We start from the raw sequence: 115,343 nt of genomic DNA, 5'->3' as shown, positions 1-115,343 counted from the left end.
AGTCCTAGCCTCTCAATTGTCTTTGGATTGTCGAGCAAGACGCAGTGGTTGAGTGGGCTCTACTACGCTGATTTCATCAGCTTTTACAGCCCTACTCAACTGTGCGGAGGTGGGACGACGAAATCGAATTCTAATGAATTACCGATTTCTGTTCCACTCTCTTTTTTTAAATAATGATTGACTTTTTTATTAGACATGTGTAGAATAAAATTAGAAGAAGACTTTAGAAAGGATGGAAATATAATGAATCATTCAATTAAACGTTTACCAGATGGTGAATTTGCTATCTTAAAGATTATTTGGCACCTGCCAAATCCAACGACCTCTGCCCAAATTATGGAAAAGCTGGGTGAAGATAACCATTGGAAGCCTCAGACCTTGTTGACAGTCTTAGCTCGTTTGACGGAAAAGGGCTTTTTAGAAAGTGTTCGCAAGGGGCGTGAAAGGCAGTACACGGCCTTAATTTCGGAAGATGAGTACCTAGAGGTAGAAACGTCAGACTTTTTGAAGCGCTACAGCGGTCATTCCATGGGAGGTTTTGTCAAGACTCTCTTTTCGTCCAATTCTTTTTCAGAAAATGAACTGGATGAGCTACGCAATTTGCTGAATCAGAAAGAGTAACATGAGGTAGTACCCATGAAACAGTTCCTTTTGTCTTTCCTCCTTAACAAGTTTCTCAACCTCGATTTTGGTCCTGCTTTTGAGCCTGCTCTTTGCAGCTCTTAAGACCAAAATTTCAGTCAAGGTCAAGTATCTTATCTGGTTTTTAATTTTACTGAGTTTTCTGTTCCCATTCCGTCCCCAGTTCGGTTCTGGCTTTATTCGGCTGAGTACTGGGTCGACTGTTCAGACAGCCGTTAGGGCTACCCAGACAAGTGGAGAGCAAGCTGTTTCTCAAGTAGCTGAAAAAGCTAGCCAGGCCAATCTCTGGGAGGATTTTCCAGGGCTGCCTTGGTTTGAAATTTTCTTTGCCATTTGGCTGCTTGGTTGTGCATTTAACCTAGGTAAGTATGCCTATTCTTATATCCGTTTCAAAAAGATGTTGCAACGTTGGGGGACAGAAGTTGAGGACGAAGAGACTTTGTTCCAGTTGCATTTGATCAAAGAAAAGATGGGATTTAGTTCGGTTAGTCAAACAAGACGTTATGTACAAATTCAGATTCCTGCTGAATTAGACTATGAAGTTCTTTTTGAAGCAATCTTTGAAACAGCCTGCAAAAGCTTTGAGTTGACCACGGTCCAGTCAGTTGACAATAAGTTTATCAAGTTGGACTATGTGGTTGATTTGAAACCAGATGTAAGCGACCAGCGCCTCATTCAACGCTTCTTACGCTATGAGAAGATTAAGAATATTTTCTTCTCGAAAGAAGCCAAAAAACGAAAAACCTTGTAAGGTAAAAGACAGTCGTTTTGAATGACTTGCATCCCAAAAGTTATCTTTTGGGATGCAAGTGTTTTGTTGATCAATATAGCTGTAATCTCTCTAAAATGCTATAATGTAGTTATCCAGAAGTGGAGGATTGAAGAGTGCTTCATATAATAATCATCATTTCTATCATACTTTTATTACTCATGTTTCATTCTTTGATTCAGCAATCAAAGAATCCTTCGGGCTTTCTAGGAAAACGAATGATGAAATTGTGGAATCGAGCCTATATCCCCATGTTTGTATGGGCAATTCGTCATCTGGATAGGACATTTTACCCTGTAATCTTAGATGTAGGAGTTGGGAACGGCCGTTCAACCATCCTACTGAAAGAAACCTTTCCGCAAAGTACTATAACTGGAATCGATATTTCAGACATTGCAATAGCTCAAGCCAAACAGATAGGGATGGTCAATCTAAATTTTGAACGAAGAGACGTTAGGGAGACAGGATTTTCTGATGAAAGTTTTGATTTGATTACAGCTTTTCAAACGCATTTTCATTGGCAAGACCTAGATGCTTCTTTTATAGAGCTTCGAAGGATACTCAAATCAGATGGGATGCTCTTACTGGCTTGTGAATATAACAAGTTGTCTTACTTTTTACCAGAGGTCCAAAGCGAAGAAGCATTTAGACGATTTTTGTTATCAGTAGGCTTTGAGCTCGTAATTAGTCAAAGAAAGGGATCGTGGATCCTTTATAAAATTGTCAAACATTAATGGAGGCACAATCATGAAACAATTATTTTTATGTTCATACTTTGCTGGAGTCAAAAAGCTTTTTAGAGATTATGCAAAGGAAAAGAATCTAGAAAAAAAGGTTTTATTTATTCCTACCGCTGGGAACAAAGAGGACTATACTGCCTATATCGATGAGGCTCAGCAAACATTCAGAGATTTAGGCTTTGAGATAGAGATTCTGGATATTGCTTCTTGTGATCGAGAAACCGCGCAGGCAAAGATTTTCCAAAGTAAGATTATTTATGTCTCAGGCGGAAATACATTTTATTTATTGCAAGAATTAAATAAAAAGCAACTCCTACCTTTTATCAAAGAACAAATACGAGATGGGTTGGTTTATATAGGAGAATCAGCAGGGGCTATTATTACAGCCAAGGATATTGACTACAATAAACTCATGGACGACAAGACGGTAGCGACAGAGTTATTTGATACAGCAGGATTGGGTGAAGTGAATTTTTATATCCTTCCACATTATGGTGAGGAGCCTTTTACTGATAGTAGTCAGAAGACCTTTGAAATGTATAAAAATCAGCTCAGTTTAATGCTAATGAATAATTCCCAAGCCGTAATTGTAAATGGTGAAGAAAGAGAAGTCGTTTCTGAACAGACTTAAAATAAATTTCTTTTTGCTATTATTATTATGATGTTCATTCTAACAATTTGTTGCTTTTAAAAAAGAAAGTGAAGATAATATAAGTTTATGGCAGTTTTTTCCTTGACATTTATCAATTTTGCGTGTAGAATAGAATAGATCTTGGACTTGAAGGGAGTGAAAAAAATGTCAAAAACAGTAGTACGTAAGAATGAATCTCTTGACGATGCTCTTCGTCGTTTCAAACGTGCGGTTACTAAAGCTGGTACTCTTCAAGAAACACGCAAACGTGAATTCTATGAAAAACCTTCTGTAAAACGCAAACGTAAATCAGAAGCAGCTCGTAAACGTAAAAAATTCTAATCAATAGAATGAGGAAGCAGCCGATTCGGCTGTTTTTTTCTTTTGAATGGGAAGCGTATAATAAAACAGAGAGTGGGACAGAAATCGGTAATTCGTTAGAATTCGATTTCGTCGTCCCACCTCCGCACAGTTGAGTAGGGCTGTAAAAGCTGATGCAATCAGCGTAATAGAGTCCACTCAACCACTGCGTCTTGCTCGACAATCCAAATACAATTGAGAGGCTAGGACTTTTGTCCCAGCCTCTGTTTGGATATTAGTTTTGTTTTTCAAGCAGGCTCTTGATTTCTTGCAGAACTTCAAGTTCTGTTGGTCCAGCTGGTGCTTTTTCAGCAGCTTCTTCGTTCTTTTTAGCAAGGCTTTGTGCTTTTTCAGCAGACTTCACGATGAAGAAGAGAACAGTACCGATTACTAAGAAGTTGATCACGGCGCTCAAGAAGTTACCATAAGCAATTCCGTTCCATTTCAATTCAGCGATTTGCTTCAAGTTTGCAGCTTTCAAAATTGGATTGAGGAAGAGGGGAGTGATAACGTCAGTAATCAATGAATTGACGATTGCTCCGAAAGCATTCGCAATGATAACCCCGACTGCCAAGTCAATCACGTTACCGCGTAGCAAAAATTCTTTAAGATCCTTTAGCATTTTCTTTTCCTTTCAAAAAATAATTTAATATTTGGGATTATATTATAGCTTAAAGTAGCAATTATTTCAAGTCATTTGCCTATCAAATGTTTTACATTTGCGTCAAATTATTATAAAATATAGAGTGATATTCTGTGATGAATTGGAGGTATTGTCTATTGGATAAAGAAATGATTTCTGAAATAAAAAATAGTGTCAATATCGTCGATGTCATAGGAGAAACGGTAGCCTTGACCAAGGCTGGGAGAAATTTTCTGGGACTTTGTCCCTTTCATGGCGAAAAGACGCCCTCTTTCAATGTTGTAGAGGACAAGCAGTTTTATCACTGTTTTGGCTGTGGCAAGTCGGGGGATGTTTTCAAGTTTATTGAGGACTACCGAGGCGTATCCTTCATGGATGCTGTGCAGATTGTCGCAGACAGAGCGGGCATTTCCTTAGGTATGGAGAGAGCTAGCGCAGATCGACGGAGACAGTCTCATCCGCATCAGGCGCTCTATGATATTCATACAGAGGCAGCTAAGTTTTACCATGCAGTTCTGATGACGACCAAGATAGGAGAAGAAGCACGCGCTTATCTCTATAAGCGTGGGCTGACGGATGAAGTCATTAAGCATTTTCAAATCGGCCTGGCTCCTAATGAAGGCAACTATCTTCATAAGAGTATGGCTGGTAAGTTTGATGAGTCCACTATCATGAACTCGGGTCTTTTTAATCTGGCAGAGAATAATCTGGTATATGATGCTTTTCAGAACCGGATTATGTTTCCCTTGACCAACGACAAGGGTCAGGTTGTCGCCTTTTCTGGTCGGATTTGGCAAGATTTGGAGGCTGGTTCACAGACTGCCAAGTATAAGAATAGTCGCAGCACCCCTATTTTTAATAAAAGCTATGAGCTTTATCATCTGGATAAGGCCAAGCCGGTTATCAAGAAGAGCCATGAAGTCTATCTGATGGAAGGCTTTATGGACGTGATCGCGGCTTATCGGGCTGGAGTTGAAAATGCAGTCGCATCTATGGGAACAGCTCTGACGCCTGAGCATGTCCAGCATCTGCGTAAGTATTGCAAGAAAATAATTCTGACTTATGATGGAGATAGGGCTGGTCAGGCTGCGACAGCCAAAGCTTTAGAGGAGCTACGGGATATGTCGGTAGAGATTGTCTCCTTTCCTGACAATATGGATCCAGACGAATTTATTGCTAAAAATTCTGCCGAGGAATTGCGACAATTTCTGACTAAAACGCGAATTAGTGATGTAGAGTTCCTTTTACGCTATCTCAAACCGGATAATATTGAAAATTTGCAGGCTCAGATTGAATTTGTGGAGCGAATGGCGCCAATTATTGCTCAGACGCAGTCTATTACAGCTCAGAATTCCTATATTTATATGTTGGCTGAGTTGCTGCCGGATTTTGATTACCAGCAGGTAGAGAACACGGTTAATAATAGCCGTTTGGCTGAGCGAAGTAGTCGAAGCGGACAGCAGTCAGAATCTCTAAGAAGCCCTGTACTGGTAGATCTTCCGCTGTCTAAACAGCTATCACGGCTGATAAAGGCAGAAATCCATATCCTCTATCGTATGGTACACAATCAGCTGGTTTTAAATAGCTATCGGCTTCGCACAGATTTTGCCTTTGATACGGCGGAACTGCAGGAGTTATACGAGCTTTTACTGGCCAATGGTGAAGTGACTTCGCAGGATTTATCTAGCTTACCGGAAAGGGTCCAGCAACTTTGGTATCGGATGTTGGAGGAAGATTTGCCAGAGGAGATGGAAGACGGAGAGTTAGCAGAAGTTGAGCTGACCAGGGAACGCGAATTGCTTCGTAAGAATAATCAGCTGATTAGCAAAAAGATTCGAGAAGCTTTGCATACTGGAGATGAGAATGCCGCTATATTAGAGGTGGAGCGCTTAATCGCACAAAAAAGAAGAATGGAGTAGGTATGGCTACAAAACAAAAAGAAGTAACAACATTAGATGTTCAAATTGCAGAATTTATCCGCAATCATAAGCAGACAGGTGTAGCGACAGACGATGAAATCAATGACCAGCTGGTCATTCCTTTCACTTTGGACGCTGATGGGATTGAGGATTTGCTGCAACGCATTCAGGATGCAGGCATCTCGATTACAGATAAAGAAGGAAATCCCAGCGCGCGTGTCTTGAATACTGAAGAGGAAGAAGCGGAGCTGACGGATGAAGAGCTCTTAGGCAGCAATTCAGCCAAGGTCAATGACCCAGTCCGCATGTACCTGAAAGAAATCGGGGTTGTGCCCCTTCTCAGTAATGAAGAAGAGCAGGAGCTGGCTATCTTGGTAGAACAGGGAGACTTGGAAGCCAAGCAGCGTCTGGCTGAGGCTAATCTTCGTTTGGTTGTTTCCATTGCTAAGCGCTATGTCGGCCGTGGGATGCAGTTCCTTGACTTGATACAAGAAGGAAACATGGGGCTGATGAAGGCCGTTGATAAGTTTGACTATACCAAAGGATTTAAGTTTTCAACTTATGCGACTTGGTGGATTCGTCAGGCTATTACCCGTGCGATTGCTGACCAAGCTCGGACTATTCGGATTCCAGTTCACATGGTGGAAACCATTAACAAGCTTGTCCGTGAGCAACGCAATCTCTTGCAGGAATTAGGCCAAGATCCAACTCCAGAGCAAATCGCTGAGCGGATGGATATGACACCAGATAAGGTTCGTGAGATTCTCAAGATTGCTCAGGAGCCAGTTTCTTTGGAAACACCTATCGGTGAGGAAGATGACAGCCATCTGGGAGACTTTATCGAGGACGAAGTGATTGAAAATCCAGTTGACTACACGACTCGTGTCGTTCTTCGTGAACAGCTGGATGAGGTCTTGGATACGCTGACAGACCGCGAGGAAAATGTCCTGCGTCTGCGCTTTGGTCTGGATGATGGGAAAATGCGGACACTGGAAGATGTCGGCAAGGTCTTCAATGTCACCCGTGAGCGGATTCGCCAGATTGAAGCCAAAGCCCTGCGTAAACTCCGCCATCCAAGCCGTAGCAAACCACTCAGAGACTTTATCGAAGATTAAGAAATGAAGAGCGGCGAGGAGCAGAAATCTTTCAGCAGGAAGCGTCAAGGCGGAAAACCTAGCTGAAAACAAAAGCGCCTCAAGTTAACTTGAACTTTTGCCATATCTATAAGGAGGATATGCATGTCAGAAAAAAAATACAGCCCTGAAGAAGTTGAAAAGATTAAAACGCGTATTTTAGAGAGCTTGGAGCAGGTCATCGACCCAGAGCTGGGGATTGATATTGTCAATCTAGGCTTGATCTATGAAATCCGTTTTGACGAGACCAATGGAGAAACGGAAATCGATATGACCCTGACAACCATGGGATGCCCTCTGGCGGATCTTCTGACTGACCAGATCTATGATGCCATGTCAGATGTTCCAGAGGTTACCAAGACAGATGTCAAATTGGTTTGGTATCCCGCTTGGACAGTGGAAAAGATGAGTCGTTATGCTCGAATCGCTTTGGGGATTAAATAGCGACATCATACTGGAAGAAAAGCAGTTGTCTATAAAGAAAAGCACTTGAAATGGAACATCAAGTGCTTTTTAAATGCAATTTTAGATAGCTTACCAGCTAGTTAGTGAAATTTCCCCACTGTTGAGCCAGATACTTTGTCCCTTATCCAACTGGACTAGAAGTTGGCCACTGTCCGAGATATCGCTAGCAATTCCCTTATAGGTTTGATTATTTTGCTGGAAGCACACTTGGCGACCGAGGACTAGAGAGTGCTTTTTGTAAAGATAGAGCAAGTCTTGGGGATCGCTTTCGTAGAAACATCTCCATATCTCAGCAATCAGCTCATTTCTGCTGACAGGAGCCTTCTCAGTAAAGAGTGAGCCTGCCTTATCTTGCAATTCTTTTGGGAAAACATGAACGCAAAAATTAAACCCGACCCCGATAATAATATCTGTGACTAAGCCTGTCTCGACGGAAGTAATAGCCTCGGTTAAAATACCTGCGATTTTTTTATCCTTGTAGTAAATATCGTTGACCCACTTGATATCTATGTCTATGAGGGTTAGATTTTTTACAGCCTGATAGATGGCTCCAGCTGTCAGGAGAGTATAAGCAGGGATTTGATCAAAAGACAGGTTGGGCTTGAGATGGAGGGACATATAAAAGCCTCCCTGTTTTGGAGAGAAAAAGTCTCTGCCGAAGCGACCGCGACCAGCGGATTGAGCAGCAGCTAGATAGAGGGTATTTGCTTCGCCACCCGCTTCCAGACCTGCTTTGGCATCTATCTGAGTAGATTGGCAATTGGGGTTGAAGGAAACCTTGATAGGTGCCTTTTTTTCAATGATTTCTGGGATTAGTAAATCCCCCGCCTTGAGCTTATAGCCCCGGTTTTTAACGGAATCAATTTGGATTCCTTCTTTTTCCAAGCGCTGAATGGCCTTCCAAATGGAAGTCCTGGAAATGCCCAATTTCTGGGCCAGACTTTCTCCGTTGACATAATCGTCAGCCTGGCTGAGAATGGTAAATAATTGTTCGTAGGTTTTCATAAGTTCTTTTTTTATTATATACTGCTTTCTCGAATGGTCAGCTTGGTGGAAAGTTTGACCATATAGGGAATGGAATCCTCTTCGGATGTTAAACTTTGATTCAGAATGTGCAGAGCCTGCTTGCCCATTTCTTCTGTAAAAACGGTGACCGTACTGAGACTGGGATAGATGTATTTAGCAATAGAGGTATCATTAAATGAAATGATGCTGACATCTTGGGGAACCTGGATTCCGTGTTCTTGCAGAGCCCTTAAGGCACCGATAGCCAAAGCATCGCTAGAGATGAAGAAGGCGGGAGGCAGCTGGTCTTTGTGTTCATTGATAATCTCTGTCATTATCTGATAGCCTGATTCCGAAGAAAAGCTGCCTACTCTAACCAAGTTAGCTTGAAAGATTCCTTTTTCAGACAGATATTGCTGAAAGCTGGCTAGGCGAGGGTCGCTGATGAAGCTAGCTTGGTCAGAAGTTCTTTCTTGGCCAGCAATCATGCCAATCTGGTCAAAACCAGCGTTCATGAAGTGCTCAAGAACCTTCTGTACAGCATTCTCAAAATCAACCGTCACACAGCTGTGGCCTGCATTAAGCGTATCACTGTCGACAAAAACTAGGTGGTTGCTGTACTGCTCCAGCTGCTGAATTTGAACTGGGCTAAATTTGCCGATAGCAATTAAGCCATTAATATCTTTCAGTTGCTCAAGAGAGTCATTTTGAAACACTCTGAGAATCTCATAGCCCAATTCTTGGGCTTTTTTTTCAATGCCCAAGCGAATAGAGTAGTAGTAGAGGTCATCGAGCTCTTCATGCTCAGTGTACCATTCAATGAGCCCGATACGGTAGGCCTGAGTCTTGCTTGGCTTAGTCTTTCTTGATTTTTTATAGTTCAGCTGCTCAGCGATGTCAAAAATCTTTTTACGAGTGCCATCACTGACCGACATGGCTGGGTCGTAGTTGAGTACGCGGGAGACCGTAGCGGGAGAGACCCCGGCAGCCTGGGCAATATCTTTAATCGTAGCCATTTTTTTCTCCTATTGTCTTATATGGGCTATTATACCTCAAAAACAAGTAAATAACAAAGAGGAATTTAGTAAATATTGCCCAATTGTCTTATTAAGTAAAAATTTACTAAATTAATTGAAGTTTTACTCAAAAACAGGTATAATTAAGAAAACGATTACAAAATCAAAAACCAATTTTAAAGGAGTTTAATTTATGCCAAATGTCATTTCAGCGGAGCAAGTCCGCGCAGATTTTGCCAAGATTTTTGGAGTAGAAGCAGACCATACCTTCTTTTCACCTGGTCGGATCAATCTGATTGGCGAGCATACGGACTACAACGGCGGTCATGTCTTTCCTGCAGCCATTTCTCTTGGAACTTATGGAGCGGCTCGCAAGCGGGACGACCAGCTCTTGCGATTCTTCTCAGGGAATTTTGAAGAAAAAGGGATTATTGAAGTACCGCTGGAAAACCTGCACTTTGAGCCTGAGCATAACTGGACCAACTATCCGAAAGGAGTCCTTCATTTTCTGCAGGAGGCAGGCCATAAGATTGACAAAGGAATGGATATCTATGTTTATGGAAATATTCCAAATGGTTCTGGCTTGTCATCTTCCGCATCACTAGAGCTTTTGACGGGTGTCATTGCTGAGAAACTCTTTGATTTGCAGTTGGAACGTCTGGATCTAGTGAAAATCGGTAAATTAACCGAGAATGAATTTATCGGGGTTAATTCTGGCATCATGGACCAGTTTGCTATCGGAATGGGAACTGACCAGCGGGCTATTTACTTAGATACCAATACTCTTGAGTATGATTTGGTTCCGCTTGATCTCAAGGACAACGTCGTAGTGATAATGAATACCAACAAGCGTCGTGAATTAGCGGATTCTAAGTACAATGAGCGTCGGGCGGAGTGCGAAAAAGCTGTTGAAGAACTTAACCGCAAGCTGTCTATCGCTACCTTGGGTGAGTTGGATGAGTGGGCCTTTGATGAGTATAGCTATCTAATAGAGGACGAAAATCGCCTCAAACGGGCTCGCCATGCTGTTTTAGAAAATCAACGTACTTTGCAAGCGCGGGCAGCTCTGCAGGCAGGCGATCTTGCCAAGTTTGGCCGTCTCATGAATGCGTCTCATGTTTCTTTAGAACATGATTATGAAGTGACTGGTCTAGAGCTGGACACCTTGGTCCACACGGCCTGGGAGCAAGAAGGTGTTCTGGGGGCTCGTATGACTGGAGCAGGCTTCGGTGGTTGCGCCATTGCTTTAGTTGCTAAGGATGCGGTGGAACCCTTCAAAGAAAATGTAGATCGCAAGTATCAAGAGGTTGTCGGCTATGCCCCTAGCTTTTACATTGCAGAAGTAGCTGGCGGAAGCCGAGTGCTGGACTAAATAACAAAAAAGAACTTGAGTCTGGGACAAAAGTCCTAGCCTCTCAATTGTTTTTGGATTGTCGAGCAAGACGCAGTGGTTGAGTGGGCTCTACTACGCTGATTTCATCAGCTTTTACAGCCCTACTCAACTGTGCGGAGGTGGGACGACGAAATCGAATTCTAACGAATTACCGATTTCTGTCCCACTCTCTTTACTAACAAGAGAAAGGAAGATCTATGTCCAAGAAGTTACTGGATGCTTTTGTATCAGCAGTGATTGACAATAGCCCTTTTGAGGAAATGGACACCGTTTATCTGCGAAATCGTGTCATGGCTTTGGTCGGAGAGGCAGTAGCTGAGCAGGAGACGGAGGTTGATCAGCTAATTGACCTGAAGGATGACTTGGTAGCTGTAGCTGTGAAGAATGCTAAGATTGGTGATACTCTGGCTGAGCAGGATATACTGGGAGCAGAGCTCATGGACTTGATTACACCTGCCCCTAGCCAGCTCAATCAGGACTTCTGGACGACTTATGCCTCCAATCCCGAGCAAGCTGTGGCTGATTTTTATCAGCTTAGTCAAAAGAATGACTACATCAAGGTCAAGGCCATTGGTAAAAACATTGCTTTTAAATCGCCAACTGAATATGGAGATTTGGAAATCACCATCAATCTCTCTAAGCCAGAAAAGGATCCCAAGGAAATTGCGGCAGCCAAAAAGGCCAAGAATAGTCATTATCCAGCCTGCCAGCTCTGTATGGAAAATGAAGGATATCAAGGCCGCTTGGACTATCCAGCCCGCGCCAATCATCGGATTATTCGATTTGATTTGGCTGGACAGGAATGGGGCTTCCAATATTCGCCCTATGCTTATTTTAATGAACATTGCATCTTTCTGCACAGCCAGCACCTTCCTATGGCCATTAGCCGGCTGACCTTTGAGCGCCTGCTGGACATCGTCGAGACCTTTCCAGGCTATTTCGCAGGCTCAAATGCCGACCTGCCTATTGTCGGCGGATCTATCCTGACCCACGACCACTATCAGGGCGGACGTCATACCTTCCCTATGGAAATAGCAGAGCTGGATTGTAGCTTTACTTTTAGCGGATTTGATGAGGTGGAAGCAGGTATTGTCAAATGGCCTATGTCCGTCATTCGTCTGAAATCTGAGAAGAAGGAAGAGTTGATTGAATTAGCTGACAAGATCTTGCAAGCTTGGCGGGCCTATTCTGACCCAAGTGTGCAGGTGTTGGCAGAGTCTGAGGGTGAGCTCCACCATACCATCACACCGATTGCGCGCAGAAAAGATGGACGTTTTGAGCTAGACCTAGTCTTGCGGGACAATCAAACTTCCTCAGAACATCCGGACGGCATTTACCACCCTCATAGAGATGTTCAGCATATTAAGAAAGAAAATATCGGTCTGATTGAGGTTATGGGACTGGCTATTCTGCCGCCTCGTCTCAAGGAAGAACTCAAGCAGGTGGAACTGTTTCTGCTGGGAGAAAACTGTCAGGTTGCTGTCTATCATCAGGAGTGGGCTAATCAACTCAAAGACCAGAATCCAGATGTTACCGCTGAGACGGTGGAAGGAGTAGTTCAAGCCTCGGTTGGACAGATTTTCAGCCGAGTACTGGAAGATGCTGGAGTTTACAAGCGAACAGAGGAGGGCAAGGAAGCTTTCATGCGCTTCGTCCAATCTGTTGGTTTGAAAGAAGAATAATTGCAGTGAGAGTTTTCATTTGTCCCTATTTTTGATAAAATAGTTAAAGTATAAATCAAGACGAGAAAGAGAGAAACATGGCAATTTTAGTATTAGGTGGAGCTGGCTATATCGGCTCGCACATGGTAGACCGTTTGGTAGCAGCGGGTAAGGAAGAGGTGGTTGTCGTTGATAATTTGGTGACTGGCCATCGCGCAGCCGTCCATCCGCAAGCAGTCTTTTATGAGGGGGATTTGGCGGATAAGGACTTCATGCGTGATGTCTTTGCTAAACATCCATCCATCGATGCAGTTATCCACTTTGCTGCTTTTTCACTGGTCGCAGAGTCTATGGTTGATCCGCTCAAGTATTTTGATAATAACACAGCCGGCATGGTTTCTCTTTTGGAGGTCATGCAGGAATGCGGCGTTAAAAACATTGTCTTTTCTTCGACAGCGGCGACTTATGGCATTCCTGAGGAAGTTCCGATTCTGGAAACGACTCCGCAAAAGCCAATTAATCCTTATGGTGAGAGCAAACTCATGATGGAGACCATTATGCGCTGGGCAGATAAAGCCTATGGTATCAAGTTTGTAGCCCTGCGCTATTTCAATGTGGCCGGTGCCAAGCCTGACGGGTCTATCGGAGAGGACCACGGGCCTGAAACCCATCTCCTGCCTATTGTGCTTCAGGTGGCTCAGGGCAAACGTGAGAAGATTGCCGTCTTTGGTGACGATTACGATACTCCAGACGGCACCAATGTCCGCGATTATGTCCATCCTTTCGACTTGGCTGATGCCCATATTCTGGCTGTTGAACACCTGCGTGCTGGACAACCTTCGGATGCCTTTAACCTTGGCTCTTCGACTGGTTTTTCCAACCTGCAGATTGTTGAAGCAGCCCGTAAGGTGACCGGCCATCCTATTCCTTTGGAAATAGCAGACCGACGGCCGGGGGATCCGGATACGCTGATTGCTTCCTCTGAGAAGGCAAGAAATGTTCTGGGTTGGCAGCCGAAATTTGACAATATCGAAACCATTATCGAAACCGCTTGGAAATGGCATTCCAGCCATCCAAATGGCTATGATGATCGCCAGTAAGCCAGTAATCAGTGTAGTTTTCAATATTTACAGAGACACTTTGTTAGAGATAGCAAGGTGTTTTCTTGGAGCGATAGAAGTTCTTTTCATGAGATTTAATTTGTTGTAAAAAAAGCGGATACATAGTAAAATAGAAAAATGATGAAAATAAGACGAATAAATAATGAATTAGAGATAAATCAGGAAGAAGATACAGTCTTGGTTCTGGGCTATTTTGACGGCCTGCATAAGGGACATCAGACACTTTTTAAGGAAGCAAGGAAAATCGCAGAAGAGCAAGGACTGAAGATTGCTGTACTGACCTTTCCTGAGTCACCCAAATTGGCTTTTGTCCGCTATCAGCCAGAGTTGATGTTGCATTTGAATCATCCTGAGGAACGCGCTGCTCACTTAGAAAATTTGGGTGTGGACTACCTTTACTTGATTGACTTTACTAGCCATTTTTCTAAAAATACAGCTCAAGAATTTTTTGATAAGTATGTTGCTGCACTTAAAGCAAGGGCCGTTGTGGCAGGTTTTGATTACCATTTTGGATCTGACAAGAGAAAGGCAGAGGAGCTTGCAGACTATTTCGATGGTCAGATTGTCATCGTCTCATCAGTCAATCAAGATGAGGAAAAAATCTCTTCTACTCGGATTAGAGAAACCATTCAAAATGGTGATGTTGCCAAGACGCATCAGCTATTAGGCTATCCTCTCTCTACTCGGGGCATTGTGGTTCATGGCAATGCTAGAGGGCGTACCATTGGCTATCCAACGGCTAATCTAGCTCCTTTGGATCGCGTGATTTTGCCAGCAGATGGCGTCTATGTGGTAGATGTTGAGCACAATGGCAAGATTTATCGAGGTATGGCTAGTGTTGGAAAAAATGTGACCTTTGAAGGAGATGAGCTTCGTTTTGAGGCCAATCTATTTAACTTTGCGGAGGAAATTTATGGCGATACGATTCGGATTATCTGGCTAGATAAGATTCGTGATATGGTCAAATTTGATGGTATTGAAGAACTGGTTGGTCAGTTAAAGAGTGATGAAGAAGTGGCAAGAAATTGGGAATGTTCGGAATAAATGTCAGTTTTTGATATTTTTCTTAGTATTTCAAGCCGATTCTTAAAAATATCTAGTCAAGAGAGATAAAATTTAGTATAATAGAGTTAGTTACTATATAAAAATAAGAAGAGAACAGCATGATTACACTTTTTTTATCGCCTAGCTGCACTTCCTGTCGCAAGGCGCGTGCTTGGTTGATTGGTCATGAAGTTCCATTTACGGAGCATAATATCATGACGAGCCCTCTGTCTGCTCCAGAATTGCAACACATTCTTTCATTGACAGAAAATGGCACTGATGACATCATCTCAACCCGCTCAAAAATTTTTCAAAAACTAGATTTAGATGTAGAGGATTTATCGATTTCAACGCTTATTAAGCTGATTGAGGAAAATCCTAGTCTTTTGCGTCGCCCAATTATCCTTGATGGTAAACGAATGCAAATCGGCTTCAATGAAGATGAAATTCGTGCTTTCTTGCCAAGAGGTTATCGGAAAGAAGAACTAAGAGCCGCAACTATGCGTGCTGATATTTAAATTATGGAAAAAAATTATAGTTACCCACTAGACTTATCGTGGAGCACTGAAGAGCTTGCTTCAGTGCTTTCTTTTTTTAATGATGTAGAGCAAGCCTATGAACAGAAGATTCAAGCGGAGAAACTGCTCCAGTCCTATGCAGTTTTCAAGAAAGTTGTTCCCAGCAAGGGAGAAGAGAAGCGACTCGGCCGTGAGTTTGAGACGGTCAGTGGCTATTCTCTTTATCGCGCTGTTCAGGAGGCAAAAAGGAAAGGGAAAGGAATGATTTCTCTTGGAAAATAAATTTCATTTTGCGAAAGAAATAGTGTATCAGGCAGGTGCTTTTTTAAGAGACCATCTCTATGATGACTTGGATGTCCTACAAAAGAGCAGTCCGACTGACTTGGTGACTCAAATGGACCGGCTCATCCAGGATGACTTGGTCAGGAAAATTTTAACTCAGTATCCTGACGATGCGATTTTGGCTGAGGAAAATGACCTGCGACACGACATCGCGGATGGCAATGTCTGGGTGATTGATCCCATTGATGGCACCAATAATTTCATTACCCAGCGGGCTGATTTTGCTATTATGTTGGCTTATTTTGAGAATGGTCAAGGCAAGTTCGGCTTGATTTATGATGTGACAAGGGACCAGCTTTTTCATGGAGGCGGGGCTTTTGATGTTTACTGCAATGACAGAAAGTTGTCTGCTTTTATCGATAAGCCCTTGCAGCAATATTTGATTGCTTCAAATGCCTGTATGCTAGAGCATAATCACTGGGGACTGGCTGACTTATCTCGTGCCTGCCTAGGCGTGCGTGTCTATGGCAGCGCTGGGATTAGTTTTGGCAAGGCTCTGTCTGGTGGTTTGGCGGCCTATTTCTCTTATAATTGGCCTTGGGACTATGCGGCGGCCTATGTGATGGCTGACAAATTGGGTTTTGTCATTCAGACTTTAGATGGCGGCCAGCCGAATTTTCAGACTCAGGAGTCGATTATGATTGCACCAAAGTGTAAGTTGGACGAATTACAAGAGTATTTACGAAAGGGAAAAGGCTAGTATGGACTTTCCATTAGGTTTTAAGGAAAAGTATGAGGAGCTCTTGGGTCAGGAAGCAGAGGTTTTTTTTGCGACTTTTGATCAAGATCCGATTTCAGCCTTTCGCAGCAATCCCTTAAAAGAGAATCAGAAAAATTTTACAGATACGATTCCAAATACAGACTGGGGTTATTACGGAAAAGTATCTGGTAGGTCAGTAGAACACGTCACGGGGCTGGTTTATTCTCAGGAGCCAGCTGCGCAAATGGTTGCCCAGGTTGCAGCACCACAAAAGGGCATGAAAGTTTTGGACTTAGCGGCTGCACCAGGCGGAAAATCTACCCATTTACTCTCTTATCTAGAAAATACAGGTTTGCTGGTTTCTAACGAAATCAATACCAAACGCAGTAAAATTTTGGTAGAAAACATTGAGCGTTTTGGAGCGCGAAATGTTCTTGTCACCAACGAATCTGCGGATAGATTGGCTAAGGTTTATCAGGGCTATTTTGACCTCATTGTTCTGGATGCTCCTTGCTCTGGCGAAGGGATGTTCCGCAAGCAGCCGGATGCCACCCAGTATTGGAGTCCAGAATATCCTGCCCAGTGTGCGCGTCTCCAGCGAGAAATTCTAGAGGACGCTGTCAAGATGCTGGCGACAGGCGGACAGCTGGTCTATTCAACTTGCACTTGGGCACCTGAAGAAAATGAAGAAATTGTCGCTTGGCTTTTGGAGAATTTTCCTTTGGAATTGCTGGAAATACCAAAAGTCAATGGCATGGTGGCGGGGATTAATTTCCCAGAAACAGCTCGGATGTATCCCCACCATTTCAAAGGAGAAGGGCAATTTGTAGCGAAATTTCGCTTTACAGGAAGTCAGTCTGCTAAAAAAATCAAGGCAGTCAAAAATAAATTGACAGTTGAGCAGAGAAAACTCTGGCAAGATTTCCAGAAAAAGCATCTAAACATTGAGCTAGAAGGATATTTAGATACTTTTGGGGATAATCTGTATCTGCTGCCAGATGGATTGCCAGACATGTCCAAGCTGAAAATTGCTCGTAACGGCCTACATCTAGGGCAATTTAAGAAAAATCGCTTTGAACCGAGCTTTGCCTTAGGGTTAGCTTTGAGGCCGAGTGAAGTCGTCTCAGTCCTTGAGATTGATGATGAAGCCTTTAGCAAATATGTAGCGGGCGAGACGGTTCAACTCTCTCAAAACTATCCAAATGGCTGGTATCAAGTGCTTGCCCAAGGCAACGGTCTGGGGTTTGCAAAAATTACTGGAAATACCTTGAAAAATTATTTCCCAAAGGGGCTTCGCTTTCGTTCAAAAGACTAGGCAAAGCCCTCTTTCTATGTTATAGTGGATATAGTGGGATTTTCAGATTTTTTCAATATAGACATTCCACTATCATTCTCAAGATTTCGAGGAAAAAATGGTGAAGAAAAAATATAAGCTGATTTTTTCAGCGGTTCTAGTGCTATTTGCAGTTAGCCTCTCTGCCTGTTCCAGCTGGATTGACCGAGGGGAGTCCATGACTGCCGTTGGTTCGACAGCTCTTCAGCCGCTCGTTGAAGCAGCAGCGGATGAGTTTGGTTCAGCCAACATTGGAAAAACGGTCAATGTTCAAGGTGGTGGATCAGGTACTGGCTTGTCTCAGGTTCAGTCTGGTGCAGTTGAAATTGGCAACTCAGATGTCTTTGCTGAGGAAAAAGAAGGGATTGACGCTTCAGCCCTTGTTGACCACAAGGTAGCAGTCGCTGGAATTGCCGTGATTGTCAATAAAGAAGTATCCGTCGATAATTTAACGGCGGAGCAGCTGCAGAAGATTTTTACTGGTGAAGTGACCAACTGGAAGCAGCTGGGTGGTAAAAATCTAGAGATTTCCATCATCAACCGTGCGGCAAGCTCTGGCTCTCGAGCAACGTTTGACAGTGTCATTATGGCTGGTAAATCAGCCGTTCAAAGTCAAGAGCAGGATTCAAATGGGATGGTTAAGTCCATTGTTTCTCAAACACCGGGAGCCATTTCTTATCTGGCCTTTGCTTATGTGGATGATTCTGTCAAGACTTTGAAGCTCAATGGCTACGAGCCTACGGCTAAGAATGTTGCGACCAATGCTTGGCCACTATGGTCTTACGAGCATATGTATACATTGGGCAAGCCGACTGGTCTTGCGGGCGAGTTTCTGGATTACATGCTGTCAGATGAAGTTCAGGATGGAATCGTCTCAGGAATGGGCTATATTTCCATCAAGGAAATGCAGGTTAGCAAGGATGCTACGGGAAATGTTACGAGCTTAAAAGGAGATAGCAAATGAGAAATGAAGAATTAGCAAAAAAATTACTATCCCCTTCGAAAAACTCTCGTCTGGAAAAATTTGGGAAATATATCACCTTTGCCTGCCTTTCTTTAATCGTCTTGATTGTAGCCATGATTTTAATCTTCGTAGCACAAAAAGGCTTATCGACCTTCTTTGTCAACGGAGTCAATGTATTTGAATTTTTGTTTGGCTCCACTTGGAATCCGTCAGGTAAGGAATTCGGTGCCCTGCCAATGATCTTAGGTTCTTTTATTGTTACGATCCTGTCAGCACTGATTGCAACGCCATTTGCTATTGGAGCAGCTGTCTTTATGACGGAAGTGTCGCCTAAAGGGGCCAAGATTCTTCAGCCTGCAATCGAGCTCTTGGTTGGCATTCCGTCTGTTGTGTATGGATTTATCGGCTTGCAGGTTGTTGTTCCCTTTGTTCGGACTGTTTTTGGTGGTACCGGATTTGGGATTCTGTCTGGTATTTTCGTACTTTTTGTCATGATTTTGCCGACCGTGACCTTTATGACAACAGACAGTCTTCGTGCTGTGCCGCGTCACTATCGTGAAGCTAGCCTGGCTATGGGGGCTACGCGCTGGCAAACCATTTGGCGAGTAACGCTCAAGGCTGCTCGCTCAGGTATTTTTACAGCGGTGGTCTTTGGAATGGCGCGGGCCTTCGGTGAAGCCTTGGCTATCCAAATGGTTGTCGGTAACTCTGCGGTGATACCAACCTCTTTGACAACACCTGCAGCGACCCTGACTTCCGTTTTGACCATGGGAATCGGAAATACCGTTATGGGAACAGTGGATAATAACGTTCTCTGGTCTCTGGCTTTGGTGCTCTTGATGATGAGCCTAGCCTTTAACAGTGTGATTAAACTAATTACAAAAGAAAGAGGTAAGAAAAACTATGCACGCTAAGAAATTAGATAAATTGGCGACTGGTGTTCTCTACACAATAGCGAGTATCATTGTTGCCATCCTTGCCTCTCTTATCCTCTATATCTTAGTTAGAGGCTTGCCGCATGTTTCCTGGTCTTTCTTGACAGGGAAATCCTCTTCTTACCAAGCTGGCGGTGGTATTGGGATTCAGCTATACAATTCCTTCTTCCTGCTGGTGATTACTCTGATTATCTCTGTGCCTCTTTCTATGGGGGCTGGGGTTTATCTGTCAGAGTATGCTAAGAAAGGTCCAGTGACCAACTTTGTCCGTACCTGCATTGAAATCCTGTCCTCGCTGCCATCCGTGGTAGTCGGACTCTTTGGCTACTTGATTTTCGTTGTCCAGTTTGAGTATGGCTTTTCTATCATCTCTGGTGCCTTGGCGCTGACTGTCTTCAATCTGCCTCAGATGACTCGTAACGTCGAGGACAGCTTACGCCACGTTCACCATACACAGCGTGAAGCCGGACTGGCTCTAGGAATTTCCCGCTGGGAAACAGTGCTGCATGTGGTCATTCCAGAGGCTCTGCCAGGGATTGTGACAGGGATTGTCCTTGCTTCTGGTCGGATTTTCGGTGAAGCAGCTGCCTTGATTTACACTGCCGGTCAATCTGCGCCGGCTCTGGATTGGTCTAACTGGAATATTTTCAGCATTACCAGCCCGATTTCAATTTTCCGGCAGGCGGAAACACTGGCCGTCCATATCTGGAAGGTCAATAGTGAAGGGACCATTCCTGATAGCACTGTAGTGTCATCAGGATCAGCAGCCGTGCTTCTGATTTTTATCTTGATTTTCAACTTTGGAGCCCGCAAACTCGGTTCTTACTTGCACAAGAAATTAACCTCTGCATAAAGGAGAAGCAATGACAGAATATAATTGGAATGAAAAACATATCATTACTTTTCCTGAAGAAAAGGTAGCCCTTTCGACCAAAGATTTACATGTTTACTATGGTAAAAAAGAATCCATCAAGGGTATTGATATGCAGTTTGAAAAGAATAAAATAACTGCCTTGATTGGACCGTCTGGCTCAGGAAAATCTACTTATCTCCGCAGTCTTAATCGTATGAATGACACGATTGATATTGCCAAGGTAACAGGGCAAATTCTTTACCAAGGAATAGACGTCAATCGGTCTGATATCAACGTTTACGAAATGCGTAAGCACATCGGCATGGTCTTCCAACGGCCCAATCCATTTGCCAAGTCTATTTATCGCAACATTACCTTTGCCCATGAACGTGCAGGTGTAAAAGATAAAAAGATCTTGGATGAGCTTGTTGAAACTTCGCTTAAGCAAGCCGCGCTTTGGGACCAAGTAAAGGATGATCTTCATAAGTCGGCCTTGACCTTGTCGGGCGGCCAGCAGCAGCGGCTCTGTATTGCCCGAGCTATTTCAGTCAAGCCAGATATCTTGCTTATGGACGAGCCAGCTTCTGCGCTGGATCCGATTGCGACCATGCAGCTGGAAGAGACCATGTTTGAGCTCAAAAAGGACTATACGATCATCATCGTGACTCACAATATGCAGCAGGCTGCCCGGGCCAGTGACTACACCGGCTTCTTTTATCTGGGAGATTTGATTGAGTACGACAAGACTGCCAATATCTTCCAAAATGCCAAACTACAGTCGACCAATGACTATGTTTCTGGTCATTTTGGTTAAAGGTGAAGAAACTAAAGGAATGAACTTATGACAGAACCTATTTTGCAAGTCAAGGACTTGTCGGTTTATTATAATAAAAAGAAAGCGCTCAATAGTGTCTCCTTAGACTTTATGCCTAATGAAATTACTGCCTTGATTGGACCATCAGGTTCAGGGAAATCTACCTTGCTCAAGGCTATCAACCGTATGGGTGATTTGAATCCAGAAGTAACAACGACAGGCACAGTCATCTATAACGGCCACAATATCTACAGTCCCCGGACAGATACAGTGGAGTTGCGCAAGGAAATTGGCATGGTTTTCCAGCAGCCTAATCCCTTCCCAATGACCATTTATGAAAATGTTATTTATGGACTGCGCATCAACGGTGTCAAGGATAAACAGGTTTTAGATGAAGCGGTAGAGCGTTCCTTGATTGGGGCTTCTATTTGGGACGAAGTAAAAGACCGTTTACATGATTCGGCTATCGGTCTCTCTGGTGGTCAACAGCAGCGGATTTGTGTAGCACGCGTTTTGGCTACCAGCCCGAAAATCATCCTCTTGGATGAGCCAACATCGGCGTTAGACCCAATCTCTGCTGGTAAGATTGAGGAAACTCTCTATGGACTTAAAGACACCTATACCATGCTTTTGGTGACGCGCTCCATGCAGCAGGCTTCTCGGCTTTCGGATAAAACAGGCTTCTTCTTGGGTGGCGATTTGATGGAGTTTAATGATACTAAGGAGATGTTCCTCAACCCACAAAATAAGGAAACAGAAGATTATATTACAGGAAAATTTGGATAAGGAGTTGAATGATGTTACGATCTCAATTTGAAGAAGATTTGGAGAAATTGCACAATCAGTTCTACGCAATGGGACAAGAAGTGCTCTCACAAATCAACCGCACCGTGCGTGCTTTTGTCACACATGACCGTGACTTGGCAAAGGAAGTCATCGAAGATGATGCAGAAGTAAATGAATATGAAGTGAAATTGGAAAAAAAATCATTTGAAATGATTGCCCTCCAACAACCCGTTTCTCAAGACCTTCGTACAGTCTTGACCGTTCTCAAGGCCGTTTCAGACTTGGAACGTATGGGAGATCATGCAGTATCCATTGCGAAAGCGGCTATTCGTATGAAGGGTGAACAGCGTATTCCAGCCGTCGAGGACGAAATTAAAAAGATGGGCCGCGATGTGAAAAATTTCGTTGAAGCTGCTCTTGATCTCTACCTGAATGGTTCTGTAGATCAAGCCTATGAGGTAGCAGCTATGGATGAAAAAATCAACCATTATTTCGATAGCATTCGTGATCTGGCTACGGAAGAAATTAAGAAAAATCCTGAAGCCATCGTTACAGGCCGTGATTACTTTCAGGTTATTTCTTTCTTGGAACGTATCGGTGATTATGCCAAAAACATCTGCGAATGGGTCGTTTACTTTGAAACGGGTAAAATTATTGAATTATAATATATGTTAAAGAGACAGGCTAAGCTTGTCTTTTTTGTTTTGAGGAGGAGAAAAGGTGAGATGAGACGAATTTAAAAGATAGATATTTAGACTTCATGTAGATAACAGACAAATTGGGATTTCAATGGATTAAAAGGTCTAAAACGAAAAGATAATTTATCGATATGACCTAAGTATTCCCCCTTTTGGTTGAAGTGATTGAAAAAGAAATGGAGGATAATGCTAAAAATTATGCTACAATGTAGGAAAGTGATAGCTGAAAGCCTTGTTTTATAGCATACTGCAATGGAGGTATAATTATGAGAAAAAAGATTATTGTCGTTCTGGCAATTTTGTTCGTTCTAGTTTCAGGAGGGGGCTACTGTATGACAAAATGGATTGAACATCAAAACTCACCGTATAATGTTAGTGACGTTTTAGACGATAAAGGAGTAAAACTTTACAAACGCGGATTTCGTTTGTTGGAAGAACAACTGGCAACTTATATCAAAGAGCACTATTCAGGAGTCAGTAAAATAGAGTTTTCGCCAATTTTTGTTCAAGGTGGGGATGGGCAGAGCATGTTTCGTGCAACAATTGTTCCTGTGATTTATGATTTACAAGGCAATAAAGCTTACTTGGGGAAAAAAATTGGTGAGAAATCCTACAGTCATTATGGTAGTTTTTGGGATGTTAGGCTTGATTTTAATGGCTTGGATGAAGAAATCATAGAATTAAAAGTTGGTGACGATTTTATTGATATTTCCGAGAGTAAAAAATTACCTGTGGAAGCAAAATTATCAACTAAACCAAAAATGGATGAGAATATAGAAACTTTAGTTCAAGAACATCGGCTCGTAGATGTTAAAAAAAGCGAGAACGGTAGTCCTGATGCAGAAGTTGTCTATAATACAGAAATTAGGAAAGGAGACCATTTGGAATGGCGTTGACAGAATGACATTGTTTATATCAAATAACACTTAGTAAGGCTAAAAGATGTTAAGAAATCAGATGTAGGAAGTCCGAATGCTGAAATAGACTACAACTTAGAAATTAAAAGAGAGAGCTACTCAGAATGGGAATAATCTTTGATTAAATGGGGAGGTTTCTGTTTATGGATAATATTATAGGAAAAGTCGGCAAGAAATATTATATTGTGATATACTATAAACAGAATTAATGGATTCGTTTTCATTTAGACATAAAGGTGGCAGTTAATGAAGAAAAAAAAACTTGCAATTATAGCTGTATTAATTATCTTAGTTTCAGGAGGGGGACACTGTATGACAAAATGGATTGAGCACCAGAACTCGCCGTATAATGTTAGTGACGTTTTAGACGATAAAGGAGTAAAACTTTACAAACGCGGATTTCGATTGTTGGAAGAACAGTTGACAACTTATATCAAGGAGCACTATTCAGGAGTCAGTAAAATAGAGTTTTCACCAATTTTTGTCCAAGGTGGGGATGGGCAGAGCATGTTTCGTGCAACAATTGTGCCTGTCATTTATGACAATCATGGTAATAAGGCTTATTTAGGACGTTCTGTTGGAGAAGAAGATTTTGGCCGTTTTACAAGTAGTGGAAGTATTCAACTTAGCTTTGATGGACTTGACAATGAAGTTATCGAAATAAAGGTGGATGACGGCTATGTCAATATCTCTAATAATGAGGTATTGCCGGAAAAAGCAAAATTATCAACAAGTAAACGAATTGATAATAATATATCGGCCTTAGTCAAAGCTGGACAAATAAAAAATATAGAAAAAAATCAAAACGGAAGTCCTCATGCTGAAGTGAAATTTAATACTCAAATTAGAAAAGGAGATCATTTCAAATGGCGTTAACAGACGAGGAGGTTCAGGAACTGCAAACTGAAGTTCTTGACATAATTAAGGAAAAAAATGAAGGTCAGACTTATACTACTGATAAGAGTGGAATTGAATATAAAGTAATAAAGGAAATCAACAATACTACACAAGCTGTAACAGTAGCTCCAATTATTAAGGGACAAGTTGATTACACTCAAACTACCATTGTTGTTGCCGGAACTCAAGCTCCCGGTGGAGACATTAATAATCATGTTTTAGAATCTGGATTCAATGCAGTAATGGCAAGAAATCAATTAACAGAACAGACAAAGGACGTTCGGGAATTTTATAACCAATCATTATCTAAGGCTAAAAAAATGGCTGGAATAGGACAAGAAGTTAATATCAGTAATATGTCAGGATTTAGTCAAGCAGGACCAGCAGTTGCTAAAGTAGCTGCGGAAATGAAAGTCCAGAAGATTACAAATTTCATGGACTGGGGTGCGTGGAATTCGTTAACAAAAAATACAGCCGATTATAGAGGGATTAGTGATGAAGAATTTGATTATCTTAATAAACACTTACATTCATACAGTGATCAGGGGAAAGATTTAACAAGTTGGGATGGTCATGGGGGGATCATTCCGTATGGAAAAGTATTTACTGTAGAGGGAAAACATCATAATGCTGGCTTACCGAAAATTAAAGGTAATAGGCCTGATTTTGAATGGTATGTAAAAAATAGTTTTTTTTGTTCTGACATGACTGAAAAGCAAGTGAGGGAGATTGCTAAAAGAAAGGCTAAATCTGCTGAAAAATTTGACTTGTCTAAGCTAGAGACATGGTTTGACAGTACAGATCCAGAATCTTATGTAAAAGAATATTTAGAAAAATATGGTTCTTTTGCTCCAGAACCTTCTAAGCAAGAATTACTCACCTTAAAGAGACGACGCATTGATGAACTGCACGCTTCTTTGAAAACGACTACAGGCAGTCAGATGATTAGCTTGAGAGAGGAACTTGTTCGTACAAGTGCGCAAGCGGCTCAGTTACAAGCTGAAGTATATGAGCAGGCGATCAAAGATAAACTTGCAAATGCCAAGGAAGGTGTCTCTCAGCACATAACAGAACTACGATCAGCAGCGTATACGCTGGCTCATAACCTTTCTGGTGGAGAGATAGAGGGTTTACTATCTGAGTTGAGTTTTGAGCTAGCTTGGAATACTGGAATAGAAGCAGCAACTCTTTCTTCGGCCAACTCATATCAGAAGAAAATGACAAGTATAGCAGGTAAATTAAACAAGGCAGCTGATAGAATCGTAGAAATCGACCAAAAAGGTAGCCAGATTTTTGGGGAATTATAGGAGGCAGCGTATGATTGAACCAATGATAGAAGATCGAGCGGAAGCAGAACGTATCAAAAAAGAGTATCTGAGAATACAGGAACGTCTGGCTATTCGAGGCTTAATCTCAGCTAAAAGAGCCACTCTCCTTGAAGAAAGTCGTCTATTGCAAGAATGGCTCACCGATCAGGCTGAGACAATGAAATCATTCTCATCAGTTCAAGTTCCTGCCGATTTGGAAGGTGCTTTTTCCGGATTAGCAGCCGAATCTATCAAGAATGTCTTAAATGAAGTCTCAACGCCTAATTTGATGAGTCCAATTCTGTAGGAGGGATTATGGATACAAAAAAGCGAATAGCACAATTAGATGATGAACATCTAGCATTTCGTAGAAAAGCCAGTGAATTGGAATGGGATTATCACGAGATGAAACGGGAAGCTAGAAATTTTTCGGAAGAAATGAGCAATTGGGTTATATCATTCTGTCTTCATAGTTCGCCTGCTGATTCATCTTATATATTACACCAAATTGAGGAAAATCGAGAAGATTTCGAGCGGAAAATGAGGCGTTACGAAGATCGACTGAATGAAGCCTGTCAAGAAGAAAAACGCTTGTACAATAAAAAATTGGACGCACTGACGAAAGAATCAAAGCAATAATGAACTTCACTTTTCCTTTGAGACGAATCTATCAGACAGGCTAAGCTTGTCTTTTTGTTTTGAGGAGGAGAAATGTGAATAACAGGATAGCTTTAAAATGATTACTTTATGTCTGAAGATGAAAATCAATTTTGAGTCAGTTGGAATGAGTATAAAGTCACTAAATATGGTAAAATAGTAACAGATGAATTTTGAATGGAGGTTGGTTCAATACCAGCCCCTTCAATTAGATGAGGAGAAAAACATGCAAGCAGTTGCACATTTTATTGATACTTTTGTTCCAGAGCACTATGATCTCTTTTTGGATTTAAATCGTGCGAATAAGACTTTCTCAGGGAAAGTTACCATTACCGGTGAAGCTAAAGCTGAGAAAATTTCCCTCCACCAAAAGGATTTGACGATTGAGGCCGTAGAAGTGGCTGGACAAGCTCGCCCCTTCACTCTTGATAATGACAATGAAGCTCTTTATGTTGAATTAGCATCCGCAGGCTCTGTGGAAGTAACCTTGACCTATACAGGTAAGATTACGGACAATATGACGGGGATTTACCCATCTTACTATACTGTGGATGGAGTGAAAAAAGAAATTATTTCTACTCAGTTTGAGAGCCATTTTGCCCGCGAAGCCTTTCCAAGTGTGGATGAACCAGAAGCTAAAGCGACTTTTGATTTGACTTTGAAATTTGACCAAGTAGAAGGCGAACTTGCCTTGTCTAATATGCCTGAAATCGACGTTGAAAACCGGAAAGCGACAGGCATTTGGAAGTTTGAAAGAACGCCTCGCATGTCTTCCTATCTCTTGGCTTTTGCTGCAGGTGATATGCAAGGAATTACTGCTAAAACCAAGAATGGAACCTTGGTAGGAGTCTATGCGACTAAGGCCCACCCAGCCAGCAATTTGGAGTTTGCTTTGGATATTGCGGTTCGCTCTATTGAATTTTACGAAGAATACTACGGTGTCAAATATCCGATTCCTCAGTCGTTGCACGTAGCTCTGCCTGACTTTTCATCTGGTGCTATGGAAAACTGGGGTCTGGTGACTTACCGTGAGATTTACCTCTTAGTAGATGAAAATTCTACGGTATCCAGCCGTCAGGATGTGGCACTTGTTATCGCTCATGAGTTGGCTCACCAATGGTTTGGTAACTTGGTCACTATGAAGTGGTGGGATGACCTTTGGCTCAATGAAAGCTTTGCCAACATGATGGAATACGTCTGTGTTAATGCGATTGAACCAAGCTGGAATATTTTTGAGAATTTCCAAACCACAGGTGTTCCTTTGGCGCTCAAACGAGATGCGACAGACGGAGTTCAGTCTGTCCATGTGGAAGTGAAGCACCCCGACGAAATCAATACTTTGTTTGATCCAGCTATCGTTTACGCTAAGGGAAGCCGCCTTATGCATATGCTTCGTCGTTGGTTGGGTGATGAAGCCTTTGCTAAAGGATTGAATGCTTACTTTGCTAAACACCAGTATGGAAATACTATCGGTCGTGACCTTTGGAATGCCTTGGGAGCTGCTTCTGGTCGCGATGTCGCAGCCTTTATGGATTCTTGGCTGGAACAGCCAGGCTACCCTGTTTTGACAGCTACAGTAGAAAACGACACCCTCAAACTCTCTCAAAAACAATTCTTTATCGGAGAGCACGAAGATAAGAAACGCACTTGGGTCTTGCCTTTAAATAGTAACTGGAAAGGTTTGCCAGAAACGCTGGAAACAGAAACGCTGGAAATTCCAAATTATTCTGCTTTGGCTGCTCAAAACCAAGGTGCTTTGCGCTTCAATACGGAAAATACAGCCCACTATATCACGGACTATCAAGGTATCTTGCTTGAGCAGATTTTAGATACCATTACAGACTTGGATAGCACCAGCAAGCTTCAAGTGGTGCAAGAGCGCCGTCTCTTGGCTGAAGCAGGCAGCATTTCATTTGCTGATTTGGTTCCAGTTATTGAAAAACTGACAGAAGAAACCTCTTATCTGGTTGTCTCAGGAGTTAAAGGCGTTTTGAATGGTCTTGAGCTCTTTGTGGACGAAGGAAGCGAGTGCGAGAAAGCCTATCATGAGTTGGTTGTTAAACTCAGCAAATTCAACTTTGACCGTCTAGGCTTTGAAGCAAAAGAAGGCGAAAGTGATGAAGATGAGCTGGTTCGTCAGATCGTTGTAGGAGGTCTGATTACAGCTAATGATCAAGCAGCTAGTCAAGAAGCAAGTCGCATTTTTGCTGCTCATCAAGAGGACTTGGAGAAATTGCCTGCGGCCATTCGCTTGCATATTCTCATTAACCAAATCAAGCATGATGAGAGCAAGGAATTGGCTGACCAATACTTGAATGATTATGTTTCAACAGTTGATGGTAGCTTTAAACGCCAATTGGCATCTGCTTTGGCTTATACTAAGGACGCAGAGACACTTGCTCGTATCTTGGAATCTTTGAAGAACAAAGATGTCGTAAAACCACAAGATTTAGCTATGAGTTGGTATTTCCCTCTCTTAAATCATCAGTTCACTCAAGCTACTGCTTGGACTTGGGCGCGTGAGAATTGGGATTGGATTAAGGCAGCTTTGGGAGGCGACATGAGCTTTGATAAATTCGTTATTTATCCGGCTAATGCCTTCAAAACAGCAGAAAGGCTAGCAGAATACAAGGCTTTCTTTGAGCCGCAGCTAGACGATATGGCTATCAGCCGTAACATCAGCATGGGAATTAAGGAAATCGCAGCGCGTGTTGCCTTGATTGCCCGTGAAAAAGCAGCGGTTGAGAAAGCAATCAAGGCATCAGTTTAGCCTAATGAAAAGATCAGATTATAATATCTGGTCTTTTTTGTTGTTTAGAATCCCATAGTTTCAGTCTTCTTTAAGAAAAAATTCAGTCCCGTTTAAGCAAGCCACCCTATAATAATCCTAGCGTGTGAAGGGATGTGGGCTTGTGTATTCAAGCATTATATTACTTCATCATGTTAAAATCCATGAAAATATAAAATGTAGAAAGAGGAAAACTTTAAAATGGATATGGAAAAAATGATTGTAGTTAAAAAGAGTACCAAATGGTGGATGACAGCAGTAGCTAGTGCATCCTTAGCCGTCGGAGCGATTGGTGGCTATGGAATTGGTGCCTTGACACAGAAAAGCCCGCAGCAGAGTTCAGTGCAGGCTACTATGCCTCAGCAAAACAATCAAGATGGCAAGATGCCAGGGCAAGGCGGACAAGCCCCTCAAGGTCAGGGACAGGGAAATGAAAAAGGCATGCCACCGCAGATGGGTGGACAAAACGGTCAAGATGGTCAAGGCGGCCCCGGAGGTGGAGGTCAGCCACCACAAGGAAATGGGCATCCGGGAGGACCACAAGAAGGAAATCAATCAAAGAAGAAGCCAGCAAACGCCGACGGCACAACAAAAGATGATAAGAACAGTGAAATAGTCGAAAATAACTCGAAAACAACAAATTCTTAAAACATTTTCAATAAGTCATGATATAATAGAAAAAGATAGGTTAAGATAGCATGAGAAGTGTCTACCATGTCTCTATTTAAACTAAAGAACATAAGCTTTTTCTTAAAAGGGAGGAACAGGATGATTAAGATTCTATTAGTAGAGGATGACCTCGGTCTGTCAAACTCAGTATTTGATTTTTTAGATGATTTTGCAGATGTTATGCAGATCTTTGACGGCGAAGAAGGCTTATACGAGGCAGAAAGTGGCGTGTATGACCTGATTTTGCTGGACTTGATGCTTCCTGAAAAAGATGGCTTCCAAGTGCTTAAAGAATTGCGTGAAAAAGGGGTCACCACTCCTGTCCTCATCATGACTGCCAAGGAAAGTATCGATGATAAAGGCCATGGTTTTGAACTCGGTGCCGACGATTACCTGACTAAGCCTTTTTATCTAGAAGAGCTTAAAATGCGGATTCAGGCCTTGCTCAAACGCTCTGGTAAGTTTAATGAAAATACCCTGTCCTATGGTGATGTGACGGTCAATCTTTCGACCAATTCGACCTTGGTAGATGGAAAAGAAGTTGAGCTATTGGGGAAAGAGTTTGATCTGTTGGTCTACTTCCTTCAGAATCAAAATGTTATTTTGCCCAAGACTCAGATCTTCGATCGTTTGTGGGGCTTTGACAGCGATACAACGATTTCTGTGGTGGAAGTCTATGTATCTAAGATTCGGAAAAAATTGAAAGGAACGGCTTTTGCGAATAATCTTCAAACCCTTCGCAGTGTCGGTTACATTTTAAAGAATGCTGAATAAACTCAAAAAAGCCTTATATGCGGATGATTTTTCTTATTTCATTCGCTATTTTGGTGTATTCACCCTGATTTTCTCGGCCATGACGCTCATTATTATCCAAGTCATGCGCTCTAGCCTTTACACGACCGTTGATGATAATCTCAAAAGTCTCAGTCAAAATCCCGCCTGGGTAGCCAATCTAGCCTATCGGACGACGGGACGGCAATACCAAGAGCCAGAGAACAAGGATTCAGAGCACAAAGATTCAGAGTCTGTCCAAGCTCATGATATCAAGATTGAGGAACCGGGCAGGGTCAATGTCAGTGCCAATACCTCAGCCATTCTTTTGAATGATGATTATCAGAATGTATCGGCAAAAAATAGCTTTTTGAACTTTGATGCGATTAAATTTAATAAACGATTTCTTAATCAAATCAAGCAAATTCAGCTGACCAATAGCTACGGACAGGTCGAGAGTTATCGGGCCTATATGTTTGATATTGATCCAGATGATGAAATTGAAAATGTCAAATACGCGGTTGTCATGACCAGTATCAGCCAGCTGGAGCAGACTAGCGAAAAGCATGAAAAGCTGATTGCGATTGTCATGATTAGCTTCTGGGGTATTTCCTTGATTGCCAGTATCTATCTAGCGCGGATGAGTGTCAAGCCTCTCTTGGACAGCATGCAAAAGCAGAAGTCCTTTGTTGAAAATGCAAGCCACGAATTGCGGACACCTCTAGCTGTGCTGCAAAATCGCTTGGAATCTCTCTTCCGTAAGCCTGAAGCTACGATTATGGAGTCTAGTGGGAGTATCGCGTCTAGTTTAGAGGAAGTGCGAAATATGCGTCTATTGACGACCAACTTACTCAATCTAGCAAGGCGAGATGACGGCATCAAGCCAGAATACGGTGAAGTCACGCCAGACTTCTTCACGACAGCTTTTTCTAACTATGCTATTATTGCAGAGGAAAGCGATAAGGTCTTTGATTTCAAAAATCTGGTTTCAAAATCAATCACGACAGACAAGGTCTTGCTCAAGCAGGTCATGACCATCCTTTTTGATAATGCCATCAAATACACGGAAGAAGATGGAAAAATCTACTTCGTGGCCTCTGCCAATGATCGAAGCTTGACCTTGCGGATTTCTGACAATGGCCCAGGGATTGCGGGCGATGACAAGAAAAAGGTTTTCGATCGTTTTTATCGGGTGGACAAGGCTCGGACTCGGCAAAAGGGTGGTTTTGGATTAGGTCTATCCTTAGCAAAACAAATTGTGGATGCCTTAAAAGGAACCATCATAGTCAAAGACAACAAACCGCGTGGAACTATTTTTGAAATCAAAGTTCCTCTTAGGTCAGATATTAGAAAACGAATCAGCAAAAGCTGAAAAACTTTTCATATTATTTCAAATTTGACTGCTTTTGCGGTATAATAAAAGAAAGAAATGAGAGAGGTACAACCATGACATCAAAAATGCTGCATACTTGTTTACGAGTGGAAAATTTAGAGGCTTCGATTGCCTTTTACGAAGAAGCGTTTGGTTTTAAGGAATTGCGCCGCAAGGACTTTCCAGAGCACGCTTTTACCATTGTTTATCTTGGTTTGGATGGCGATGATTATGAGCTCGAACTGACCTATAATTATGATCACGGACCTTATGTGATTGGGGATGGATTTGCTCATATCGCTCTTAGCACGCCTGATTTGGAAGGCTTGCACGCTGAGCATGCTGCCAAAGGCTACGAAGTGACGGAACCAAAAGGTCTGCCAGGCAATCCGCCAAATTATTATTTCGTTAAAGACCCTGATGGCTACAAGGTTGAAGTGATTCGAGAAAAAAGTCTTTAAAAATAATTAAACTTGTATTTTAGCACTTGTAAGATACAAGTTTTTTAACATTAGAATCATTTTAGGACAATAGCTTAGGGGATAATAGATGAAAAGACAACATAGAAGGAAGAGCAGTCGAAAATACAGACTAATTATCAGTCTTCTGAATCTGCTTCTTTTAGGACTTCTTATTTTTGGTGGACTGCGAATCCATGAAATGTTTCAGGAAAGGGAATTCCAGAAAAAGGTTACAGAAGTGATTGCCAAGGAAGAGCAAGAGCATGCTGACAATGCCGAAAAGCAATCTGGTAGGATTGGCAGCCATTATGTGGCGGCTTTTTACCCTCTTATGAATGGGCAGCCGCTTCAAAGTGTCAAAGATAAAATGTTGCAGGATAGTCAGAGCATTTCAGATGACAAAAAGCAGAAGGAAAACTTGACTGCTTTGACATTTTACTACACAGAGGAAAAGTCTACTAGTCTGGCCAATACCAAGGAAGTGGTCATTCAGCGAAAAGATTATAGTATCTCGAAAAGAGACATCAAGTCTGAGGAAGCAAAAGAAGTAGCCTCAACTTATATCAATCAAGAAGGGGCAGCGGTGACTTTAGACAAGCTGTTTCAAAATCCAGAAGCTGCCAAGGAAATTTTCCTGAAGGAGTTGACCAGTCAGCTGACCTTTAGACAGGTGGAGGAAAGTCAGCAAACAGCAGCTTTAAATGCCCTACGTGAAATAGAGCTGAGCCAGTGGAATTTTCACTATGAGGATAGTTTATTTTCCATTCGTCTGACCAAAGAAATCAACGGTTTGACGAGCTTGACAGTGCCTCTATCTAGTTTTTATGATCTAATCCGTCCAGAATATTTGCAGGGGGCTGATTTGGAGGCTTACCAGCAATATGAGACCAAGCGGCATGAGAAAATGGTTGCCCTGACCTTTGATGACGGTCCCGACAGTAAAACGACTCCTCAGGCCTTGGAAATTCTGAAACGCTACAATGCCAAAGCAACCTTCTTTATGGTGGGACAAAACGTTGCGGCCAATCCAGAACTGGCTAAACGTGTCCTTGATGAAGGCCATCAGCTTGGCATCCATACTTGGAGCCATCCAGATTTGACTAAACTGCCTCTAAATCAAGTCAAAAAAGAAATCCTAGATACTCAGGAAGCCATTTATAAGGCGACTGGTATCCGACCTATGATCACAAGACCGCCTTATGGAGCCATCAACCCTACGGTTCAAAATGCTGTCGATCAGTCCTTTATCATGTGGAGCGTGGACAGTCTCGATTGGAAAACACGTAATACAAAGGCTATTATGCAGGAGATTGTGAAGACTCAGCCGGGATCTATTATTCTCATGCACGATATCCATCAGACGTCCATCGATGCTCTGCCAAGCGTCCTAGAATATCTGAAGAACAACGGCTATACTTTGGTAACAGTTGATGAACTACTAGAATATCAGCTTCAACCACATCAGATTTATTACAGCAGAAATTAAGAAAAGCATTGGAAATTTAATATTTCCAATGCTTTTTGCTTTGCCATCATCAAATAAGAATATCGATGACCGTAATTCTTGCTTAAGGACACACATACAGTTCTTGTTTTTTTAAGATAATTTCTCGAACAGAGGCATATTTTTTAAGAGCTTTTAGTTCTTCTGGGTGGCTGATGAAGGTGATGACATAGCCATCCTTGCCCATGCGACCTGTTCGGCCAGAACGGTGAGTGTAGGTTTCCAAATCACGCGGCACTTCGTAGTTGACTACGCACTCTAGAGAATCAATATCAATGCCACGCGCAACTATGTCAGTCGCCAGTAAGAGTGTGATATCGTAATCTTTAAATTTCTCAAGAATGACCTTGCGGAATTTTACATTGACATCACTTGCAAGGGAGACTGCACTAGCTCCTCGGTACTGAAGCTTTTCTTCGGCGCTGCCCAAATCTGACAAGCTGTTGAAAAAAACTAGTCCACGAAATTCTTCTACATTGGATAGTTTGCGCAAGAGTTCAACCTTGTCACGCTTTTCCACCTGCATATAGAAGTGCTGGATATTGTCCAAAGTCTGGTCGTCAATGCTGATGCGCAAGGTATTTTCGGCGATCTTCTCTTGGTCGAACTTAGCCGTAGCACTCATGTAAATCAGCTGGTGGTCCCGCGGTGCATAATGCAGAATCTTATCAACAAACGCATACTGGGAATCACTGAGAAGCTGGTCAAATTCATCTAGGATAATAGTATCAACATTCATCATCTTGATTTTCTTGAGCTTAATGAGCTCAAAAATCCGACCAGGTGTACCAATCAGTATCTCAGGACCTTTCTTGAGCCGCTCAATCTGCCTTTTCTGGCTATTACCAGAGAGGAGGAGTTGACTGCTCAAGCCTAAGGGCTCCGCCCAAGATTTACAAACATCAAAAATCTGTCCCGCCAGCTCTGTATTTGGAGCTAAAATCAAAAGCTGCTGCGCTTTTTTAGGCTTCAATTTCAATAAGCTAGGAAAGAGATAGGCCAATGTCTTTCCCGTACCGGTCGGACTGATGCCTAGCACCGTTTGTCCCTGAGAAATGGGCTGGAATATCTTTTCTTGGATGGCAGTCAGTTCAGCAAAACCGAGCTGATTTAGCTGTTCTTGCCAAACTGTTGGAAATGTTTCTTTAATCATGGTCAACCTCAAATCTAATGCCAGCATCTTTTCTCATGGAAAACAGACACTCATGCACAGTAGTAGCAGCCTGCAGATAGTCGTTATAAAGCTCTTTCTGGCCGCCTTTAAGGACACGAGCAAAAGCCTGAGCCTCTTCTAGCATTTGGTGCTCTGCTTGGTGGATAGCTAGACTTTCCGTCTCTCCATTGAGCTTTTGGAAAATGGCAGAGCGTATAAACTCGATACCGTCTAAGGTCAGAGTGCCTTGGTCCGTATAGATTTCAGCTGGAAGCTGGCTATGAATATTTTTTCCAGCTTGGATACGAACCTGAAAATCAGGATAAATCAGACTGCCTGAACCGTTGAGGTCAACGCTATTTGGCAGTTGTTGAGCTGTATAGCAGACGCTTTGTGGAGCACCAAACAATCGGACAGCTGCATAAAGCGTATAAACTCCCAAATCCATTAGAGCACCGCCTGAGAATTTAGCTGAAAAAACATTGGGTTCTTGTCCACTCAGCAGGGCTCCCATCTTGGAGGAGTATTTAGCATAAGTAAAATTGGCTCCCCAGATTTTCTTGTCTTCAAGGAAGTCATGAATGACTGTAAAAGCTGCTTCATGGTAGTTTCTGGCTGCCTCAAAGATATAAATCTGATGTTCAGCTGCCAGCTTGACCAATTCTTGCCATTCTTCAGGCCTTGACACAGCCGGCTTTTCAACAATGACATGTTTTCGAGCCAAAATGGCTACCTTGGCATGGTTGAAGTGGAAGCTATTGGGACTGGCGATGTAAACCACATCTAGGTCGGCAGATAAGAATTCAATCATATCGGTGTAGAGTGCGACGTTTTTATAAGCTTGCGCAAAACGCTCCGCGGCACTCAAGGTTCGTGAGTAAACAGCTGTAAACACATACTCACCACTTAGTTGAGCTGCTTTGATAAACTCGTGGGAAATGGTTCCTGTACCGATGATACCGAGTCGTAACATACTTTCTCCTTTAAAATGATTTTCCTGAATTTTTCTTGATTCACCCTTTCATTATATCATGAATTGAGGTAAAATAGATAAGATAACAAGTAATGGAGAAAACAATGCAAAACAGACCTATTATTATCGGTGTTACAGGTGGCTCTGGTGGGGGAAAAACCAGTGTATCTCGGGCGATTTTAGATCATTTTCCAAATGAAAAGATTTCTATGATTGAGCATGATTCTTACTACAAGGATCAGTCGCATCTGACTTTTGAGGAGCGGGTCAAGACCAACTATGACCATCCTTTTGCTTTTGATACAGATCTCATGATTGAGCAGATCAAGGAGCTTTTGGCTGGCCGTCCAGTGGACATCCCGACCTATGACTACACGGAGCACACGCGCAGTAATAAAACCTATCGTCAGGAACCGCAGGATGTCTTCATTGTAGAGGGGATTCTGGTCTTGGAAGACCAACGCCTCCGCGATTTGATGGACATCAAGATTTTCGTCGACACTGATGATGATGTGCGGATTATTCGTCGGATTAAGCGGGACATGGAGGAGCGTGGACGCAGTTTGGATAGTGTCATTGAGCAGTATTTAGGTGTCGTCAAGCCTATGTACCATCAGTTTATCGAGCCAACCAAGCGCTATGCAGATGTCATCATTCCAGAAGGCGCTTCTAATAAAGTTGCGATTGATTTGATTACCACCAAGATTGAAAAGATTTTGGAGGAAGCTAGAGAAGGATAGAAAGGAAGTCTGGTGTTACACTGGACTTTTTGGGTAAATTATGAGAAAGTTCGTCAAAAGGGAATTCCATTCTCGATCAAAGTTTTTTGCTTGTTTGCTGACCTTTTGCGCAGGTTTCGTGGATGCTTACACTTTTATGGAACGCGGGGGTACATTGGTTGCTGGCCAGACAGGAAACGTCGTCTTTTTGTCCGTTGAGTTAATTCATCACAAGACTGGAGAGATTGAAGTCAAACTGGCTACCATGCTAGCCTTTATGCTGGGAATTTTTCTGATAACAATTTTCCGTCCTTTTTTTGAGCAGTCGATATGGCGAGTAAGTAGCATTTCACCAATGGTACTCATTTGTACTCTGGTAGGCTTTATGCCAAGTACCGTGCCAAATATGCTAATCGTTCCTCCGATTGCTTTCTGTATGGGGGTCGTTGCGACAGCTTTTGGCGAAGTAGATGGTATAGTCTATAATAATTCCTTTATGACAGGAAATATCAAGAAAACGATGGTGGCTTTTGGAAATTTTGTGCGAACGCAGGAAAAACCATACTTGAAAGAGGGCATTTTCTTTGTTGCTTTGTTAGGAAGCTTTGTCATCGGAGCCATTATTTCGACCTATCTGCTCCAATTTTACGCTTTACGAACGATTTGGATCGTTGCAGGAATTCTATTTGCCTTCATGATGTTCCGCTTGGTTCAGTATGTACGAATATAAAGGCGAAATGGCTTAGGAAAGAAGAAGCCTGATTAGTAAATTGTTAAAAGAAGAGAAATGAGAAATAATATAATACTAGCAGGAGCTAGCCTGCTTCTTTTTCTTTCTCGCATTTATAGTAANAAGACCACAAAATAATCCAGTATATTAAAAATTTTCAGAAAATATCGAATTATCTGTTGACAGTCGAATGATACTGTGCTAAAATACTAATCAATAACATTTCAAAAGGAGTCAGTCAAACATGAAGTCAACTCAATTTTCAAACTTTGCTTTGTTGTTGCGTTACTCGGGCTAGTGCGAAAGCATTAGTCCTGTTTGGCTTACCAAGCGGGAGTAAATCAACATCTCGCTTGGCTTCCAGCGAGATGTTTTTATTTTATTCTTCACAAAATCTTTGCTAGGATATACTGAGAAAAGTGAACTAAAAGTTCATTTCATAGTTGTATCTCTCATTGATTTTTATAGCTGTTTTAAACGATAAAGAAAGAGGAAAGTCTATGCAAAAAGTTGAGTTTCTAGATACCAGTCTTCGGGATGGTGAGCAGACACCGGGAGTGAATTTTTCTATTAAGGAAAAGGTTGCCATTGCTAAGCAACTAGAAAAATGGGGAATTTCTGCTATTGAAGCTGGTTTCCCAGCTGCTAGTCCAGATTCATTTGCGGCAGTGCAAGAGATTGCTAAAGTCATCACTAAAGCTTCTGTCACTGGTTTGGCGCGTTCGGTTAAGTCTGACATCGATGCTTGCTACGAGGCACTCAAGGATGCCAAACATCCGCAGATTCACGTCTTTATTGCGACCAGTCCCATCCACAGAGAGTTCAAGCTGAAAAAGTCCAAGGAAGAGATTTTAGAAGCCATTAAAGAGCACGTTTCTTATGCTCGTTCTAAGTTTGAGATTGTCGAGTTTTCACCTGAGGACGCGACACGTACCGAGCTGGACTTTCTGCTCCAAGTTGTCCAGACAGCAGTTGATGCGGGTGCTAGCTACATCAATATTCCAGATACGGTTGGTTTTACTACGCCTGAAGAGTTTGGAAATATCTTCAAGTATCTGATTGACAATGTCCAAACAGAACGTGAGATTATCTACAGTCCTCACTGTCACGATGATTTGGGAATGGCAGTAGCCAACAGCCTGTCTGCGGTCAAATACGGAGCTAGACGGGTGGAAGGCACTATTAACGGTATTGGCGAGCGTGCTGGTAATGCTGCGTTAGAAGAAGTAGCAGTTGCTTTGGAAATTCGCAAGGATTATTACCAAGTTGAGACAGACATTGTCCTTAATGAAACCATCAACACTTCTGAGCTGGTGTCCCGATTCTCAGGGATTCCAGTGCCTAAGAACAAGGCGGTTGTTGGTGGCAATGCCTTCTCTCATGAGTCTGGTATCCATCAGGATGGTGTTCTTAAGAATCCACTGACCTATGAAATCATCACACCTGAGCTGGTTGGAGTCAAGAGCAATTCACTTCCCCTCGGCAAGCTGTCTGGCCGCCACGCCTTTGTTGAAAAACTCAAAGAACTGGCTCTAGATTTTGAGGAATCTGAAATTAATGATCTCTTTGCTAAGTTTAAGGTCTTGGCGGATAAGAAAAACGAAGTCACGGATGCTGATATTCGGGCTCTGATTGCCGGAACGACCGTCGAAAATCCTGAAGGCTTCCACTTTGATGATCTGCAGCTGACGACCAATGACGATCATACCATCACAGCAGATGTGCAGCTGGTTAATGGCGACGGCGAGACGGTCAACTGTGTGGCAGAAGGAAAGGGAAGTGTTGAAGCCATCTTTAATGCTATTGACCAATTCTTTAACCAATCTGTCCAGCTCTTAGCCTATAACATTGAGGCAGTAACGGACGGTATTGACTCTCAGGCTCGCGTCTTGGTAGCTGTTGAAAATACAGATACAGATACAATTTTCAACTCCTCTGGTATTGACTTTGATGTTCTCAAGGCCAGCGCCATTGCCTATATCCATGCCAACACCTTTGTGCAAAAGGAAAATGCGGGTGAAATCGGCCATCAGGTATCCTACCACGATCTGCCTGCAAATAATTAGAAGGAAGCGACTATGACAAAAGAAATTGTAGCTCTGGCGGGTGACGGTATCGGCCCAGAAATCATGGAAGCTGGTCTCCAAGTACTGGCTGCTGTTGCGGACAAGTTCGGTTTTACTTATCATATCACGGAGAAAGCTTTTGGGGGTGCTGGTATTGATGCTGAAGGTCATCCTCTGCCTCAGTCAACTCTAGAAGCGGCTAAGGAGGCGGATGCTATTCTCCTTGCAGCTATCGGCAGTCCCCAGTACGATAATGCCCCAGTTCGGCCGGAGCAAGGCTTGCTCGCTCTGCGCAAGGAGCTTGAACTTTATGCCAATATCCGTCCAGTTAAGATCTTCGATGCACTTAAGCATTTGTCGCCTTTGAAGGTAGAGCGAATTGCTGGTGTGGATTTTGTGGTCGTGCGCGAGCTGACTGGTGGGATTTACTTTGGTGAACATATTTTGAAGGACAGATCTGCGCGTGATATCAATGACTATAGCTATGAAGAGGTGGAGCGAATTGTCCGTAAATCCTTTGATATTGCGCGTGGTCGCAGAAAGCGCGTGACCAGTATTGACAAGCAAAATGTGCTAGCGACATCTAAACTCTGGCGCAGAGTAGCGGATGAGGTGGCCAAGGATTATCCAGATGTGACCTTAGAGCACCAACTGGTAGATAGCGCTGCGATGCTCATGATCACCAATCCTGCTAAGTTTGATGTTCTTGTAACGGAAAATCTTTTTGGGGATATTCTCTCAGATGAGTCCAGTGTCTTGTCAGGGACGCTGGGAGTTATGCCATCGGCCAGTCATTCGGCTACTGGCCCCAGTCTTTATGAGCCTATTCATGGCTCGGCTCCCGATATTGCGGGACAGGGTATTGCCAATCCTATCAGTATGATCTTTTCTGTAGCCATGATGCTACGGGATAGCTTTGCGGAGCTTAAAGCTGCAGAAGCGATTGAAGCAGCGGTTGAGAAGACTTTGGCTCAAGGGATTTTAACCCGAGATCTTGGCGGTCAGGCAGGGACAGCTCAAATGACGGAGGCCATTATCAATAACTTATGAAATGGATATTAACGGGTATTTGCCTGCTATGGAAACTTATCGTTTTCCTGCTTTATGGCTGGGATAAGCGAAAGGCTAAGAAAAATCACTACCGCATTCCAGAGAAGACCTTGCTCTTGTCAGCTTTGGCAGCTGGAGGTTTGGGTGCTTTATTAGGCGGTCGCCTCTTTCACCACAAGACCAGAAAATGGTATTTCTGGTTGGCTTGGATTGGCGGAGTAATAGTGGAAATTGGAATTTTGTATTACATATGGAGAAGCTAGTATGGCTGGAAAATCAATTTTTGATAAGATTTGGGAAAGACACGTAATAACAGGCCAAGAAGGTCAACCCCAGCTTATGTATGTGGATCAGCATTATATTCATGAAGTAACCAGCCCTCAGGCTTTTCAGGGCCTTCGAGATGCGGGTCGCAAAGTTAGACGACCGGACTTAACTTTTGGAACTTTTGACCATAATGTTCCTACGGTCAATATCTATGATATTCGGGATGTGATTTCCAAGGCTCAGATTGATAAGCTTTCTGAAAATGTCAAGGATTTTGGCATCGAGCATGCGGCTCACGGATCGGAACTACAAGGGATTGTCCATATGGTTGGACCCGAAACGGGCAAGACTCAGCCGGGCAAATTCATTGTCTGCGGTGACAGTCACACAGCCACTCACGGAGCTTTTGGAGCTATTGCTTTTGGAATTGGGACTTCGGAGGTAGAGCACGTTTTTGCCACGCAGACCATTTGGCAAGTCAAGCCCAAGAAAATGCTGGTCAAATTTACCGGAGTGCCACCTAGAGGTGTCTATTCCAAGGACTTTATCCTCGCTTTAATTGCCAAATACGGTGTAGCTGCAGGTGTCGGTCATGTGGTCGAGTATGCTGGTGATGCGATTGAGCATCTGACCATGGAAGAGCGTATGACTATCTGCAATATGTCCATAGAGTTTGGCTCCAAGATGGGCATTATGAATCCTGACCAGAAGACCTATGATTACGTTCAAGGACGGCCGGGAGCACCTAAGGACTTTGAGGCGGCAGTGGCTGATTGGAAGACTCTGGTCAGTGATCCCGATGCTGTCTATGATAAGGTAATTGAGATGGATGTCTCCCAGTTGGCACCTATGGTGACTTGGGGAACCAATCCTTCTATGGGAGTTGAGTTCGGCGCGGCTTTCCCAGAAATTCGCGATATGAACGACGAGCGGGCCTACAATTACATGGACCTCTCCCCGGGTAAGAAAGCAGAAGATATTGACCTAGGTTATATCTTTATCGGCTCCTGTACCAATGCCAGACTCAGCGATTTGCAGCTGGCAGCTAAGTTTGTCGCTGGCAAGCATATCGCTCCCAATCTGACAGCTATCGTCGTACCAGGCTCTCGTCCGGTCAAGCGGGCTGCTGAAAAGATGGGACTGGATAAAATTTTCATGGATGCAGGCTTTGAATGGCGCGATCCGGGCTGTTCCATGTGCCTGGGAATGAATCCAGATAAGGTGCCAGACGGAGTCCACTGTGCCTCTACTAGTAATCGGAACTTTGAGGATCGTCAGGGATTTGGTGCTAAGACTCATCTTTGCAGTCCTGCCATGGCAGCAGCGGCAGCCATTGCCGGGCACTTCGTAGACGTCCGCCAACTACCGGAGGTCCAGTAAGGAAGTTTTATGGAAAAATTTACAATCTACACGGGGACAACGGTTCCCCTCATGAACGATAATATTGATACGGACCAAATTTTACCCAAGCAGTTTCTCAAGTTGATTGATAAAAAAGGCTTTGGTAAGTACCTCATGTACGCATGGCGCTATCTGGACAATCAGTACACTGAAGATCCTGATTTCGTCTTTAATAGACCGGAGTACCGCAAGGCGACTATTCTTATTTCGGGGAATAATTTCGGAGCTGGTTCCTCTCGGGAGCACGCTGCCTGGGCCTTGGCTGACTATGGCTTCAAGGTAGTCATTGCTGGATCTTTTGGAGATATTCACTACAATAACGAGCTGAATAACGGTATGCTGCCAATCGTCCAGCCACTGGAAGTCCGGCAAGCCTTGTCTAATCTGAAGCCGACGGATCAAGTGACGGTGGATTTGGAGCAGCAGAAGATTTTTTCACCGGTGGGAGAATTCTCTTTTGACATTGATGGAGAATGGAAGCACAAGCTCCTAAACGGTTTGGATGACATTGGTATTACACTCCAGTATGAGGATTTGATTACAGAATATGAAAAAAATCGTCCATCTTATTGGCAGTAAAATTGTTTTCGATATATTGAGAAAATTCTGAAAACATATTGTCTCCGATAAAAATATATGGTAAAATAAATCTTAATTTAATAGAAAAGGAAGAAACTTATGACAAAACACATTCAATGGAACGGAACTCTTTCACAAGAAGGCTATGACATCCTGAAAGGCGATGGCGGCTGTATCGTTTGCCCGACCAAGGTGGGTTACATCATTATGACTAGTGATAAGGCAGGTTTGGAGCGTAAGTTCGAAGCTAAGGCCCGTAACCGTAATAAGCCAGGTGTGGTTCTTTGTGGCAGTATGGATGAGCTTCGTGCTTTAGCACAGCTAAATCCGGAAATTGAAGCTTTTTATCAAAAGCATTGGGATGAAGATATCCTCTTGGGTTGTATCCTTCCATGGAAGCCAGAAGCTTTTGAAAAGCTCAAAGCCTATGGTGACGGTAGGGAAGAGCTGATGACAGATGTTCGTGGCACTAGCTGTTTTGTTATTAAGTTTGGTAAGGCGGGCGAGCAGCTGGCAGCTAAACTTTGGGAAGAAGGCAAGATGGTTTATGCTTCCTCAGCCAACCCATCCGGTAAAGGAAACCGCGGCAAGGTAGAAGGAATTGGAGAGCGCATCGAAAATGCTGTTGATTTGGTTATTGAAGCAGATGACTATGTAGCCTCTATCCAGCCAGACAAGACCATTGAAACTCGCTACGAGCAAGGCGTTATGGTCTCTATGGTGGATAAAGATGGAAAACTGATTCCAGAACAAGGTGGGCAACGTTCCATCTCACCAGCACCAGTGGTCATCCGCAAAGGCTTGGACATTGACAAAATCATGATGCACCTGTCCGATACTTTCAACTCATGGGATTACCGTCAGGGTGAATATTACTAAGATAAAAAAGCTCAGTGTGAGAGGGGGATTTCCTCTTTACACTGAGTTTTTTGTTTGGAGTTTTTAGTTTAAAATCTTTACCTAGTTTAAAATTATTTCCAAATAGAACAAAATACTTGACAAATGTAATGAACAGCATTACAATAAATAGAAAACAATTCGGTATAGAAATAAATTGGAGTAGTATGAGAGACAGTCATTTGGTAGCCTATCATATTCGTTTGTTGAATGGGCGGATTTTTCAAAAGTTACTGAGCCAGGAGCCTGAAGCTCTTTATCGGAGTGAACAGGGCAAGATTCTCACTGTTTTATGGAATAGTGAGACAGGGTGCGCCACGGCGACAGGACTTGCCAATAATACACTGACGACTATGCTGAAAAAGCTGGAAGAACAGGGTTTGGTGACCTTTAGTCAGTGTGGCTCAGACAAGCGAAAAAAATATGTCAAGTTGACAGAGCGGGGTTGGTCGCAGAAAGAAGTTGGCCATCGTGTCAGTCAAAAACTGGATGAGATTTTTTATAAAGGCTTCTCTGAGGAAGAAATTCGTCAGTTTGAAAGTTATCAGGAACGCATCTTAGCAAATTTAAAAGAAAAAGAAGCTTAAATCATGTCAAAACAAGTTGAAAATGCACATAATCTATACATTCACGCCATTCAAGACGGACGTGTTGCCGAGGCTCAGGCACAGTCTGTAGGGGATACCTATATTCAACATTCGACAGGTGTGCCAGATGGGAAAGAAGGTTTTGCGGATTTCTTTGCAGATTTCTTTGAGCGTCATCCAGAGCGTGAGATGAAGATTGTTCGCACCATTGAAGACGGCAATCTAGTCTTTGTTCATGTCCATCAATATCTTAATGGCGGGGAAGCTAAATGGGTGACGACGGATACTTTCCGTGCGGATGAGAATGGTCGTATCGTGGAACATTGGGATGTCATTGACTACTATCGCGTTCCAGAAAATGGACAGTTAGATCAGATATTTGGGGATTTTGAAATCACGGATTTGGACAAGACAGTAGCAAATAAAAAAACCGTTCGTCGTTTCTTGACAGAAATTTTCCAAAATGGGGAACTGGAGCAGTGGAGTGATTATGTGGCAGAAGATTTGATTCAGCACAATCATGAGATTTGCCAAGGAAGTCAGGCTTATAAAAACTATGTGGCTGAACATGGGGTTACTTTTGACTTTGTTTTCCAGCTTTTGGGACAAGGAAATTATGTGGTTAGCTATGGACAGACTCAGATCGATGGGGTGGCCTATGCCCAGTATGACATTTTCCGTTTGGAGAATGGATTGATTGTAGAGCATTGGGACAATAAAGAAGTCATGCCTAAGGTAGAAGACTTGACGAATCGTGGGAAGTTTTAAAAGGAGATATTAAGATGAAAGCTGTGCTTGTCAAGGAAGCTGGAGGACCAGAAGTTCTGCAGGTTGTGGAAGTTCCAAAACCGACTGTTAAAGAAGGTTGTACCTTGGTCAAGGTACAAGGATTTGGAATCAATCATAGCGAGATTTTTACTCGTCAAGGACTATCGCCGTCCGTTCAATTTCCACGTATTCTAGGAATTGAATGTGTGGGACTTGTAGAGGAGACCAATCGTTCCGATTTGCAGGTCGGGCAGCAAGTCATCTCCATCATGGGGGAGATGGGGCGTGCTTTTGATGGTGGTTATGCTGAGTATGTTTTGCTACCAGATGAACAGGTTTATCCTGTGAGGACAGAGCTTGATTTGGAGAGTTTAATCGCACTGCCTGAAACCTACTACACAGCATTTGGCTCTTATATCAATCTCAAGATTGAGGAGGGAGACCGAGTTCTGGTTCGGGCAGCAACTAGTGGTGTTGGGATTGCTTTTGCAAAGCTTCTCAAAGGGCAATTCCCAAATGTCTATCTAGCGGGAAGTAGCCGTAGTCTAGCTAAGGAAGAACAACTAAAGGAAGCAGGATTTGACCAGGTGATTTTGGACAAGGATGGCGTCTTGCAAACGGAAAAGCAGTTTGACAAGGTCTTAGATCTTGTCGGTCCGAGCGATATTCTCGATACATTTGCTCGGACGGCAGATGGTGGTATAATCTGTTCTTGTGGCTTGCTGGGCGGTCAGTGGACTATTCCAGACTTTGATCCCATTGAGATGCTTTACCGCAACCTCTACTTGACTACCTTTGCTTCTGGCAATGTTTCTCAAAACAAGCTACAAGCTTTAGTGGATTTTGTGGAGCGTTATCAGGTAGATGTACGACCTGAAAAAGTATTTTCTATAGAGCAAATCCAGGACGCTCATGCTTATCTGGAAAGTAGCCAGTCTTTTGGCAAGGTTATCGTAAAAAATGAGGATAAAGAATGATTGAATACAAAAATGTAGCGCTACGCTATACAGAAAAAGATGTCTTGAGAGATGTCAATTTACAGATTGAGGATGGAGAGTTCATGGTTTTAGTGGGTCCTTCTGGGTCCGGTAAGACAACCATGCTCAAGATGATTAACCGCCTCTTAGAGCCAACAGATGGCAATATCTATATGGATAGCAAGCGCATCAAGGACTATGATGAGCGTGAGTTGCGCCTTTCCACAGGCTACGTCTTACAAGCGATTGCCCTCTTTCCCAATCTAACGGTGGCTGAAAATATTGCTCTCATTCCTGAAATGAAAGGATGGAGCAAGGCAGATATTCAGCAGAAGACTGATGAATTGCTGGAGCTAGTAGGCTTGCCTGCTGAAGACTATGCTCAGCGTATGCCGAGTGAGCTGTCAGGTGGTGAGCAGCAACGGGTGGGCATTGTCCGTGCCATTATTGCCCAACCCAAAATCTTGCTGATGGATGAGCCTTTTTCTGCTCTTGATGCCATCTCGCGTAAGCAATTGCAGAGCTTGACCAAGAGTATTCATGACCAATTTGGGATGACAACAATCTTTGTGACCCATGATACGGACGAGGCTTTAAAGTTAGGGAATCGGATTGCTGTTTTGCAGGACGGGGAGATTCGTCAAGTGGCGACGCCTGAGGAAATCTTATCTGCACCTGCAACCAGCTTCGTAGCAGATTTGTTTGGAGGTGTTCAACATGGCTAATTTGTTTTCTACCTTTCAGGAGCGCTTTGGCGAATGGTTGGCAGCCTTAGGGCAACACCTCCAGCTGTCTCTTCTGACTTTACTAGTGGCCATATTCCTGACCATTCCGCTTGCTATCTATCTACATAGTCATAAAAAAGTAGCCAATTGGGTGCTGCAAATTGCGGGAATCTTTCAAACCATTCCTTCAATGGCCTTGCTGGGACTCTTTATCCCCCTCATGGGGATTGGTACACTGCCGGCACTGACTGCTCTGGTTATTTACGCTATTTTCCCGATTTTAGAAAATACTGTCACAGCTTTGAATGGGATTGATCCTAGTTTAGAAGAAGCTGGAATCGCTTTTGGGATGACCAAGTGGGAACGACTCAAAAAGTTTAAACTGCCTCTAGCTATGCCCGTCATCGTGTCAGGAGTTCGGACGGCAACGGTTATGATTATCGGGACAGCAACTCTGGCAGCCCTTGTCGGAGCTGGTGGACTAGGTTCCTTGATCCTTCTAGGAATTGACCGTCGCAATGCCAGTCTAATCTTGATTGGAGCTATTTCATCCGCAGTTTTGGCTATTCTTTTCAATAGTCTCCTTAAATGGATGGAAAAGGTTAAGCTTCGGACGGTATTTACAGCTTTTGCTGTCTTAATACTCGGACTTGGCGCTTCTTATACGCCAAGTTTGCTACCGAAACAAAGCAAGGAGCATCTGGTCATTGCTGGGAAATTGGGGCCAGAGCCAGAAATTCTTATGAATATGTATAAACTCCTCATCGAGGAAAATACGGATATGACTGTGACAGTTAAGCCGAACTTTGGGAAGACCGACTTCCTTTATCAAGCACTGAAAAAAGGTGATATTGATATTTATCCTGAGTTTACCGGTACGATTACTGGAACTCTCTTGCAGCCTGCTCCAAAGGTCAGCACTAATGCTGAAGAAGTTTTTGAAGCAGCGCGTGATGGCATTAGGAAACAGGACAATCTAGTCTTGCTCAATCACATGTCCTATCAGAATACCTATGCAATTGCAGTTCCAAAGGCTATCGCCAAAGAATACAATCTTAAAACCATTTCTGACCTTAAGACAGTTCAGGATAAGCTCAAAGCGGGCTTTACCCTAGAGTTTAACGACCGTGAGGATGGAAACAAGGGCTTGCAATCTCTATATGGCCTTAATCTTAATGTAGCGACCATGGAGCCAGCCCTTCGCTACCAAGCTATCCAGTCGGGTGATATTCAAATCACGGATGCCTATTCGACTGACGCAGAACTTGCGCGTTATGATTTACAAGTTTTAGAAGACGATAAGCGCCTTTTCCCTCCTTATCAAGGGGCACCTCTCCTGAAGGCTGAATTGCTAGAAAAACACCCTGAATTGGAAGGTATTCTCAATAAGCTGGCTGGTAAAATTACGGAAAGCCAGATGAGTCAGATGAATTATCAAGTTGGCATTGAAGGTAAAAAGGCCGAAAATGTCGCGCGTGACTTTCTGGTAAAGGAAGGACTTTTAAAAAAATAAGAAATAAAAGTTAGACTCCTAAGGTCTAGCTTTTTTACTTATTTTAGAATAGATAGACTGCAGATTAAAGAAGATACATCAGCAATCTTCATCCATTTCTGTTATAATAAAGTATCAATGCATGGAGGTGGTTCGATGGCATCTAGTCAAGAATATTTGGATTTTATCCTAAAGCAGCTGCAAGGCTTAGGCCAAGAAATTAGCTTTCGAAAGATGATGGGAGAATATTTGTTCTATTATCGGGGGCGCTTATTCGGCGGGATTTATGACAATCGCTTGCTGCTCAAGTCGGTCCAGCCAGCTCTGGCTCTCTTAGAAAATCCAGTCTATGAACTGCCTTATCCAGGTGCAAAGCCGATGCTTCGCATAGAGGTAGAAGATGCTTCCGTTCTCTGCAGTTTAATTGAGGCTGCCTACCCTGCCTTACCAGCACCTAAAAAGAAAAAATAGTCTTTTCTTTAAAATAGACATTCTAAAAAGTTGCCGTTTAAATAGACATTTTTTAAATTTTCCTTTATAATGGACTTAAAGGAGGTTTGGTATGCTTTATATTGCTCTTATTGGAGATTTGATCGAATCCAAACAGCTAAAAAACCGCAAGCAGGCGCAGCAAGAGCTGCAGGAATTGATGGCAGTCTTGAACCAAGACTATCAGGCTTACCTAGTGTCGCCTTTTACCATTACGACAGGAGATGAGTTTCAGGCTTTGTTGCGCCCTAATCCTGAAGTCATGCGGCTCATTGATCAGATTGCATTAGGATTTCCCCACCCGACTCGCTTCGGGCTTGGCCTAGGGGAGATTGTGACGGACATCAATCGGGAGCAGAGTATTGGTGCGGATGGTCCGGCCTACTGGAGGGCACGCGCAGCTATTGAGGCTATTCACGAGAAGAACGACTACGGTAGCAGCCGTATAGCTGTATCCTTGGGAGATGAAGAGCTCAGTCAGGCGGTCAATACAGTGCTGGCGGCTGCGTCCTTTATCCAGAGCAAGTGGAACACCAGTCAGAGAGAGGTTCTGGAGCGGATGCTCACAGAATATATCTATGATGAGAATTTTTCTCATGGAGAAATAGCAGAGCTGCTGCAGATTAGTCCCAGTGCGCTTAGTAAGAGGCTCAAGTCATCTGGTTTAAAGGTCTATCTGAGAAATCGCCGTTTAGCTATGAAAATGATTTTACAGGCCGCAAAGGAGGCTGAACAATGACAAATTTTATGGGATTTTCAGAATTTTTCATGCAGAATCCGATTCTTGTATTGACTTTGCTGGCTCATGTGCTAGCTGATTTTCAGCTTCAAAGTCAGAAAATGGCCGACCTCAAAAGCCGGCGGTTAAATTTTTTGATTCTCCACTTAGGAATTGTTCTCTTGCCCTTGTTGCTCTTAGGGATCATTTTACCTAGGTATCTGCTATTTTTCGCCTTGGTTTGGGTCAGCCATGCGCTTATTGACCTCTTGAAGTATAAGCTGAATTCTTTGATTGTCCGTCGCCAAGCTCAAAAGTTAGCCTTTTTACTGGATCAGGTCTTGCATCTGATTAGTATTTTTGCTCTTTATTTTCTCTTAGGGCAGCAGCAAATTCCAGCTCCTAATTGGCTGTCTGAACGTTATCTCATGCTGCAGGCTCTCTTTTTCTTTGCCCTTACTGGTAAGCCAATTAATATCTTCTTTAAACTCTTCTTCAGCAAGTATCAGGCTGGAGAAGACAGCGGAGAGACTATTGCTGGGGCTGGTGCTATGATTGGGATTTTGGAGCGCTTGATTATGGGACTTTCTCTTATTTTCGGGCAGTTTACTGCCATTGGGTTAGTCTTTACGGCTAAGTCTATCGCCCGCTATAATAAGATTTCAGAAAGCCAGTCCTTTGCAGAATACTATCTGATTGGCTCGCTATTTAGCATGATCAGTGTTTTACTGACTTATGGCTTGCTTTATTGGTAATAAAAACTGAGACTGGGATAGGATTCTCAGTCTTTACTTTAATTCTTATTTTCTATAAAGAAAGGAGAAGCAACATGGCCAAAAAACTAGAAGATATGTCTTTAGAAGAATTGTGGCAGCTATTCCCGATTTTCTTAGAGGAGCACAATAAGGACTGGACAGCTTGGTATGTGGAGGAAAGCAGAAGAATACAAAGTTTTTTGCCAGCAAATCAGTTGTATAAAATGCATCATATTGGTTCCACATCTATTGAGGGGATATGGGCTAAGCCGATTATTGATATTCTCTTAGAAATTCCTCGAACTGAAGATATGGATAGCATCAAGAGAGAATTGCTGGAGCATGGCTACCTGCTTATGTCAGAGTCAGAAGGCCGCATGTCTTTTAACAAGGGCTATACACTGCAAGGTTTTGCTGAACGAGTTTTTCACTTGCATTTGCGGTACTATGGAGACCATGATGAACTCTATTTCCGAGACTATCTGAAAGATCATCCAGATGTCGCTAAGGACTACGAGAAGTTAAAATTAACCTTATGGAAAAAGTACGAGCACAATCGTGATGCCTATACAGAAGCTAAAACTGATTTCATCAGGCAGTACACGCAAAAAGCCAAAAAGCTTTATAAGATAAGGTATGACGACAAGCTGACCTAACCAGGAACTCCCGCAAACCTACTTTATTTCGTTTTAATTAAAATAAATAGTTCAAACAGTTTCCTCAATTCGTTATAATACGTATTCGTAATCATAAAATTCATTTTAAATAATATGATATGTTTTAAATTGAAGTCGAATCCTTTATTTGTCCACAAATACCAGAAATGTTATAATACTAATCTATACAAGATAGGAGGTGGAAAATGAATAAACGGTCTATCATCGCACTCTCAACTTTTCTGTTTATTGGTCTTGTCACTTTATTTCTAGGGTCCAAGCTACAAACAAGAGAGGTTAATAGTAGTGACTATATTCAATCAAGGACTCCGACATTATTTTTCCATGGTTATGGCTCAAGTGCTAATGCTGAAAAGCATATGGTAGAGGCAGCTAGACAAGCTGGAGTTACTCAAACCATCATCACAGCTACGGTTGACAGTCATGCTCAAGTAAGCTTGAAAGGAGAGATACCAAAAGATGCTATCAATCCAATTGTCATGGTTGAGTTCGAGGACAATCGAAATGCTAATTATGCCCAAGACGGAGAATATGCAGCAGCAGTTGTTCGAAAGTTGCAAGCAAGATATGGTTTCAAAAAGATGAATTTTGTCGCGCATTCTATGGGAAATATGTCTATTTTATTTTACCTATTAGAGCACGCTCAGAATGAAGAGCTTCCACAGTTACAAAAGCAGGTAAATATCGCCAATCATGTCAATGGTTTGGAGGGCATGGATTTGCCAGCTAATTTGACTATTCTAGATAACCATAAAGGGCAGCCTAGCGCCATGAGTGATAGCTATCAAAAACTTCTGGGCTTGCGCGAAATTTATCCGCAAGATCAAGTGGATGTTCTCAATATCTATGGAGATTTTAAAAATCAATCAGATGGTTCTGTTTTAAACGTTTCTTCTCGCAGTCTCAAATATCTTGTAATCGACAATGCCAAGTCCTATCAGGAAAAACGAGTGACTGGCCCTCTGGCTCAGCATAGCCAGCTGCATGAAAATCCAGAAGTCGATAGATTATTGATTGATTTTCTTTGGCGCAAATGATTTTAAGAAATGCAGGCTATTCTCTGTCTATAAGAAAACTTTAAGCATTTTATACTATTTTGTTCTATGGAAAGTTTTCCTTTCCTAATTTAATGTGACAGCGCAATCCGCTGACTATAATCGAAGCTTCTCTAAAACCTTATTGTTTAGAGATAGATTGAGGAGTAAAATGAAATTTAAGAAAACATTATTGACAGCAGGAGCTCTAGTAGCTACGCTCTTTACCGTATCCACAGTAACTGCTGATACTAACGTTCAAAAAGTCATTGACGAAACCTATGTTCAGCCTGAGTATGTCTTGGGCTATTCCTTGGATGACAGCCAAAAAGAGCAAACACTTCAGCTCTTAGGCTACAATGCATCGAGTGATTCTAAACCCCTGAAAACAATGACGCCTGATGTCTATTCAAAGATTATGAATGTGGCAAATGATCCTAGTTTGCAGCTATATTCTTCTGTTAAGATTAAGAAGTTGGGCAACAAGAAGCCGCTTCAAGTCAAGATTGTTACACCACAAAACATCACTAAGGTTACAGAGGATATGTATCGCAATGCAGCAGTCACCTTGGGCGTACAGCATGCAGAAATTACAGTAGCAGCACCTATCCCTGTGACTGGAGAAAGTGCCCTAGCTGGTATTTATTACTCGCTGGAGGAAAATGGAGCTAGCGTTCCTCAGGAAAATAAAGACTTAGCTCAGGAAGAATTATCCGCACTTTCAAATATCAACGCTGAGAACCAAGGCAAGGAAGGGTACGATGCTGATAAGCTGAATGTGGCTCTGACAGATATAAAAACAGCTGTTGCCAATGCTAAAAAGAATAACAGCAACTTGACAGAAGCTGATGTCCGTAAAATCGTTGAAGAAACACTGAAAAACTACGGTCTCAGTAGTTCAGTCACAGCTGATCAAATCAATCTGATTATTAACTTTGCAATCAATCTTTCAAATAGCGGAGTCATCACAAATTCTGATTTTACAAAGACGCTCACCGATTTAAAAAACAGTATTGTCTCAAAGGCTGGTGACACATTCAATAATATCAACCTTAACTTTGATGCAAACGGACTTCTTGAAGATGGCGGTAATTTCTTTAGCAATATCTGGAATGCAATCGTCAATTTCTTTAAGGGACTGCTAGGTCAATAAGACTGTCTTTAAAATATAACTAAAAAACCAGCTAGAATCTAGCTGGTTTTTGCATATTTCTTATTCCCACTCCACAGTTGCAGGTGGTTTGCTGGTAATATCGTAGACGATACGGTTAACATGATCAACTTCATTGACGATACGGACAGAGATTTTCTGCAGAACTTCCCAAGGGATCTTGGCAAAGTCAGCTGTCATACCATCGATAGAAGTGATAGCACGAATGGCAATTGTGTAGTCGTAAGTTCGGCCATCGCCCATAACACCGACTGAACGAACGCCAGTGTTGACAGTGAAGTATTGCCAGATGTCGCGGTCAAGAGCAGCTTTGGCGATTTCTTCGCGGAGAATAGCGTCTGACTCGCGGACGGTTTCCAATTTCTCCTCTGTGATTTCACCCATGACACGGATAGCAAGTCCTGGTCCTGGGAATGGCTGGCGCCAGACAATTTCATCAGGCATACCAAGCTCTGTACCCAAAGCGCGCACTTCATCCTTGTAAAGTGTATTTAGAGGTTCAATCAACTCAAACTGCATATCTTCTGGCAGACCACCAACATTGTGGTGAGACTTGATAGTTTGAGCAGTGTCAGTCCCAGATTCGATAACATCGGTATAAAGTGTACCTTGAGCCAAGAATTTCACATCTTTCAGTTTGCTGGCTTCATCGTCAAAGACATAGACAAACTCGTTTCCAATGATTTTACGTTTTTGCTCTGGATCTGAAACGCCAGCAAGTTTGTCAAGGAAACGTTTCGCTGCGTCTGCTTTAACGATGTTAAGACCAAACTTGCCACCTAGCATCTCCATAACTTGATCAGCTTCGCCTTTACGCAAAAGACCGTGATCTACAAAGATACAGATCAATTGATCGCCGATAGCTTTCTGCAAGAGGACACCTACGACAGAAGAGTCGACACCACCTGATAGGCCGAGCAAGACACGTTTGTCACCGACTGTTTCACGGATTTTTTGAATCTGCATATCGATGAAGTTATCCATAGACCAGTCGCCCTTAGCGCCACAGATATTGAGAGCAAAATTGCGCAGAATATCGTAACCGTACTCAGAATGACGAACCTCTGGGTGGAACTGGATACCGTAGATTTTCTTGTCAGGATTTTCAATAGATGCAAAAGGACAGTCAGCAGATGTACCAGTGCGGACAAAGTCTGCAGGGATCTCTGTCACCGCATCACCGTGGCTCATCAGGACAAGCTGCTCTTCTGGTGTGCTTTCAAAGAGAGGAGAAGTAGTACGTGTTAGTTTTGATTGACCATATTCACGATTGCCGGCATCACCTGCTGGCACCACCTTCCCGCCCAATTTATGAGTCAAAAGCTGCATACCATAGCAAATCCCTAAAATTGGAATACCAAGTTCAAAAATCTCTGGGTCAATATCAAATGAACCTTCTTCATAAACTGAGTTAGGTCCACCTGAAAGGATAATCCCGACAGGACGGATAGCACGGACTTCGTCAGCGGTAATCTTGTGGCTCTTGAGTTCAGAAAATACACCAATTTCACGGATACGACGTGAAATCAGCTGGTTGTACTGGCTGCCGTAATCAAGCACGATGATTTTTTCAACATCTTGCAATTCAGTTGTAGTTGTCATCTTTTCCCTTTCTTAAAAGAAGTAATCTTTTCCCCTCATTCTATCACAAAAATCGAATTTTTCCAAGGTAATAGGACTAGCTGCAAGTAAAAATAACTGAAAAATGAGAGCATTTTTGTCTAAAAAATGATAAACAAATAGGATTTCCCTACATTGATTGATATTTAGTTTGACTTTTAAACTAATTGATAATACAATAAATGTATAAAAAAGCTGCTTAAAATCAGAAAAGAGGGCTATTGATGTTACCTGCTTATGTGAAAATACATGATCAAATAAAAAAAGATATTGACGAGGGTATTTGGGAGATTGGCGAGCGCTTGCCAAGCGAACGCGATCTTGCTGAAACTTTCGAGGTCAGCAGAATGACTCTGCGCCAAGCTATTACGCTTCTGGTGGAGGAAGGGGTGCTAGAGCGTCGAGTCGGTAGCGGCACTTATGTCGCTAGCACACGAGTTCAGGAAAAAATGCGTGGAACAACTAGTTTTACGGAAATTATGAAGTCTCAAGGGAAAATACCGTCCAGCCAGCTGATTTCCTACCGTCGGACACTGCCAAGCGAGCGAGAAGTCGAAAAGCTGGGCATCCATAAGACAGAGAACATCATCCGCATGGAACGGGTTCGCTACGCTGACGATATCCCCGTGGTCTATGAAGTTGCCTCAATTCCAGAGAAATTTATAAAGAATTTCAAAAAAGAAGAAGTGACCAGTCATTTCTTTCAAACTCTACAAGAGCACGGCTATAAAATTGGCAAGTCCCAACAGACTATTTACGCCCGTTTGGCCAAGGAAAAAATCGCTAAATACCTAGGAATTCCCCGTGGTCATGCTATTTTAGGCTTGACACAAGTTTCTTATTTTGATGATGGAACAGCCTTTGAGTACGTAAAAAGCCAGTATGTCGGCGAACGATTTGAATTCTATTTAGAAAATAATTAATTACATAATTTAAATTACGTTGCAAAAAACTGCCAGTCGGCAGTTTTTTTATAATTCTCCATTTTCAAACATACCGAAAGAGTGGAGTTTGAAGGGATTATTTGATATAATATTCCTTATGGAAATTGAAAAAACAAATCGAATGAATGCTCTGTTTGAGTTTTACGCGGCTTTGCTGACCGACAAGCAGATGAACTATATCGAGCTCTACTATGCAGATGATTACAGCCTTGCTGAAATTGCCGAAGAGTTTAATGTAAGCCGCCAAGCTGTCTATGATAATATCAAGCGGACAGAGAAAATTCTGGAAGACTACGAAATGAAACTGCACATGTACTCTGACTATATCGTCAGAAGTCAGATTTTCGATCAGATTATGGAGAAATACCCTGATGATCCCTATTTGCAGGAGCAACTTGCGGTTTTGTCCAGCATTGATAACCGAGAATAACTCGGATACCCCTATCCATTTCCATCATTTGATAATCAAGAGGAGAAATATTTATGGCTTTTGAAAATTTGACTGAACGCTTACAGAACGTCTTTAAAAACCTACGCAGAAAGGGAAAAATTTCTGAGAGTGATATCCAGGAAGCGACCAAAGAGATCCGTCTTGCTCTCTTGGAGGCTGACGTTGCCCTGCCTGTTGTTAAAGACTTTATTAAAAAGATTCGTGAGCGAGCTATCGGACACGAAGTTATTGACACGCTTAATCCAGCTCAACAGATCATCAAAATCGTAGACGAAGAGCTAACAGCCATTCTGGGTTCTGATACTGCCGAGATTATCAAGTCACCAAAGATTCCGACTGTTATCATGATGGTCGGTTTGCAAGGGGCTGGTAAAACGACCTTTGCGGGTAAATTGGCCAATAAACTCAAAAAAGAAGAAAATGCTCGTCCTTTGATGATTGCGGCAGATATCTACCGTCCAGCAGCTATTGATCAGCTGAAGACACTGGGGCAACAGATTGATGTGCCAGTCTTTGCCTTGGGTACTGAGTTCCCAGCAGTAGAGATTGTCCGTCAAGGTTTGGAGCAAGCCAAGGCTAATCACAACGACTATGTCTTGATTGATACGGCTGGTCGCCTACAAATTGATGAAAAGCTCATGCAGGAGCTGGCTGATGTCAAGGCATTAGCACAGCCAAATGAAATTCTGCTGGTGGTCGATGCTATGATTGGTCAGGAAGCAGCAAATGTAGCCCGTGAATTTAACAATCAACTCGAAGTAACCGGGGTTATCCTGACCAAGATTGATGGGGACACCCGTGGTGGTGCGGCACTGTCAGTCCGTCAGATTACTGGCAAGCCTATCAAGTTCACTGGTACCGGTGAAAAGATTACCGATATCGAAACCTTCCACCCAGATCGTATGTCTGGCCGTATCCTCGGTATGGGGGATATGCTGACCCTGATTGAAAAGGCCGCTCAAGAGTACGATGAGAAGAAATCTCTTGAAATGGCTGAAAAAATGCGGGAAAACACCTTTGATTTCAACGATTTCATCGACCAACTGGACCAAGTGCAGAACATGGGGCCTATGGAAGAATTGCTCAAGATGTTGCCAGGTATGGCCAATAATCCTGCTCTTAAAAACATCAAAGTAGACGAAAAAGAAATTGCCCGTAAACGTGCCATCGTATCTTCTATGACACCAGCCGAGCGGGAAAATCCAGACCTGCTCAACCCAAGCCGTCGTCGTCGGATTGCAGCTGGTTCTGGTAATAGTTTTGTCGAAGTCAATAAGTTTATCAAAGACTTTAACCAAGCCAAACAGATGATGCAAGGCGTCCTATCTGGAGATATGAACAAAATGATGAAACAGATGGGGCTCAACCCTAACAATCTGCCTAAAAATATGCCGGGCGGCATGCCTGATATGTCTGCTTTAGAAGGTATGATGGGTCAAGGAGGTATGCCAGATTTATCTGCCCTAGGCGGAGCAGGTATGCCAGATATGAGCCAACTTTTTGGCGGTGGCCTCAAAGGGAAAGCTGGAGAATTTCTCATGCGCCGCAGCATGAATAAAATGGCCAAGCAAATGAAGAAAAACAAGAAAAAACGGAAGTAATTGCAAACAAGTTACATAATTTATTTTATGTAACTTGTTTTGTACACTTAGGAAAAAAGAGATGAAAAAGTTTATTAAGTATCTAATTCGATTTTATAACGACATACAAGCGAAACTCACTTCTCATCCCATCAGCCATCTACCCTTGAGTAAAGTTGATATAGAACCGATCATCATGATTCCCGGCAGTTCAGCAACGGAGAATCGTTTTAACAAAATGGTTAGAAAACTCAATCACGGCCAGCATCCTCACCATAGTCTGATTCGGATCAAGGTCTGGAATGACGGTCGAATGACTTATCGTGGGCATTTGAAGCGAAAGGACAGAAACCCCATTTTTGTGATTGGTTTTCAGAATAATCGCGATGGTTACAAAAATATCAAGAAGCAGGCTGCTATGTTTAACGCTGCCATAACTGTTTTGCGAGAGAAATACCCTTTTACCAGTTTTAAAGGCTTGGGGCATTCTAACGGCGGACTGGTTTATACAGTATTCCTGCAGCAATACCTGGCAAACCATTCTGGATTGGAGATGGAAAAGCTCCTGACTATTGGCAGTCCTTATAATTTGAACAAAAAAGAAGTCAGCGATCGAGTTCCGATGTTGGACGATTTTGTGACCAATCAAGACAAGCTACCTCAGCAACTTCAGCATCTATCGATTTTAGGAATCTTTTTCCGAGATGGCGATGGTATTGTCCATAGAAGCAGTGTAGAGGCTGGGAGCTTGATTTACAAAGGAAAGATTGCTTCGCATAGAGAGGTCGTCATTACAGGCAAGGCTACCCATCATTCATCTCTACCACAAAATGAACAAGTAATTAATTTGATTAAAGGGTTTTTATTCTAGTAATTATTTTACATAATTTAATTTTGGTAAAAAATTAGAAAGGCGATAAAAGAATGAAAATGACAGACATTCTTCATAGGTATTATGGTGACTTTGATCTGATAAATGAAAAATGGAATGAAGACTATGAAAGCATTTTGATTAAGCCAAAGGATGATCAAGAATATAAAAGATGCCGTTTGGCAAAGAAAACACCTAAAAAAGAAGGCTACTTTACAGTCTTTTGGAAAAAAAACCAAGACAACAAGAATATTCCTTATACTGATAAAGACTTGGGTAATGAACTGGTTATTGTCGTCATCGACGACCGTCATTGCGGTATATTTATCATTCCCAAAAAGGTGGCTATCAGTAAAAAAATTCTTTCTACAAAGGATTGTAAAGGAAAGATGGCTATGCGGTTTTATCCGTCCTGGTGCACACATTTAAATAAAACAGCTCAGGCAACACAAAAATGGCAACTGGATTATTTTCAAAAAATTAAATTAGAAGAATAAGTTTTAGTGAAACAAGACAGAGTTTAGTTTCTCAATCCTGTCTTGTTTTTATTATCTATTTTGTAGTAAAGTCGGATACATATCTCCCCTCTAATATCTTTCCGAAAAACTATAATTTTCTTGAAAAATATATCTAGATATGCTATACTTCTTTTATAGAAAAATCATGAGGAAGATGGAATGAAACGCGAGATTTTATTAGAACGAATTGATAAACTGAAGCAAATCATGCCCTGGTACGTTCTAGAATACTACCAATCCAAACTGGCAGTGCCTTATAGTTTTACAACCTTGTATGAATATCTTAAAGAATACGATCGATTTTTTCGCTGGGTTTTAGACTCTGGTATATCTGATGCTTCAGAGATTGCTGAGATTCCCCTCTCAGTCTTGGAAAATATGAGCAAGAAAGACATGGAAGCTTTCATTCTATACTTACGGGAGCGACCGCTCCTCAATGCTAATACGACACAAAACGGTGTTTCCCAGACAACCATTAATCGGACTCTGTCGGCTTTGTCCAGCCTCTACAAATATTTAACTGAGGAAGTGGAAAATGAGCAGGGTGAACCCTACTTCTATCGAAATGTGATGAAGAAGGTCGCTACCAAGAAGAAAAAGGAAACTCTGGCTGCTCGTGCAGAGAATATTAAGCAGAAGCTCTTTTTAGGGGATGAGACAGAAGAATTTCTCCAGTATATTGATAGGGAGTACCCTAAGAAGCTCTCTAATCGCGCCTTGTCCTCTTTTAACAAGAACAAAGAACGTGATTTAGCCATCATTGCCTTGCTGCTAGCCTCTGGTGTGCGTCTGTCTGAAGCTGTCAATTTAGACCTGAAAGATATCAATCTCAAAATGATGGCTATTGAAGTGACAAGGAAAGGCGGGAAAAGGGACTCTGTCAACGTTGCTGCTTTTGCTAAACCCTATTTAGAGGAATATCTAAGCATTCGGAGCAAGCGATACAAGGCCGAAAAGACTGATACAGCCTTCTTTTTAACTGAATACCGCGGCACTCCTAATCGAATCGATGCTTCCAGTGTCGAAAAAATGGTAGCCAAGTATTCTGAGAACTTCAAGGTGCGAGTGACGCCTCACAAACTCCGCCACACGCTTGCTACACGCTTATACGATGCAACCAAATCTCAAGTTCTCGTCAGTCATCAGCTAGGGCATGCTAGTACACAAGTTACTGACCTTTACACCCACATTGTCAATAATGAGCAAAAGAATGCTCTGGATAAGCTATAGTTTACAGAACTAAAATTATGTTGCATGAAGCAGTAAATGCTCTATGAATAAAAAATCATAGAGCATTTTTACTTAACTTAAATCGTATTTAACCGAATCACTTCATCGGCTTTTCCCCAAATCGCTGGGTTATGCGTTGCAATAATCATCAAGCGGTCTGTCTTTTTCAATGATAAAAGCAAGTTCATAATTTCTTGTGAAGTTTCTGGATCGAGTGCTGCAGTCAATTCATCTGCTAAAATCAAAGGAGGATCCTTGAGGATGACTTTAGCCAAGGCGACACGTTGCGCTTCTCCGCCTGATAATTCATAGATTTTTTGATCGAGTGTGAGATAATTCAATCCCACCTTTTCTAAGACTTCTTCTTCTCGCTGCTTCTTCTCTTGTTTAGTCAATTTTTGACCAATCAATCCAAGTTCTAAATTGGCAGCTACGGTCTCGTTTTCAAGAAGACCAAAGTTTTGAAAGAGATAGCCTAATTCATCCTTAAAAAAGTGATGAGATTTGATTTGCCTAAGTTCTTGTCCTCGATAGCTGATACTTCCCTTATCATAAGGTTCTAGCTTAGCCAGGATATTGAGTAGGGTTGTTTTGCCGCAACCGCTATTTCCGATTAGGGCATAGACCTTTCCTGCTGCAAATTGCAGATTGATATCCTGAAAGACAGTCCGTTCTCCAAATGATTTTGCCAGGTGTTCTATTTTGATCATATTAGGCTCCTTTCAGAATAATGGGCAAGAAATGGTCCTCTTTATGCGAGCGGTAAAGGAGAATCAGCCATGCATTGGTCGCAAATAATAAGAGCGTGACGAGAGCAATCCACCCTTCCTGTGTGAGAAAGAAAATCAGGACACTACCTAATAGCAGCATGGCAATCTCTGATATGAGCATGCTTTGGTGAATTTTCAAAAAGTCCATACCCGCAATTTTCTTCAGAAAGATCGGTCTTCTAAACTCTTCAAAATAGAGGAAATTCATGGTGTTAAAGAGTAGAATGGAGGTCGCCATTCCGAAGATACCGCCAGCAATGGCCATGAGGTTCTCTAATTGAATGGATTGCATCATCTGCTGATAGACAGCTGCTGCATAGTCGTATTGACTCACGTTTTTTTCAAGCCCATGCTCAGCTACTAGCTTCTTGCTTTTTTCAAGTCCATCAAAATACAGATAAGAATTCAGATGAGAGAAATAAGGATTGTCGTAGCCACCAAAGCTTTTAGGTCGAACAACAACTAAAATCGGATCTGTCAAGAATTGCTGATAGTTCAGAGGTGTATTATTATAGATAAATCGTTTTTGGTTGTTAGGAAGATAGGTCACCCGTGCTTTCATGGGCAACTGGCTCTTTCCCTGATCATCTCTAGGAGTCAGATAATCTTCATAGCGTTTTTTCAACTCCTCTTCTTGACCCTTCAACTTTTCAGGGAGCAAGAGTCCAAATTCTCCAGCTTGCAAGTGATTCAAGCGCTCTTTTTCCTCAGGGGAAACTGAGATCCTTTGGATATCAAGATAATTTGGAGTGACATACAGGGTATTGGCAAGAGGATCGTAATCTGTGATCGAAAGATCTCTCCCTGTTCTAGGATCATTCATGAAGCCTTTTGAATCAAAAGGTGCGAGCTGATGATAGACCAAGAGACCACCTTTTTCGATGCCAGACTCGATGAGCTTAGACCATTTTGCTCTGTTCTCAATTTGCGTCTCTTTGTTTGTATTCTGTGAAAAATCCTCCCGATTTACACCAATTTGAACCCAATTCGTCTCTTTAGACCAAGCCACTTTCCCCTCTTGGTAAGTCTGCCAGACAGAACCATAGATACTGACTCGATGGATAGCAAGGCCAATGAGAGCAACAGCGAGAAATTGACAGGTAAAGAGAAAAACTAAAATCCTTTTTACTGGAATTTTCCCTTTTAAAAGGCTAACCAAGTGCACCGTCTGGATGCTGAATGCAAATATAAAGGACAGGAGAACAGATACGATGAGCAAGAGCGTATTATAAATGATACTACTTGAAATAATGAAGGAATAGGCAAAGGGGGTTAATTGTAAGCAATAAATCAAAATGGATCCTAAGGCACTGGCTCCAATACATCCTAAAAGCAGCTCTCTGATGTCTTCCATGAGAGAACGTTCAAAGAGTTGGTACCGTCTCATCCCTGCAATATAACGAATCCCTGCACTCCTCAATTCAAGTGTTTTTTGAATAATGGCCAATGCACTAAAGCTGAGAATAAAAATAACCAAGGCCAAGGATTGGGAACCAGATCCAAAAAATGCCATAAAATTCTGCAAGAGATTAGGCTTATTCATGAAAGTCTTTGAGAAACCAAGTTCGTGTAGTTTTTGATCCAGCTTTTCAAGTGGTAACTTCCCTGATAGGATATAGTAATTGGTAAGTAAGCTTTTCTTAGAAGCGACTTCTTTATCTGCTTTTTTGATGCCCTTTGGAAGCTCTCCCTCTCCGTAGATATCATAGGAGAACTTGATCTGACCTTGCGAATCCGTTTGTTGAATCTGGCGAGCAATTACACTATTGCTTTCCCTTGCTAACTGATCTAAGTTGGCTGAAAGCTCCTCATTGGTGATATTTCTTTCTTGTTTAAGAACTCCTACCACAGGGAGGCTTCGGTGGATGAGCGTATTTGGTGAAATAAAGGCAATCCAAAGAAGAAAGCTAGTGACAAAAAGATTAGAAAAGATAATAAAGACTCGTTTCATAAGACCACACTTTCTAAAGAGAGATTGAAGAGAGATACTTCAAGCTTTTCAAACGACTCTATCCATCTATAGAATACCATAAAAACAATATATTTGAAACTATTTATAGGTAAAAATGAGTTTAAAAAAAGATCCGCAAAAGCGAATCTCTTATAGTTTTATCCTACTACTGCTTCGGCGATTTCTTCACGGCTGATACCAGCAAAGTAGCGGGTAATGTCAATTGTTTCCAGTGCTTTGAGGACATCTTCACGTTCATATTTTACTCCACGAAGGACATCTTCTACAGCTGCAACGTCTTCGATACCAAAGAAGTCACCATAGATCTTGATATCTTGGATTTTTGATTCAATGACGTTGGCAAAGACTTCAACCTTACCGCTAGTGAATTTTGTTCCTCGACGGACGTTAAATTCTGGTGATTTACCGTAGTTCCAGTCCCAAGTACCGAACTTGGTATCCTTGATACGGTTGATTTCCGCCAATTCTTGCTCAGAAAAAACGTATTCAGTCATCTCTGGGTACTCTTTTTTCATGTATTCCAATAGCAAATCACGGAATTCTTCAACTGTGATTTTTTCAGGTAATTCATCGATAATATTGGTTACACGGGCACGGACGGATTTCACGCCTTTTGATTCAAATTTGTCTTTTGAAACCTTAAGGGCGTTAGCAAGGACTGACAAATCAACGTCAAAGAGCAAGCAACCATGGTGCATGATACGGCCATTGATATAGGCTTGGGCATTTCCACAGAATTTCTTGCCATCAATCTCAAGGTCGTTACGGCCAGTGAATTCAGCTTTAACACCAAGTTGAGCCAAGGTATTGATAACGGGAGTTGAGAAGCTCTTGAAGTCAAAGGCCTTGTTTTCATCTTCTTTTGAGATGATCGTGTAGTTGAGGTTGTTTAAATCATGGTAAACAGCCCCACCACCACTGATACGGCGAACTACCTCAATGCTATTTTCTCGAACATAGTCGCGATTGATTTCTTCGATAGTATTCTGGTGACGACCAACAATGATAGAAGGTTTGTTAATCCAAAGAAGGAAGATTTGATCCTCATCCAAAAGGTGTTTAAAGGCATATTCTTCCAAGGCGATATTAAAAGCAGTGTCGTTTGAATGATTGATAATGTATTTCATGATATCCCTTTATACGATAGAGACTGGAAAATGCCTTTCCAGTCTGAACTATCTTCGATTTATTTTTTCTTAGGTGAATGGATGGCCATTCCTAGTACATCTGCAAATGCTTCGTACATTACTTCAGAGTAGGTTGGGTGTCCGTGGATGGTCTTCAGCATTTCTTCAACAGTGATTTCCATTTCGATAATGCTTGATGCTTCGTTGATCAATTCTGCAGCTGAAGGACCAATGATGTGCACACCAAGAATTTCTCCGTATTTCTTATCGGCGATAACTTTTACGAAACCTTGAGCAGCATCAGATGCAATGGCACGACCGTTAGCTGCAAAGTTGAATTTACCGATGGCAACATCGTATTTCTCACGAGCTTGTTCTTCTGTGAGACCTACTGCTGCTACTTCAGGAAGAGTGTAGATGGCTGCCGGAGTCAAGTTCAATTTGGCAACAGCATGATTTCCTTTAAGGGCATTTTCAGCGGCAACTTCACCCATGCGGAAGGCTGCGTGCGCCAACATCTTAGTACCGTTGATATCACCTGGTGCGTAGATGCCTGGAACAGAAGTTTCCATGTATTCATTGACCTTGATACGTCCACGATCCAATTCAAACTCAACATCGCCAATTCCTTCAAGATCTGGAACACGACCGATTGAAAGAAGAGCTTTGCTTGCGATGATATCGTCTTTTCCTTCAACCTTGATACGAAGTTGACCATCTTCTTCGATGATTTCTTGGAGTTTAGTGTCAGTTAAGATGGTCATACCTTTGCGTTCCAAAATCAGGCGAAGATTCTTAGATACTTCAGCATCCATAGCTGGAACGATACGATCCATCATTTCGATAACGGTTACTTTTGAACCAAATGTCATGAAGGCTTGACCAAGTTCGATACCGACAACCCCACCACCGATGATAACAAGGCTTTCTGGTACTTCGTTCATTTCCAGAATATCATCGCTGGTCATCACAAGTGGAGATTCCATACCAGGAACGTTGATCTTGCTGACTTTTGAACCACCAGCAAGGATGATTTTCTTAGTTTCAAGCAATTCTGAGCCATTAACTAAGACATTCTTATCTTTAGTGATGGTACCAACACCCTTATGAACAGTAACTCCGTAGCTACGAAGGAGTCCTGCAACACCACCTACCAAGGTATTGACAACTTTAGATTTAGTTTCTAAAAGTTTGTCCATATCAACAGTGAAGTTAGGATTTTCGATCACGATACCACGGTTAGCTGCATGACCGATATTCTCAATGATTTCAGCGTTGTGAAGGTAGGTCTTGGTTGGGATACATCCACGGTTCAAGCAGGTTCCACCGAGTTCAGATTTCTCAACAAGGGCAACCTTACCACCGAGTTGGGCTGCTTTAATGGCTGCTACATAACCAGCAGGACCTCCACCAATCACAACGATATCAAAGGCATCATCGCTCTTACCGTCGTCGTTTGAGGCACTAGCTGCAGGTGCAGGACTAGCTTCTGGCGCTGCAGCTCCAGCTGTTGGGATATTTTCCCCTTCTTCACCAAGGTAACCGATGACTTCCGTTACAGGGACAGTTTCACCATCACCTTTAAGGATAGCAATCAAGTAACCATCTTCTTCGGCTTCCAATTCCATGCTGACTTTGTCAGTCATGATTTCCAAAAGGATTTCTCCTTCTTTTACAAATTCTCCGACTTTCTTATTCCATTGGACGATTTGTCCTTCTGTCATATCCACGCCGGCTTTTGGCATAATTACTTCTAAGGCCATGTCTTACTTCCTTTATCTATATCTCTAAAAATAAATACTGTATTATTTAAACCAACATTGAGATTGGGTTCTCAATTAAGGCTTTCAAGTCTTTCATAAACTTAGCACCAGCCATACCATCTACGACACGGTGGTCAATAGTTAACCCTAGGCTCATGATAGGGCGAATGACAATCTCACCATTGACAACTACAGGTTTCTCTACTGTTGAGCTAACCCCGAGGATTGCTGAGTTTGGTTGGTTAATGATAGGACCAAAGGACTGAACACCAAACATTCCTAAGTTACTGATTGTGAAAGTTGAATTTTGGAGCTCACTTGGAGACAATTTGCCATCCAAGGTCCGTCCAATCACATCTTTAAATGCAACTACTAACTCCGAAAGACTTAATTTCTCAGCATTGTAAACAACAGGTGTCATCAAGCCATTATCCATTCCCACAGCCATAGCAAGGTTGACATAATTGTGAGTGATAATGGTCTTGCCGTCTTCGGTCAATGAAGCGTTGATGTATGGGTGCTTCATCAGTGTCTTAACAACAGCGAGAGAAAGCAAGTCAGTAACCGTAATTTTCTTACCAGTTGCTTCCATGATTGGCTCAAGAACCTTCTTACGAAGCGCCAACATTTCTGACATATCGACATCGTAGTTGAGCGTGAAGGTCGGCGCAGTTAGGTAGGATTCAACCATACGTTGGGCGATAACCTTACGCATTGGTGTCATTGGAATACGCTCAATCTCACCATAAGGAGTGATATTGTCTGGAACTTCTTCCACTTTTTCGATCTGGGCAGGAGACTTGATGGTATCGTTTTCGATATTTTCAGGAAGCAAGGCCAAAACGTCCTTCTTCATAATCTTACCACGATGACCTGTTCCTTGGATTTCCTGCCAAGCAATGTTATGTTCGAGGGCAATTCGTTTTGCAAGTGGCGAAATGCGAACCACGTTTGTGTCTTTATAAGTTTCCACGTCTTCTTTGTGGACACGACCGTTTGCACCTGAGCCAGAAACGTCGTAGAGGTTGATCCCTAAATCATCCGCTAACTTTCTAGCCGCAGGAGTCGCTCTTAGCTTATCATCAGCCATGACCTCTCCAATTCTATACTAAGATATTAAGGACGAAGAAGGCAAGGAAAAAATAGGAGATTGACGATGTGTTCGATGAACACAAGGAAATCTATCTTTTTTTCGCAGACCTCCGTCCGAATTCAATTACATGATACAAAGGGCATTAAAAGCGACTGAAAAATAGAAAATCGACACTGGCTTCGATGAAACCAAGGTAAATTATCTTTTTTCTGAGCTTTTAGCCCACACTAAATATAAATATTAAAAGTACTTATTAGGACCTCTACACAAGATTAGATTAGATTAGATTACATAAAATAATCTATGTAATCTAATCCATGAGAAAGCCTTTTCTTTATTATACCTTATTCTTTATGATATGTCTTCCGAATAGCGTCTTTGATGCTTTCAACAGTCGGAATCATCGCGTTTTCCAAGTTTTGTGCATAAGGCATTGGCACATCTTCACCTGCACAACGGCGGATTGGTGCATCTAGATAGTCAAATGCTTCAGATTCAGCAATAATCGCTGAAATTTCACCAATAAAACCGCTAGTTTTGTGGGCATCATTTACCAGAACAACCTTACCAGTCTTCTTAACAGAATTGATGATAATATCCTTATCAAGCGGCACCAATGTACGTGGGTCAACGACTTCTACAGAGATACCTTCTTCTGCCAATTCTTCAGCTGACTGCATGACACGGCGCAGCATTTTTCCGTAGGTAACAACTGTTACATCAGTACCTTCTTTTTTGATTTCGCCAACGCCAAGCGGAATAACATACTCAGGATCGACTGGCACTTCCCCTTTTTGGTTAAATTCAGACTTGTACTCAAGAATGATGACTGGGTTGTTATCACGGATAGAAGACTTGAGCAGTCCTTTCATATCCGCAGGTGTACCTGGTGCCACAACCTTAAGTCCAGGGATATGCGTAAACCAAGACTCTAGAGATTGCGAGTGCTGGGCTGCGGAACCCACTCCATTACCAGCCGCACAACGAATGGTCATCGGAACTTGCCCTTTACCACCAAACATATAACGTGTTTTAGCCGCTTGGTTGACGATATTATCCATAGCAATTACAGCGAAGTCCATGAAGGTCATATCAACAATCGGGCGAAGTCCTGTCATGGCTGCTCCTGCTGCTGCTCCAGAAATCGCCGCTTCTGAAATCGGACAGTCACGTACACGCTCAGGACCAAACTCTTCCAGCATACCAACAGATGTTCCGAAATCTCCACCGAAAACTCCGACATCCTCTCCCATCAAGAGTACATTTTCATCGCGACGCATTTCCTCAGACATAGCGAGGATAATGGTGTCACGAAATGACATAGTTTTAGTTTCCATTTTCTTTTTTTCTCCTCTCTTTAGTCTGCGTAAATATCTTCAAAAGCAGATTCAAGCGGTGGGAATGGGCTTTCTTCTGCAAACTTTACAGACGCCTCTACTGCTTCTTTGACACTAGCTTGAATAGCTTCTAGCTCCTCCTCGCTTGCAATGTCATTTTCTAGCAAGTAGTTGCGAAGATTTTCAATGGGATCTTTTTTCTTCCATTCGTCTACTTCTTCACGAGTGCGGTATTTACCCGGATCAGAAGATGAATGTCCTAACCAACGATAGGTTACACTTTCGATCAAGACTGGTCCTTTACCACTACGAACGTGCTCGACAGCCTTTTGGAAGCCTTCGTAGACATCCAGAACATTATTTCCATCTTCGATGAACATGCCTGGGATTCCATAGGCTGCGCTGCGCTCGTGGATGTGTTCCACATTGGTCATTTTCTTGATATCCGCAGAGATTCCATAACCGTTGTTAATGCAGTAGAAAATAACCGGAAGGTTCCAGATAGAAGCCATGTTTACTGCTTCGTGGAAAACACCTTCGTTGGTCGCACCGTCACCAAAGAAGCAGACAACAATCTTGCCTGTCTTCTGCATTTGCTGAGTAAGAGCCGCACCAACAGCGATTCCCATACCGCCACCTACGATACCATTGGCACCAAGGTTTCCAGCATCCAGATCGGCAATATGCATAGAGCCGCCTTTCCCTTTACAAGTACCATTGTACTTACCAAGGATCTCAGCCATCATACCATTTAGGTCAATACCTTTGGCAATGGCTTGACCATGTCCACGGTGATTAGAAGTGATTAAATCATCCGGATTTAAAGCTAACATTGCACCAACATTGGCCGCTTCCTCACCCACTGAAAAGTGAGTCATGCCTGGAACTTTCCCTTTTTTTACAAGTTGTGCAATTTTTAAGTCCATACGACGGATTTCTTCCATCTTACGAAACATCTCTAATAAGAGAGATTTATCTAAGGTTGCCATTTCTTTGCCTTTCTAAAACCCCATTCAATCGAGTGTACGGGCAGCTGCAACTATTTAAGTTGAACTAGGACACCATGAATATCCCAAGCGCTCTAGCTGTCCTATCATTCCGAATGATACAGGGTATAAGCATTATTTATTTCCCTTCTATTCTAACGAATATTGTAAGCACTGTCAAAGTTTTTGCTCAAATTTTTTCACAAAGAAAAATCAGCATATCCCATAGATACGCTGATTGATAAAACAAAAATAAATATTTCACAAACTATTATGTTTAATTTTTTTGAATGGTTCAATAGATTCAAAACTAGATTCTCATTCTATTTCCGCAACACTATTATATATGCTGAGTGGATGTTCACCGCTGTAAGAGAACTATTTGCTATAAAAAATTATTCTGCTTTCTTTCCAAAGTCCGCAATCATCTCTTCCATCTGCTCCCGACTTGGAGTGGTCAGCATGTAGAGGTAATCACCTTGCAACTCTGCGAAAGCCGCTGGCATATCTTTTTTGACTTTAAAGTTATCCCGATACTTTTCTAACAACTCCGCCTCTGAATAGGCATAATGTGAGCTTGCGCGACGAGATGTTGCCAAGCAGAATAATGGCTCCATGTCTGATTCGGGGAAAGGTTCCCCCGCAACAATATTCGCGTATCCACGATAGAGATCGATTGAGTGAGCGTAATTATAAACATCAATGGTAAAACCACCTGCTGGACGATTATTGTATTCGATAGCTATGTAATCATCGTCTTTGCGGAAAAATTCGATATGGAAAAAGCGCTCTTTCATGCCAAATGCTTGGACGATGGCTTCTCCATAAGCACGAAGTTTTGGATCCATCTCCTTGAGGACATAGTAAGAATTATCCATTTTATAAAGCATGAGGTCAAGCGGTGTGTAGGCATAGTCAAAAGTTGTTGAAAAGACAATATTTCCTTCGGAATCAATCAGGCCATCAAACGTACATATCTCACTAGAAGTCACAAATTTTTCAAAGAAATAGATAGTTTCTTGATCCCATTCAGCCTTGAAATGCTCGACATCCGCAGCTGTCTCAATCTTAAACGTGGCTGCAGCCCCTACCCCGTTGTCTGGTTTAGCAATCAGAGGAAGGCCGATTTTTTTGACAGCCTGATCTACATCCGATAGTTTTTTGACAACCTGACCTGGAACGACTGGCACACCAGCTTTCTGGAAGAGTTTCTTCATTTCAGACTTGAACTTGGTCTTTCTCAGGTCATTTGGCTTAGCTCCAAAAACGTTAAATTGTTCCCGCAACTGAGCATCTTGCTCCAGCCAGTATTCATTGTGGGACTCAATGCGGTCAATCGGTCCATGTTTGTAGAAAAGGAAGGCTACCGCTCGTTTAACTTCGTCCAAATTTTCCAAATTGTCAACACGGAAATACTCTGTCAAAGCGTTCTGGAGACCTAGGCCCAACTGCTCATAGGGCTCCTGTCCGATACCAAGCACTGTAATGCCCTTGTTAGCCAGCTCAATCGTAAACTGCTGGAAATTTTCTGGATAATAAGGTGAAATAACAATATAATTCATAGTAAGACTTCCTTTCTACTTAACATTTTAGAGATTTAACTGGCTCAAGAAATAAGGCATCTGCTTGCGCCACCAAATCCAATCATGAGAGACATCATGGCCCCATTCAGCAAACCAAGCTGGAATATTTTTGTGTTCGCAGGCTTCTTTCAGTGTATAGAAAGAAGGCAAGCCATCCTGCTCCCAGTCTCCCAAGCCAGTACAAACGATAATATCCGCCTGTCGATAGCGGTCAATAAACCAGCCATCATTTTGGTTCCAGATATAGTCAGCTGGCGAGTTTTGATAAATGACTTCGTCATTCAAATTGTCACCGACAAAGAAACGTGCATCATAGACACCACTGAGGGCAATAACTTTATTGAAAACATCTGGATGCTGAAGGAAGAAATTAACAGCATGATAAGCTCCCATGGAGCAGCCTGTCGTCATCATAGGGTCAAACCAGCCCGTCTTATGCTTTACGAAAGGAATCGCCTCTTCAATGACATAACGCTCATAGGCACGATGCATTTCTGCTCGGTCGTGAGGATGCTTCCAGTCCGCCAGCCAGCTCTCACTATCAACACTGCTGAGAGTGAAAAACTGGACCTTACCGGCCTCAATAAAGCCAGCGCAGGCTTCAATCATGCCAAAGTCAGCATACTCATTGTGGCTGCCGCCTGATGATGCAAAGACTATAATCGGGAGCCCAGCGTGGCCATAGCGATTGACATACATTTCTCGGCCTAAATTGCCGCTCCAATGACTTAAAAATTCTACATGCATAGTTTCTACCTCTTTCTTAGTGTTTGACTAGCTTACCATTTTTCGCCGATAAAACGGAAACAGTCCGGCAAGTGCTCCGCCCAAGCGATTTCATTGTGAATAGCTCCAGACTGGATCTTAATCTGGATATTGGCCAAATCTACTCCAGACACAAGTAGCTGTCGGAAATAGCTGAGCGATGAATTGATATAGGCCTGCTTGATGTTGCCAGCCATCAATGTCTTATCTGTATCGTCAGCCTCTTCTGTACCAACATAAATGAAAATTCGCTGGTCTGCCTGAAGTGTTTTTCTCTCAATATAACGGTCAAAAGCTTCCTGATGCAGCCAATTGGCTGATGAAAAGATGCCCAGACAGCCAATCTGATCTTGGTATTCAACGCCGATAAACTGGCTAATATTTCCCCCAAGAGAGGACCCAATCATGGCTGTATGCAGCCGATCCGACTTGGTCCGATAATGCTGGTCGATAAAAGGCTTGACGACTTCCATGACAAACTCCGCATACTCCGTTCCCTTGCCGCCAAACTGAATTCCGGGAATATTGGACTCTTGGAACTTCCAAGCTGCGTATTCATTCATCCGTCGTTGACCATCGTTATCAATAGCCACGACAATCATTTTTTCAATGTCTGGATTACGCTTGATTGTCGGAATCACCTTCCACGAATGGCCGCTGAAAGACTCCTTGCTATAGAGAACGTTTTGGCCGTCGTGAAAATAAACGACCGGATACGTCTTATTTGTGTCCTGACTATAGTTCTTTGGAAGCAATATGCGGACACGGCGTTTTTGTTTAGTATAAGGAACGACCAACTCATGTGTCTTCATTTCAAGGTAAAAATAGGATTTATTCATTTTCAGAAAACTTTCTATTTTCAAAATTTTTATTTATTATATCACAAATTAAGCAAAAAAGTTAGGAATTTCCTAACTTTTTGATGATTTTTATTAGATAATGATAGAAAATAGATTATTTATCCAAATAAGGCTGTAAATCCTGCAAGGCTCGCACAGCAATTTTCTCATAGCGTTCTTTCTTGTCACGAATTCGAGGGCCGTCCAGCTCTTTGATAATGCCAAAATTGACATTCATGGGTTGGAAATGCTTGCTGTCAGCATGGGTAACATAGTGAGGCAGGCTGCCGATAGCTGTTGTTTCTGGAAAAACAAGTGCTTCTTCTCCTTTGAAGAGTCGAGCGGCATTGATACCAGCAACTAGACCTGAAGCAGCTGACTCTACGTACCCTTCAACTCCAGTCATTTGACCTGCAAAGAAAAGATTTGGCTGTTTCTTAGACCGGAAAGTCTGTTCAAGCAGATTTGGAGAGTCCATATAGGAGTTTCGATGCATAACACCATAACGGACAAATTCTGCATTCTCAAGACCAGGAATCATCTGAAAGACCCGCTTTTGCTCGCCCCACTTGAGATGAGTCTGGAAGCCGACAATGTTGTAAAGACTGCCTGCTGCATTGTCCTGACGAAGCTGCACAACAGCGTATGGCGTCTTATATTCACCATCTCGAGGACCTTGATAGTCATCTGGATATTCCAAACCAACTGGCTTCATCGGTCCATAAAGCATAGTTTTAATCCCTCGCTTAGCCATGACTTCAATTGGCATACAGCCTTCAAAGTATTTTTCCTTCTCAAAGGAATTGAGCGGTGCTTCCTCAGCATTGACCAAAGCATCATGGAAATCCATAAATTCTTGCTTAGTCATAGGTGCATTGAGATAGGCAGCTTCGCCCTTATCATAGCGGGATTTGAGATAGACCTTGGTCATATCAATGGTATTAACATCAATAATTGGCGCTGCTGCGTCGTAGAAATAAAAACCGTCGCCTCCATTGAGCGAGTGAATTTTTTCCGCCAAAGCATCGCTGGTCAAGGGCCCTGTCGCAATAACTGTGATGGCATCCTCCGGAATTTCGGTGATTTCTTCACGAATGACCTCAATCAATGGATGATTGGTCACTAGCTCCGTTACCAGCTGCGAAAAACCTTCTCTATCAACCGCTAGAGCACCACCTGCTGGCACCCGAGTCGCTTCTGCAGATTTTAAAATAACCGAGTCCAATCGTCGCATTTCTTCCTTGAGCAGACCGACTGCATTGGTCAGCGCATCTCCTCGCAGAGAGTTAGAGCAGACCAGTTCTGCAAAGTCTGCAGTTTTGTGCTGAGGTGTTGACTTAACACCCCGCATTTCATAGAGTTTGACTGGGATGCCACGCTTGGCAATCTGGTAAGCTGCTTCACTGCCAGCCAGACCAGCACCGATAACATTGATATAGGATGATGACATGATACTCTCCCTTGGATATTTCTAGATTTTCACTCTGACCATTATAACAAAAAGATAGTAAAAAAGACAGACAGGAGAATTCCTGAATGTCTATCATTTTGTCATTTTTTCCAAATAAGCAATCTTAGCAAAATCCTTATGATTGTTATTATCATTTCGGTAAGAATCTTGGGAAGAAGCGCGGTAGATAGCTAAAAATTGCTCCGCAGTCGGCAGCAAAAACTTGACACCTTCATCTTCTTTTCGAGTCAGCTTCTCTAACGGCACACCTGAAAATGCCTCTAGCGTTTCCATGACCCCGAATTCAATAGACAAATCTTCTTTTTGAAATTCGTGCTCGTGCAGATCGACTAAACGATAACCTAGACGCCCCATCATGGGCTCGATCTTGTCCATATCATAAATACGCTCTTCGTCTGGTGCTTCCCAGCCACGCTCATCACCATGAACATGAATATCAATATCCCGCGCCTGCCAGTCCTGACCAGTAACCTGCTCCAGCCCCAAGGAGCCCATCAGCAGTGGAACAATTCCTATCTTGTTCAGTTGAGACGCGATTTTTAGAAATTCTGCAAATTTATCTGTCATAAAACTGCTCCTCTTCTTCAGGAGAAAATATTTTACGTAATATAAATTATGTAATAATAACTATTTCACTTTTTCTTCTTCGTAATCGCCATTGCTGCAGACCACTTGTTTGCCGCCACCACGAACTTTCTTTTCAATCAGATAATGGTCACATTTTGGACAGTTCCGACCGACTGGCTTATCCCAAGATGTGAAATCACAGTCTGGATAACGATCACAGCCATAGAAAATACGATTTCGCTTAGTCTTACGCTCGATAACTTGACCTTTCTGGCACTGTGGGCAGGTCACGCCGATCTCCTTGACAATGGCCTGAGTGTGACGGCAGTCTGGGAAATTACTGCAGGCGTAGAATTTACCAAATCGACCCAACTTGATGACCATGGGACTGCCACAGACCTCACAGTCAAAACCGGCTGGCTCATCCTTGATTTGGATTTTTTCCATTTCAGACTCAGCTTTAGCCACTTCCTTTTCAAAAGGTTTGTAAAACTCGTCAATGATCTTCTGCCACTGTTCTTTTCCAACTTCTACATCATCCAGTTTTGCTTCCATTTCGGCTGTAAATTTCACATTTACGATGCCTGGGAAGAATTCGACAATCAATGAATTGACAATCTCACCCAATTCTGTCGGCTCAAAGCGCTTGGAAACCAACTTAACGTAATATCGTTTCTGAATGGTCTCAATGGTCGGTGCATAGGTAGACGGACGACCAACGCCATTTTCTTCCAAAGTTTTGATGAGAGCCGCTTCAGAATAACGAGCTGGCGGCTGCGTAAAGTGCTGTTCTGGATTGGTATTGACACGCTTGACGGTATCACCCTTTTCCATATCTGGCAGCATTTTATTCTTGTCAGAGTCATTATAGATAGCCAAATAACCATCGAATTTAACTTGACTACCGTTAGCTGTAAATTGAACACCATTTTGTTCAATTTTAACATTCATAGTATCAAAGACTGCAGCTGTCATTTGACTGGCTACAAAGCGATTCCAGATTAGCGTATAGAGCTTAAGCTGATCCTTATCCAGATATTTTGCAATGCTTTCTGGTGTATTGAAGACACTGGAAGGGCGAATGGCCTCGTGGGCATCTTGAGCTCCTGAAGCATTTTTCACCTTACTTCCATGTTTGGAATATTTGGCGCCAAATTTATCCGTGATAAAGCTAGCCGCTTCATTCTGCGCTACTGGACTGATCCGAGTCGAGTCGGTACGCATATACGTAATCAGACCTTGCACGCCAGAGCCGATATTAATACCTTCATAAAGCTGCTGAGCTACCATCATGGTCTTACGAGTCCGGAAATTAATCTTATTAGCGGCATCCTGCTGCATAGAGGAAGTCGTGTAGGGCAGCGGAGCATTGCGTCGACGCTCCTTCTTTTCGACGCTGTCGACTGTAAAGTCATCACCCTTGAGGTGAGACAGGACTTCCTTGACATCTTCGTTATTAGTCAGCTTCATCTTCTTGCCGTTTATGCCGTAGAAGCTGGCCTGGAACTGACGAGTCCCTTTCTTGAAGGTTCCGTCAATTGTCCAGTATTCTTCTGGTTTGAAGGCATTGATTTCATTTTCCCGATCGATAATCAGCTTGAGAGCGACAGACTGCACCCGACCAGCTGACAGGCCTTTTTTGACTTTCTTCCAAAGAATCGGAGAAATGGAATAACCAACCAAACGGTCCAGAACCCGACGCGCTTGCTGGGCATTGACCAAATCCATATCAATCTGGCGCGGCTCTTTAAAAGCGTTCTTGACTGCATCTTTGGTGATTTCATTAAAGACGACGCGGTTTTTCTCTTTCTCATCCAGATTAAGAATGTGGGCCAGATGCCAAGAAATAGCTTCTCCTTCGCGGTCCGGGTCACTTGCCAGAAAGACTTGCTTGGCTTTCTTAGCTTCTTTTTTCAAGTCATTAATCAACGGACCTTTACCACGAATATTAATGTATTGCGGCTCATAGTTATTCTCAAAATCTATGGACATAGTGGACTTTTTCAAGTCACGAATATGCCCCACACTGGCCAGAACCTTATAATTTCTTCCCAGATATTTTTCTATTGTTTTTGCCTTGGCAGGCGACTCTACGATGACAAGATTTTTCTTGGTCGTAGATTTTTTCTTTGTTTTTGTTACCAAATTAGACACCTTCTATAAGAAATAAATCTCATAGAGTGTAAACTATTTTTTGATAGATGTCAACTCACAACATTCTCTATAGGAAAACTTGTTTTAGAATTGGAACTCAGATAGGACGTCAGAGCCCGATGTGATGCACTTTGCGCCCTCTTGAATCAAATGATGACAACCGTCAGATTTTCCATCTAAAATAGACCCTGGAATGGCAAAGACATCCCGCCCCTCTTCCATTGCCCGCTCACAAGTAATCAGACTGCCTGAGCGCATCTTGGCTTCTGCCACGATAACGCCACGACAAAGACCAGCTATGATGCGATTTCGATCTGGAAAATGAAATTTCAAGGGTTGCTCACCTGGCCCATACTCCGTCAGCAATAGATGATTTTTGCCAATATAAGCCTGCAGTTTTTGATTGGCCTTGGGATAGAAGACATCTAGTCCCGTCCCAATGACAGCAATAGTTTGGCCACCATTTTGCAGGGCAGCCATGTGGGCCACGGTATCAATCCCACGAGCCAGCCCGCTAACGATAACCAGCTCATTATTCAACTCCTTGATGATTTTCTGCACAGCAGCATTGCCCTGCTTACTGCTGTCTCGACTGCCAACAACCGCTATCTTAGGCATTTCTAGCAAATTTAAATTTCCTTGATAAAATAGCAAAGTCGGCGCATCGTAAATCTCGCATAGATCCCAAGGATACACATCATCCAAGATTGAAAAGGACGGAAAACGTTCAAATTCTTCTTTCAAAGCTGGTAAATCAAGTCGCTTGTACTTTTCCATAAAGAGTGCGGGATTGCGACACTCAGAGACGACGGCCTTGTCTCGTAAAGATAGCTCTCCTTCTTTATTTTCTGCATACCTCAAGATATTTAAGACCTGTTGATTAGTCAAGCCAGCTTTTTTCATTTTATAAATTTCAAAATTATTCATTTTAATCACCTCACTTTCTTATTCGTAAAAAAGTTCAAAAAAAGAACTGCAATACAGTTCCTTGTTTCTTATTCGATTAATGCTTGAGAAAATTGTTGAGTTCTTCTATTCTTCATGAACAGGAATTTCCTTAATAATCTTAGCAGGATTGCCGGCTAGGACTACGTTATCGCCGAATGATTTAGTCACCACTGCACCAGCTCCAACTACGACATTATCTCCCAGCGTCACGCCTGGCAGAATGGTTACACCACCACCAGCCCAGAAATTGTCACCAATCTTAATGGGCGCCCCGTATTCAATACCGGAATTTCTTTCCACTGGATCAAGCGGATGCAGCGGTGTCAGAAACTGGCAATTGGGACCCAGCATGGCATTCTTTCCAATGGTAATAGGACAGACATCCAGCATGGTCAAGTTCCAGTTGGAATAAAAATTCTCCCCCAAGTGAATGTTAACTCCATAATCACAGACTAAATCTGGATGCAACCACAGATTCTCCCCTGTACTGCCGAACCACTCCTTGGCGATAGCGCTGCGTTTTTCAATATCTCGTTCTTGGTTAAAACGATACTGAAACTCTCTCGAGCGAGCAGCCAATGCTCTCAATTCAGGATCTTGAGGGCTGTAGTTCTCTCCTGCAATCATTTTTTGGTATTCGCTAGTCACACTTATCTCCTCATAACGATTAGGATTTCTTATGAACTTGTCATGGATTTGATCGGTTCAAAGCTCCTACGGTGAATTGGTGTGACACCGTATTTTTCCAAGCCTTCCAGATGCAGCTTGGTGCCATAGCCGGCATTTTGGGCAAAGTCATATCCTGGATAAACCTGATCAAATTCCGCCATCATCTTGTCCCTCGTCACCTTTGCTACGATAGAAGCTGCAGCGATGGACAGAGAATTAGCATCACCCTTAATAATGGACTGCTGGGGCAAGAACAAGTCTAACTTCATCGCGTCAATCAAAAGGTAATCCGGCTTTATCTTGAGCTGAGCTACCGCTTCTGTCATGGCTAGCTTGGTCGCTTCATAGATATTGACTCGGTCAATCGTTTGATTGTCCATAATGCCTAATCCAACGGCTAAAGCCTGATCTAGCACTGCTTGATAAATTTCCTCATGTTTTTTCTTGGGAATCTTTTTACTGTCATTCAGACCTTTTATTTTGCAGCCAGGAGGTAGGATAACTGCTGCCGCGACTACTGGACCAGCTAAGGGACCTCGTCCGACTTCATCAATGCCAGCAATCACCTGAAATCCTTGACTGTAGAGTTCTTTTTCATAGCGCAGCATGTACTCTAGGCGTAAGTCTTCATCTAGCTCTGATTGGATTTCTTTTTGGCGCTTGAGTAATAACTTTTGAACACCGCTTCGCTCATCCTGCTTTAAAGCCTGAAAAAGTGGATCCTGCAAGTCAAATACTTGAGCCAGCTGCTCTTGGATTTCCTTAATCGTGGCCATCCAATTCCTCCAATGTATCCAGTGTATAGCGACCTAAGCGGCCATCACGCACTTCCTTGACAAAGAGGCTATAAAAACGATCGTAGTCCTCTCTGAAGCCCAGTTTTTGAGTCATATCCATAATCATGTCTGGCGCTTCCAGCTCTAAATCCAGCTGCTTAAAACGCTCCTGCAGTGCCTTAGGATAATGCTCTTTGAAATAATTGAGTCCGAAAATCGTGACCTCATCCATGGGCAGCAAATTGTCCTTGATAGCTCCCGTCAAAGCGAGTTTCAAAGCCACCATTTCATCTTCAAATTTTGGCCAAAGAATCCCCGGTGTATCTAGAATTTCCAAATCCTTATTGGACTTGAGCCACTGCTGACCTTTGGTGACCCCTGGTTTATTGCCGACTATCGCGATTTTCTTACCAGCTAGCCGGTTCATCAGCGTTGACTTTCCAGCATTGGGAATCCCGATAATCATGGTCCGCAAGGTTTCGATTTGAATTCCTCTTTCCCGCTGGCGAGCTAGCTTATCAGCCATTAATTTCTTAGCTGCTTCGGTCACTTTTTTAACTGCAGATTGTTCCTTAGAGTTAATAGCCAAGGTTTTGATTCCCTGACTTTCAAAATAGGCCTGCCATTCCTTGGTTAAGTTTGGATCCGCTAAGTCGGCCTTGTTTAAAATCAATAATTTGGGCTTATCCCCAACAATTTTGGTCAACATGGGATTTTGACTGGACAAGGGCAACCTCGCATCCACCAAAATCGTCACAAAATCTACAAATTTAATACTTTCTTGAACCTGTCTCCGAGCCTTGGACATGTGCCCCGGAAACCATTGAATCGTTGCCATTAAAAACCTCTTTCTTACAATCTTCTAGTATCTCATTATACCAAAAAAATAGAGAAGAAAATAGTAAAATCGCTCCCTCAAACTGTCAGAAGCGATTCTCTACTCTTATAAAAATGACGGTTTGCGATCCTGTTTATCGGTGAATGGAACTCGCGGTTCACGAATCCTAGTCACATAATCAACAAACTCCTCGCCAGTCTGGTCAAACTCAGCAACTGCGAAAAACTGATCGTGGTAAAAGAAAAATTTATAGTGGTTTTCAAAAGCTTCTTTGAGCCATTTGTCTTTGGCCACAATTGAGCGCATGGGGTAATCATCTACTGCAGCAACCCACAGAGGTTTCCGATGAGCATGAGTCAGCACCAAATCAGCCATATGAATCATGGTTTCCTCGCCCTGTTTCAGTAAGATGATGCTGTGACCGTTACTGTGACCGCCTGTATGAACCATTTGAATTTCTGGAATGACGTTCAGATATTCAGTAAAAGTTTCAACCTGATCTTGGATTGGCTCCCAATTTTCCTTCAGATAAGTTCCCCTTGTCCGACTATTAGGATTTCGCATTTCGTACCATTCCATCTCATTTACAAAAATCTTTGCATTTGGGAATTTTGAAACAAGCTGATTGTTCTCATCTAGTCTAGTCAAACCGCCAGAGTGATCATGGTGCATGTGCGTCATTAAAATATGGGAAATATCTTCCGGTTTTAATCCCAAAAGAGCCAAACTTTCTTCAACACGGCTCTCAGAAAGAATACCGAGATTACGGCGTTGTTTATCAGAAAGCTTAGCCGTATCAAAACTCGCATCAATTAAATAATTCTGCCCCTTGTATTGAATCAAAATCGGATCTGTCAGTTCAGCCATCATATTTTCTTCTGTTGTTGGATAATAACGTGACCAAACAACCTTTGGTACCGGACCAAACAAGGTGCCTGCATCTGTGAGCTTATCCGCTCCACGCAACCAAGTCAGCTTCATTTCCCCAAACTGATACTCTTGTAATTTGAGTTCTGTCATCTTTTACTCCTTTAACCATCTCTCTGCGATTTCTTTTCTGATCGAATTCCCTGACCGTCCATAATTCTCAATAATTTCAGCATCTTTAAAATAGCGTTTGATATTCACATGATCAAATTTTTGTAAAGGCCCGATAAGACGGAGAATTTCATCTGTAACCTCTAGCGCTACCTTAGTCATATATAGCTTTATCCGTGCAACAAACTTGGAATCTTCTTCTATTTGATTAGGATAGGATGAGAAATAAGCATCTGCAGCACAAATTTTATTGTATAAATCTGCGAACTTGTACTGATGCAACTCAACATCCATCAGTCGCTTGCCGAACCCCCTTTTTACACGTGCAAACTCAAGACCCTTATGAAAAGCACCTTCGGCAACTCCTAAAGCAACTGCACTCAAGCCAAGTTGCATATTCTTTATGATATCATTAAATTGCTCATTTCCAGCCAAGACTCCGCCTAATAAGGCAGTTTCCGGCAGGTGTACATTATCTAAGGTAACAGAACTTAGTGGAAGTCCTAGTAAACCTTGCTTTTCTATCTGCTCACCAATGAGCACACCCGAAGCACTCGTCTCCACAATGAAGAAGCCGTAAGAATCAGGCTTTCCAGTTTCCATTACTTTAGCTAATACCAAGAGAATATCCGCAATGCTGCTATTCGACACTTTGGCTTTTTCTCCCGAAAGTTGCCAACCTGTCTCTGTCTTAATCGCATAGGTCTCCAAATCTGCCAAACTATTTAGATGCTTAGACTCAGAAAATCCAAGACCTGCTTTACAAGTTCCCTTTACCAACTTGTCCAGATAACGCTCTTTCTGTTGCCCCGTACCAAATTTCAAAATCGGATAAACACCATAACAACCTTGGGTCAGCAATATAGTTGAAAGAGCTGGAAATTCATTCGAAATCATTCGAATAGAGCTGATAAAATCAGAAGCCAAAGCCTGATCGCCTTCTGACAAAATCGGTGAAAAAATATCCAAATCCGTCGTCATTACTTCCCAAATCTCCTGAGGAAAGTCGACTGACTCATCATGATTTTTCATGTAGTCTCTAATAGCTGTATTTACATATGAACTCAATGCTGCTGTTTTGGTACTGGACTTCATCATCAATTCTCCCCCCTATGGATGTGGCTCAGAAAGAGGCTGATAATAACCTTTTAAAAGCTCTTCATATACGTATGCTTCTACCTCATTGTAGCTTGCTTTATAAGGCCGGCAGAACCAAATATTGAAAGGCACCGGATCCTTAAAGCGCACAACCTTGAATTTATTCTTATCGACAAAATATTCTAAAGGACGAGGTAACAGTGCAATCATATCGTTTTGATAAGTTGACTCTATCAAGAAATCCCATGTCGATGATAAATAGGCAAAATTTGCTTTTATCTTTTTACTCTTTAATTTTTCAGTGATTAAATCGTAGGTTGTAAATGATTTATTAAAGGTTGCTAAACCGTACTGAGCTATATCTTTCCATTTCAACAATTCTTTGTTTGCCAAGGGATGATTCTTATCCATATAGGCCACGTATTCATCAACTTGAATGATATACTGTTCATATTTTTTAGGATCCAGATTGGTAGGTTCGATTAGTACTGCAAAATTCAGATCCCCTGCAACCAGCTTTTGACGTAATTCATTACTTCCATCCTCAGTAACCTGAATGTTGACTTGCGGATTGTCTTGTAAAAATTTTGGTAAAATACTAGAAAAATATACACGTAAAATCAATGACGGAATGCCCAAGTTAAAGGTACCTTTTTGTTTAAGAGCTTCCATATGAATCATTGACTGCATCTCTTCATGCCGGTTGACAATCTCTGTGGCAAAGCGGTAAATCTTACCACCAGCTTCCGTCAGACTCTCTAATCTTCCATTTCTACGATTGAAGAGCTGGACTCCTTCCGTTGATTCAAAATTTGTGACAAACTGACTCAAGGCTGACTGGCTGATATGAATTTTCTTAGCTGCGATAGAAAGATTGCATCCACATTCGACGATATTGATAAAGTAAGTCATTTGAATTATATCCACTTTTCGTCTCCCATCTTTCAAATTTCACGAGGTAATTTGCCATAAATAAAACAGCAACTGGCCCTCGAAACCATGATGACCAGTTGCTAGTATTCTGATTAAAAACTAATCATCGCTCAAGTTGTTATAAACACATAGTAACACACTTTCAGAGAAAGAGGATATTAATTGCTTACTAACCTTATTAGATTGACATCGTTTTCAAGTCTTCTGAAACAATTACTTCTCCTGCTGTCTTTTCAAGAACTTCCTCTAGGGTAACGCCGGGAGCAAGCTCTTTCAAGAGGAACTTACCATCTTGGAAACCAAAGACAGCCAACTCTGTAATGACTAAATCAAGAACTCCTTTGGCAGAAAGTGGCAAAGTACACTCTGGCAGAAGTTTAGATTGGCCATCAGCAGTAGTATGCTGGATTGCACCGATAACACGCTTCGCTCCAACCAACAAGTCCATCGCTCCACCCATTCCTGGGGCAAACTTACCTGGAATAATCCAGTTAGCAATACTACCATCTTGACTGACTTCCAAAGCTCCTAGAACAGTCGCATCAACGTGTCCACCACGGATGATCGCGAAGGAAGTCTGCAAGTCAAACAATGCTGCTCCAGGCAAGAGAGTGATTGGCGCTCCACCAGAGTTTGCCAGGTTTGGATTGTAAGTATCTTTCGTTGGTGTTTCACCAAAGCGAAGCGCTCCATTTTCGGCCTGAAGAATAACGTTTACTCCCTCAGGAATATAGTCAGCAGATGCGTTTGGAATACCAAATCCTAGATTGACAACATCTCCATCTTTAAATTCTTGTGCAACACGTCTTGCAATAATTTCTTTTGCTTTCATATTAGTTCACCCCCGCCAATTTTTTAGTCTCTGTCCAAAGATCACCCATCATCTTATGGTGTTCTTCTGGAGTCAAGCTTTGGACGACATAGTCAACAAGGATGCCCGGAACATAAATATCATTCGGATGAATTTCGCCAGCTTCAACAATTTCATTCGCTTCAACGATAACAGTATCTGCTGCGAGTGCTAATTGCAAGGAAATGTTTTTCGTAGTACCATCGATATACAAGTTGCCGTATTTGTCAGCTTTAGTCGCTTTGATTAAGGCAACATCAATTTTAAGTGGATCATAGACCAAGTATTCACGGCCATTACGTTCTACTTTTTCATAATCTTTTTCTAAGATTGTTCCGACTCCTGTCGGGGTCAAGACAGCTCCTAATCCAGCTCCAGCTGCATGGAGACGCTCAACAACAGTTCCCATCGGTGTAAATTCGACTTCCATCGTCTTTTCAAAATACTCACGTTGAGCTGCTGCAGATGTTCCTACGTGGGCTGCAATATATTTTTTTACTTGGTGGTTTTCACAAAGTCGTCCAACCCCAACTTCTTTACCAGGATGAGATGTTACCACCGATACCAAAGTCAAGTCTTGCTGGTTTTGTTTTACTAATTCTTCAATCAATTCAAAAGGTTCACCGACACCGAGGAATCCAGAAATTCCAACGATATCACCCGATTTGACCTTAGAAATAGCGTCTGATAATGATACAACTGATTTCATGCTGATACCTCCTCTTTTACTTACGATTGAAAACAGCTTTGCGTTTTTCAACAAAAGCACGCATTCCTTCTAGTTTGTCTTCTGTAGAGAAGAGCAAGGCTTCTGCTTCTGTTTCCAGACGGATTGCATTTTTAAGAGGAAGTTCCGCACCAACTTGAATGACATGTTTTGCTTTTTCAACAGCTAACGGTGCATTCTTCATGATGGCTGCGGCTAATTCTTCAGCTGAAGACAACAATTCTTCAGCAGGAACCAGTTTGTTAAGAATACCTAAGTCATAGGCTTCTTGACCTTTCACTGTACGAGCAGTGAAGATAAGTTCTTTGGCACGGCTAGTTCCAATCAAGCGCGACATCCGTTGAGTACCAGCAAATCCTGGAATAATACCCAAGCCAACTTCTGGGAAGCCAACCACTGTTTTTTCAAATCCAATACGGATATCTGTTGAAAGTGCTAGCTCCATACCACCACCGAGTGCATAACCATTGATGACTGCAATCGTTGGTTGGCGTAAATCTGAAAGGCGAGTAAATGTATCGTTTGCAAATGTCATGTATTCAAATGCTTGAATAGGTGACATCAAATCCATTTCCTTGATGTCTGCTCCGGCGACGAATGCTTTTTCTCCTGCTCCAGTTACGATGACAACGCGAATTTCTTCGCTTTTCTCAACTTGATCAAGAACTTCATTCAAATCAGCCAAAACTTGAGAACTCAAGGCGTTCAAAGCTTCAGGACGGTTGATTGTGATATATCCAATCCCATTTTTAACTTCTAATAAAACAGTTTTACTCATTTTTATGCTCCTACTTATAAAATTGAATGACTAAGTATGGTGTCAACAAATACTTAAACTACAAATGTAAGAGCTTACATTCTTATGATATACCATTTCTCACACTTCGTCTACTTAATCATCATTTATGCATCAATAAGCTAAGCTTATAGTTTTGATATTCAAGTTAATTTTTCGAAAAATAAAACAAGTCCTATCAAGGCTTGTTTGGAAAAACAGCTCATCGATAGGACTTGTTTATATAGTAGAAGCAAATGGAAAACTTCAAAAATGAACTAGATTCTAGCGTTCTACGATGACCGCTGTACCCATACCGCCACCGATACAAAGGGTAGCAAGACCACGTTTAACATCACGTTTTTGCATTTCGTGCAAAAGTGTTACCAAAATACGGCAGCCTGAAGCACCGATTGGGTGACCAAGAGCAATCGCACCACCATTTACATTGACTTTTTCAGGATCAAGATTCAATTCTTTACCAACGGCACATGCTTGCGCTGCAAATGCTTCATTGGATTCAACCAAATCTAAATCTTCCACTGTAAATCCGCCTTTTTCAAGGGCTTTGCGAGATGCGTAAATCGGACCACAACCCATAACTTTTGGATCTAGTCCAGCGCTTGCGTAAGATTTGATCGTTGCCAAAACTGGAACGCCCAATTCTTTAGCTTTATCAGCACTCATAACAACAACTGCTGCTGCACCGTCGTTAATACCTGAAGCATTACCAGCAGTTACAGTACCATCTTTCTTGAAGACTGGGCGCAATTTACCTAAACCTTCAAGAGAAGCGTCTTTTCTTGGGAATTCATCTGTATCAAATACGATAGGATCGCCTTTACGTTGCGGAATTTCAACAGGAACAATTTCTTCTTTGAAACGCCCAGCTTCGATCGCTGCAACTGCACGTTTTTGAGATTGCACAGCAAAGTTATCTTGGTCTTCACGTGTAATGCCATATTGTTCAGCAACGTTTTCAGCTGTAATTCCCATATGGAAGGATTCAAAAGCATCTGTCAAGCCATCGCGGAGCATAGTGTCTACTACTTGAGAGTCTCCCATACGAGCGCCCCAACGTTGGTTTTGAAGGACATAAGGAGCTTGGCTCATGTTTTCGGCCCCTCCAGCTACTACGATATCAGCATCTCCACACAATACAGCTTGAGCTGCCAATTGTACTGCTTTCAAACCAGAGCCACAAACTTTGTTAATAGTGAAAGCTGGAGAAGTTACTGGGACACCTGCGTTGACACTCATTTGACGAGCTACGTTTTGACCAAGACCTGCACCCAGAACATTCCCCATGATAACTTCATCAACTTGTTCCGGTTTCAAATTTGCTCGTTCAATAGCACTTTTAATAACTAAACTACCTAGATCAACAGCCGAAACATTTTTTAAAGTTCCACCAAAAGAACCTAAAGGTGTGCGGACTGCTGCTACAATAACTGCTTCTTTCATTTCTTGCTCCTTATATCTTAATATTTAAAGAATCCTTCTTTAGTCTTGCGACCAAGCTTACCAGCTTCAACCATCTTCTTCAGAAGTGGAGCAGGACGATACTTAGGATCTCCAAATCCATTGTTTAACACTCCCATGATAGCCAAGCAGACATCAAGACCGATCAAGTCAGCCAATGCCAATGGGCCAATTGGGTGATTAGCACCTAGTTTCATTGCTTCGTCAATTTCTTCTGCTGAAGCAATTCCTTCTCCTAAGATGAAAATAGCTTCATTGATCATTGGAATCAAGACACGGTTCACAACAAAACCATAAGAATCTTTCACATCTACAGCTGTTTTACCGATTTTTTCAGTCAATTCACGAACAGCTTTCACAACTTCATCTGATGTTTGAAGCGCACGAATAACTTCAACCAATTTCATAACTGGTGCTGGGTTGAAGAAGTGCATACCAATAACGCGTTCTTGATGAACTGTCGCTGCTGCAATATCAGTAATAGATAGAGATGAAGTGTTTGAAGCCAGAATAGTTTGAGGATCAGTCAACTCATCCAACTGTTTAAAGATACTCAATTTGATGTCGCGATTTTCAGTAGCCGCTTCAATAACCAATTGAGCATGTTTAGCATCTTCATAAGAAGTAGAAGGAATCAGATTTGCCAAAATGTTGTTTTTATCTTCTTCTGACAAACGACCTTTTTCAACAGAACGAGACAATTGCTTAGTAATACCATCCAGCCCTCTTTGAACAAATTCTTCCTTGATATCATTGAGATAAACTGTGAAACCTGATTGAGCAAAGACTTGTGCAATACCGCTTCCCATTTGACCTGATCCGATGATCATCACTTTTGAAATATTCATTTTTTTCTCCTATTTACTATCAAAATATAAACTTCAAAAAGAAAGAATCGGAACGATTACTAGCAAATGCTGAGCAATCGTTCCAAATTCATTATTATACAAATGCTCCAATACCAGTAATTTCACGGCCCACGATCAAAGCATTCACTTCATGAGAACCTTCATAGGTGTAGATTGCTTCAGCATCTGCAAAGAAGCGAGCTACATCAGTTTCAAGAGTGATTCCGTTACCACCACATGTTTCACGTGCAAGTGCAACTGTTTCGCGCATTACCAATGAGTTGTGCATCTTAGCAAGTGCAGAGTTCAACATCAATTCATTACCTGCTTCTTGCATTTCAGCAATACGAGCTGAGTATGAAAGTACTGCCACTGCGTTAGCTTGCATTCTAGCCAATTTTTCTTGTACGATTTGGAATGCAGCAATTGGACGTTTGAATTGTTGACGATCTTTAGCATATTTAAGAGCTGCTACGTATGAACCACAAGTGATAGCAGTTGCAATGTGAGCAACGTCAGCACGAGTGAATGTCAAGATACGAGCTACATCGCCAAATCCATTGATATTTACCAAACGGTCTGAATCTGGAACTTCCACATTCTTCATAGTAATGTGGCCATTACGTACGCAACGAAGAGCTGTTTTGTGAGGGATTGGTTCTGCATGATATCCAGGAGCACCTTTACGAACGATGAAACATTTCACTTTTCCATCTTCAACGTCGCGGGCAAATACTGGAACAACATCAGCTGTATCTGATCCGCCGATCCAACGTTTTTCTCCGTTCAAAATCCATTTGTCTCCAACACGCTCAGCTGTTGTCGCAAGACCTCCAGCAATGTCAGAACCTGACAACGGTTCAGTCAAAGCGAAACATCCTTGCCAGTCAAATGCAGCTAATTTAGGAAGAAATTCTTTTTGTTGACGCTCGTCACCACCAAGCAAGACTGTGTTGTAGCAAAGTCCACCATGAACTGTGAAGAAAGTCGCTATAGACGCATCGAAACGGCCTAATTCTAAATACAAGAATGCGATGTAAAGTTCTGATGGTTTGTAGTTGCCTTCGCGACCTTCGAACAATTTAGGGTTGTTCATGATTTGAGCGCCTTTAGCAACTGCATAGAATTCTTCAAATGGGAAATCAGGTGCTTCCCAATATTCATTAATGACTGGACGAAGATGCTTTTCAATCAAACGACGAGTTTCTTGTAATACTTCCGCTTCTCCCAATGTCAAGCCATCAGCATAGTGGAAAAGATCCTCAGGGTATAGTTCACGTAAAATTTCTTCTTTAGTTGCCATTTTATTGACTCCTTTTGTATAGTTTTTATTTGTATAAGAGCGCTTTCATTTTTATAGTTTAGTATTTGTTGACGCTTTCATTTTATATCTAATATGTCCTAGTGTCTACTTAAGAAAGATTAAGAAGAGCATAAGTCCAGATTATACATATTGATTTAACTGGCTTTGAAAGGTCTTTTTCTAATAAAAACTAGGAAAAAATCTTTGAATACGGTTACAAATTTTGAAGAGAAATCTACTTTGAACTGAATTTTTATATTGAGTTTTGAAAAAGAAAAAGCCCATCTGGGCTTTTCAGCATTGTTATCGGATTTGCTCAAAATGCAAATGGACAGCGATATGGTCACCGTAACCACTACGCTCCAAATCACGCTGCAAGCGATAGGAAATATAATGCTCAGCAATAGTGATATAGCCTGCTCCCAAGAGACGGTTTTCAACCATAGACTGAATCATACTGATTGTGGCCCGCTCAACCTTAGCTTCTTCCAAATCTAACGCGACTTTTTTTGTCACCAAGGCTAGATTTTGGCGGAGGTCGTCTGTCAAGACATAAACGGTTTGAGCCGCTTTTAATACCGCTTGATAGATTTTATCTGGGTCAAAATCAACGACTTCCCCACTGCGTTTAATAACTTTCATAAAATACTCCTTTATTTATATATTTCTGATGTAATGTAAATCTCTGGCTTGACTGCTATCAATCCAATTTTCAGTGGCAGACTCAAAGACAAAGCCCTCTTTTTCATAAAATGGAAGACCGATAGCATTTCCTTCCGTTACTGTAACAGCTTGCTCTCTGGCCTGATATTGTGATTTTTGATAACTTGTCAAGGTCTCCAGCAACTCATGGCCGATTCCCAAACGTTGAGCCTGCGGTAAGACGTAGAGAACATAAACATTGGCTCTGCCGTCCTCACTCATTCCACCACCAATACAACCAAGAACCTGCCCATTCATTTCTGCCAGCCAATAGCCATTCCATTCAGGAGAAAGTTCAGTCAAGTCCTTCAGCAAACGTTCTTGGCTATAGAAAATGTCAAAGACTCGCTCTATGTAGGAAGATGAGTAAATATCTTTATAGGTAGCCAACCAAGTTTCTCTACATATCTTTTGGATTAGTTGCCAATCATCCTTGCTTGCCTTCCGAACCTGCATTATCATCACCTCTCAAGAGATAACTTATACTATCATTATACAATTTTTTCTTGTTTTTTTCAAAAAGAATGAAACATTTAGAAAAAGGACTACAGAGATGAACTAAACCTCAATCCTTAGAATGTTATCTAACGTTTGAGGCGCCATTCAACTGCAATCCTTTTGAAATATTTTTTAGAGAACTATAAATATTAGTCCTTTTAGATCAAGCTAATAATACATATACTATATACCACTTTCCTCTAATACAATGTCTTGTTTCTTGTAACGATATTGCATTTTCCAATGATTTTCAGACACTTCTTCTAATTTCAGAGTTTTGTTAATCTTATTAAAAGGCAATTTCTCTTCCTCAACTTTCCTTAGGAGCTCAACTAATAAATCACCCCCAGCGTTTAGAGAAATTAAACTATCATCCTCACTATCGTATTGAAGTAAAACTTTCTTCGTTGGTTTGTGGATGACATTATAAAGATTAAAAGCCCTTTCAATGTCAAAATTCTTCTCTTTGTCTGCTATCATTGACACAGTATGTAACTCTAATCGACCAATTTTAAACGCTCCAAAAAGACTGACAACAATCCCTAATCCAGCAAGTGTTTCCCAGATGAGAGAGAAAAGTTTTAAATCCCAATCTGTTATAAGGTTAAGAAATAGATAAAGAGCCCCCAAACCAAACCCTAACAAAATTAGACCTGCGCCATAAAAACTTGCCTTATCACCAGTTCGAATAATTGGCTTGTCGTAAACTCTCTTCCCCTCAAGTTTTTCCAGACTGCGCTTTGCCTTATACTCCTCGATTCGTTGACTATGCTTTTCTGTCATATTATGAAATCACACCTCACTTATACCTGTATCCTCTAAAACAAAATTGCTGATCAATAATCTGGTCTCAAGACACCTTTAACAGTCTCCTTCGTCGCTTCATAGTCGCCATCAACTACGACCTTGATAATTCGCTTAGCATCTTCCTCAGGAGCTGGCACAAGCGGTAAGCGGGTTGGACCTGCTGCAAAGCCCATATAATTGAGCACAGCCTTGACTGGAGCTGGGCTTGGGTAAGAGAACAGGGCATTGACCTTAGGGATAAATTTCCGTTGGATAGCTGCTGCTTTTTTGATGTCATTGTGCTCAATAGCATCCAGCATTTCAAACATTTCATCACCGTTTGTGTGAGAAGCAACGGAAATAACGCCATCAGCCCCCAGATTCATAGCATGAAAGGCATCACCATCCTCACCCGTATAAATCAAGAACTCCTCTGGACGATGTTCGATCAAATAAGCCATATTAGCCAGACTGGTACATTCCTTCACGCCAATAATATTTGGATGTTCTGCCAGTCTCAGCATGGTCTCAGGCGTCATTTCAACCACTACCCGTCCTGGGATATTATAGATAATGATCGGCAGGTTTGAAGCATCCGCAATGGCTTTGAAGTGCTGATACATGCCTTCTTGAGACGGTTTATTGTAATAGGGAACAATAGCCAAACCAGCCGCAAAACCACCAAATGCATCTACTTCTTTGACAAATTCAATGGAGTCGCGCGTTTCGTTGGTACCAACACCCGCTATCAAAGGAACACGCCCCTTGACAACTTTTTGTACAGCCGCAAATAATTCCAACTCTTCATCGTGGGTCAGGGTTGGACTCTCTGCAGTCGTTCCAGCTAGCAAAATCCCATCCGTATGATGAGCCAAAAGGTGCTCAATCAAATCTGGAATGGCCTCAAAATTGATGGAGCCATCTTCATGAAAAGGCGTAATAAAAGCTGTGATGATTTTACAATTCTTCAAATCTGCGTATGCCATAAACTTACCTCTCTTTGTATGAAAAGAGGATTGAATGACAGATATTCAATCCTCGACCTGTCACGTATTTTCAGACAGTTTATTTTAATTCAAAAACAACTTCTCCCGTCGGACGGACCAAACCACGCTCATGAAGAGTTTCAGCGATTTGAACAGAATTCCAAGCAGCACCTTTGAGAAGGTTGTCTGAAACGACCCACATATGGATTCCTTTTTCTGCATCCAAGTCTTTACGAATACGACCTACAAAAGTATCGCGTGAACCAACTGCGTTAATTGCTTGAGGATAGATTTGATGAGCTACGTCATCTTCAAGAACAGCACCTGGGAAAGCTGCAATGGCTGCCTTGACTTCTTCAATTGGAGCCACTTCTTTTGTTTCGATGTAAACAGACTCAGAGTGAGCTGACAAGACTGGAATACGTACACACGTTGCAGATACTGCGATGCTGTCATCTTCCATGATTTTCTTAGTTTCCTTGGTCATCTTCATCTCTTCGTAAGTGTAGTCATTGTCAGTGAAGACATCGATTTGCGGAAGAGCATTAAAGGCGATAGGATAGTGTTTCTTGTCACCGCCTGAAGGTAAGATTTCCGCATGCAAATCACGTGGATTAACACCATCATTCAACACTTCACGAAGCTCGCGTTGCGTTTCAAGAATGGCTCCCATACCTGCACCAGAAACCGCCTGATAAGTTGAAACAATGATACGCTCCAAGCCCCATTGCTGACGGACTGGCTCCAAGGCCACCATCATCTGAATAGTTGAGCAATTAGGACAAGCGATAATCCCTTTATGCTGATCTAGTGCATGAGCGTTTACTTCTGGAACAACCAGAGGCACATCAGGATTTTGGCGGAAATATGAGGTGTTGTCCACTACGACTGCACCAGCTTTAACTGCATAGGGAGCATATTTTGCTGAAGTAGAGCCACCAGCTGAGAAAAGAGCGATATCTACACCTTCAAAGGCAGTTTCTGTTGTTTCTTCGATAGTGACATCTTGTCCCTTGAACTGAAGAACCTTACCAGCTGAACGAGCAGAAGCCAAATAACGAATCTTGTCAATTGGAAGTGTTGATTCTTCCAGCATTTTAATCATTTGAGCGCCAACAGCACCAGTGGCACCAACTACAGCAACTGTATATCCCATACAATCCACCTCTGAATTTTCTAAAAATTTTGTATATTCTAGTATTATACTATTTTTAAGGAAAAATGCAAATATTTCTAAAGGATTATGTCCTTATTTTGTCGAAATATGCAGCTCTCACAATGCTGACCTCCTCAATATCAATGTCTCTAAGCTCAGCCGCGGATAACTGTCTTGCATTTCTAAGAGTAGTTTCATCAAGAGCAATAGCACTCACGACGCCAATCGTCTCAGTATCAATGTCTCTAAGACTCAACTTCTTCCTGCGGACTCGTTTCATCAAGAGCAATAGAAAATCCCCAATCCGTAGACTGGGGATAAGGGCACTTTCGTGTGATCAGCAGGTTCACACAACTGATCAAGGTCCGCTCCTGCGTTTATGACCTCCCATGCTTCAATTTGCAGAAAATCTGCATATCGACTCATCGCACTTATTTATCATAAGCTATAGCGTAGAAAATGTCAAGCCATAAAGATTGGTCAACCATCACAGATACTTACTTCCCTCTCGAATACTAAGTGCAGCCATTTCTGCTTGATGCCGCTCAATAAAATCTCTGACCCAGTCTGGATTGGTTTTTGAATAGTCTCTCAGCGCCCAGCCGATGGCCTTGTTAATAAAGAATTCTGTTTGACCAAGATTATTCACTAAAATTTTCTCCAACAGCTCCGTGTCTGTTTCCTCTTTTCGCAACAGCTGATGATCAGTAGCCAAGCGCCGCAGCCAGATATCCTCATCACGACTCCAAACTAAAATAATCCCTTTAGTTTCTGGAAATCGGGCAATGATGGATCCGACCAAGCGGTCCAAAAAGTCAATAGTATCCCACCAAGATTTTGTTTGGGCAAGCTTTTTCAAACGTGGCAAGTCAGATGGGGTCAAGAGCTTCTTGCGAATTTCCAGATAATCTAGCGCGGCATACTGCAATTCTCGATAGGGATTGTCCCAAGATTCATTTATAAAAACCCAATCAATGACGGAGTCAGTCTGCTGTTTGAAAAAAGCCTTTGCTAGTTTCCGTCTGACTGGAGTCTTGACTCCTAGAAACTCAAATTTGTTTTTCATATAGGCTTTCATAGCAACCGCATCATCCGGTTTAGCTACTGCTTTTAGATTTTCAAGTAATTCCTCTACATCCATAGCTTACTCCAGCAATTCACGGTCATAAATAGTGTAGTCGCAGCGGTAAATCACGAGGCGCTTGCCGTCAATCAGCAACTCAGAAGTTTTGGGTGCATCGGATTTATCTAGAGAAACACGGTCGCCAGCATAGGCAGCCAACGGAGTCCCGTTTTGAGAGCGAATCAGAATGACCTTCTTCTTGCCGTTAAAGTCGTTTTTAAAAGCAGAAATCATACGATTTAAAACAGGGACAGAATGGCTATTCTCCTCAACATCTGCAGTCTTTTGATATTGGGCAAAGACATCTTTCAACCCCTTTTCTTCTGCAATCAAGGAGGAGCCCACATGATCAATCTCATACTTACCCAAGGTGATTTTGAGCACAGAAGAATCTTCCTTGGAATTTCCTTCCGCATCAACTGAGTCAAATTCCTCGTTACGCGAGATGGATAAGGATTTGCCCGACATCTGGTCGATGAGTTGGGAATTCTCATCATAGGTGCGAACCGTCATCTCCAGCCCCAGCCATTCTTCCTTGGCATTTTTAAACCACTTTTCAACAGACTGACAACCAGTCAAGGTCAAAAGGGCAATGCTTAGAAGAGTTATTAATAGGTATTTCTTTTTCATTATTTATGCTCCATATTTTTTTCGTATAAGGAAATTTCTTTTGAAATTTGTGATTTGGCTGCTTTTCCCGTCAATAATAACTTGAGAGGCCTCATCACTTGCAGTCCTAGGCCACCCATTGCATAGTAAGACAGGCGATAGTAAAAATAATTTACAAATTCAATGATGGCAAACAACCAAAGTAAAACTCCAATAATGATATTACTGCTACTACTCACTCTAAAAGACCATATCCAAATCGGTATATATGCAAGCAGCATCATAAAATCTAGCACTTTTAATCCTTTATAAAGAGGTGCAAGTAGTTGAGTTTCCAAGTACTTCTTCTTTTGGATTCGTCTTAAACAGTTAAGCCAATAGAGGGAACCTTGAACCAATATCAGATTAAGAATTAACAGTGGGAAATAAAGGACGGCACTGGATGTAGCAAATCGAGTCTCTGGTTTCGTATACAGAACATACACGATACAGAACGACACGACACTTATCGATTCCCTCGAGGCCAAATAAATTAATTCCTGTTTGAGAGTTCTTTTTTTCAATGTTCATCCTCCTATGAGCAAAAACTAGGTGATAGGAATATGGCTTTATTATATCAAAATATCTGGAATTTAAGTCTAAAAAAGAGAGGCCAGACTCTGTTCAGCCCAACCTCTTCTTATATCTTAAATTCAATTAGAACAGACCAATCGCTGTACCGTCTGCTGCCACATCCATATTGAGCGCCGCAGGACGTTTTGGCAATCCTGGCATGGTCATGACATCTCCTGTCAAAGCCACGATAAAGCCTGCCCCAAGTTTTGGTACCAATTCACGAATGGTAATTTCAAATTTTTCTGGCGCGCCCAAAGCAGCAGGATTGTCTGAGAAGCTATACTGTGTTTTGGCCATACAGATTGGCAGTTTGTCCCAGCCATTCTTGACAATTTCTCGAATCTGAGTTTGCGCTTTTTTCTCAAAGTTTACTTTTGAACCGCGATAGATTTCAGTGACAATTTTCTCGATCTTCTCTTCGATAGTTGAGTCATTGTCATAAAGACGAGTGTAGTGTGCTGGTTTTTCGTCAATAGTTTTGACAACAGTTTCAGCCAGAGCCACACCGCCTTCAGCGCCATCAGCCCAGACACTGGCAAGCTCAACAGGTACCCCGATTTCTGCACAGAGTTCCTTAAGCGCAGCAATTTCAGCTTCTGTATCAGAGACAAATTCATTGATGGCTACGACCGCTGGAATACCGAACTTACGGATATTTTCAACGTGGCGTTTAAGGTTAGCAAAACCTGCACGAACTGCTTCTACATTTTCTTCTGTAAGTGCATCCTTAGCAACGCCACCATTCATCTTAAGAGCACGAAGTGTTGCGACAATTACCACTGCATCTGGAGAAGTTGGTAAGTTCGGAGTCTTGATGTCGAGGAATTTCTCAGCGCCAAGGTCTGCACCGAAGCCGGCCTCTGTCACTGTATAATCAGCCAAGCGTAGCGCTGTGCTAGTCGCCAAAACAGAGTTACAGCCGTGGGCGATATTGGCAAATGGTCCGCCATGAACAAAGGCTGGTGTCCCGTAAATAGTCTGAACCAGATTTGGCTTAATCGCATCTTTCAAGACTAAAGCCAAGGCCCCTTCTACCTCAAGGTCACGAACATAGACTGGTGTGCGGTCATAGCGATAGCCGATAACGATGTTAGCCAAGCGATTTTTCAAATCTTCAATATCCGTTGCCAAGCAAAGAATCGCCATGATTTCAGAAGCAACCGTGATATCAAAACCATCTTCGCGCGGAATACCGTTGAGTGGGCTGCCTAAGCCAACCGTCACATGGCGCAGTGCTCGGTCATTTAGGTCCACAACACGTTTCCAGATAATACGACGTTGGTCGATACCCAGCTCATTTCCCTGATGCAGATGATTATCAATAAGAGCTGACAGGGCATTATTAGCAGTCGTGATGGCATGCATATCACCAGTGAAATGCAGGTTGATGTCTTCCATCGGTAAAACTTGCGCGTGACCACCACCAGCTGCGCCTCCTTTGATTCCCATAACAGGCCCTAGGGAAGGTTCGCGGATAGCAATCATAGTTTTCTTGCCAATCTTGTTAAGCGCGTCAGCCAGTCCAATGGTAATGGTGGACTTACCTTCTCCAGCAGGTGTCGGATTGATTGCCGTTACTAAAATCAGCTTGCCGACAGGATTTTCTGCTACTTCACGAATCTTGTCAAAACTGAGCTTGGCCTTGTACTTTCCATACAGCTCCAAGTCCTCGTAATCAATACCAACCTTTTTTACTACATCCACAATAGGCTGTAATTCAATACTCTGAGCAATTTCGATATCTGTTTTCATTAGGAACTCCTCTAATTTGATGAAACTATTATAACAAATATGATATAAAACTGCACATTTAAACTCCAATAGCAACATAATGTTCGGTAATTACTTCATTTTTTTCATACAATACATCTTCTTTAGTGAAAAAATAAGTTTAACTAAATTGAACCTTAAGTTAATTTTATTTTACTAAATTCATTTTTTCTTGTAGAATAAAGCTATGAATATATTGATTACCTCTAGCGGAACGAGTGAAAAAATCGACCAAGTCCGCTCTATCACCAATCATTCAACGGGTCAACTTGGGAAAATGATAGCTGAGCATTGTTTGGCAGAGGGTGCTTCGGTGACTCTGCTGACAACGGCAAAAGCTGTTAAACCGGATCCGCATGAAAAACTAACGATTAAGATTATTGAAGATACAGAGCAGCTCCTGACAGCCATGGAAGAGCTGGTACCGGCTCATGATGTGCTCATTCATTCAATGGCTGTTTCTGACTATAAACCAGTGTATATGGCAGGATTTGAGGAGGTTCTTGCTAGTTCAGATTTGACAGAGTTTCTGGAAAAAAGTAATTCTGAAAGTAAGATTTCGTCTGCGGATGATTATCAGGTTCTTTTCCTCAAGAAAAATCCTAAAATCATTAACAAGGTCAAAGAATGGAATCCAAATATTCGATTGATTGGCTTTAAGCTCTTGGTAGGTGTTTCTAAAGAAGAGTTACTGGCTACTGCTAGAGCCAACCTTGAAAAAAATCAAGCTGAATTAATTGTAGCCAACGATTTGACTGAAATTTCTAACGGGCAGCACCACGCCTATCTCCTAGGAGCAGACACTGTCACAGAAGCTTTCTCCAAGGAAGAAATTGCTGAACAATTGTTAAGCCATATCCAGAAAGGAGACAGTTCATGATCTATGTTACTCTCGCTGTCACGGGCAGTATTTCGGCCTATAAGGCAGCAGATATTACGAGCCAGCTGGGCAAGCTAGGCTACAGTGTGTCTGTTCTCATGACGGAAGCTGCCAGTCACTTTATCACCCCGCTGACCTTACAGGTTTTATCAAAGAATCCTGTTTCCCTTGACCTTATGGACGAGCCGAGGCCAGAAAAGGTCAACCATATTGAAATCGGCAAAGAAACAAATCTTTTCTTAGTCGCTCCCGCAACAGCTAATACCATCGCCAAACTGGCTAATGGTCTAGCAGACAATATGGTAACCGCTACAGCCCTTGCTCTCCCATCTCATGTCAAAAAAGCCATCGCGCCAGCCATGAATACCAAGATGTATGAAAATCCACTCACTCAGCACAATTTGGAAAGATTAAAAAAATTTGGCTGGGAGATTATCGAACCGCGTGAAGCTGTTCTAGCTTGCGGAGATCATGGGACTGGCGCTCTAGCTGATGTCAATATTATTATAGAAAAAGTAAAGGAAATTATAAATGAGAAAACAATCTAGTATCGCGCAAATTGCTATCTTTTTTGCTATTATGTTAGTGCTCCATCTGCTGAGCTCTGTTATTTTCAACCTACTACCGGTTCCGATTAAACCGACCATTATTCATATTCCAGTCATTATTGCTAGTATTATCTACGGACCGCGAATTGGAGCTGTTCTTGGAGCCCTAATGGGAGTAATCAGTGTGGTGACCAACACCGTTGTCCTACTGCCAACTAGCTACCTCTTCAGTCCTTTTGTAGAAAACGGCAGCATCAATTCATTGATGATCGCCATGGTTCCACGTATTCTAATCGGAATCACTCCGTATTTTGTCTACAAATGGATGAAAACTAAGCCAGGTTTAGTTTTAGCTGGTGCTGTAGGCTCAATGACCAACACAATCTTCGTTCTCGGAGGAATTTTTATTCTATTTTCATCTGTTTACAATGGAGATATCAAAGCCATGCTTGCATTGATTTTTTCAGCTAATGCAATCTCAGAAATGATTATTTCTGCTATCCTTACAGTTGCAATCGTTCCAGCACTTGAAAAACTTAAAAAATAATCACCTAGCGTGATTATTTTTTTGATCCAAGCATCTTCATTTTTTCAAAGTAATTCACTATTTTTTAGGTCAGTACTTTCAAAAAATATGAAAATATGTTACAATGAAAGCGATTGAACAAACAAGAAAATCTTGTGCCCTTTCTTAAAACCACACAGTGATTTTCTATCTTAAAAATATAAAGGAGACTCCATCTATGACCTATCAAGAAAACTTCAAAAAATGGCTTGACTTCGCTGAACTTCCTGACTATCTTCGGAAAGAGTTAGAAGGTATGGACGAAAAAACTAAGGAAGATGCCTTTTATACAAACCTAGAATTCGGTACTGCTGGTATGCGCGGTCTGATCGGTGCTGGTACTAACCGTATCAATATTTATGTTGTCCGTCAGGCAACGGAAGGTTTGGCTCGTTTGATTGACGAAAAAGGAGATGAGTTCAAAAAACGCGGTGTTGCGATTGCTTACGACTCTCGTCATTTCTCACCAGAATTTGCTTTTGAATCTGCTGCTGTTTTGGCTAAGCACGGTATCAAGTCTTATGTCTTTGAAAGCCTGCGCCCAACTCCAGAACTTTCATTTGCGGTACGTCATTTGGGAACTTTTGCTGGTATCATGATTACAGCCAGCCACAACCCTGCTCCATTTAACGGCTACAAGGTATATGGCGAAGACGGCGGACAAATGCCTCCTCATGATGCGGATGCATTGACAGACTACATCCGTGCTATTGAAGATCCTTTTGCTATTGAGGTCGCTGATGTTGAAGCTGAAAAAGCTTCTGGCTTGATTGAAGTGATTGGCGATGCTATTGATGCTGAATACCTCAAGAAAGTTAAAGATGTCAATATCAACCAAAAACTGATTGATGAATACGGTAAGGACATGAAGATTGTCTATACTCCTCTGCACGGTACTGGTGAAATGTTGGCTCGTCGCGCTTTGGCCCAAGCAGGATTTGATTCTGTGCAAGTTGTTGAGGCGCAAGCTGTAGCTGATCCTGACTTCTCTACTGTTAAGTCTCCAAACCCTGAAAGCCAAGCAGCCTTTGCTTTAGCTGAGGAATTGGGTCGCAAGGTTGGTGCAGATGTCTTGGTTGCAACTGACCCAGATGCTGACCGTGTCGGTGTAGAAGTTCTGCAAAAAGACGGCAGCTATCTCAACCTTTCAGGTAATCAAATCGGTGCCATCATGGCTAAGTACATCTTGGAAGCTCATAAGAGTGCTGGAACTCTGCCAGCTAACGCAGCTCTCTGCAAGTCTATCGTTTCTACTGACTTAGTGACTAAGATTGCTGAAAGCTACGGCGCAACTATGTTCAACGTCTTGACTGGTTTCAAATTTATCGCTGAGAAGATCCAAGAATTCGAAGAAAAACACAACCACACCTACATGATGGGATTTGAAGAAAGTTTCGGTTACTTGATCAAACCATTCGTACGTGATAAAGATGCTATTCAAGCCGTTCTTGTAGTTGCTGAGCTTGCTGCCTACTACCGTTCTCGTGGTTTGACTCTGGCTGACGGTATCGAAGAAATCTATAAAGAATACGGCTACTACGCGGAAAAGACGATCTCTGTGACCTTGTCAGGTGTTGATGGAGCCGAGCAAATCAAGGCTATCATGGCTAAATTCCGTGACAATGGTCCGAAAGAATGGAACCAAACAGCTATTACTGTCGTAGAAGACTTTAAGGCTCAAACTGCTACTGCTGCAGATGGTACTGTTACAAACTTGACAACTCCTCCAAGCGATGTGCTGAAATACACCTTGGCTGATGGTTCATGGATTGCTGTCCGCCCATCTGGTACTGAACCAAAAATCAAGTTCTACATTGCCGTTGTCGGCGATAGCAATGAGGATTCTCAAGCTAAGATTGCAAATATTGAAGCGGAAATCAATGCTTTTGTAAAATAAGCAATTATAAAAGATGAGACGAACCAATCTCATCTTTTTTCGTATCAAATCTAAGCAATTTTAGAAACTTTATGGCATACTAGTTTTATCAAAAGAAATGAGGATTATTTATGGAACAATTTGCTCAAAATATTAAAGACTTGGAAGTCACAACTGTTGACCGAGCTCGTCAAGCGATTGCTGACAAAGAGACAGCAACTTTCTTCGTTGGTCGCAAAACTTGCCCTTACTGCCGTAAATTTGCTGGAACATTGGCTGGTGTTGTGGCTGAAACTAAAGTCCACATCTACTTCATTAACAGTGAAGAAGCCAACGAATTAGAGAAATTACAAGCCTTCCGCTCTGAATACAGCATCCCGACGGTTCCTGGTTTTGTACATGTTCAAGACGGTCAAGTTGCTGTTCGCTGTGATTCTTCTATGACTGCAGATGAGATTAAAGCTTTTGCTGGGATTTAAGCATAAGTTCCCATTTGAAGGGTAGTTTATTTGCCTCTCTCTTTACAGAGCGAGAAGGACTATAAGTTATTTTAAAAACAAAAAAGACAAACTATATTGTTTGTCTTTTATTTTTCTTTCAAAGTATATATCGGAAAGCCGTGTTCTACTATTTTATCATCTAGTTTAAAATAATTTTTAAACCAAAGTTTATATTTTTTAAATAAAGCTTCAATACAGAAATACAGGATGATTAGTAAAAAAATAAATAGAAAAGCGTGCCAATCTTGAAATTTCGAGGAACTCTCAATGAACATATCCCAGTATACACATGAGAAGAGCAAAAGAACTCCTAAAATTAAATTCACATATAAAATATAGCTCACAAAGAAGAGAAATTGATGTTTCTTTGATCTTTTACTATAATAGACTTTATAGTTTTCGGTATGTCTTTCGAAGACAGGCAAGTGAAAGGAATAGCGTCCGCTCCCGAACTCAACTAACTCAGGTAAGGCATGATAGCCACACCAATGGAAGCATTTATGGATGAACTCGCGAGTCAAAAAATAAATATTTAAGCCTATAAAAATTGGAATAATGACGAAGTCAGGTTTCACCGTTGGAGAAAATACCCACTGAAAATAAAGAAGGCAATGTAAGAAATTCAAAACGCCTAATATAAAATAAATGACACCAGCAAGTTTGCTACGACGTCCAATAAAAGTTTTATCTGGAGGACTGGAGGTAGGGGACATATTTTAGTGATTTCCTATTCTTCGTAAATTTAATCGAGTACAACAGACTATTGACTCTAGTTTCCATCTTTTACGTTCCTAAAAGCCTCCCACATCTTCTGCTGGGGCTTGGCAAAGGGGTACTTCTCAAATTCCTCTGGATGTAGCCACAAGACCTCTCCGTCTGCTGCATGCCGGCTATCTTTGACTCGTCCGTAAGCCAGCTGGATATGCCACTTGCGATGACTAAAGACATGTTGCACCTTTGGGAAAGACTGCTGCCGCCAATCGACAGTCAAATCATAATCCTGTTCAAAACTTTCTTGAGGAGACAAGTCCAGACTGGGCTGATTTTCAGCTACCTCAAAGAGAGACATCTGATTATCTGATTGAAATTCTTCGACTTCAATCAAGGGAAAATGCCAAAAACCTGATAACAAGCCAGCGGCCTCATTCTTTTCAAGCAAGAACTGTCCCTGTTCATTTTCGATAATCAAGCCTTGCAGATAGACCGGAACTGGCTTCTTTTTAGGTGCTTTAATCGGATATTTATCCATAGTTCCGTGCAAATAAGCTGCGCTGAACTCTTTTACAGGGCTGTCTTCTGGATGAGGATTGACAGGAGCTTCGATATCCGATCCCAAATCCATCAACGCCTGATTGAAATCTCCAGGTCTGCCTGGATCAATCAGAATCTCCATCATAGCCTGAAAGACCTTGCGATTGCTGGGTTGGCCAATATCTAAATCAACTTCAAACAATCGACTCAACACCCGCATAACATTGCCGTCTACCGCAGGCTCAGCTAAGCCAAAGGCAATACTAGCAATGGCACCAGCCGTATAAGGTCCAATCCCTTTGAGGCTAGCAATTCCTTCATAGCTATCAGGAAATTTTCCATCAAAATCCGTCATTATCTGCTGGGCTGCTTTTTGCATATTTCGCACCCGCGAATAATAGCCCAATCCTTCCCAAGATTTGAGTAATCTCTCCTCTGGCGCTTGAGCTAAGTCGGCAACAGTTGGAAACCAGTCAAGAAAGCGCTCATAGTAAGGAATCACCGTATCCACACGTGTTTGCTGCAGCATAATCTCAGAAACCCAGATATGATAAGGATTATTTGTTCTGCGCCAAGGCAAATCACGTTTATGTTCATCATACCAAGTCAATAATTTCTTGCGAAAAGAGGCAATCTTCTCCTCTTCCCACATTTTAATTCCAAATTTTTTTAAATCTAACATTTCTCTCATACTTAAACAGACTAAAAAAGATGAATTACTCATCTTTTTTAGTTATTTTATTGGTCAACACTTTGTGCAGCTGTAATCAGTGTTAAGTTATAAACGTCATCTGAATTACATCCGCGTGAAAGGTCATTTACTGGCTTGTTCAATCCTTGAAGAACTGGACCGACTGCTGAGAATCCACCTAAACGCTCTGCCATTTTATAACCGATATTTCCTGCTTCAATGCTTGGAAAGACAAAGACAGTCGCTTTACCTGCAACCTTGCTTCCTGGAGCTTTCAAGGCTGCTGTGCTTGGTACAAAGGCAGCGTCAAATTGCAATTCCCCGTCAACTTCTAAGTCTGGGCGCAAGTCATGGACCAACTTAGTCGCTTGAACCACTTTATCAACGCTTTCTCCAAAACCAGAACCTTTAGTTGAATAGCTCAGCATAGCAATCTTAGGATCAATGCCAAACATTTTAGCTGTCACAGCTGAGTTAATCGCAATTTCTGCCAAGGCTTCTGAGTCAGGATTGATGTTAATGGCACAGTCGCTGAAAAGATACCGTTCTGAACCACGCACCATGAGGAAGGCACCTGAAGTTCTTGTTACATTTGGACGTGTTTTAATGATTTGCAAGGCTGGACGCACTGTAGCAGCTGTAGAGTGGATAGAGCCAGAAACCATACCATCTACGATACCGAGATAGACTAGCATCACACCAAAATAATTAACGTCTGTTCTTAAAAGCTCAAGAGCTTCTTCTTCGCTGATTTTTCCCTTACGACGCTCTACAAGAGCCGCCACCATCTCTTCCAATCTGTCATAATTTTTAGGATCTATGACTTCATAGCCTTCCGTAATATTTTCGATCTCCAAGTAAATACGGATTTTATCTGGATCTCCCAAAAGAACCGGTGTAACTTCTGATTCTTTTACTATGCGTTTAACCGCTTGAAGAATACGTGGTTCTTGTCCTTCTGGCAATACAATACGAACATTTTTACCAACAACTGAGTCTCTTAGACTTTCAAAAACTTCCATGAGTTTCTCCTTTAAAAATTAATTATTTTTTGTTAACGATGTAATGGTGTTTTGGAAATCAATCGGCAACTGGGATTCCAATTGGAGCTGCTTTTCCAAAAATGGATTATAAAAAGATAAAGAGTGACAATGCAAGGCCTGACGTGTCATNCCCGCTTCCAAAGTCCCGCCATAGAGATCATCTCCGAGGAGCGGAAAGCCAAGATGGGCAAAGTGCACACGAATTTGATGGGTTCGTCCAGTGTGCAAGCGAATATCTACCAAATAGATATTGCCAAACTGCTCCACAACCTTGTAGCTGGTATGAGCATACTTGCCATCCTTTGTCACACATCTGGTGATGATGCTATCAGGGTCACGGCCAATTGGTGCAATAATATCGCCCTCTGATTTAAGCTCACCGCTCCCCTGAACGAGCGCGTAATAGCGCTTCTCAATCATTTTTTTCTGCAGTTGCTTATCCAGTCTTGCATGGGCATAGCCATGTTTTGCAAAGAGCATGAGTCCACTGGTATCGCGATCCAATCTCGTCACAATATGAACCTGCTGATTTTCATAATCTTGCCGAATATAGTAAGCCTTGACAAAGTTCGCCATCGTATTCGAATGGTTGACACTAGGGATACTAGCTACTCCGGCAGGCTTATCTAAAACTAGAAAGTGTTCATCTTCATACACGATCGACAAATCACGATCCACGGCTTCTAGACTTTCAAATCCCTTCTCAGAAGGGATATCTACTGTCACCTTATCGCCAATATCCAGCAAATAAATGGCATTTTGAGATTGACCATTGACAAGAATATTCCCACCTGCAAACTTCACTTTGGCCAAAAGGGATTTTGAAATTTCATGCTTTTTCAAAAAAGTTTTGACTTTGACATGCTCATCCGCAATAAACTCAAATCTCATTCTTGGCACTCCTCGATAAAGGAGTCTCTCACGCGATTCCAAAAGCTGGTATGGCTAGGCGAAGCTACAAAGTTAATCTTATGATTATCGATTTGGTACTCGATACGGACAATATTTTTATAAGAAAACGTTTGATTATCGACTGCTATGGTATAGTAGTCATTACGAGTCGGTAGGAGCTCAATCTTATCTTTTTTAGGAACAATAACTGAGGAACCTAAAGTGCGATACACACGATTGTTGAGACTAGCAATTTCTGTTACTTGCAAGGCTTCAATCGTTGGGTGTAGAACAGCTCCTCCTAAAGATTTATTGTAGGCCGTACTACCAGTAGGCGTTGAGACAGAAATCCCGTCGCCTCTAAAACGCTCAAAATGAACATTATTGATGACCACATCAACTACCATGGTTCTGTCGGAGCGTTTAATCGTTGCTTCATTGAGCGCGCGAATCGTCCGAGTTTCCCCATTTTCAAAGGTCAGCTTGACATTTAAAATCGGATAAGAGACCTTGGCACCTGTGTCCAATTTCAGATTTTCCACTAATTTATCGATTTCAAAGTCTCGGTAATCTGTATAAAAACCCAAATGTCCGGTATGGACACCGACAAAGCGCACCTTATCCAGCTGCTCTTCATACTTGTGAAAGGCTGATAGCAGCATCCCATCACCACCGACAGAAATCACGATATCTGGATTTTTGGGTGTCAGAATAAAGCCTGCTTTCCGCAATTTTTGCATCAGAGTTTGAAATACTTCCTCACTCTGCCTTTTGCGATTGCGGATTATCGCTATTTTTTTACCTGTATTCTTCATCTGTATCGTCACTATTTCCAACACCGTCATTTAGCTTGCGGTGCAGAGGATCAAAGAGTGCTTGTGCTTCTTGGATGGCGTCACGAATGGCTCCCATCTCTTCATCTAGCTGATAGGCGAGATTAGCTGTTGTCTCCAAGCGCCGTTTGATTTCCTCTGGAAATTCTCCTTTATACTTGTAGTTTAAAGAGTGCTCAATCGTTGCCCAAAAGTTCATGGACAAGGTACGAATCTGAATTTCTGCCAAGATAACTTTATTTCCATTAATCGTATCTACTGGATATTCAACAATGGCATGGTAGCTACGGTAACCACTATCTTTTTTGTTTTTGATGTAATCACGCTCCTGAACGATACGCATATCTATCCGATTTCGCAAAACTTCTAAAACTTCATCCACATCATCTACAAATTGAACCATGACACGCAAACCAGCAATATCCTGCATCTCTTGGGCTAAGTTTTCCTCAGTTATCCCGCGAAGTTCCATTTTTTCCTTGATGCTTTCAATATGTTTTACGCGACCGGTTACAAACTCGATCGGTGAATGGCGTTGCTGTTTGCGATACTGTTTGCGTATGCCACGAAGCTTGATTTTCAACTCACCAACTGCCTGAATGTAAGGATCCAGAAAATCTTCCCAATCTATTGTCATATACATACCTTGTCATCTATTCGTTTTTTGTATAAAATAAACACAGTTGTTATTATAACATAAAATCGCTTTCAGATAAAGAAAAGGATTAAAAAATGAACCATTTAGAAATTGAATACAAAACAATGCTAACAGAAGACGAACATAAACGACTTCTGACCTTTTTTGATCATGCCCAGCCAATTTTCCAAGTCAACTATTATATTGATTCGGCTGACTTTGTTCTCCGTGAAGCTCGTATGGCTCTGCGAGTCCGAACCACTCCTGACGCTGCTGAGTTTACTCTAAAAATTCCTCAAAAACTTGGAAATTTCGAATACAACCAAGCCTTGTCCGAAGATGAATTTAAGGAAATTACAGAAAATTTGCAATTTCCTCAGGGAGAAATCTTAGATAAACTCCAAGAAAAAGGAATCCCAGTTGACAAACTAACAATACTCGGAACCCTTGAAAATATTCGCTATGAAAAACAAGATGCAATTGGCCTTTTTGCCTTAGACGAAAGCCGTTACTTTGGCAAAAAAGATTTCGAACTAGAATTAGAAATCAATGATATTGAAGAGGGGGAGCAAAAGTTCAAAGACTTTTTAAACGAAAATCAAATCCAATACAAGCCTGGTAAAAGTAAGATTGCCAGATTTGCCGAAAACTTGTAAAAATGCTGAAATAATCTCATTTTTTTGGTAAAATAATATTTATAAATCTAAAGAGACAAAAAGAGGATGGTCATTCTAATGTCAGACAAAAAAAATATGAAGCTTTTCTCCCTCAATTCCAATCACTCAATTGCTGAGAAGATTGCTGAAGCTGCCGGAGTACCTTTAGGCAAGCTTTCTTCCCGCCAATTCTCTGATGGCGAGATTCAGATTAACATTGAGGAGAGTGTTCGTGGCTATGATATCTATATCATCCAGTCTACCAGCTTCCCAGTCAATAATCACTTGATGGAGTTATTGATTATGGTTGATGCTTGTAAACGGGCAAGTGCTAATACCGTAACTGTGGTTATGCCCTATTTTGGTTATGCTCGCCAAGATCGGACAGCGGCTCCTCGCGAGCCAATTACTGCAAAACTCGTGGCCAACATGCTCGTTGGAGCTGGCGTAGACAGAGTCATCTCACTTGACCTTCACGCTGTCCAAGTGCAAGGTTTCTTTGATATCCCAGTAGATAATCTCTTCACAATTCCGTTGTTTGCCGAACATTATTGCAATATGGGGTTAACTGGCGAGGATGTTGTCGTCGTTAGCCCGAAAAATTCTGGCGTGAAACGCGCCCGTAGCTTGGCAGAATATCTCGATGCTCCAATCGCCATCATCGACTACGGTGAAGATGAAGCAGGACGCTCCGAAGGATATATCATCGGTGAGGTTGAAGGTAAAAAAGCGATTTTGATTGACGATATCTTAAATACCGGTCGTACCTTCTCAGAAGCTTCTAAAATCGTTGAACGTGAAGGTGCTGTCGAAATCTATGCTGTCTCAAGTCATGGTTTATTTGCAGATGAAGCTGCAGACTTACTAGACAGTGTTCCTATCCGAGAAATCTTGGTGACTGACTCTGTTGATACAAAAGAAAAGACTCCAAAGAATGTTCACTACATCACAGCCAGCGAGTTGATTGGCGATGCTATCGTGCGTATTCAAGAAAGAAAACCAGTCAGCCCACTTTTTGCTTTTCAAAAGAAATAAGGGATAAATTTGTGATTTATTTAGATAATGCTGCTACAACTGCTTTATCGCCCGCTGCGATTGAGTCCATGACTCAGGCAATGATAGTCTTCGGCAATCCATCCAGTACCCACAGCCACGGCCGAGAAGCTAAAAAACTGCTCCGACAAGCTCGCGAGGATATTGCTAAAGTTCTACACACACAGAGCAAAAATATCCTCTTTACATCAGGTGGTACTGAAAGTAACAACACTGCAATCAAAGGATATGCTCTGCGCCATCAGAATCAAGGCAAGCATATTATCACTACGACCATTGAACACCATGCTGTTTTAGAGCCTGTTGAATACTTGGTGGAGCACTTTGGCTTTGAAGCGACTATTATTCAGCCAGTGGATGGGCAAATCCGAACTGAAGATATCAAAAATGCTCTTAGACCGGATACTATCCTCGTCTCAGTTATGGCTGTCAATAACGAAACAGGCTACATTTTGCCGATTCAAGAAATTGGTGAACTGCTAAAAGATCATCCTGCTGCTTTTCACGTTGACGCAGTCCAAGCCGTTGGCAAGCTCCCTGTCTATCCTGAAGAATGGGGAATCAATTTCCTGAGTGCATCAGCCCACAAATTCCACGGTCCAAAAGGAGTTGGATTTCTTTATGCTGACCAGATGGATTTTGATAATTTCATGCATGGCGGCGATCAAGAAAACAAGCATCGGGCGGGCACAGAAAACCTCGTTTCCATTGTCGGGATGGCAACTGCCCTTTCTGAAAGTTTCGCCCACTTAGAGAAAAATCTTGAGCATGCCCAGCAGCTAAAAGATACTTTACTGGATAACCTAGCGGATATAGACTTCTACCTGAACGAAAATCAGCCTAGCCTGCCTTATGTTGTCAATATTGGATTTCCAAACCAAAAGAATGATCTTATCTTGCTTCAAATGGATCTTAATGGCTTTTCAATCTCGACTGGCTCTGCTTGTACAGCTGGTGCTGTTCAGCCCAGTCATGTCCTTCAAGCCTTATATGGCCCAAACTCTGAGCGCCTAAAAGAATCCATTCGTATCAGTGTATCAGACCAAACTAGCATCCAAGAAATCAAACTATTCAGCCAAAAACTAAAAGAAATACTAGGAGGATAAGATGGCTTTTCAAACATCTGTTAGCTTAGCAAACTGCGACTTCACCTATTCGCTCCATCCAAATGTTAAGAAATTTACCTTGCGGGACAATACATTTGCTGAAACAAAAGTTGGTAATTACGAGCTTTCACGCTTACTTGAAGCTGTTCCCAATAGTGGCGATGGATTCTTGCTTAAGATTATCATCAATAAAGATCTAAGTGGAGTTAAAATCAATATTACGGACAAGTCTGGTTTAAGATTGGTTAATATCTTCAAATCAGAAAAACATCATATCATTCAGCAAAAATTCTATTTTCTGATGGATAGTTTAGTTGAAAGAGACATTTTTGAAAAAATACCTCAATAAGCGAAATTCTAAGAATTTTGCTTATTTCTATTATTTTATCTATCTTTATTAGTATAATAATATTTTGTTCATCAAATTAGTTGATTTTTTCACAAGCTTTCTATAGAATAGAAGATAGAAAGGTCGTGATTTTGTGAAAACTGAAAAAAGCAATCCTATTCCACGTGCTACTGCTAAACGGCTCTCCCTCTACTACCGGATTTTCAAGCGATTTAACGCGGAAAATATTGAAAAAGCCAATTCAAAACAAATCGCAGAGGCGATTGGAATCGACTCTGCGACTGTTCGGCGTGACTTTTCTTACTTCGGCGAGTTAGGTCGTAGAGGTTTTGGCTACGATGTCAAGAAACTAATGAATTTCTTTGCTAATCTTCTCAACGACAACTCGATTACAAATGTCATGATCGTTGGTGTCGGAAATATGGGCCGTGCTCTTTTACACTACCGCTTTCATGAACGGAATAAAATGAAGATTGTAATGGCCTTTGATACAGATGATTATTCTGACGTCGGGACCACCACAAATGATGGAATTCCTATTTATGGAATTTCTCAAATTAAAGAAAAGATTCAAGAAGGAAACGTAAAGACAGCCATTCTGACAGTGCCGAGCGTTAAGGCACAAGAAGTCGCATCCGTCTTGGTTGATGCTGGTATCAAGGGAATTCTTTGCTTCTCCCCAGTGCACCTATCTGTCCCCAAAGATGTTGTTGTACAATATGTAGACCTAACCAGCGAACTCCAAACCTTACTCTACTTCATGAGAAAAGATGATGAGTAAGGTAAGAAAGGAAACAGACACTTTATGAAAAAACCGATTATCGGTATAACAGGAAACCAAAGGGATATTCCCAACGATCAATTTATCCATATCAGTTATACTTCAACTGGCTTTATCGAGGGAGTCAATAAAGTTGGAGGAATCCCAATTATCTTGCCAATTGGTGATGAAGCCTTAGCTCACACCTATATCACTATGATTGATAAACTGATCCTTACCGGTGGACAGAATGTCCAGCCTCATTTCTACGGCGAAGAACAGACTATCGAAAGCGATGATTATCTGCTTCAAAGGGATCTATTTGAACTAGCTCTCATCCGAGAAGCACGGAAGCAAAACAAGCCTATTTTTGGTGTCTGTCGTGGCACTCAACTCTACAATGTTGCTATGGGTGGCACACTTCACCAAGACATTGAGAATCACTGGCAAGATAGCACTGCTCAATACACTACACAGACTATGGTCACTAAAAACGGATCCATCCTCCATGAATTATACGGACCTACTTGTCAAATCAACTCATTCCATCACCAAAGTATCAAGGATCTAGCGAAAAATCTAGAAGTCATAGCCTACGATCCTCGGGATAAGGTCATTGAGGCTGTTACCTCAACTGATGGAAGTCCATTTCTTGGTGTGCAGTGGCATCCAGAATTTCTATTTCCCACAAGAACAGGTGATTTAGCCTTGTTTGATTATGTGGTCCACAAACTTTAGATCAAATCCGTTTTTTCACGATAACTATAATAATCATTTTTTGAAACAATTAAATGATCTAAAAGAACCAACCCCATTAGTTCACAAGCTTCTTTCATATGTTTGGTGACCTCGTCGTCATTCTTACTTGGGAAAGTCACTCCAGAAGGATGATTGTGCACTAGTATAATAGATGTCGCCAAGTGTTTGAGAGCATAATGCAAAATCTCACGCGGTTCAGCAATACTTCTAGTTACCGTTCCTACAAAGATTGTCTGCTGATGGATGATCTGGTTTTGACTGTTGAGATAAATAGCAACCAAACATTCCTGCTTTTTATCTCCCAATTCGACCTGCATTTTGCGAGCTAGTTTTTGACTGCCAAGAATTTGCTCCCTCTCCAGCACTTCAGCTTTATTGATACGACAGCCAAGCTCAATAATGGCCTGCAACTCAACAGCCTTCACAGGACCAATTCCTGAAATTGTCTGTAATTCTTGTAAAGTCAAATATTTCAGATCATTCAAACTAGAAATCGATGATAAAATCCTTTGAGAAACTTGAAAAACAGTTTCTTTTTTGCTGCCTGTTCGCAAAAATATAGATAGCAATTCCTGATTACTGAGTTTATCCGCTCCTTCTCTGATCAGCCGTTCACGCGGCATCATACTTATGTCATCCTGCAATGAAATACGATACATATCGACCTCCTTACTTATTAATTCGAGATTAAATAAAAAAAGAACCTAAATAAATGAACTACACCCCAAAGGTTAGACACAAAATCTATCGATTAGGCGAGTTCATTTATTTAGGCTATTTATTATTAATTGCTAAATCTTATCATATTTGTTGCTTGCTGTTGTAACAGCCTCTCTAACGGATGTAGACCATTGTCCCTTGATGGCACTATCTAAAGTATCATTAATCCCCTTGATAGCCAACTTTCCTTCCTTTGCAACTTTACTAATCGCTTCCTTAGATTTGGTCTTAATACCATCTCTTTTACTAAGAATATGTGGAGCATGAACGTTTGTTATCAAAGATTTTTCAATCTGTTTTTGAATAGCAAGCAGACGAGTTCCTAAATCATCGAAATTTCCTACAGTAAATACACCTGTAATATCCTCAGTTAATGTTGTTGCCATTTTAGCATCACTTCCTTTTACTCTCTAGTTTTATTATTATCATCTGCGGCTATTCTCCTACGTAGATAAGCCTCCTCTAGCTTATCATCTAGATATCGTCTTTCTCGTCGGAAATCATCACTCTCTTTTAAAGATTCTAATTCCAATATTTTTTGCGCCTCCGTCAAGGCATCTTCCGATAACATTTGGTAAGATTCCATCTCTCTATTAAGAATCCTATAAAAATCCTGATCCGCATCAGTAGATTTCAAATAATGTAACGTTTCTTCGTACTTTTCATCAAGAATATTTTGTATAGCACGACGCGCAGTTTGAAAATAATCATTTCTTTCCTCAAATTCTTGCAACTTTTCTCGATGCCGCTCTTCCAATTCTTCTAATTCTTTAGTTTTCTTTTCGACTTCACGTTGTGCTACTTCAAATTTCTCCATTGATTGAATTCCCCTGCTAAAGCTATGTCTTCTTCGAGTTTTTTGTTTATACCAGCTGCAATTTTATCTTTCAATTTAGTCATTTCATCTAATATTTGACTCGCTTTGTTGAGCTTATTTTGTAGAGAGATTTCTACATTTCCGACCACACTATCATGTGTGACACCACCAGCTGCAAAAGCCGATCTAATCTCATCAGGACTGAGACTACTGACCATAAACGGAGACTTGGTCGTTTCAAATAAAGACTCAACTTCTTCTACTCCTCTTTGTTTCTCAATCTTAATCTGATCCAAAACTTGCTGAGCAGCATTAACAAGAGCATTTGCACCAATAGTAGCTTGCTCGCTGTCTAGAAAAATTCGTTCGTTGCTACTTAGGCCACCTCCGCTTTCTGTAAGTAAGCTTTTCATGCCATAATACCGCAACATTCTCGTTTTTGTTTCTAGGATGAGGGAATTCGCATTTCCTTTTGCAGTATTGGTCACAACATTGCCATTTTCATCAATGAGTTGACCTTTATTATTAAATCTCCAAGTATTATAACTATGATATTTATCTCCCAGACTATAGATCTTATCTGCCTTTTCTTTCCAAGAAAGTTTATCATCCTGTAAAATTCGTAAAGATTCATCAACAAAACTAGCATCTGTCATATTGACATAAATGGCAACGCCTGTTTTATTCCCCAAAATGTTCCCCAAAAACATATCATTTGGATTTCTAAAGTTACGAAATTGCTCTGGATGCGCTTGCATATAGGCTATTTCTTCTTCCGAAACAATATTATGAATATCTGGACCATTAAAGCCAACATTATTCCATCCCATTTTTAAGGCAGTATAAAGGGCCATAGACTCTCCCAGAGAATGACCATTCGTTGTTATAATGGCATTGGGATTTTCTTTACGAACCTTTTTCTCTACTCGCTGGGCAAACTCTAATGCTGTTTTTGACTGAACATCTACAATGTTTTCGACAACTTCCTTTTTAACACTATCGTTAAAATGTCCTTCTAGAATGCCTTTGCCCATTCCTGAAATCGAGGGGAGACCTGTTATCATTTTATCCGTAAAACCCATACCTAGATTTTCAATGTCATTCAGGACATCTTTTTTGTCTCCAAAATTGGTTCCAACATAAGAAACCACTACCTGACTGTAGTCTACGTTCCCTTTATCATCAATAGGAGCAACAGCCATAGCTTGCATACTATTATCCGTTGGTTCAGCAGAATTACCAATAGCATCAATAACTTGGAATTTTCGACCGTTAACGTTAAATTCCTTTCCCACACCATATTGTTCTTCTGCTTTATATTCTTTCGGATCCAAACCATAAGCTTTTTTAGATATTATGTTGTAATCTTTATCAGTTAATTGAACCATTTAATAATCCTCGTAATAAATAACCTCTACTCCGTCTAAACTAGTTAACTGTGTTGGAGGTTTCTTCTCTATCAAATGAAAGTCTTGAGGATCATATCCTATTGAATAATATCCATCTTTACTTTCCAACTCTGTTGGTAAAATATAACTATTATCATTGACCTTTATAGTGATTGTATCACCCGTCCCAAAACCACCTTTATGAAAATTTACAAATTCTATTTTTTTCACATCTTGATAATGATTTACCAGGTACAAAGCAATTTTCTCTTCTTCTTTACGAAGTTTCTTTTTCTCCTCTGTTGTCAATGTTACTTCCTCCTTCTGTTCTGTTTTTCTTTGTTGACTACAGGCACTGAGTGTTCCCAATCCTAGAAATCCAATAAATACTACCAAAAATAACTTAGGTATTTTCATAAATACTCCTTTCCTTTATAAAGTTCAAAATCTTCAACTATGCTAACATAGTTATATTATAGCAAAATAATCACGAAATAAGCAAACGTTTACATCTACAGAAGCATTAATAACTCGGTATTTCAACTGTTGACATAAAAAATTTGACCTAATTTCTTTGCGAGTCTTCAATGTTTTTAGGAGCTAATTTGTAAAACTTTTTTGCTATTTATTTGTAAACTTCATCAGTTACACTATTCATTTTCTTCCCTCATAATAAATCACTTTCTCTTTCAGCTCATCTATATTCGAAAATGAAGAAGGAGCCTCTTTTCTTACTAAAAATTTTGAACTTTGATGATAACCTAAAGAATAATGATTAATATCATATGTGTCC

The 115,343-nt window shown here is 41.8% G+C and carries 120 protein-coding genes; 69 read left to right on the top strand and 51 right to left on the bottom strand.

Features of this window, described 5'->3' with window-relative positions; all coding sequences use genetic code 11:
- The first annotated feature begins 243 nt into the window (after positions 1-243).
- The 5 genes from D8791_RS05730 to rpsU all read left to right on the top strand — a co-directional run bounded on the left by D8791_RS05730 (position 244) and on the right by rpsU (position 3,124).
- Positions 244-621, top strand: a complete 378-nt coding sequence (locus D8791_RS05730; RefSeq protein ID WP_125446606.1) for a BlaI/MecI/CopY family transcriptional regulator — start codon at positions 244-246, stop codon at positions 619-621.
- A gap of 67 nt (positions 622-688) precedes the next feature.
- Complete coding sequence (locus D8791_RS05725) at positions 689-1,393, top strand: M56 family metallopeptidase (protein WP_260473508.1); 705 nt, start codon at positions 689-691, stop codon at positions 1,391-1,393.
- 179 nt (positions 1,394-1,572) lie between these two features.
- Complete coding sequence (locus D8791_RS05720) at positions 1,573-2,145, top strand: class I SAM-dependent methyltransferase (protein WP_263285487.1); 573 nt, start codon at positions 1,573-1,575, stop codon at positions 2,143-2,145.
- 13 nt (positions 2,146-2,158) lie between these two features.
- The gene (locus tag D8791_RS05715) at positions 2,159-2,782 is read left to right on the top strand and encodes a Type 1 glutamine amidotransferase-like domain-containing protein (RefSeq protein ID WP_125446603.1); all 624 of its coding nucleotides are present in this window, start codon (positions 2,159-2,161) and stop codon (positions 2,780-2,782) included.
- Between the two features lie 165 nt (positions 2,783-2,947).
- Complete coding sequence (gene rpsU, locus D8791_RS05710) at positions 2,948-3,124, top strand: 30S ribosomal protein S21 (protein WP_000048054.1); 177 nt, start codon at positions 2,948-2,950, stop codon at positions 3,122-3,124.
- A gap of 253 nt (positions 3,125-3,377) precedes the next feature.
- Here rpsU and mscL read toward each other — a convergent pair whose 3' ends face one another.
- Positions 3,378-3,764: a large conductance mechanosensitive channel protein MscL gene (gene mscL, locus D8791_RS05700; protein ID WP_125446602.1), complete on the bottom strand. Its 387-nt coding sequence runs from the start codon at positions 3,762-3,764 to the stop codon at positions 3,378-3,380.
- A 137-nt stretch (positions 3,765-3,901) separates the two neighbouring features.
- Here mscL and dnaG point away from each other — a divergent pair, with 137 nt between their 5' ends.
- The 3 genes from dnaG (at position 3,902) to D8791_RS05685 (ending at position 7,281) form a co-directional block, all read left to right on the top strand.
- A complete protein-coding gene (dnaG, locus tag D8791_RS05695) occupies positions 3,902-5,704 on the top strand; it encodes a DNA primase (RefSeq protein ID WP_263285477.1) in 1,803 nt (600 codons plus the stop codon).
- Positions 5,705-5,706: 2 nt separating this feature from the next.
- A complete protein-coding gene (gene rpoD, locus D8791_RS05690; protein ID WP_002895944.1) occupies positions 5,707-6,819 on the top strand; it encodes an RNA polymerase sigma factor RpoD in 1,113 nt (370 codons plus the stop codon).
- Positions 6,820-6,942: 123 nt separating this feature from the next.
- Positions 6,943-7,281 carry a metal-sulfur cluster assembly factor gene (locus tag D8791_RS05685; RefSeq protein ID WP_125371420.1) on the top strand — a complete coding sequence of 113 codons (339 nt, stop codon included), beginning with the start codon at positions 6,943-6,945 and terminating at the stop codon, positions 7,279-7,281.
- 90 nt (positions 7,282-7,371) lie between these two features.
- Here D8791_RS05685 and birA read toward each other — a convergent pair whose 3' ends face one another.
- Both birA and D8791_RS05675 read right to left on the bottom strand, forming a co-directional pair.
- The gene (gene birA, locus D8791_RS05680; RefSeq protein WP_125446600.1) at positions 7,372-8,307 is read right to left on the bottom strand and encodes a bifunctional biotin--[acetyl-CoA-carboxylase] ligase/biotin operon repressor BirA; all 936 of its coding nucleotides are present in this window, start codon (positions 8,305-8,307) and stop codon (positions 7,372-7,374) included.
- A 14-nt stretch (positions 8,308-8,321) separates the two neighbouring features.
- Complete coding sequence (locus D8791_RS05675) at positions 8,322-9,323, bottom strand: LacI family DNA-binding transcriptional regulator (RefSeq protein WP_125446599.1); 1,002 nt, start codon at positions 9,321-9,323, stop codon at positions 8,322-8,324.
- A 193-nt stretch (positions 9,324-9,516) separates the two neighbouring features.
- On the opposite strand from D8791_RS05675, the gene D8791_RS05670 reads away from it, so the two are divergent.
- The 25 genes from D8791_RS05670 to D8791_RS05540 all read left to right on the top strand — a co-directional run bounded on the left by D8791_RS05670 (position 9,517) and on the right by D8791_RS05540 (position 33,810).
- Positions 9,517-10,695: a galactokinase gene (locus D8791_RS05670; protein ID WP_125446598.1), complete on the top strand. Its 1,179-nt coding sequence runs from the start codon at positions 9,517-9,519 to the stop codon at positions 10,693-10,695.
- 218 nt (positions 10,696-10,913) lie between these two features.
- Positions 10,914-12,398: a UDP-glucose--hexose-1-phosphate uridylyltransferase gene (galT, locus tag D8791_RS05660; protein ID WP_125446597.1), complete on the top strand. Its 1,485-nt coding sequence runs from the start codon at positions 10,914-10,916 to the stop codon at positions 12,396-12,398.
- Between the two features lie 77 nt (positions 12,399-12,475).
- Positions 12,476-13,477 carry a UDP-glucose 4-epimerase GalE gene (gene galE / locus D8791_RS05655; protein ID WP_125446596.1) on the top strand — a complete coding sequence of 334 codons (1,002 nt, stop codon included), beginning with the start codon at positions 12,476-12,478 and terminating at the stop codon, positions 13,475-13,477.
- Positions 13,478-13,618: 141 nt separating this feature from the next.
- Complete coding sequence (locus D8791_RS05650; RefSeq protein WP_312023728.1) at positions 13,619-14,542, top strand: bifunctional riboflavin kinase/FAD synthetase; 924 nt, start codon at positions 13,619-13,621, stop codon at positions 14,540-14,542.
- Positions 14,543-14,661: 119 nt separating this feature from the next.
- On the top strand, positions 14,662-15,060 hold the full coding sequence (locus D8791_RS05645; RefSeq protein ID WP_005590248.1) for a Spx/MgsR family RNA polymerase-binding regulatory protein: 399 nt from the start codon (positions 14,662-14,664) through the stop codon (positions 15,058-15,060).
- 3 nt (positions 15,061-15,063) lie between these two features.
- Positions 15,064-15,342, top strand: coding sequence for a UPF0223 family protein (locus D8791_RS05640; protein ID WP_005590249.1), 279 nt, complete (start codon positions 15,064-15,066; stop codon positions 15,340-15,342).
- Positions 15,332-16,102 (top strand): inositol monophosphatase family protein, encoded by a 771-nt coding sequence (locus D8791_RS05635; RefSeq protein ID WP_125446594.1) that lies wholly within the window; start codon positions 15,332-15,334, stop codon positions 16,100-16,102. Before D8791_RS05640 ends, D8791_RS05635 begins: the two co-directional genes overlap by 11 nt.
- A gap of 1 nt (position 16,103) precedes the next feature.
- A complete protein-coding gene (locus D8791_RS05630; protein ID WP_125446593.1) occupies positions 16,104-17,417 on the top strand; it encodes an RsmF rRNA methyltransferase first C-terminal domain-containing protein in 1,314 nt (437 codons plus the stop codon).
- 97 nt (positions 17,418-17,514) lie between these two features.
- Positions 17,515-18,399: a phosphate ABC transporter substrate-binding protein PstS family protein gene (locus D8791_RS05625; RefSeq protein WP_125446592.1), complete on the top strand. Its 885-nt coding sequence runs from the start codon at positions 17,515-17,517 to the stop codon at positions 18,397-18,399.
- Complete coding sequence (pstC, locus tag D8791_RS05620) at positions 18,396-19,313, top strand: phosphate ABC transporter permease subunit PstC (RefSeq protein WP_005590255.1); 918 nt, start codon at positions 18,396-18,398, stop codon at positions 19,311-19,313. Before D8791_RS05625 ends, pstC begins: the two co-directional genes overlap by 4 nt.
- Positions 19,303-20,187: a phosphate ABC transporter permease PstA gene (gene pstA, locus D8791_RS05615; protein ID WP_125446591.1), complete on the top strand. Its 885-nt coding sequence runs from the start codon at positions 19,303-19,305 to the stop codon at positions 20,185-20,187. Before pstC ends, pstA begins: the two co-directional genes overlap by 11 nt.
- Positions 20,188-20,197: 10 nt before the next feature.
- Positions 20,198-21,001, top strand: a complete 804-nt coding sequence (gene pstB, locus D8791_RS05610; protein WP_045497247.1) for a phosphate ABC transporter ATP-binding protein PstB — start codon at positions 20,198-20,200, stop codon at positions 20,999-21,001.
- A gap of 27 nt (positions 21,002-21,028) precedes the next feature.
- Entirely contained in the window at positions 21,029-21,787 is a 759-nt protein-coding gene (gene pstB / locus D8791_RS05605) for a phosphate ABC transporter ATP-binding protein PstB (RefSeq protein ID WP_125446590.1), read from the top strand.
- A gap of 11 nt (positions 21,788-21,798) precedes the next feature.
- Positions 21,799-22,452 carry a phosphate signaling complex protein PhoU gene (gene phoU / locus D8791_RS05600; RefSeq protein WP_005591940.1) on the top strand — a complete coding sequence of 218 codons (654 nt, stop codon included), beginning with the start codon at positions 21,799-21,801 and terminating at the stop codon, positions 22,450-22,452.
- Positions 22,453-22,751: 299 nt separating this feature from the next.
- On the top strand, positions 22,752-23,381 hold the full coding sequence (locus D8791_RS05595; RefSeq protein WP_125446589.1) for a hypothetical protein: 630 nt from the start codon (positions 22,752-22,754) through the stop codon (positions 23,379-23,381).
- A gap of 267 nt (positions 23,382-23,648) precedes the next feature.
- Positions 23,649-24,278: a hypothetical protein gene (locus D8791_RS05585; protein ID WP_125446588.1), complete on the top strand. Its 630-nt coding sequence runs from the start codon at positions 23,649-23,651 to the stop codon at positions 24,276-24,278.
- Positions 24,269-25,606: a hypothetical protein gene (locus D8791_RS05580; RefSeq protein ID WP_125446587.1), complete on the top strand. Its 1,338-nt coding sequence runs from the start codon at positions 24,269-24,271 to the stop codon at positions 25,604-25,606. The genes D8791_RS05585 and D8791_RS05580 overlap by 10 nt, the downstream gene beginning before the upstream one ends.
- Positions 25,607-25,616: 10 nt before the next feature.
- Entirely contained in the window at positions 25,617-25,913 is a 297-nt protein-coding gene (locus D8791_RS05575) for a hypothetical protein (protein WP_125446586.1), read from the top strand.
- A gap of 8 nt (positions 25,914-25,921) precedes the next feature.
- A complete protein-coding gene (locus tag D8791_RS05570; RefSeq protein ID WP_125446585.1) occupies positions 25,922-26,245 on the top strand; it encodes a hypothetical protein in 324 nt (107 codons plus the stop codon).
- A gap of 244 nt (positions 26,246-26,489) precedes the next feature.
- Positions 26,490-29,033, top strand: a complete 2,544-nt coding sequence (locus D8791_RS05565; RefSeq protein ID WP_125446584.1) for a M1 family metallopeptidase — start codon at positions 26,490-26,492, stop codon at positions 29,031-29,033.
- A 219-nt stretch (positions 29,034-29,252) separates the two neighbouring features.
- Positions 29,253-29,699, top strand: a complete 447-nt coding sequence (locus D8791_RS05560) for a hypothetical protein (protein WP_125446583.1) — start codon at positions 29,253-29,255, stop codon at positions 29,697-29,699.
- Positions 29,700-29,819: 120 nt separating this feature from the next.
- The gene (locus tag D8791_RS05555) at positions 29,820-30,494 is read left to right on the top strand and encodes a response regulator transcription factor (protein WP_125446582.1); all 675 of its coding nucleotides are present in this window, start codon (positions 29,820-29,822) and stop codon (positions 30,492-30,494) included.
- Positions 30,484-31,863: a sensor histidine kinase gene (locus D8791_RS05550; RefSeq protein ID WP_125446581.1), complete on the top strand. Its 1,380-nt coding sequence runs from the start codon at positions 30,484-30,486 to the stop codon at positions 31,861-31,863. Before D8791_RS05555 ends, D8791_RS05550 begins: the two co-directional genes overlap by 11 nt.
- A gap of 74 nt (positions 31,864-31,937) precedes the next feature.
- Positions 31,938-32,324, top strand: a complete 387-nt coding sequence (gloA, locus tag D8791_RS05545; protein WP_125446580.1) for a lactoylglutathione lyase — start codon at positions 31,938-31,940, stop codon at positions 32,322-32,324.
- 88 nt (positions 32,325-32,412) lie between these two features.
- Positions 32,413-33,810 (top strand): polysaccharide deacetylase family protein, encoded by a 1,398-nt coding sequence (locus D8791_RS05540; RefSeq protein ID WP_125446579.1) that lies wholly within the window; start codon positions 32,413-32,415, stop codon positions 33,808-33,810.
- An 82-nt stretch (positions 33,811-33,892) separates the two neighbouring features.
- Here the strand turns inward: D8791_RS05540 and D8791_RS05535 are convergent, their stop codons facing one another.
- The gene (locus D8791_RS05535; RefSeq protein WP_312023726.1) at positions 33,893-34,981 is read right to left on the bottom strand and encodes a DEAD/DEAH box helicase; all 1,089 of its coding nucleotides are present in this window, start codon (positions 34,979-34,981) and stop codon (positions 33,893-33,895) included.
- A complete protein-coding gene (locus D8791_RS05530) occupies positions 34,974-35,954 on the bottom strand; it encodes a Gfo/Idh/MocA family protein (RefSeq protein WP_125446577.1) in 981 nt (326 codons plus the stop codon). Before D8791_RS05530 ends, D8791_RS05535 begins: the two co-directional genes overlap by 8 nt.
- Positions 35,955-36,058: 104 nt before the next feature.
- On the opposite strand from D8791_RS05530, the gene udk reads away from it, so the two are divergent.
- From udk to D8791_RS05435, 19 genes are all read left to right on the top strand, one after another.
- Entirely contained in the window at positions 36,059-36,694 is a 636-nt protein-coding gene (gene udk, locus D8791_RS05525) for a uridine kinase (protein WP_005591973.1), read from the top strand.
- Between the two features lie 40 nt (positions 36,695-36,734).
- Positions 36,735-37,403, top strand: a complete 669-nt coding sequence (locus D8791_RS05520; RefSeq protein ID WP_125446576.1) for a YoaK family protein — start codon at positions 36,735-36,737, stop codon at positions 37,401-37,403.
- A gap of 500 nt (positions 37,404-37,903) precedes the next feature.
- A complete protein-coding gene (locus tag D8791_RS05515; RefSeq protein ID WP_125446575.1) occupies positions 37,904-39,469 on the top strand; it encodes a 2-isopropylmalate synthase in 1,566 nt (521 codons plus the stop codon).
- 12 nt (positions 39,470-39,481) lie between these two features.
- Entirely contained in the window at positions 39,482-40,519 is a 1,038-nt protein-coding gene (gene leuB, locus D8791_RS05510; protein WP_125446574.1) for a 3-isopropylmalate dehydrogenase, read from the top strand.
- Positions 40,516-40,782, top strand: coding sequence for a DUF1294 domain-containing protein (locus D8791_RS05505; RefSeq protein ID WP_125446573.1), 267 nt, complete (start codon positions 40,516-40,518; stop codon positions 40,780-40,782). The genes leuB and D8791_RS05505 overlap by 4 nt, the downstream gene beginning before the upstream one ends.
- A gap of 1 nt (position 40,783) precedes the next feature.
- Complete coding sequence (leuC, locus tag D8791_RS05500) at positions 40,784-42,166, top strand: 3-isopropylmalate dehydratase large subunit (RefSeq protein ID WP_125446572.1); 1,383 nt, start codon at positions 40,784-40,786, stop codon at positions 42,164-42,166.
- A gap of 9 nt (positions 42,167-42,175) precedes the next feature.
- Positions 42,176-42,766: a 3-isopropylmalate dehydratase small subunit gene (gene leuD / locus D8791_RS05495; RefSeq protein WP_125446571.1), complete on the top strand. Its 591-nt coding sequence runs from the start codon at positions 42,176-42,178 to the stop codon at positions 42,764-42,766.
- A 99-nt stretch (positions 42,767-42,865) separates the two neighbouring features.
- A complete protein-coding gene (locus tag D8791_RS05490) occupies positions 42,866-43,645 on the top strand; it encodes an L-threonylcarbamoyladenylate synthase (protein ID WP_005590290.1) in 780 nt (259 codons plus the stop codon).
- 185 nt (positions 43,646-43,830) lie between these two features.
- Positions 43,831-44,250 carry a MarR family winged helix-turn-helix transcriptional regulator gene (locus D8791_RS05485; RefSeq protein ID WP_125446570.1) on the top strand — a complete coding sequence of 140 codons (420 nt, stop codon included), beginning with the start codon at positions 43,831-43,833 and terminating at the stop codon, positions 44,248-44,250.
- A 3-nt stretch (positions 44,251-44,253) separates the two neighbouring features.
- Positions 44,254-45,018, top strand: coding sequence for a nuclear transport factor 2 family protein (locus D8791_RS05480; protein ID WP_125446569.1), 765 nt, complete (start codon positions 44,254-44,256; stop codon positions 45,016-45,018).
- Positions 45,019-45,032: 14 nt separating this feature from the next.
- Positions 45,033-45,995, top strand: a complete 963-nt coding sequence (locus tag D8791_RS05475; protein WP_125446568.1) for a zinc-binding dehydrogenase — start codon at positions 45,033-45,035, stop codon at positions 45,993-45,995.
- Positions 45,992-46,720 (top strand): ABC transporter ATP-binding protein, encoded by a 729-nt coding sequence (locus D8791_RS05470; protein WP_062198540.1) that lies wholly within the window; start codon positions 45,992-45,994, stop codon positions 46,718-46,720. The genes D8791_RS05475 and D8791_RS05470 overlap by 4 nt, the downstream gene beginning before the upstream one ends.
- Entirely contained in the window at positions 46,713-48,233 is a 1,521-nt protein-coding gene (locus D8791_RS05465; RefSeq protein WP_125446567.1) for an ABC transporter permease/substrate-binding protein, read from the top strand. Before D8791_RS05470 ends, D8791_RS05465 begins: the two co-directional genes overlap by 8 nt.
- 135 nt (positions 48,234-48,368) lie before the next feature.
- On the top strand, positions 48,369-48,683 hold the full coding sequence (locus tag D8791_RS05460) for a TfoX/Sxy family protein (RefSeq protein WP_125446566.1): 315 nt from the start codon (positions 48,369-48,371) through the stop codon (positions 48,681-48,683).
- A gap of 91 nt (positions 48,684-48,774) precedes the next feature.
- On the top strand, positions 48,775-49,440 hold the full coding sequence (locus tag D8791_RS05455; protein WP_125446565.1) for a SatD family protein: 666 nt from the start codon (positions 48,775-48,777) through the stop codon (positions 49,438-49,440).
- Entirely contained in the window at positions 49,437-50,174 is a 738-nt protein-coding gene (locus D8791_RS05450) for a DUF3307 domain-containing protein (RefSeq protein WP_125446564.1), read from the top strand. Before D8791_RS05455 ends, D8791_RS05450 begins: the two co-directional genes overlap by 4 nt.
- Before the next feature lie 74 nt (positions 50,175-50,248).
- Positions 50,249-50,830: a GrpB family protein gene (locus D8791_RS05445; RefSeq protein ID WP_125446563.1), complete on the top strand. Its 582-nt coding sequence runs from the start codon at positions 50,249-50,251 to the stop codon at positions 50,828-50,830.
- 206 nt (positions 50,831-51,036) lie between these two features.
- Complete coding sequence (locus D8791_RS05440) at positions 51,037-51,888, top strand: alpha/beta hydrolase (protein ID WP_125446562.1); 852 nt, start codon at positions 51,037-51,039, stop codon at positions 51,886-51,888.
- Between the two features lie 169 nt (positions 51,889-52,057).
- Positions 52,058-53,038: a DUF1002 domain-containing protein gene (locus D8791_RS05435; protein ID WP_125446561.1), complete on the top strand. Its 981-nt coding sequence runs from the start codon at positions 52,058-52,060 to the stop codon at positions 53,036-53,038.
- A 60-nt stretch (positions 53,039-53,098) separates the two neighbouring features.
- Here the strand turns inward: D8791_RS05435 and guaA are convergent, their stop codons facing one another.
- The gene (gene guaA / locus D8791_RS05430; protein WP_125446560.1) at positions 53,099-54,658 is read right to left on the bottom strand and encodes a glutamine-hydrolyzing GMP synthase; all 1,560 of its coding nucleotides are present in this window, start codon (positions 54,656-54,658) and stop codon (positions 53,099-53,101) included.
- Between the two features lie 242 nt (positions 54,659-54,900).
- Between guaA and D8791_RS05425 the strand changes: the two genes are divergently transcribed.
- From D8791_RS05425 to xerS, 6 genes are all read left to right on the top strand, one after another.
- Positions 54,901-55,599 carry a GntR family transcriptional regulator gene (locus D8791_RS05425; RefSeq protein ID WP_125446559.1) on the top strand — a complete coding sequence of 233 codons (699 nt, stop codon included), beginning with the start codon at positions 54,901-54,903 and terminating at the stop codon, positions 55,597-55,599.
- Positions 55,600-55,717: 118 nt separating this feature from the next.
- On the top strand, positions 55,718-56,050 hold the full coding sequence (locus D8791_RS05420; RefSeq protein ID WP_005590307.1) for a putative DNA-binding protein: 333 nt from the start codon (positions 55,718-55,720) through the stop codon (positions 56,048-56,050).
- 53 nt (positions 56,051-56,103) lie between these two features.
- The gene (gene ffh / locus D8791_RS05415; RefSeq protein ID WP_125446558.1) at positions 56,104-57,672 is read left to right on the top strand and encodes a signal recognition particle protein; all 1,569 of its coding nucleotides are present in this window, start codon (positions 56,104-56,106) and stop codon (positions 57,670-57,672) included.
- A gap of 61 nt (positions 57,673-57,733) precedes the next feature.
- Positions 57,734-58,522, top strand: a complete 789-nt coding sequence (locus tag D8791_RS05410) for an alpha/beta hydrolase (RefSeq protein ID WP_125446557.1) — start codon at positions 57,734-57,736, stop codon at positions 58,520-58,522.
- Positions 58,523-58,575: 53 nt separating this feature from the next.
- Positions 58,576-59,019 (top strand): MepB family protein, encoded by a 444-nt coding sequence (locus D8791_RS05405; protein WP_125446556.1) that lies wholly within the window; start codon positions 58,576-58,578, stop codon positions 59,017-59,019.
- 180 nt (positions 59,020-59,199) lie between these two features.
- On the top strand, positions 59,200-60,270 hold the full coding sequence (gene xerS / locus D8791_RS05400; RefSeq protein ID WP_125446555.1) for a tyrosine recombinase XerS: 1,071 nt from the start codon (positions 59,200-59,202) through the stop codon (positions 60,268-60,270).
- Between the two features lie 77 nt (positions 60,271-60,347).
- Here xerS and D8791_RS05395 read toward each other — a convergent pair whose 3' ends face one another.
- The 35 genes from D8791_RS05395 to D8791_RS05215 all read right to left on the bottom strand — a co-directional run bounded on the left by D8791_RS05395 (position 60,348) and on the right by D8791_RS05215 (position 97,209).
- A complete protein-coding gene (locus D8791_RS05395; protein ID WP_125446554.1) occupies positions 60,348-60,980 on the bottom strand; it encodes an ABC transporter ATP-binding protein in 633 nt (210 codons plus the stop codon).
- 1 nt (position 60,981) lies between these two features.
- A complete protein-coding gene (locus tag D8791_RS05390; RefSeq protein ID WP_125446553.1) occupies positions 60,982-62,991 on the bottom strand; it encodes a DUF1430 domain-containing protein in 2,010 nt (669 codons plus the stop codon).
- Between the two features lie 158 nt (positions 62,992-63,149).
- Complete coding sequence (gene lplA, locus D8791_RS05385) at positions 63,150-64,139, bottom strand: lipoate--protein ligase (RefSeq protein ID WP_125446552.1); 990 nt, start codon at positions 64,137-64,139, stop codon at positions 63,150-63,152.
- Positions 64,140-64,198: 59 nt separating this feature from the next.
- A complete protein-coding gene (gene lpdA, locus D8791_RS05380) occupies positions 64,199-65,902 on the bottom strand; it encodes a dihydrolipoyl dehydrogenase (protein ID WP_125446551.1) in 1,704 nt (567 codons plus the stop codon).
- A gap of 46 nt (positions 65,903-65,948) precedes the next feature.
- Positions 65,949-66,992 (bottom strand): dihydrolipoamide acetyltransferase, encoded by a 1,044-nt coding sequence (locus D8791_RS05375; protein ID WP_045497371.1) that lies wholly within the window; start codon positions 66,990-66,992, stop codon positions 65,949-65,951.
- 347 nt (positions 66,993-67,339) lie between these two features.
- Positions 67,340-68,332, bottom strand: a complete 993-nt coding sequence (locus tag D8791_RS05370; protein WP_005590327.1) for an alpha-ketoacid dehydrogenase subunit beta — start codon at positions 68,330-68,332, stop codon at positions 67,340-67,342.
- A gap of 20 nt (positions 68,333-68,352) precedes the next feature.
- Positions 68,353-69,321: a thiamine pyrophosphate-dependent dehydrogenase E1 component subunit alpha gene (locus tag D8791_RS05365; protein WP_045497374.1), complete on the bottom strand. Its 969-nt coding sequence runs from the start codon at positions 69,319-69,321 to the stop codon at positions 68,353-68,355.
- Between the two features lie 392 nt (positions 69,322-69,713).
- The gene (locus tag D8791_RS05360; protein ID WP_125446550.1) at positions 69,714-70,880 is read right to left on the bottom strand and encodes an ATP-grasp domain-containing protein; all 1,167 of its coding nucleotides are present in this window, start codon (positions 70,878-70,880) and stop codon (positions 69,714-69,716) included.
- Positions 70,881-70,907: 27 nt separating this feature from the next.
- Positions 70,908-71,648: an esterase family protein gene (locus tag D8791_RS05355; RefSeq protein WP_125446549.1), complete on the bottom strand. Its 741-nt coding sequence runs from the start codon at positions 71,646-71,648 to the stop codon at positions 70,908-70,910.
- Between the two features lie 32 nt (positions 71,649-71,680).
- The gene (locus tag D8791_RS05350; protein WP_124764634.1) at positions 71,681-72,505 is read right to left on the bottom strand and encodes an alpha/beta hydrolase; all 825 of its coding nucleotides are present in this window, start codon (positions 72,503-72,505) and stop codon (positions 71,681-71,683) included.
- Between the two features lie 115 nt (positions 72,506-72,620).
- Entirely contained in the window at positions 72,621-73,955 is a 1,335-nt protein-coding gene (gene trmFO, locus D8791_RS05345; protein WP_009660383.1) for a methylenetetrahydrofolate--tRNA-(uracil(54)-C(5))-methyltransferase (FADH(2)-oxidizing) TrmFO, read from the bottom strand.
- Between the two features lie 93 nt (positions 73,956-74,048).
- Positions 74,049-74,543 carry a phosphoribosylanthranilate isomerase gene (locus D8791_RS05340; protein WP_125446548.1) on the bottom strand — a complete coding sequence of 165 codons (495 nt, stop codon included), beginning with the start codon at positions 74,541-74,543 and terminating at the stop codon, positions 74,049-74,051.
- 60 nt (positions 74,544-74,603) lie between these two features.
- A complete protein-coding gene (gene topA, locus D8791_RS05335) occupies positions 74,604-76,697 on the bottom strand; it encodes a type I DNA topoisomerase (protein ID WP_125446547.1) in 2,094 nt (697 codons plus the stop codon).
- 84 nt (positions 76,698-76,781) lie between these two features.
- A complete protein-coding gene (gene dprA, locus D8791_RS05330; protein ID WP_125446546.1) occupies positions 76,782-77,624 on the bottom strand; it encodes a DNA-processing protein DprA in 843 nt (280 codons plus the stop codon).
- A gap of 105 nt (positions 77,625-77,729) precedes the next feature.
- A complete protein-coding gene (locus D8791_RS05325; RefSeq protein ID WP_125446545.1) occupies positions 77,730-78,293 on the bottom strand; it encodes a sugar O-acetyltransferase in 564 nt (187 codons plus the stop codon).
- Positions 78,294-78,322: 29 nt separating this feature from the next.
- Positions 78,323-79,090: a ribonuclease HII gene (gene rnhB / locus D8791_RS05320; RefSeq protein ID WP_125446544.1), complete on the bottom strand. Its 768-nt coding sequence runs from the start codon at positions 79,088-79,090 to the stop codon at positions 78,323-78,325.
- On the bottom strand, positions 79,077-79,928 hold the full coding sequence (ylqF, locus tag D8791_RS05315) for a ribosome biogenesis GTPase YlqF (protein ID WP_045497395.1): 852 nt from the start codon (positions 79,926-79,928) through the stop codon (positions 79,077-79,079). Before ylqF ends, rnhB begins: the two co-directional genes overlap by 14 nt.
- A 105-nt stretch (positions 79,929-80,033) precedes the next feature.
- The gene (locus D8791_RS05310) at positions 80,034-80,948 is read right to left on the bottom strand and encodes an MBL fold metallo-hydrolase (RefSeq protein ID WP_048764406.1); all 915 of its coding nucleotides are present in this window, start codon (positions 80,946-80,948) and stop codon (positions 80,034-80,036) included.
- A 3-nt stretch (positions 80,949-80,951) separates the two neighbouring features.
- On the bottom strand, positions 80,952-82,064 hold the full coding sequence (locus D8791_RS05305) for an acyl-CoA dehydrogenase family protein (RefSeq protein WP_125446543.1): 1,113 nt from the start codon (positions 82,062-82,064) through the stop codon (positions 80,952-80,954).
- A 12-nt stretch (positions 82,065-82,076) separates the two neighbouring features.
- Positions 82,077-82,991, bottom strand: a complete 915-nt coding sequence (locus tag D8791_RS05300; protein WP_179856417.1) for a LysR family transcriptional regulator — start codon at positions 82,989-82,991, stop codon at positions 82,077-82,079.
- Between the two features lie 184 nt (positions 82,992-83,175).
- Positions 83,176-83,829 (bottom strand): 3-oxoacid CoA-transferase subunit B, encoded by a 654-nt coding sequence (locus D8791_RS05295; protein ID WP_005590348.1) that lies wholly within the window; start codon positions 83,827-83,829, stop codon positions 83,176-83,178.
- A gap of 1 nt (position 83,830) precedes the next feature.
- Complete coding sequence (locus D8791_RS05290) at positions 83,831-84,556, bottom strand: CoA transferase subunit A (protein ID WP_061908984.1); 726 nt, start codon at positions 84,554-84,556, stop codon at positions 83,831-83,833.
- 16 nt (positions 84,557-84,572) lie between these two features.
- Positions 84,573-85,352, bottom strand: coding sequence for an enoyl-CoA hydratase/isomerase family protein (locus D8791_RS05285; protein ID WP_005590351.1), 780 nt, complete (start codon positions 85,350-85,352; stop codon positions 84,573-84,575).
- Positions 85,353-85,634: 282 nt separating this feature from the next.
- Complete coding sequence (locus D8791_RS05280; protein ID WP_125446542.1) at positions 85,635-86,813, bottom strand: acetyl-CoA C-acetyltransferase; 1,179 nt, start codon at positions 86,811-86,813, stop codon at positions 85,635-85,637.
- 17 nt (positions 86,814-86,830) lie between these two features.
- Positions 86,831-87,679, bottom strand: coding sequence for a 3-hydroxybutyryl-CoA dehydrogenase (locus D8791_RS05275; RefSeq protein WP_125446541.1), 849 nt, complete (start codon positions 87,677-87,679; stop codon positions 86,831-86,833).
- A gap of 94 nt (positions 87,680-87,773) precedes the next feature.
- Positions 87,774-88,982 (bottom strand): acyl-CoA dehydrogenase FadE, encoded by a 1,209-nt coding sequence (gene fadE / locus D8791_RS05270; RefSeq protein WP_005590354.1) that lies wholly within the window; start codon positions 88,980-88,982, stop codon positions 87,774-87,776.
- Between the two features lie 303 nt (positions 88,983-89,285).
- Complete coding sequence (locus D8791_RS05265; protein WP_005590355.1) at positions 89,286-89,624, bottom strand: ATP cone domain-containing protein; 339 nt, start codon at positions 89,622-89,624, stop codon at positions 89,286-89,288.
- Between the two features lie 15 nt (positions 89,625-89,639).
- Positions 89,640-90,140 (bottom strand): GNAT family N-acetyltransferase, encoded by a 501-nt coding sequence (locus D8791_RS05260; protein ID WP_125446540.1) that lies wholly within the window; start codon positions 90,138-90,140, stop codon positions 89,640-89,642.
- Between the two features lie 225 nt (positions 90,141-90,365).
- Positions 90,366-90,965, bottom strand: a complete 600-nt coding sequence (locus D8791_RS05255; RefSeq protein WP_125446539.1) for a hypothetical protein — start codon at positions 90,963-90,965, stop codon at positions 90,366-90,368.
- A 53-nt stretch (positions 90,966-91,018) separates the two neighbouring features.
- A complete protein-coding gene (gene dapA / locus D8791_RS05250) occupies positions 91,019-91,954 on the bottom strand; it encodes a 4-hydroxy-tetrahydrodipicolinate synthase (protein WP_005590358.1) in 936 nt (311 codons plus the stop codon).
- 79 nt (positions 91,955-92,033) lie between these two features.
- A complete protein-coding gene (locus tag D8791_RS05245; RefSeq protein WP_125446538.1) occupies positions 92,034-93,110 on the bottom strand; it encodes an aspartate-semialdehyde dehydrogenase in 1,077 nt (358 codons plus the stop codon).
- A 487-nt stretch (positions 93,111-93,597) separates the two neighbouring features.
- The gene (locus D8791_RS05230; protein ID WP_125446536.1) at positions 93,598-94,251 is read right to left on the bottom strand and encodes a DNA alkylation repair protein; all 654 of its coding nucleotides are present in this window, start codon (positions 94,249-94,251) and stop codon (positions 93,598-93,600) included.
- Positions 94,252-94,254: 3 nt separating this feature from the next.
- Positions 94,255-94,866 (bottom strand): DUF5052 family protein, encoded by a 612-nt coding sequence (locus D8791_RS05225; protein WP_125446535.1) that lies wholly within the window; start codon positions 94,864-94,866, stop codon positions 94,255-94,257.
- The gene (locus D8791_RS05220; RefSeq protein WP_125446534.1) at positions 94,863-95,180 is read right to left on the bottom strand and encodes a hypothetical protein; all 318 of its coding nucleotides are present in this window, start codon (positions 95,178-95,180) and stop codon (positions 94,863-94,865) included. Before D8791_RS05220 ends, D8791_RS05225 begins: the two co-directional genes overlap by 4 nt.
- 358 nt (positions 95,181-95,538) lie before the next feature.
- The gene (locus D8791_RS05215) at positions 95,539-97,209 is read right to left on the bottom strand and encodes a formate--tetrahydrofolate ligase (protein WP_125446533.1); all 1,671 of its coding nucleotides are present in this window, start codon (positions 97,207-97,209) and stop codon (positions 95,539-95,541) included.
- 205 nt (positions 97,210-97,414) lie between these two features.
- On the opposite strand from D8791_RS05215, the gene D8791_RS05210 reads away from it, so the two are divergent.
- The 5 genes from D8791_RS05210 to D8791_RS05190 all read left to right on the top strand — a co-directional run bounded on the left by D8791_RS05210 (position 97,415) and on the right by D8791_RS05190 (position 101,575).
- Complete coding sequence (locus D8791_RS05210; RefSeq protein WP_125446532.1) at positions 97,415-98,107, top strand: phosphopantothenate--cysteine ligase; 693 nt, start codon at positions 97,415-97,417, stop codon at positions 98,105-98,107.
- On the top strand, positions 98,104-98,655 hold the full coding sequence (gene coaC, locus D8791_RS05205) for a phosphopantothenoylcysteine decarboxylase (protein WP_125446531.1): 552 nt from the start codon (positions 98,104-98,106) through the stop codon (positions 98,653-98,655). Before D8791_RS05210 ends, coaC begins: the two co-directional genes overlap by 4 nt.
- On the top strand, positions 98,639-99,202 hold the full coding sequence (locus D8791_RS05200; protein ID WP_125446530.1) for an ECF transporter S component: 564 nt from the start codon (positions 98,639-98,641) through the stop codon (positions 99,200-99,202). The genes coaC and D8791_RS05200 overlap by 17 nt, the downstream gene beginning before the upstream one ends.
- Positions 99,203-99,398: 196 nt before the next feature.
- A complete protein-coding gene (locus D8791_RS05195; protein WP_125446529.1) occupies positions 99,399-101,117 on the top strand; it encodes a phospho-sugar mutase in 1,719 nt (572 codons plus the stop codon).
- Positions 101,118-101,227: 110 nt separating this feature from the next.
- Positions 101,228-101,575 carry a DUF6568 family protein gene (locus tag D8791_RS05190; protein ID WP_125446528.1) on the top strand — a complete coding sequence of 116 codons (348 nt, stop codon included), beginning with the start codon at positions 101,228-101,230 and terminating at the stop codon, positions 101,573-101,575.
- A 790-nt stretch (positions 101,576-102,365) separates the two neighbouring features.
- Here the strand turns inward: D8791_RS05190 and mutY are convergent.
- The 5 genes from mutY to yjbM form a co-directional block, all read right to left on the bottom strand.
- Complete coding sequence (gene mutY / locus D8791_RS05180; protein WP_125446526.1) at positions 102,366-103,529, bottom strand: A/G-specific adenine glycosylase; 1,164 nt, start codon at positions 103,527-103,529, stop codon at positions 102,366-102,368.
- Positions 103,530-103,585: 56 nt separating this feature from the next.
- Positions 103,586-104,560, bottom strand: a complete 975-nt coding sequence (gene pta / locus D8791_RS05175) for a phosphate acetyltransferase (protein WP_125446525.1) — start codon at positions 104,558-104,560, stop codon at positions 103,586-103,588.
- Between the two features lie 18 nt (positions 104,561-104,578).
- On the bottom strand, positions 104,579-105,472 hold the full coding sequence (locus tag D8791_RS05170) for an RluA family pseudouridine synthase (RefSeq protein WP_125446524.1): 894 nt from the start codon (positions 105,470-105,472) through the stop codon (positions 104,579-104,581).
- The gene (locus D8791_RS05165) at positions 105,469-106,287 is read right to left on the bottom strand and encodes an NAD kinase (RefSeq protein ID WP_005590379.1); all 819 of its coding nucleotides are present in this window, start codon (positions 106,285-106,287) and stop codon (positions 105,469-105,471) included. Before D8791_RS05165 ends, D8791_RS05170 begins: the two co-directional genes overlap by 4 nt.
- Complete coding sequence (gene yjbM, locus D8791_RS05160; RefSeq protein ID WP_125446523.1) at positions 106,271-106,942, bottom strand: GTP diphosphokinase; 672 nt, start codon at positions 106,940-106,942, stop codon at positions 106,271-106,273. The genes D8791_RS05165 and yjbM overlap by 17 nt, the downstream gene beginning before the upstream one ends.
- 95 nt (positions 106,943-107,037) lie before the next feature.
- On the opposite strand from yjbM, the gene D8791_RS05155 reads away from it, so the two are divergent.
- From D8791_RS05155 to D8791_RS05130, 6 genes are all read left to right on the top strand, one after another.
- A complete protein-coding gene (locus D8791_RS05155; RefSeq protein WP_125446522.1) occupies positions 107,038-107,598 on the top strand; it encodes a CYTH domain-containing protein in 561 nt (186 codons plus the stop codon).
- 78 nt (positions 107,599-107,676) lie between these two features.
- Positions 107,677-108,633: a ribose-phosphate diphosphokinase gene (locus tag D8791_RS05150; RefSeq protein ID WP_125446521.1), complete on the top strand. Its 957-nt coding sequence runs from the start codon at positions 107,677-107,679 to the stop codon at positions 108,631-108,633.
- Positions 108,634-108,644: 11 nt separating this feature from the next.
- Positions 108,645-109,757 (top strand): cysteine desulfurase family protein, encoded by a 1,113-nt coding sequence (locus D8791_RS05145; RefSeq protein WP_125446520.1) that lies wholly within the window; start codon positions 108,645-108,647, stop codon positions 109,755-109,757.
- Between the two features lies 1 nt (position 109,758).
- Positions 109,759-110,106: a DUF1831 domain-containing protein gene (locus D8791_RS05140; protein ID WP_125446519.1), complete on the top strand. Its 348-nt coding sequence runs from the start codon at positions 109,759-109,761 to the stop codon at positions 110,104-110,106.
- Positions 110,107-110,239: 133 nt separating this feature from the next.
- Positions 110,240-110,887 (top strand): redox-sensing transcriptional repressor Rex, encoded by a 648-nt coding sequence (locus D8791_RS05135; RefSeq protein ID WP_125446518.1) that lies wholly within the window; start codon positions 110,240-110,242, stop codon positions 110,885-110,887.
- Positions 110,888-110,911: 24 nt separating this feature from the next.
- Positions 110,912-111,604 carry a gamma-glutamyl-gamma-aminobutyrate hydrolase family protein gene (locus tag D8791_RS05130; protein WP_048764348.1) on the top strand — a complete coding sequence of 231 codons (693 nt, stop codon included), beginning with the start codon at positions 110,912-110,914 and terminating at the stop codon, positions 111,602-111,604.
- Here the strand turns inward: D8791_RS05130 and radC are convergent.
- The 5 genes from radC to D8791_RS05105 all read right to left on the bottom strand — a co-directional run bounded on the left by radC (position 111,601) and on the right by D8791_RS05105 (position 114,967).
- Entirely contained in the window at positions 111,601-112,284 is a 684-nt protein-coding gene (radC, locus tag D8791_RS05125) for a RadC family protein (protein WP_125446517.1), read from the bottom strand. The genes D8791_RS05130 and radC overlap by 4 nt on opposite strands.
- Before the next feature lie 132 nt (positions 112,285-112,416).
- Positions 112,417-112,731 (bottom strand): hypothetical protein, encoded by a 315-nt coding sequence (locus D8791_RS05120; protein ID WP_125446516.1) that lies wholly within the window; start codon positions 112,729-112,731, stop codon positions 112,417-112,419.
- A 17-nt stretch (positions 112,732-112,748) separates the two neighbouring features.
- Complete coding sequence (locus tag D8791_RS05115; protein ID WP_125446515.1) at positions 112,749-113,162, bottom strand: hypothetical protein; 414 nt, start codon at positions 113,160-113,162, stop codon at positions 112,749-112,751.
- Entirely contained in the window at positions 113,144-114,550 is a 1,407-nt protein-coding gene (locus D8791_RS05110) for a lipase (RefSeq protein ID WP_125446514.1), read from the bottom strand. The genes D8791_RS05115 and D8791_RS05110 overlap by 19 nt, the downstream gene beginning before the upstream one ends.
- Positions 114,551-114,967: a ubiquitin carboxyl-hydrolase gene (locus D8791_RS05105; protein ID WP_125446513.1), complete on the bottom strand. Its 417-nt coding sequence runs from the start codon at positions 114,965-114,967 to the stop codon at positions 114,551-114,553.
- Between the last annotated feature and the right edge of the window lie 376 nt (positions 114,968-115,343).

Origin of the sequence: Streptococcus cristatus, from assembly GCF_003943515.1 — a bacterium.
In the GTDB taxonomy this organism is placed as follows: Bacteria; Bacillota; Bacilli; order Lactobacillales; family Streptococcaceae; genus Streptococcus; species Streptococcus cristatus_D.
This window is presented reverse-complemented; position numbering and strand designations above follow the sequence as displayed.

What these genes read in the sequence shown, in the direction of transcription:
- D8791_RS05535 (WP_312023726.1), bottom strand. Translation starts at nt 34,981, where the DNA reads ATGATTAAAGAAACATTTCCAACAGTTTGGCAAGAACAGCTAAATCAG.
- D8791_RS05570 (WP_125446585.1), top strand. Translation starts at nt 25,922, where the DNA reads ATGGATACAAAAAAGCGAATAGCACAATTAGATGATGAACATCTAGCA.
- D8791_RS05365 (WP_045497374.1), bottom strand. Translation starts at nt 69,321, where the DNA reads ATGGCAACCTTAGATAAATCTCTCTTATTAGAGATGTTTCGTAAGATG.
- D8791_RS05530 (WP_125446577.1), bottom strand. Translation starts at nt 35,954, where the DNA reads ATGTTACGACTCGGTATCATCGGTACAGGAACCATTTCCCACGAGTTT.
- D8791_RS05375 (WP_045497371.1), bottom strand. Translation starts at nt 66,992, where the DNA reads ATGGCTGATGATAAGCTAAGAGCGACTCCTGCGGCTAGAAAGTTAGCG.
- phoU (WP_005591940.1), top strand. Translation starts at nt 21,799, where the DNA reads ATGTTACGATCTCAATTTGAAGAAGATTTGGAGAAATTGCACAATCAG.
- D8791_RS05540 (WP_125446579.1), top strand. Translation starts at nt 32,413, where the DNA reads ATGAAAAGACAACATAGAAGGAAGAGCAGTCGAAAATACAGACTAATT.
- D8791_RS05550 (WP_125446581.1), top strand. Translation starts at nt 30,484, where the DNA reads ATGCTGAATAAACTCAAAAAAGCCTTATATGCGGATGATTTTTCTTAT.
- D8791_RS05410 (WP_125446557.1), top strand. Translation starts at nt 57,734, where the DNA reads ATGAAAAAGTTTATTAAGTATCTAATTCGATTTTATAACGACATACAA.
- D8791_RS05150 (WP_125446521.1), top strand. Translation starts at nt 107,677, where the DNA reads ATGTCAGACAAAAAAAATATGAAGCTTTTCTCCCTCAATTCCAATCAC.
- D8791_RS05645 (WP_005590248.1), top strand. Translation starts at nt 14,662, where the DNA reads ATGATTACACTTTTTTTATCGCCTAGCTGCACTTCCTGTCGCAAGGCG.
- D8791_RS05350 (WP_124764634.1), bottom strand. Translation starts at nt 72,505, where the DNA reads ATGAATAAATCCTATTTTTACCTTGAAATGAAGACACATGAGTTGGTC.
- D8791_RS05505 (WP_125446573.1), top strand. Translation starts at nt 40,516, where the DNA reads ATGAAATGGATATTAACGGGTATTTGCCTGCTATGGAAACTTATCGTT.
- D8791_RS05195 (WP_125446529.1), top strand. Translation starts at nt 99,399, where the DNA reads ATGACCTATCAAGAAAACTTCAAAAAATGGCTTGACTTCGCTGAACTT.
- D8791_RS05480 (WP_125446569.1), top strand. Translation starts at nt 44,254, where the DNA reads ATGTCAAAACAAGTTGAAAATGCACATAATCTATACATTCACGCCATT.
- D8791_RS05280 (WP_125446542.1), bottom strand. Translation starts at nt 86,813, where the DNA reads ATGAAAGAAGCAGTTATTGTAGCAGCAGTCCGCACACCTTTAGGTTCT.
- D8791_RS05455 (WP_125446565.1), top strand. Translation starts at nt 48,775, where the DNA reads ATGCTTTATATTGCTCTTATTGGAGATTTGATCGAATCCAAACAGCTA.
- pta (WP_125446525.1), bottom strand. Translation starts at nt 104,560, where the DNA reads ATGGAAGTTTTTGAAAGTCTAAGAGACTCAGTTGTTGGTAAAAATGTT.
- rpoD (WP_002895944.1), top strand. Translation starts at nt 5,707, where the DNA reads ATGGCTACAAAACAAAAAGAAGTAACAACATTAGATGTTCAAATTGCA.
- D8791_RS05130 (WP_048764348.1), top strand. Translation starts at nt 110,912, where the DNA reads ATGAAAAAACCGATTATCGGTATAACAGGAAACCAAAGGGATATTCCC.
- D8791_RS05630 (WP_125446593.1), top strand. Translation starts at nt 16,104, where the DNA reads ATGGACTTTCCATTAGGTTTTAAGGAAAAGTATGAGGAGCTCTTGGGT.
- fadE (WP_005590354.1), bottom strand. Translation starts at nt 88,982, where the DNA reads ATGGCAACTAAAGAAGAAATTTTACGTGAACTATACCCTGAGGATCTT.
- D8791_RS05465 (WP_125446567.1), top strand. Translation starts at nt 46,713, where the DNA reads ATGGCTAATTTGTTTTCTACCTTTCAGGAGCGCTTTGGCGAATGGTTG.
- rpsU (WP_000048054.1), top strand. Translation starts at nt 2,948, where the DNA reads ATGTCAAAAACAGTAGTACGTAAGAATGAATCTCTTGACGATGCTCTT.
- D8791_RS05210 (WP_125446532.1), top strand. Translation starts at nt 97,415, where the DNA reads ATGAATATATTGATTACCTCTAGCGGAACGAGTGAAAAAATCGACCAA.
- D8791_RS05625 (WP_125446592.1), top strand. Translation starts at nt 17,515, where the DNA reads ATGGTGAAGAAAAAATATAAGCTGATTTTTTCAGCGGTTCTAGTGCTA.
- D8791_RS05675 (WP_125446599.1), bottom strand. Translation starts at nt 9,323, where the DNA reads ATGGCTACGATTAAAGATATTGCCCAGGCTGCCGGGGTCTCTCCCGCT.
- D8791_RS05485 (WP_125446570.1), top strand. Translation starts at nt 43,831, where the DNA reads ATGAGAGACAGTCATTTGGTAGCCTATCATATTCGTTTGTTGAATGGG.
- D8791_RS05215 (WP_125446533.1), bottom strand. Translation starts at nt 97,209, where the DNA reads ATGAAAACAGATATCGAAATTGCTCAGAGTATTGAATTACAGCCTATT.
- D8791_RS05360 (WP_125446550.1), bottom strand. Translation starts at nt 70,880, where the DNA reads ATGAATTATATTGTTATTTCACCTTATTATCCAGAAAATTTCCAGCAG.
- D8791_RS05435 (WP_125446561.1), top strand. Translation starts at nt 52,058, where the DNA reads ATGAAATTTAAGAAAACATTATTGACAGCAGGAGCTCTAGTAGCTACG.
- D8791_RS05255 (WP_125446539.1), bottom strand. Translation starts at nt 90,965, where the DNA reads ATGACAGAAAAGCATAGTCAACGAATCGAGGAGTATAAGGCAAAGCGC.
- D8791_RS05685 (WP_125371420.1), top strand. Translation starts at nt 6,943, where the DNA reads ATGTCAGAAAAAAAATACAGCCCTGAAGAAGTTGAAAAGATTAAAACG.
- udk (WP_005591973.1), top strand. Translation starts at nt 36,059, where the DNA reads ATGCAAAACAGACCTATTATTATCGGTGTTACAGGTGGCTCTGGTGGG.
- dnaG (WP_263285477.1), top strand. Translation starts at nt 3,902, where the DNA reads ATGAATTGGAGGTATTGTCTATTGGATAAAGAAATGATTTCTGAAATA.
- D8791_RS05140 (WP_125446519.1), top strand. Translation starts at nt 109,759, where the DNA reads ATGGCTTTTCAAACATCTGTTAGCTTAGCAAACTGCGACTTCACCTAT.
- D8791_RS05155 (WP_125446522.1), top strand. Translation starts at nt 107,038, where the DNA reads ATGAACCATTTAGAAATTGAATACAAAACAATGCTAACAGAAGACGAA.
- lplA (WP_125446552.1), bottom strand. Translation starts at nt 64,139, where the DNA reads ATGAAATACATTATCAATCATTCAAACGACACTGCTTTTAATATCGCC.
- D8791_RS05105 (WP_125446513.1), bottom strand. Translation starts at nt 114,967, where the DNA reads ATGAAAATACCTAAGTTATTTTTGGTAGTATTTATTGGATTTCTAGGA.
- D8791_RS05560 (WP_125446583.1), top strand. Translation starts at nt 29,253, where the DNA reads ATGGATATGGAAAAAATGATTGTAGTTAAAAAGAGTACCAAATGGTGG.
- ylqF (WP_045497395.1), bottom strand. Translation starts at nt 79,928, where the DNA reads ATGGCAACGATTCAATGGTTTCCGGGGCACATGTCCAAGGCTCGGAGA.
- D8791_RS05115 (WP_125446515.1), bottom strand. Translation starts at nt 113,162, where the DNA reads ATGGAGAAATTTGAAGTAGCACAACGTGAAGTCGAAAAGAAAACTAAA.
- D8791_RS05370 (WP_005590327.1), bottom strand. Translation starts at nt 68,332, where the DNA reads ATGGAAACTAAAACTATGTCATTTCGTGACACCATTATCCTCGCTATG.
- D8791_RS05670 (WP_125446598.1), top strand. Translation starts at nt 9,517, where the DNA reads ATGCCAAATGTCATTTCAGCGGAGCAAGTCCGCGCAGATTTTGCCAAG.
- leuB (WP_125446574.1), top strand. Translation starts at nt 39,482, where the DNA reads ATGACAAAAGAAATTGTAGCTCTGGCGGGTGACGGTATCGGCCCAGAA.
- D8791_RS05120 (WP_125446516.1), bottom strand. Translation starts at nt 112,731, where the DNA reads ATGGCAACAACATTAACTGAGGATATTACAGGTGTATTTACTGTAGGA.
- D8791_RS05515 (WP_125446575.1), top strand. Translation starts at nt 37,904, where the DNA reads ATGCAAAAAGTTGAGTTTCTAGATACCAGTCTTCGGGATGGTGAGCAG.
- D8791_RS05110 (WP_125446514.1), bottom strand. Translation starts at nt 114,550, where the DNA reads ATGGTTCAATTAACTGATAAAGATTACAACATAATATCTAAAAAAGCT.
- D8791_RS05585 (WP_125446588.1), top strand. Translation starts at nt 23,649, where the DNA reads ATGAAGAAAAAAAAACTTGCAATTATAGCTGTATTAATTATCTTAGTT.
- trmFO (WP_009660383.1), bottom strand. Translation starts at nt 73,955, where the DNA reads ATGTCATCATCCTATATCAATGTTATCGGTGCTGGTCTGGCTGGCAGT.
- mscL (WP_125446602.1), bottom strand. Translation starts at nt 3,764, where the DNA reads ATGCTAAAGGATCTTAAAGAATTTTTGCTACGCGGTAACGTGATTGAC.
- D8791_RS05230 (WP_125446536.1), bottom strand. Translation starts at nt 94,251, where the DNA reads ATGGATGTAGAGGAATTACTTGAAAATCTAAAAGCAGTAGCTAAACCG.
- radC (WP_125446517.1), bottom strand. Translation starts at nt 112,284, where the DNA reads ATGTATCGTATTTCATTGCAGGATGACATAAGTATGATGCCGCGTGAA.
- lpdA (WP_125446551.1), bottom strand. Translation starts at nt 65,902, where the DNA reads ATGGCCTTAGAAGTAATTATGCCAAAAGCCGGCGTGGATATGACAGAA.
- D8791_RS05450 (WP_125446564.1), top strand. Translation starts at nt 49,437, where the DNA reads ATGACAAATTTTATGGGATTTTCAGAATTTTTCATGCAGAATCCGATT.
- D8791_RS05640 (WP_005590249.1), top strand. Translation starts at nt 15,064, where the DNA reads ATGGAAAAAAATTATAGTTACCCACTAGACTTATCGTGGAGCACTGAA.
- D8791_RS05310 (WP_048764406.1), bottom strand. Translation starts at nt 80,948, where the DNA reads ATGACAGAACTCAAATTACAAGAGTATCAGTTTGGGGAAATGAAGCTG.
- D8791_RS05305 (WP_125446543.1), bottom strand. Translation starts at nt 82,064, where the DNA reads ATGATGAAGTCCAGTACCAAAACAGCAGCATTGAGTTCATATGTAAAT.
- coaC (WP_125446531.1), top strand. Translation starts at nt 98,104, where the DNA reads ATGATCTATGTTACTCTCGCTGTCACGGGCAGTATTTCGGCCTATAAG.
- D8791_RS05650 (WP_312023728.1), top strand. Translation starts at nt 13,619, where the DNA reads ATGAAAATAAGACGAATAAATAATGAATTAGAGATAAATCAGGAAGAA.
- D8791_RS05555 (WP_125446582.1), top strand. Translation starts at nt 29,820, where the DNA reads ATGATTAAGATTCTATTAGTAGAGGATGACCTCGGTCTGTCAAACTCA.
- D8791_RS05575 (WP_125446586.1), top strand. Translation starts at nt 25,617, where the DNA reads ATGATTGAACCAATGATAGAAGATCGAGCGGAAGCAGAACGTATCAAA.
- guaA (WP_125446560.1), bottom strand. Translation starts at nt 54,658, where the DNA reads ATGACAACTACAACTGAATTGCAAGATGTTGAAAAAATCATCGTGCTT.
- leuC (WP_125446572.1), top strand. Translation starts at nt 40,784, where the DNA reads ATGGCTGGAAAATCAATTTTTGATAAGATTTGGGAAAGACACGTAATA.
- D8791_RS05165 (WP_005590379.1), bottom strand. Translation starts at nt 106,287, where the DNA reads ATGAAGAATACAGGTAAAAAAATAGCGATAATCCGCAATCGCAAAAGG.
- mutY (WP_125446526.1), bottom strand. Translation starts at nt 103,529, where the DNA reads ATGTTAGATTTAAAAAAATTTGGAATTAAAATGTGGGAAGAGGAGAAG.
- D8791_RS05595 (WP_125446589.1), top strand. Translation starts at nt 22,752, where the DNA reads ATGAGAAAAAAGATTATTGTCGTTCTGGCAATTTTGTTCGTTCTAGTT.
- D8791_RS05520 (WP_125446576.1), top strand. Translation starts at nt 36,735, where the DNA reads ATGAGAAAGTTCGTCAAAAGGGAATTCCATTCTCGATCAAAGTTTTTT.
- ffh (WP_125446558.1), top strand. Translation starts at nt 56,104, where the DNA reads ATGGCTTTTGAAAATTTGACTGAACGCTTACAGAACGTCTTTAAAAAC.
- D8791_RS05470 (WP_062198540.1), top strand. Translation starts at nt 45,992, where the DNA reads ATGATTGAATACAAAAATGTAGCGCTACGCTATACAGAAAAAGATGTC.
- dprA (WP_125446546.1), bottom strand. Translation starts at nt 77,624, where the DNA reads ATGAATAATTTTGAAATTTATAAAATGAAAAAAGCTGGCTTGACTAAT.
- D8791_RS05715 (WP_125446603.1), top strand. Translation starts at nt 2,159, where the DNA reads ATGAAACAATTATTTTTATGTTCATACTTTGCTGGAGTCAAAAAGCTT.
- D8791_RS05290 (WP_061908984.1), bottom strand. Translation starts at nt 84,556, where the DNA reads ATGAAATCAGTTGTATCATTATCAGACGCTATTTCTAAGGTCAAATCG.
- D8791_RS05340 (WP_125446548.1), bottom strand. Translation starts at nt 74,543, where the DNA reads ATGACAGATAAATTTGCAGAATTTCTAAAAATCGCGTCTCAACTGAAC.
- D8791_RS05275 (WP_125446541.1), bottom strand. Translation starts at nt 87,679, where the DNA reads ATGAATATTTCAAAAGTGATGATCATCGGATCAGGTCAAATGGGAAGC.
- gloA (WP_125446580.1), top strand. Translation starts at nt 31,938, where the DNA reads ATGACATCAAAAATGCTGCATACTTGTTTACGAGTGGAAAATTTAGAG.
- birA (WP_125446600.1), bottom strand. Translation starts at nt 8,307, where the DNA reads ATGAAAACCTACGAACAATTATTTACCATTCTCAGCCAGGCTGACGAT.
- pstA (WP_125446591.1), top strand. Translation starts at nt 19,303, where the DNA reads ATGCACGCTAAGAAATTAGATAAATTGGCGACTGGTGTTCTCTACACA.
- D8791_RS05245 (WP_125446538.1), bottom strand. Translation starts at nt 93,110, where the DNA reads ATGGGATATACAGTTGCTGTAGTTGGTGCCACTGGTGCTGTTGGCGCT.
- D8791_RS05420 (WP_005590307.1), top strand. Translation starts at nt 55,718, where the DNA reads ATGGAAATTGAAAAAACAAATCGAATGAATGCTCTGTTTGAGTTTTAC.
- D8791_RS05720 (WP_263285487.1), top strand. Translation starts at nt 1,573, where the DNA reads ATGTTTCATTCTTTGATTCAGCAATCAAAGAATCCTTCGGGCTTTCTA.
- D8791_RS05355 (WP_125446549.1), bottom strand. Translation starts at nt 71,648, where the DNA reads ATGCATGTAGAATTTTTAAGTCATTGGAGCGGCAATTTAGGCCGAGAA.
- D8791_RS05730 (WP_125446606.1), top strand. Translation starts at nt 244, where the DNA reads ATGAATCATTCAATTAAACGTTTACCAGATGGTGAATTTGCTATCTTA.
- yjbM (WP_125446523.1), bottom strand. Translation starts at nt 106,942, where the DNA reads ATGACAATAGATTGGGAAGATTTTCTGGATCCTTACATTCAGGCAGTT.
- pstC (WP_005590255.1), top strand. Translation starts at nt 18,396, where the DNA reads ATGAGAAATGAAGAATTAGCAAAAAAATTACTATCCCCTTCGAAAAAC.
- D8791_RS05475 (WP_125446568.1), top strand. Translation starts at nt 45,033, where the DNA reads ATGAAAGCTGTGCTTGTCAAGGAAGCTGGAGGACCAGAAGTTCTGCAG.
- D8791_RS05425 (WP_125446559.1), top strand. Translation starts at nt 54,901, where the DNA reads ATGTTACCTGCTTATGTGAAAATACATGATCAAATAAAAAAAGATATT.
- pstB (WP_125446590.1), top strand. Translation starts at nt 21,029, where the DNA reads ATGACAGAACCTATTTTGCAAGTCAAGGACTTGTCGGTTTATTATAAT.
- D8791_RS05445 (WP_125446563.1), top strand. Translation starts at nt 50,249, where the DNA reads ATGGCCAAAAAACTAGAAGATATGTCTTTAGAAGAATTGTGGCAGCTA.
- D8791_RS05260 (WP_125446540.1), bottom strand. Translation starts at nt 90,140, where the DNA reads ATGCAGGTTCGGAAGGCAAGCAAGGATGATTGGCAACTAATCCAAAAG.
- leuD (WP_125446571.1), top strand. Translation starts at nt 42,176, where the DNA reads ATGGAAAAATTTACAATCTACACGGGGACAACGGTTCCCCTCATGAAC.
- D8791_RS05295 (WP_005590348.1), bottom strand. Translation starts at nt 83,829, where the DNA reads ATGAAAGCAAAAGAAATTATTGCAAGACGTGTTGCACAAGAATTTAAA.
- D8791_RS05390 (WP_125446553.1), bottom strand. Translation starts at nt 62,991, where the DNA reads ATGAAACGAGTCTTTATTATCTTTTCTAATCTTTTTGTCACTAGCTTT.
- xerS (WP_125446555.1), top strand. Translation starts at nt 59,200, where the DNA reads ATGAAACGCGAGATTTTATTAGAACGAATTGATAAACTGAAGCAAATC.
- D8791_RS05190 (WP_125446528.1), top strand. Translation starts at nt 101,228, where the DNA reads ATGGAACAATTTGCTCAAAATATTAAAGACTTGGAAGTCACAACTGTT.
- pstB (WP_045497247.1), top strand. Translation starts at nt 20,198, where the DNA reads ATGACAGAATATAATTGGAATGAAAAACATATCATTACTTTTCCTGAA.
- D8791_RS05265 (WP_005590355.1), bottom strand. Translation starts at nt 89,624, where the DNA reads ATGAAAGTTATTAAACGCAGTGGGGAAGTCGTTGATTTTGACCCAGAT.
- galE (WP_125446596.1), top strand. Translation starts at nt 12,476, where the DNA reads ATGGCAATTTTAGTATTAGGTGGAGCTGGCTATATCGGCTCGCACATG.
- D8791_RS05565 (WP_125446584.1), top strand. Translation starts at nt 26,490, where the DNA reads ATGCAAGCAGTTGCACATTTTATTGATACTTTTGTTCCAGAGCACTAT.
- D8791_RS05405 (WP_125446556.1), top strand. Translation starts at nt 58,576, where the DNA reads ATGAAAATGACAGACATTCTTCATAGGTATTATGGTGACTTTGATCTG.
- D8791_RS05490 (WP_005590290.1), top strand. Translation starts at nt 42,866, where the DNA reads ATGACAAAACACATTCAATGGAACGGAACTCTTTCACAAGAAGGCTAT.
- D8791_RS05200 (WP_125446530.1), top strand. Translation starts at nt 98,639, where the DNA reads ATGAGAAAACAATCTAGTATCGCGCAAATTGCTATCTTTTTTGCTATT.
- D8791_RS05580 (WP_125446587.1), top strand. Translation starts at nt 24,269, where the DNA reads ATGGCGTTAACAGACGAGGAGGTTCAGGAACTGCAAACTGAAGTTCTT.
- dapA (WP_005590358.1), bottom strand. Translation starts at nt 91,954, where the DNA reads ATGGCATACGCAGATTTGAAGAATTGTAAAATCATCACAGCTTTTATT.
- D8791_RS05395 (WP_125446554.1), bottom strand. Translation starts at nt 60,980, where the DNA reads ATGATCAAAATAGAACACCTGGCAAAATCATTTGGAGAACGGACTGTC.
- D8791_RS05460 (WP_125446566.1), top strand. Translation starts at nt 48,369, where the DNA reads ATGGCATCTAGTCAAGAATATTTGGATTTTATCCTAAAGCAGCTGCAA.
- D8791_RS05285 (WP_005590351.1), bottom strand. Translation starts at nt 85,352, where the DNA reads ATGAGTAAAACTGTTTTATTAGAAGTTAAAAATGGGATTGGATATATC.
- rnhB (WP_125446544.1), bottom strand. Translation starts at nt 79,090, where the DNA reads ATGGCCACGATTAAGGAAATCCAAGAGCAGCTGGCTCAAGTATTTGAC.
- D8791_RS05440 (WP_125446562.1), top strand. Translation starts at nt 51,037, where the DNA reads ATGAATAAACGGTCTATCATCGCACTCTCAACTTTTCTGTTTATTGGT.
- galT (WP_125446597.1), top strand. Translation starts at nt 10,914, where the DNA reads ATGTCCAAGAAGTTACTGGATGCTTTTGTATCAGCAGTGATTGACAAT.